The organism is Mesorhizobium sp. Root102 (assembly GCF_001425625.1).
Classification (GTDB): domain Bacteria; phylum Pseudomonadota; class Alphaproteobacteria; order Rhizobiales; family Rhizobiaceae; genus Mesorhizobium.
The window spans coordinates 113003-227234 of the sequence record NZ_LMCP01000002.1 but is presented as its reverse complement, the minus strand read 5'-3'; the positions used below and the strand labels follow the sequence as shown (position 1 = coordinate 227234).

The 114232-nt window shown below is 62.4% G+C and carries 102 protein-coding genes and 1 pseudogene (2 of these 103 cut by a window edge); 42 read left to right on the top strand and 61 right to left on the bottom strand.

Annotated elements, in window-relative coordinates:
* The 3 genes from ASD12_RS04465 to ASD12_RS04455 form a co-directional block, all read left to right on the top strand.
* Positions 1 to 58, top strand: the end of a protein-coding gene (locus ASD12_RS04465) for a GNAT family N-acetyltransferase (RefSeq protein ID WP_056582303.1). It extends 407 nt beyond the left edge of the window; the window shows 58 of its 465 coding nt (coding positions 408-465); its start codon lies off the left edge, out of view; its stop codon occupies positions 56 to 58.
* A 24-nt stretch (positions 59 to 82) separates the two neighbouring features.
* Positions 83 to 889, top strand: a complete 807-nt coding sequence (locus tag ASD12_RS04460) for a DUF72 domain-containing protein (RefSeq protein ID WP_056582301.1) — start codon at positions 83 to 85, stop codon at positions 887 to 889.
* A gap of 156 nt (positions 890 to 1045) precedes the next feature.
* Positions 1046 to 2197, top strand: a complete 1152-nt coding sequence (locus ASD12_RS04455; protein ID WP_056582300.1) for a GGDEF domain-containing protein — start codon at positions 1046 to 1048, stop codon at positions 2195 to 2197.
* 49 nt (positions 2198 to 2246) lie between these two features.
* Here ASD12_RS04455 and ASD12_RS34765 read toward each other — a convergent pair whose 3' ends face one another.
* The 6 genes from ASD12_RS34765 to urtA all read right to left on the bottom strand — a co-directional run bounded on the left by ASD12_RS34765 (position 2247) and on the right by urtA (position 8480).
* Positions 2247 to 2423, bottom strand: a complete 177-nt coding sequence (locus ASD12_RS34765) for a hypothetical protein (RefSeq protein WP_081294751.1) — start codon at positions 2421 to 2423, stop codon at positions 2247 to 2249.
* Between the two features lie 277 nt (positions 2424 to 2700).
* Complete coding sequence (gene urtE / locus ASD12_RS04450; protein WP_056582298.1) at positions 2701 to 3396, bottom strand: urea ABC transporter ATP-binding subunit UrtE; 696 nt, start codon at positions 3394 to 3396, stop codon at positions 2701 to 2703.
* A 69-nt stretch (positions 3397 to 3465) separates the two neighbouring features.
* Positions 3466 to 4212, bottom strand: a complete 747-nt coding sequence (urtD, locus tag ASD12_RS04445; RefSeq protein WP_056582296.1) for an urea ABC transporter ATP-binding protein UrtD — start codon at positions 4210 to 4212, stop codon at positions 3466 to 3468.
* A 6-nt stretch (positions 4213 to 4218) separates the two neighbouring features.
* A complete protein-coding gene (gene urtC / locus ASD12_RS04440; protein ID WP_056582293.1) occupies positions 4219 to 5451 on the bottom strand; it encodes an urea ABC transporter permease subunit UrtC in 1233 nt (410 codons plus the stop codon).
* Positions 5448 to 7061, bottom strand: a complete 1614-nt coding sequence (gene urtB, locus ASD12_RS04435) for an urea ABC transporter permease subunit UrtB (protein WP_056582291.1) — start codon at positions 7059 to 7061, stop codon at positions 5448 to 5450. Before urtB ends, urtC begins: the two co-directional genes overlap by 4 nt.
* 108 nt (positions 7062 to 7169) lie before the next feature.
* Entirely contained in the window at positions 7170 to 8480 is a 1311-nt protein-coding gene (gene urtA, locus ASD12_RS04430; protein WP_056582289.1) for an urea ABC transporter substrate-binding protein, read from the bottom strand.
* 313 nt (positions 8481 to 8793) lie between these two features.
* On the opposite strand from urtA, the gene ASD12_RS04425 reads away from it, so the two are divergent.
* Both ASD12_RS04425 and ASD12_RS04420 read left to right on the top strand, forming a co-directional pair.
* Positions 8794 to 9216 carry a hypothetical protein gene (locus tag ASD12_RS04425; protein ID WP_056582287.1) on the top strand — a complete coding sequence of 141 codons (423 nt, stop codon included), beginning with the start codon at positions 8794 to 8796 and terminating at the stop codon, positions 9214 to 9216.
* A 120-nt stretch (positions 9217 to 9336) separates the two neighbouring features.
* A complete protein-coding gene (locus ASD12_RS04420; RefSeq protein WP_056582285.1) occupies positions 9337 to 11250 on the top strand; it encodes a PhoX family phosphatase in 1914 nt (637 codons plus the stop codon).
* A gap of 104 nt (positions 11251 to 11354) precedes the next feature.
* On the opposite strand, the gene ASD12_RS04415 is transcribed toward ASD12_RS04420, so the two are convergent.
* The 3 genes from ASD12_RS04415 to ASD12_RS04405 all read right to left on the bottom strand — a co-directional run bounded on the left by ASD12_RS04415 (position 11355) and on the right by ASD12_RS04405 (position 13979).
* The gene (locus ASD12_RS04415) at positions 11355 to 12926 is read right to left on the bottom strand and encodes a GMC family oxidoreductase (RefSeq protein WP_056582284.1); all 1572 of its coding nucleotides are present in this window, start codon (positions 12924 to 12926) and stop codon (positions 11355 to 11357) included.
* 45 nt (positions 12927 to 12971) lie between these two features.
* On the bottom strand, positions 12972 to 13502 hold the full coding sequence (locus ASD12_RS04410) for a twin-arginine translocation pathway signal (protein WP_056582282.1): 531 nt from the start codon (positions 13500 to 13502) through the stop codon (positions 12972 to 12974).
* Between the two features lie 81 nt (positions 13503 to 13583).
* On the bottom strand, positions 13584 to 13979 hold the full coding sequence (locus ASD12_RS04405; protein ID WP_056582280.1) for a VOC family protein: 396 nt from the start codon (positions 13977 to 13979) through the stop codon (positions 13584 to 13586).
* Positions 13980 to 14187: 208 nt separating this feature from the next.
* Here ASD12_RS04405 and ASD12_RS04400 point away from each other — a divergent pair, with 208 nt between their 5' ends.
* On the top strand, positions 14188 to 14493 hold the full coding sequence (locus ASD12_RS04400; RefSeq protein ID WP_056582279.1) for a ribbon-helix-helix domain-containing protein: 306 nt from the start codon (positions 14188 to 14190) through the stop codon (positions 14491 to 14493).
* On the opposite strand, the gene ASD12_RS04395 is transcribed toward ASD12_RS04400, so the two are convergent.
* Positions 14490 to 15200 (bottom strand): purine-nucleoside phosphorylase, encoded by a 711-nt coding sequence (locus tag ASD12_RS04395; protein ID WP_056582277.1) that lies wholly within the window; start codon positions 15198 to 15200, stop codon positions 14490 to 14492. The two genes, ASD12_RS04400 and ASD12_RS04395, sit on opposite strands and share 4 nt — an antisense overlap.
* Before the next feature lie 87 nt (positions 15201 to 15287).
* Positions 15288 to 17861: a PAS domain-containing sensor histidine kinase gene (locus ASD12_RS04390; protein WP_056582275.1), complete on the bottom strand. Its 2574-nt coding sequence runs from the start codon at positions 17859 to 17861 to the stop codon at positions 15288 to 15290.
* Between the two features lie 223 nt (positions 17862 to 18084).
* On the opposite strand from ASD12_RS04390, the gene ASD12_RS04385 reads away from it, so the two are divergent.
* Positions 18085 to 18834 (top strand): flagellar biosynthetic protein FliO, encoded by a 750-nt coding sequence (locus tag ASD12_RS04385; RefSeq protein WP_056582273.1) that lies wholly within the window; start codon positions 18085 to 18087, stop codon positions 18832 to 18834.
* A 204-nt stretch (positions 18835 to 19038) separates the two neighbouring features.
* Here the strand turns inward: ASD12_RS04385 and dksA are convergent, their stop codons facing one another.
* Complete coding sequence (dksA, locus tag ASD12_RS04380; RefSeq protein WP_013531862.1) at positions 19039 to 19455, bottom strand: RNA polymerase-binding protein DksA; 417 nt, start codon at positions 19453 to 19455, stop codon at positions 19039 to 19041.
* A 334-nt stretch (positions 19456 to 19789) separates the two neighbouring features.
* On the opposite strand from dksA, the gene ASD12_RS04375 reads away from it, so the two are divergent.
* From ASD12_RS04375 to ASD12_RS04360, 4 genes are all read left to right on the top strand, one after another.
* Complete coding sequence (locus ASD12_RS04375) at positions 19790 to 20293, top strand: histidine phosphatase family protein (RefSeq protein WP_056582271.1); 504 nt, start codon at positions 19790 to 19792, stop codon at positions 20291 to 20293.
* 63 nt (positions 20294 to 20356) lie between these two features.
* Positions 20357 to 21835 (top strand): YcjX family protein, encoded by a 1479-nt coding sequence (locus ASD12_RS04370; RefSeq protein WP_056582270.1) that lies wholly within the window; start codon positions 20357 to 20359, stop codon positions 21833 to 21835.
* Positions 21832 to 22941, top strand: a complete 1110-nt coding sequence (locus ASD12_RS04365; protein WP_056582268.1) for a YcjF family protein — start codon at positions 21832 to 21834, stop codon at positions 22939 to 22941. The genes ASD12_RS04370 and ASD12_RS04365 overlap by 4 nt, the downstream gene beginning before the upstream one ends.
* A gap of 135 nt (positions 22942 to 23076) precedes the next feature.
* A complete protein-coding gene (locus ASD12_RS04360) occupies positions 23077 to 23631 on the top strand; it encodes a hypothetical protein (RefSeq protein ID WP_056582266.1) in 555 nt (184 codons plus the stop codon).
* A gap of 66 nt (positions 23632 to 23697) precedes the next feature.
* On the opposite strand, the gene ASD12_RS04355 is transcribed toward ASD12_RS04360, so the two are convergent.
* Positions 23698 to 23964: a hypothetical protein gene (locus tag ASD12_RS04355; protein ID WP_056582264.1), complete on the bottom strand. Its 267-nt coding sequence runs from the start codon at positions 23962 to 23964 to the stop codon at positions 23698 to 23700.
* Between the two features lie 247 nt (positions 23965 to 24211).
* Here ASD12_RS04355 and ASD12_RS04350 point away from each other — a divergent pair, with 247 nt between their 5' ends.
* Positions 24212 to 26047 carry a monovalent cation:proton antiporter-2 (CPA2) family protein gene (locus ASD12_RS04350; protein WP_056582263.1) on the top strand — a complete coding sequence of 612 codons (1836 nt, stop codon included), beginning with the start codon at positions 24212 to 24214 and terminating at the stop codon, positions 26045 to 26047.
* Between the two features lie 14 nt (positions 26048 to 26061).
* Positions 26062 to 26607, top strand: coding sequence for a DUF924 family protein (locus tag ASD12_RS04345; RefSeq protein ID WP_056582262.1), 546 nt, complete (start codon positions 26062 to 26064; stop codon positions 26605 to 26607).
* A gap of 26 nt (positions 26608 to 26633) precedes the next feature.
* Here ASD12_RS04345 and folK read toward each other — a convergent pair whose 3' ends face one another.
* Genes folK through folP form a run of 3 tightly spaced genes read right to left on the bottom strand, consistent with a single transcriptional unit; the run spans position 26634 to position 28344 of the window.
* Positions 26634 to 27146: a 2-amino-4-hydroxy-6-hydroxymethyldihydropteridine diphosphokinase gene (gene folK / locus ASD12_RS04340; RefSeq protein WP_056582261.1), complete on the bottom strand. Its 513-nt coding sequence runs from the start codon at positions 27144 to 27146 to the stop codon at positions 26634 to 26636.
* Positions 27130 to 27489 carry a dihydroneopterin aldolase gene (gene folB, locus ASD12_RS04335; RefSeq protein WP_056582260.1) on the bottom strand — a complete coding sequence of 120 codons (360 nt, stop codon included), beginning with the start codon at positions 27487 to 27489 and terminating at the stop codon, positions 27130 to 27132. The genes folK and folB overlap by 17 nt, the downstream gene beginning before the upstream one ends.
* A gap of 3 nt (positions 27490 to 27492) precedes the next feature.
* Positions 27493 to 28344, bottom strand: coding sequence for a dihydropteroate synthase (gene folP, locus ASD12_RS04330; RefSeq protein WP_056582259.1), 852 nt, complete (start codon positions 28342 to 28344; stop codon positions 27493 to 27495).
* A gap of 107 nt (positions 28345 to 28451) precedes the next feature.
* On the opposite strand from folP, the gene ASD12_RS04325 reads away from it, so the two are divergent.
* Together ASD12_RS04325 and ASD12_RS04320 are read left to right on the top strand one after the other, a co-directional pair.
* Positions 28452 to 29069: a DUF922 domain-containing protein gene (locus ASD12_RS04325; RefSeq protein WP_056582404.1), complete on the top strand. Its 618-nt coding sequence runs from the start codon at positions 28452 to 28454 to the stop codon at positions 29067 to 29069.
* A 206-nt stretch (positions 29070 to 29275) separates the two neighbouring features.
* Positions 29276 to 30751 (top strand): MDR family MFS transporter, encoded by a 1476-nt coding sequence (locus ASD12_RS04320; RefSeq protein ID WP_056582256.1) that lies wholly within the window; start codon positions 29276 to 29278, stop codon positions 30749 to 30751.
* A 48-nt stretch (positions 30752 to 30799) separates the two neighbouring features.
* Here ASD12_RS04320 and ASD12_RS04315 read toward each other — a convergent pair whose 3' ends face one another.
* From ASD12_RS04315 to ASD12_RS04305, 3 genes are all read right to left on the bottom strand, one after another.
* Positions 30800 to 31834 (bottom strand): NAD(P)/FAD-dependent oxidoreductase, encoded by a 1035-nt coding sequence (locus ASD12_RS04315; RefSeq protein WP_056582253.1) that lies wholly within the window; start codon positions 31832 to 31834, stop codon positions 30800 to 30802.
* Positions 31835 to 32017: 183 nt separating this feature from the next.
* Complete coding sequence (locus ASD12_RS04310; RefSeq protein ID WP_056582251.1) at positions 32018 to 32338, bottom strand: 2Fe-2S iron-sulfur cluster-binding protein; 321 nt, start codon at positions 32336 to 32338, stop codon at positions 32018 to 32020.
* 112 nt (positions 32339 to 32450) lie between these two features.
* Positions 32451 to 32819, bottom strand: a complete 369-nt coding sequence (locus tag ASD12_RS04305; protein ID WP_056582249.1) for an Hpt domain-containing protein — start codon at positions 32817 to 32819, stop codon at positions 32451 to 32453.
* Positions 32820 to 33091: 272 nt separating this feature from the next.
* Here ASD12_RS04305 and ASD12_RS04300 point away from each other — a divergent pair, with 272 nt between their 5' ends.
* Positions 33092 to 39469, top strand: coding sequence for a kinesin (locus ASD12_RS04300; RefSeq protein ID WP_056582247.1), 6378 nt, complete (start codon positions 33092 to 33094; stop codon positions 39467 to 39469).
* Between the two features lie 156 nt (positions 39470 to 39625).
* On the opposite strand, the gene ASD12_RS04295 is transcribed toward ASD12_RS04300, so the two are convergent.
* From ASD12_RS04295 to ASD12_RS04280, 4 genes are read right to left on the bottom strand one after another with little or no spacing between them, the layout of a single operon-like run.
* Positions 39626 to 40333, bottom strand: coding sequence for an ABC-type transport auxiliary lipoprotein family protein (locus tag ASD12_RS04295; protein ID WP_056582245.1), 708 nt, complete (start codon positions 40331 to 40333; stop codon positions 39626 to 39628).
* Positions 40314 to 41687, bottom strand: coding sequence for an MlaD family protein (locus ASD12_RS04290; protein WP_056582243.1), 1374 nt, complete (start codon positions 41685 to 41687; stop codon positions 40314 to 40316). The genes ASD12_RS04295 and ASD12_RS04290 overlap by 20 nt, the downstream gene beginning before the upstream one ends.
* Before the next feature lie 14 nt (positions 41688 to 41701).
* A complete protein-coding gene (locus ASD12_RS04285) occupies positions 41702 to 42523 on the bottom strand; it encodes an ABC transporter ATP-binding protein (RefSeq protein WP_056582241.1) in 822 nt (273 codons plus the stop codon).
* A gap of 1 nt (position 42524) precedes the next feature.
* Positions 42525 to 43712, bottom strand: coding sequence for an ABC transporter permease (locus tag ASD12_RS04280; protein WP_056582240.1), 1188 nt, complete (start codon positions 43710 to 43712; stop codon positions 42525 to 42527).
* Between the two features lie 76 nt (positions 43713 to 43788).
* On the opposite strand from ASD12_RS04280, the gene dgcA reads away from it, so the two are divergent.
* Positions 43789 to 44772, top strand: coding sequence for an N-acetyl-D-Glu racemase DgcA (gene dgcA / locus ASD12_RS04275; RefSeq protein ID WP_056582238.1), 984 nt, complete (start codon positions 43789 to 43791; stop codon positions 44770 to 44772).
* Here dgcA and ASD12_RS04270 read toward each other — a convergent pair.
* Together ASD12_RS04270 and ASD12_RS04265 are read right to left on the bottom strand one after the other, a co-directional pair.
* Entirely contained in the window at positions 44743 to 45957 is a 1215-nt protein-coding gene (locus ASD12_RS04270; protein ID WP_056582236.1) for an MFS transporter, read from the bottom strand. The two genes, dgcA and ASD12_RS04270, sit on opposite strands and share 30 nt — an antisense overlap.
* 124 nt (positions 45958 to 46081) lie before the next feature.
* Positions 46082 to 46864 carry a UDP-2,3-diacylglucosamine diphosphatase gene (locus ASD12_RS04265; protein WP_056582402.1) on the bottom strand — a complete coding sequence of 261 codons (783 nt, stop codon included), beginning with the start codon at positions 46862 to 46864 and terminating at the stop codon, positions 46082 to 46084.
* Between the two features lie 154 nt (positions 46865 to 47018).
* Between ASD12_RS04265 and ASD12_RS04260 the strand changes: the two genes are divergently transcribed.
* From ASD12_RS04260 to ASD12_RS04250, 3 genes are all read left to right on the top strand, one after another.
* Positions 47019 to 47798, top strand: coding sequence for an SDR family oxidoreductase (locus tag ASD12_RS04260; RefSeq protein WP_056582235.1), 780 nt, complete (start codon positions 47019 to 47021; stop codon positions 47796 to 47798).
* A 177-nt stretch (positions 47799 to 47975) separates the two neighbouring features.
* Positions 47976 to 50300 carry an NADP-dependent malic enzyme gene (locus ASD12_RS04255; protein WP_056582233.1) on the top strand — a complete coding sequence of 775 codons (2325 nt, stop codon included), beginning with the start codon at positions 47976 to 47978 and terminating at the stop codon, positions 50298 to 50300.
* Between the two features lie 90 nt (positions 50301 to 50390).
* Complete coding sequence (locus ASD12_RS04250; protein WP_056582231.1) at positions 50391 to 51605, top strand: DUF2865 domain-containing protein; 1215 nt, start codon at positions 50391 to 50393, stop codon at positions 51603 to 51605.
* On the opposite strand, the gene gltX is transcribed toward ASD12_RS04250, so the two are convergent.
* From gltX to ASD12_RS04220, 6 genes are all read right to left on the bottom strand, one after another.
* The gene (gltX, locus tag ASD12_RS04245; protein WP_056582228.1) at positions 51523 to 52896 is read right to left on the bottom strand and encodes a glutamate--tRNA ligase; all 1374 of its coding nucleotides are present in this window, start codon (positions 52894 to 52896) and stop codon (positions 51523 to 51525) included. The genes ASD12_RS04250 and gltX overlap by 83 nt on opposite strands.
* 107 nt (positions 52897 to 53003) lie before the next feature.
* Positions 53004 to 54185: a hypothetical protein gene (locus ASD12_RS04240; RefSeq protein ID WP_056582226.1), complete on the bottom strand. Its 1182-nt coding sequence runs from the start codon at positions 54183 to 54185 to the stop codon at positions 53004 to 53006.
* A gap of 298 nt (positions 54186 to 54483) precedes the next feature.
* On the bottom strand, positions 54484 to 56289 hold the full coding sequence (locus tag ASD12_RS04235) for an ABC transporter ATP-binding protein (RefSeq protein WP_082525245.1): 1806 nt from the start codon (positions 56287 to 56289) through the stop codon (positions 54484 to 54486).
* Between the two features lie 203 nt (positions 56290 to 56492).
* On the bottom strand, positions 56493 to 56747 hold the full coding sequence (locus tag ASD12_RS04230) for a hypothetical protein (protein ID WP_056582223.1): 255 nt from the start codon (positions 56745 to 56747) through the stop codon (positions 56493 to 56495).
* Between the two features lie 38 nt (positions 56748 to 56785).
* On the bottom strand, positions 56786 to 58462 hold the full coding sequence (locus ASD12_RS04225) for an NAD+ synthase (protein WP_056582221.1): 1677 nt from the start codon (positions 58460 to 58462) through the stop codon (positions 56786 to 56788).
* Between the two features lie 124 nt (positions 58463 to 58586).
* The gene (locus tag ASD12_RS04220; RefSeq protein WP_056582219.1) at positions 58587 to 59303 is read right to left on the bottom strand and encodes a DNA-3-methyladenine glycosylase I; all 717 of its coding nucleotides are present in this window, start codon (positions 59301 to 59303) and stop codon (positions 58587 to 58589) included.
* Between the two features lie 93 nt (positions 59304 to 59396).
* Here ASD12_RS04220 and ASD12_RS04215 point away from each other — a divergent pair, with 93 nt between their 5' ends.
* Both ASD12_RS04215 and ASD12_RS04210 read left to right on the top strand, forming a co-directional pair.
* Positions 59397 to 59960 (top strand): DUF1003 domain-containing protein, encoded by a 564-nt coding sequence (locus ASD12_RS04215; protein ID WP_056582399.1) that lies wholly within the window; start codon positions 59397 to 59399, stop codon positions 59958 to 59960.
* Complete coding sequence (locus tag ASD12_RS04210; RefSeq protein ID WP_056582217.1) at positions 59957 to 60544, top strand: DedA family protein; 588 nt, start codon at positions 59957 to 59959, stop codon at positions 60542 to 60544. The genes ASD12_RS04215 and ASD12_RS04210 overlap by 4 nt, the downstream gene beginning before the upstream one ends.
* A 39-nt stretch (positions 60545 to 60583) precedes the next feature.
* Here the strand turns inward: ASD12_RS04210 and ASD12_RS04205 are convergent, their stop codons facing one another.
* The 3 genes from ASD12_RS04205 to ASD12_RS04195 form a co-directional block, all read right to left on the bottom strand.
* Complete coding sequence (locus ASD12_RS04205) at positions 60584 to 61171, bottom strand: hemerythrin domain-containing protein (protein WP_056582215.1); 588 nt, start codon at positions 61169 to 61171, stop codon at positions 60584 to 60586.
* Positions 61172 to 61211: 40 nt separating this feature from the next.
* Positions 61212 to 61571 carry a diacylglycerol kinase gene (locus ASD12_RS04200; RefSeq protein WP_024503562.1) on the bottom strand — a complete coding sequence of 120 codons (360 nt, stop codon included), beginning with the start codon at positions 61569 to 61571 and terminating at the stop codon, positions 61212 to 61214.
* 81 nt (positions 61572 to 61652) lie between these two features.
* Positions 61653 to 62069, bottom strand: coding sequence for a GFA family protein (locus ASD12_RS04195; RefSeq protein ID WP_056582214.1), 417 nt, complete (start codon positions 62067 to 62069; stop codon positions 61653 to 61655).
* A gap of 401 nt (positions 62070 to 62470) precedes the next feature.
* Here ASD12_RS04195 and ASD12_RS04190 point away from each other — a divergent pair, with 401 nt between their 5' ends.
* From ASD12_RS04190 to ASD12_RS04180, 3 genes are all read left to right on the top strand, one after another.
* Positions 62471 to 63541, top strand: coding sequence for a diguanylate cyclase (locus ASD12_RS04190; protein ID WP_056582212.1), 1071 nt, complete (start codon positions 62471 to 62473; stop codon positions 63539 to 63541).
* 99 nt (positions 63542 to 63640) lie between these two features.
* A complete protein-coding gene (locus ASD12_RS04185; protein WP_056582210.1) occupies positions 63641 to 64015 on the top strand; it encodes an MbcA/ParS/Xre antitoxin family protein in 375 nt (124 codons plus the stop codon).
* Positions 63975 to 64742 (top strand): RES family NAD+ phosphorylase, encoded by a 768-nt coding sequence (locus ASD12_RS04180; RefSeq protein ID WP_056582208.1) that lies wholly within the window; start codon positions 63975 to 63977, stop codon positions 64740 to 64742. Before ASD12_RS04185 ends, ASD12_RS04180 begins: the two co-directional genes overlap by 41 nt.
* Positions 64743 to 64812: 70 nt before the next feature.
* On the opposite strand, the gene ASD12_RS04175 is transcribed toward ASD12_RS04180, so the two are convergent.
* From ASD12_RS04175 to ASD12_RS04165, 3 genes are all read right to left on the bottom strand, one after another.
* Positions 64813 to 66186, bottom strand: a complete 1374-nt coding sequence (locus tag ASD12_RS04175) for a 3-deoxy-7-phosphoheptulonate synthase class II (RefSeq protein WP_056582206.1) — start codon at positions 66184 to 66186, stop codon at positions 64813 to 64815.
* 134 nt (positions 66187 to 66320) lie between these two features.
* Positions 66321 to 69818: a transcription-repair coupling factor gene (mfd, locus tag ASD12_RS04170; protein WP_056582205.1), complete on the bottom strand. Its 3498-nt coding sequence runs from the start codon at positions 69816 to 69818 to the stop codon at positions 66321 to 66323.
* Positions 69819 to 69831: 13 nt separating this feature from the next.
* Positions 69832 to 70119 carry a succinate dehydrogenase assembly factor 2 gene (locus tag ASD12_RS04165; protein ID WP_056582203.1) on the bottom strand — a complete coding sequence of 96 codons (288 nt, stop codon included), beginning with the start codon at positions 70117 to 70119 and terminating at the stop codon, positions 69832 to 69834.
* A gap of 92 nt (positions 70120 to 70211) precedes the next feature.
* Between ASD12_RS04165 and recG the strand changes: the two genes are divergently transcribed.
* Positions 70212 to 72320: an ATP-dependent DNA helicase RecG gene (gene recG, locus ASD12_RS04160; protein ID WP_056582197.1), complete on the top strand. Its 2109-nt coding sequence runs from the start codon at positions 70212 to 70214 to the stop codon at positions 72318 to 72320.
* Here recG and ASD12_RS04155 read toward each other — a convergent pair.
* The 4 genes from ASD12_RS04155 to ASD12_RS04135 form a co-directional block, all read right to left on the bottom strand.
* Complete coding sequence (locus tag ASD12_RS04155; RefSeq protein WP_056582195.1) at positions 72272 to 73027, bottom strand: DUF502 domain-containing protein; 756 nt, start codon at positions 73025 to 73027, stop codon at positions 72272 to 72274. The two genes, recG and ASD12_RS04155, sit on opposite strands and share 49 nt — an antisense overlap.
* Positions 73028 to 73119: 92 nt before the next feature.
* Positions 73120 to 74943 carry a glutamine--fructose-6-phosphate transaminase (isomerizing) gene (gene glmS / locus ASD12_RS04150; protein ID WP_056582193.1) on the bottom strand — a complete coding sequence of 608 codons (1824 nt, stop codon included), beginning with the start codon at positions 74941 to 74943 and terminating at the stop codon, positions 73120 to 73122.
* Positions 74944 to 75119: 176 nt separating this feature from the next.
* A complete protein-coding gene (gene glmU, locus ASD12_RS04145) occupies positions 75120 to 76478 on the bottom strand; it encodes a bifunctional UDP-N-acetylglucosamine diphosphorylase/glucosamine-1-phosphate N-acetyltransferase GlmU (RefSeq protein WP_056582190.1) in 1359 nt (452 codons plus the stop codon).
* Positions 76479 to 76923: 445 nt separating this feature from the next.
* The gene (locus ASD12_RS04135) at positions 76924 to 77670 is read right to left on the bottom strand and encodes a cytochrome c biogenesis CcdA family protein (protein WP_056582397.1); all 747 of its coding nucleotides are present in this window, start codon (positions 77668 to 77670) and stop codon (positions 76924 to 76926) included.
* Positions 77671 to 77856: 186 nt separating this feature from the next.
* Between ASD12_RS04135 and ASD12_RS04130 the strand changes: the two genes are divergently transcribed.
* From ASD12_RS04130 to ASD12_RS04090, 10 genes are all read left to right on the top strand, one after another.
* Positions 77857 to 78234: a hypothetical protein gene (locus tag ASD12_RS04130; protein WP_056582187.1), complete on the top strand. Its 378-nt coding sequence runs from the start codon at positions 77857 to 77859 to the stop codon at positions 78232 to 78234.
* A gap of 366 nt (positions 78235 to 78600) precedes the next feature.
* Positions 78601 to 81237 (top strand): type I DNA topoisomerase, encoded by a 2637-nt coding sequence (gene topA / locus ASD12_RS04125; protein ID WP_056582185.1) that lies wholly within the window; start codon positions 78601 to 78603, stop codon positions 81235 to 81237.
* 6 nt (positions 81238 to 81243) lie between these two features.
* Positions 81244 to 83550, top strand: coding sequence for a ribonuclease R (gene rnr / locus ASD12_RS04120; RefSeq protein ID WP_056582182.1), 2307 nt, complete (start codon positions 81244 to 81246; stop codon positions 83548 to 83550).
* Entirely contained in the window at positions 83550 to 83996 is a 447-nt protein-coding gene (locus ASD12_RS04115) for a DUF983 domain-containing protein (protein ID WP_056582180.1), read from the top strand. Before rnr ends, ASD12_RS04115 begins: the two co-directional genes overlap by 1 nt.
* Before the next feature lie 86 nt (positions 83997 to 84082).
* Positions 84083 to 84823 carry an NUDIX hydrolase gene (locus ASD12_RS04110; protein ID WP_056582178.1) on the top strand — a complete coding sequence of 247 codons (741 nt, stop codon included), beginning with the start codon at positions 84083 to 84085 and terminating at the stop codon, positions 84821 to 84823.
* Between the two features lie 77 nt (positions 84824 to 84900).
* A complete protein-coding gene (locus ASD12_RS04105; RefSeq protein ID WP_056582396.1) occupies positions 84901 to 86079 on the top strand; it encodes an MFS transporter in 1179 nt (392 codons plus the stop codon).
* Between the two features lie 104 nt (positions 86080 to 86183).
* The gene (locus tag ASD12_RS04100) at positions 86184 to 86642 is read left to right on the top strand and encodes a hypothetical protein (RefSeq protein WP_056582175.1); all 459 of its coding nucleotides are present in this window, start codon (positions 86184 to 86186) and stop codon (positions 86640 to 86642) included.
* 154 nt (positions 86643 to 86796) lie between these two features.
* The gene (gene rpmG, locus ASD12_RS04095) at positions 86797 to 86964 is read left to right on the top strand and encodes a 50S ribosomal protein L33 (RefSeq protein ID WP_006201775.1); all 168 of its coding nucleotides are present in this window, start codon (positions 86797 to 86799) and stop codon (positions 86962 to 86964) included.
* A 178-nt stretch (positions 86965 to 87142) separates the two neighbouring features.
* Complete coding sequence (locus ASD12_RS35705) at positions 87143 to 87277, top strand: hypothetical protein (protein ID WP_280139534.1); 135 nt, start codon at positions 87143 to 87145, stop codon at positions 87275 to 87277.
* Positions 87278 to 87665: 388 nt separating this feature from the next.
* Positions 87666 to 87875 (top strand): hypothetical protein, encoded by a 210-nt coding sequence (locus ASD12_RS04090; RefSeq protein WP_056582173.1) that lies wholly within the window; start codon positions 87666 to 87668, stop codon positions 87873 to 87875.
* A gap of 392 nt (positions 87876 to 88267) precedes the next feature.
* Here ASD12_RS04090 and ugpC read toward each other — a convergent pair whose 3' ends face one another.
* The 9 genes from ugpC to ASD12_RS04045 form a co-directional block, all read right to left on the bottom strand.
* Positions 88268 to 89335 (bottom strand): sn-glycerol-3-phosphate ABC transporter ATP-binding protein UgpC, encoded by a 1068-nt coding sequence (gene ugpC / locus ASD12_RS04085; protein WP_056582170.1) that lies wholly within the window; start codon positions 89333 to 89335, stop codon positions 88268 to 88270.
* Between the two features lie 4 nt (positions 89336 to 89339).
* Complete coding sequence (locus tag ASD12_RS04080) at positions 89340 to 90188, bottom strand: carbohydrate ABC transporter permease (protein WP_056582168.1); 849 nt, start codon at positions 90186 to 90188, stop codon at positions 89340 to 89342.
* On the bottom strand, positions 90188 to 91111 hold the full coding sequence (locus tag ASD12_RS04075) for a sugar ABC transporter permease (RefSeq protein ID WP_056582166.1): 924 nt from the start codon (positions 91109 to 91111) through the stop codon (positions 90188 to 90190). The genes ASD12_RS04080 and ASD12_RS04075 overlap by 1 nt, the downstream gene beginning before the upstream one ends.
* Positions 91112 to 91292: 181 nt before the next feature.
* A complete protein-coding gene (locus tag ASD12_RS04070) occupies positions 91293 to 92570 on the bottom strand; it encodes a sugar ABC transporter substrate-binding protein (RefSeq protein WP_056582394.1) in 1278 nt (425 codons plus the stop codon).
* 29 nt (positions 92571 to 92599) lie between these two features.
* Positions 92600 to 93787 (bottom strand): PLP-dependent transferase, encoded by a 1188-nt coding sequence (locus ASD12_RS04065; RefSeq protein WP_056582164.1) that lies wholly within the window; start codon positions 93785 to 93787, stop codon positions 92600 to 92602.
* Positions 93784 to 94518, bottom strand: coding sequence for a FadR/GntR family transcriptional regulator (locus ASD12_RS04060; RefSeq protein WP_056582162.1), 735 nt, complete (start codon positions 94516 to 94518; stop codon positions 93784 to 93786). Before ASD12_RS04060 ends, ASD12_RS04065 begins: the two co-directional genes overlap by 4 nt.
* A 153-nt stretch (positions 94519 to 94671) precedes the next feature.
* Positions 94672 to 96162, bottom strand: coding sequence for an FAD-dependent monooxygenase (locus tag ASD12_RS04055; protein WP_082525244.1), 1491 nt, complete (start codon positions 96160 to 96162; stop codon positions 94672 to 94674).
* Positions 96163 to 96709: 547 nt separating this feature from the next.
* Entirely contained in the window at positions 96710 to 98083 is a 1374-nt protein-coding gene (locus ASD12_RS04050; protein ID WP_056582160.1) for a PleD family two-component system response regulator, read from the bottom strand.
* Positions 98084 to 98116: 33 nt separating this feature from the next.
* Complete coding sequence (locus ASD12_RS04045; protein WP_274533729.1) at positions 98117 to 98473, bottom strand: response regulator; 357 nt, start codon at positions 98471 to 98473, stop codon at positions 98117 to 98119.
* Positions 98474 to 98733: 260 nt separating this feature from the next.
* Between ASD12_RS04045 and ASD12_RS04040 the strand changes: the two genes are divergently transcribed.
* Positions 98734 to 99033, top strand: a complete 300-nt coding sequence (locus ASD12_RS04040) for a DUF3572 domain-containing protein (RefSeq protein WP_056582159.1) — start codon at positions 98734 to 98736, stop codon at positions 99031 to 99033.
* On the top strand, positions 99030 to 99683 hold the full coding sequence (locus ASD12_RS04035) for a hypothetical protein (RefSeq protein WP_056582157.1): 654 nt from the start codon (positions 99030 to 99032) through the stop codon (positions 99681 to 99683). Before ASD12_RS04040 ends, ASD12_RS04035 begins: the two co-directional genes overlap by 4 nt.
* 9 nt (positions 99684 to 99692) lie before the next feature.
* Here ASD12_RS04035 and ASD12_RS04030 read toward each other — a convergent pair whose 3' ends face one another.
* Both ASD12_RS04030 and ASD12_RS04025 read right to left on the bottom strand, forming a co-directional pair.
* A complete protein-coding gene (locus ASD12_RS04030) occupies positions 99693 to 101225 on the bottom strand; it encodes a hypothetical protein (protein WP_056582155.1) in 1533 nt (510 codons plus the stop codon).
* A 106-nt stretch (positions 101226 to 101331) separates the two neighbouring features.
* Positions 101332 to 101907 carry a GNAT family N-acetyltransferase gene (locus ASD12_RS04025; RefSeq protein ID WP_056582153.1) on the bottom strand — a complete coding sequence of 192 codons (576 nt, stop codon included), beginning with the start codon at positions 101905 to 101907 and terminating at the stop codon, positions 101332 to 101334.
* Between the two features lie 65 nt (positions 101908 to 101972).
* Here ASD12_RS04025 and ASD12_RS04020 point away from each other — a divergent pair, with 65 nt between their 5' ends.
* Entirely contained in the window at positions 101973 to 103301 is a 1329-nt protein-coding gene (locus ASD12_RS04020) for a DNA polymerase IV (RefSeq protein WP_056582151.1), read from the top strand.
* 18 nt (positions 103302 to 103319) lie between these two features.
* Here ASD12_RS04020 and ASD12_RS04015 read toward each other — a convergent pair whose 3' ends face one another.
* Positions 103320 to 103826: a hypothetical protein gene (locus ASD12_RS04015; protein WP_056582149.1), complete on the bottom strand. Its 507-nt coding sequence runs from the start codon at positions 103824 to 103826 to the stop codon at positions 103320 to 103322.
* A gap of 200 nt (positions 103827 to 104026) precedes the next feature.
* Here ASD12_RS04015 and ASD12_RS04010 point away from each other — a divergent pair, with 200 nt between their 5' ends.
* A complete protein-coding gene (locus ASD12_RS04010; protein WP_056582147.1) occupies positions 104027 to 104908 on the top strand; it encodes a DMT family transporter in 882 nt (293 codons plus the stop codon).
* A 118-nt stretch (positions 104909 to 105026) separates the two neighbouring features.
* On the opposite strand, the gene ASD12_RS04005 is transcribed toward ASD12_RS04010, so the two are convergent.
* The gene (locus ASD12_RS04005) at positions 105027 to 106727 is read right to left on the bottom strand and encodes a hypothetical protein (protein ID WP_156398531.1); all 1701 of its coding nucleotides are present in this window, start codon (positions 106725 to 106727) and stop codon (positions 105027 to 105029) included.
* 330 nt (positions 106728 to 107057) lie between these two features.
* On the opposite strand from ASD12_RS04005, the gene ASD12_RS04000 reads away from it, so the two are divergent.
* Positions 107058 to 107906 (top strand): methyltransferase domain-containing protein, encoded by an 849-nt coding sequence (locus tag ASD12_RS04000; protein ID WP_162252213.1) that lies wholly within the window; start codon positions 107058 to 107060, stop codon positions 107904 to 107906.
* A gap of 103 nt (positions 107907 to 108009) precedes the next feature.
* On the opposite strand, the gene ASD12_RS03995 is transcribed toward ASD12_RS04000, so the two are convergent.
* From ASD12_RS03995 to ASD12_RS03980, 4 genes are read right to left on the bottom strand one after another with little or no spacing between them, the layout of a single operon-like run.
* Complete coding sequence (locus ASD12_RS03995) at positions 108010 to 108633, bottom strand: class I SAM-dependent methyltransferase (protein ID WP_056582142.1); 624 nt, start codon at positions 108631 to 108633, stop codon at positions 108010 to 108012.
* Positions 108634 to 108635: 2 nt separating this feature from the next.
* Positions 108636 to 109118, bottom strand: coding sequence for a GtrA family protein (locus ASD12_RS03990; RefSeq protein WP_162252212.1), 483 nt, complete (start codon positions 109116 to 109118; stop codon positions 108636 to 108638).
* Between the two features lie 38 nt (positions 109119 to 109156).
* Positions 109157 to 110161 (bottom strand): glycosyltransferase, encoded by a 1005-nt coding sequence (locus ASD12_RS03985; RefSeq protein ID WP_244482731.1) that lies wholly within the window; start codon positions 110159 to 110161, stop codon positions 109157 to 109159.
* 5 nt (positions 110162 to 110166) lie between these two features.
* Positions 110167 to 111372, bottom strand: coding sequence for a glycosyltransferase family 2 protein (locus tag ASD12_RS03980; protein ID WP_056582136.1), 1206 nt, complete (start codon positions 111370 to 111372; stop codon positions 110167 to 110169).
* A gap of 203 nt (positions 111373 to 111575) precedes the next feature.
* On the opposite strand from ASD12_RS03980, the pseudogene ASD12_RS35700 reads away from it, so the two are divergent.
* Positions 111576 to 111704 (top strand): annotated as a pseudogene (locus tag ASD12_RS35700) (EamA/RhaT family transporter); the annotation flags it as partial.
* A gap of 12 nt (positions 111705 to 111716) precedes the next feature.
* On the opposite strand, the gene ASD12_RS03975 reads toward ASD12_RS35700, so the two are convergent.
* The 3 genes from ASD12_RS03975 to dnaE form a co-directional block, all read right to left on the bottom strand.
* Positions 111717 to 112520: an ion channel gene (locus ASD12_RS03975; RefSeq protein ID WP_056582134.1), complete on the bottom strand. Its 804-nt coding sequence runs from the start codon at positions 112518 to 112520 to the stop codon at positions 111717 to 111719.
* A 57-nt stretch (positions 112521 to 112577) separates the two neighbouring features.
* A complete protein-coding gene (locus tag ASD12_RS03970; protein WP_056582133.1) occupies positions 112578 to 112976 on the bottom strand; it encodes a nuclear transport factor 2 family protein in 399 nt (132 codons plus the stop codon).
* Between the two features lie 97 nt (positions 112977 to 113073).
* On the bottom strand, positions 113074 to 114232 hold the 3' end of the coding sequence (gene dnaE, locus ASD12_RS03965) for a DNA polymerase III subunit alpha (protein ID WP_056582131.1). Its footprint extends 2369 nt past the window's final position; only the last 1159 of its 3528 coding nucleotides appear in the window; the start codon falls outside the window, past its right edge; its stop codon occupies positions 113074 to 113076.

The following is a 114232-nucleotide window of genomic DNA, read 5'->3' as shown; positions in this document are numbered from 1 at the left end:
CTACCGGCCAGGATGGGTACTCGTCGACATGGCAAAACCGGGCGATGAAACGGCCTGATTTTCGGAACTCGGGAGGATGACAATGAGCACATCGGGAACAATCCGCGCCGGCATGGGCGGCTGGACGTTCGAGCCGTGGGATACGTCCTTCTATCCCGACAAGCTTTCCAAGGCCAAGCAGTTGAACTACGCCACTCGGCAGGTACCGAGCATCGAGGTGAATGGCACCTATTACTCCAGCTTCAAGGAGCCGACCTTCGTCAAATGGGCCAGCGAGGCGCCGGACGGTTTTGTCTATGCGCTAAAGGGCAACCGCTTCGTCACCAACCGCCGCGTGCTCGGCGAGGCCGGCGAGTCGATGATGCGTTTCCTCGGCTCCGGCGTTGCCGCGCTCGGCGAAAAGCTCGGACCGATCCTGTGGCAGTTCGCGCCGACCAAGAAATTCGATCCCGACGATTTCGAGGCTTTTCTGAAACTGCTGCCGGAAAAGCAGGACGGCGTTGCGCTGCGCCATGCGGTCGAGGCGCGCAACGACAGTTTTGTCGTGCCGGAATTCGCCGCACTCGCGCGCAAGTACAAGGTCGCGATCGTCTATGCCGATCATGCCAAATATCCTGACATCGCCGACGTCACCGGCGATTTCATCTATGCCCGGCTGCAGACCGGCAGTGACGACAATCCCGATTGCTACACGCCGAAAGGCCTCGATGAATGGGCGGCACGCGCCAAGACCTGGGCGGAAGGCAAGGTGCCCGCCGATCTCCGACGTGCCGATCCGTCGACCGAGGCGCCGGTCAAGCCGCGCGACGTGTTCGTCTACTTCATCACCGAGGGCAAGGTACGCGCGCCGTTCGGCGCCATGGCGCTGATGAAGCGCGTGACAGACTAACGAGCAAAGCGCGTCTCCTATGCGTTTTGCACGTAGCAAGGCGCTTGATCGTGGCGTATTCAGCGTCATCGTAACCTTATCGACACTTCCTTGCTGCATGAATCCGGCACGTCAAGTTGCAGAGCTGGAACCGTCGCCGGCAAGGAAACGAGGGGCATGTCGCTCGACTACACTTCACTTCTGCTGGCTGTCGGCTTTTCCGCCGCCTGCCTGAGCCTGACATTGTTTGGCATGTGGCTGACCGCTCGCTCGGAAAAGTTCCTGCTGACATGGGCGATCAGCCTGGCGTTCGTGGTCGGCGATATTTTCGTCTATGACGCCTATATCGACATGCCCGGGCGCCTGCTGGGCATCGCCACGCTGGCTTTCCTCCTGCTCGGTTTTTCGACAATGCTGGGCGCCGCCTACCAGTTCAGAACCGGCGGCTCGCCGATGCAGCGGACGGTGCTTGGCAGCACCATTTCGCTGGTTGTGACGTTGCCCCCCATGGCTCTTGGCTACGACGGGCTGGGCTTCATGTTCGAAAACGCCTTCGCCGCATTGCTTCTGTTCGCAACGGCGCTCGAATACTGGAAAGGCCGCGACGAAGCCCCTGCCCTGACGATCGGCATCACCGGGCTCTACTCGGCCACGGCCACGTCCTTCGCTCTGTGCGCCATGGTTCTTGTCTGGGATGGAAAGCTGATCCTTGGTCATGCGCCCAGCAACTGGGCCGAGGAGCTGAGCCTCATCATCGTCATCGCCAGCATGACCGGTATCGGAGCGCTTTCCCTGGCGCTCAATCAGGGGCGCCTAGCCAGGCATCACCGCCACAATGCGCTGACCGACCCGCTGACAGGCCTGCTCAACCGCCGAGCCCTGTTCGACCTGCACGGCGATGCCCCGGTCGGCGCCTTCACGGCCGTGGTTGTCTTCGACCTCGACAGCTTCAAGGCCATCAACGACGAATTCGGCCATGCCGCCGGCGATGAAGTGCTGAAGGTGTTCGCCAGGGAACTCGCCGGCAATCTTCGCCCGGCCGACGTCGCCGCACGCATGGGCGGCGAGGAATTCGCGCTGGTGCTGAAGCGGACCTTGCCCGAAACGGTGGAAGCCACCGCCGAGGCCATACGGGCAGCTTTTGCCGCGCGTTGCATCGAAACCGAGATGGGTTCACTGACGTGCACGGTCAGTGCCGGATTTGCCTTCGGCACCAAGGAGGGTCTCAGCTTCGACAAGGTGCTCAGCGCCGCCGACAAGGCGCTCTATGCCGCCAAGCGCGGCGGCCGCAACCGCGTCACCGCCTCTCCATTCCGGCGCGCAAGCTGACCGCGCGCATCGATGCCGTTGCTATGATCGGGATGCGCGAAGGCGGCTCCTATGCCGCCATGACGATTTCATTGAAGGCATCCAGGTCGACATAGAAGACCTTGGTGATCTCCTCGATCAGGTCGTCGTATTCGCAGCCCTGTGATCTCAAGATGTTGATGGCGGCGATGATGTCGACACGTTCGGTAAGCCGCCGCTTCTGGTAGTCCTCGACGTAACGTTCCATGGCTGTCCCTTAGCCTGTGTGCCCAAACGCGTTTGAACGACAAACAGATCGCAGGAGGGAAGCTAGGAAGCCTTGCTTGCGTGGAACTTGCCGGCTGGAGCCTGCACCTTCCCTCTATCTGCAACCAACCAGACTGAAACGGAAGCGGCCGACTCACAAAAGCCAAGGGAAAGACTAGCACGCAGCCGATGCTGCGCCAGTGACGCGGAAGGCTGGATCTGATAAATATTGGACTTGCCAATGACTTGGGACCGTCAACTGAAGTCCGACGCCGATTCTACACCGTCAGGAACTTGCGGACATCCGCCCTGTCGAGATCTTCCGCCGGACCGGTATGGACGATCACGCCACGGTCCATGATGTTGACCTCGTCGGCCAACTCGCGGCAGAAGTCGAGATACTGTTCGACCAAGAGCACGGCAATGCCGGCCTGGTCGCGCAGATAGCGGATGGCGCGGCCGATATCCTTGATGATCGACGGCTGGATGCCTTCGGTCGGCTCGTCGAGCACCAGCAGTTTCGGTCGCATCACCAGCGCCCTGCCGATGGCGAGCTGCTGCTGCTGGCCGCCGGAGAGGTCGCCGCCACGGCGGCCGAGCATCTGCTTGAGCACCGGGAACAATTCGAAGACATGCGCCGGAATGTTGCGGTCGGCGCGCTTCAGCGGCGCAAAGCCTGATTCCAGGTTCTCCCGCACCGTGAGCAGCGGAAAGATCTCCCTGCCCTGCGGCACGAATGCGATGCCCGACCGGGCGCGGTCATACGCCGCGCTCCGGTCGAGCGCCTTCCCCTCGAAGGCAACGCTTCCGCTCGTCAGCCGGTGGTGGCCGACGATCGATCTCATCAAACTGGTCTTGCCGACGCCGTTGCGGCCGAGCACGCAGGTGATCTTGCCGGCGCCGGCCTTCAGCGACACGCCGCGCAGCGCCTGGGCGGCGCCGTAGTGCAGCGTGGCATCAGAAACTTCGAGCATGTCAGCGCCTTCTCCAGAACCGGAGAAACGACAGATCGAAGCGATGGAATTGAACCCGCCAGACCATGCTCATCTCCCCAGATAGACTTCGACGACGCGCTCGTCGGCCGAGACGAAATCGAGTGTGCCTTCGCTAAGCACCGAGCCCTCATGCAGGCAGGTGACCTTGACGCCGAGCTCGCGCACGAAATGCATGTCATGCTCGACGACGATGACCGAATGGTCGCGCGCGATGTCCTTGAGTAGCCGTGCGGTTTCCTCGGTCTCGGCGTCGGTCATGCCGGCGACCGGCTCGTCGACCAGCAGCAGCTTCGGATCCTGCGCCAGCAGCATGCCGATCTCGAGCCACTGCTTTTGTCCATGGCTGAGATTGGCCGCCAATTGGTCGCGTTTGTCGCCAAGCCGGATGATGCCAAGGATATCGTCGATCTGCCGCGCTTCGGCAGCCGAGCGGCGATGGAACAGCGCCGGGAAGATCGAGCGCGGCCCCCTCAGTGCCAGCATCAGGTTTTCCTCGATCGTGTGGCTTTCGAAGACGGTCGGCTTCTGGAACTTGCGGCCGATGCCCATCATGGCGATCTCGGCTTCATCGTGCTTGGTGAGATCGACTTGGCCGTCGAAGAACACCTCGCCCTCGTCGGGCCGCGTCTTGCCGGTGACGATGTCCATCATGGTCGTCTTGCCGGCGCCGTTGGGGCCGATGATGGCGCGCATCTCGCCCTTGTCGAGCACCAGCGACAGATTGTTGATGGCGCGAAAACCGTCGAAGGAAACCGAGACGCCGTCGAGATAGAGGATGGTGTTCGACTTTGACATGGCCGCTCACTCCGCCGGCTGCGGTTCGGGGCGGGATGCGGACCAGTCGCCGGGCTTTCTCGCCGCGCCGCGGGCGATTTTCGCCGGCGGCGGAACGTCGGCATCGGTGCCTGCTTCCTCGGCAATCGAGGCTGCTCGCAACGCCCTGGCGTTGCCGCGCCAGGAATCCCACATGCCGATGATGCCCTTGGGCAGCAAAAGCGTGACGGCGACGAACAGCCCGCCCAATGCAAACAGCCAGAATTCCGGCAGCACGCCGGTGAACCAGGATTTGCCGGCATTGACCAGCAGCGCACCGATGATCGGTCCGACAATGGTGCCGCGCCCGCCGACGGCGGCCCACACGACGACTTCAATCGAATTGGCCGGCTCGAACTCGCCGGGGTTGATGATGCCGACTTGCGGCACGTAAAGCGCGCCGGCAATACCGGCCATGACGGCCGAGACGGTGAAGGCGAACAGCTTTACATTCTCCGCCCGCCAGCCAAGAAAGCGCGTGCGGCTCTCGGCGTCGCGTACCGCCATCAGCAGCTTGCCGTATTTGGAGCCGACGATGGCCCAGGTGACAAAGACGGCGAGCGCCAGCGTGACGGCACTGGCGGCAAACAGTGCCGAGCGGGTCGCGTCGGCCTGCACGTTGAAGCCCAGAATGTCCTTGAAATCGGTCAGGCCGTTGTTGCCGCCGAAACCCATGTCGTTGCGGAAAAAGGCAAGCAGCAGCGCATAAGTCATCGCCTGGGTGATGATGGAGAGATAGACTCCGGTGACGCGGCTGCGGAAGGCGAACCAGCCGAAGACGAAAGCCAGCAGGCCAGGCACCGCGAGCACCATGAGGCCGGCAAACCAGAAATGGTCGAAGCCATACCAGAACCACGGCAATTCCTTGTAGTTCAGGAACACCATGAAGTCGGGCAAGATGGGATTGCCATAGACCCCGCGTGAACCGATCTGGCGCATCAGATACATGCCCATCGCATAGCCGCCGAGCGCGAAGAAGGCGCCGTGGCCAAGCGAGAGAATGCCGCAATAGCCCCAGACAAGATCGAGCGCCAGAGCGAGCAGCGCATAGCAGAGATATTTGCCGGTCAGCGCGACGATGTAGGATGGCACATAGAAGGCGTTGGCCGGCGAAACAGCCAGGTTCAGCAGCGGCACAATGATGGCCACCGCCAGCAGGATGAAGATCGTGATGGCGATGCGACGGTCAGCGCCCGCGGCGAAGAAGCGTCCTGACATCATGCTTCCACCGCCCTGCCCTTGAGCGCGAACAGGCCGCGCGGGCGCTTCTGGATGAACAGGATGATCAGCACCAGCACGACGATCTTGCCGAGTACCGCGCCGGCGTAAGGCTCAAGGAACTTGTTGACGATGCCGAGCGAGAACGCGCCGACCAGCGTGCCCCACAGATTGCCGACACCACCGAAGACGACGACCATGAAGCTGTCGATGATGTAGCCGCGGCCGAGATTGGGCGAGACATTGTCGATCTGGCTGAGCGCGACACCGGCAATGCCGGCAATGCCGGAGCCGAGCGCGAAGGTCAGCGCGTCGACCCACGGCGTCCTGATGCCCATCGAGGCGGCCATGCGCCGGTTGGCGGTGACGGCGCGCATCTGCAGGCCCCACGGCGTGCGCTTCATCACATAGAGCAGCACCGCGAACACGGTGAGCGCGAAAACCAGGATCCACAGACGGTTCCAGGTGATCGCAAGCTGGCCGATATTGAACGAGCCCGACATCCACGAGGGGTTGCCGACCTCCTGGTTGGTCGGCCCGAAGATCGAGCGCACAGCCTGTTGCAGGATCAGCGAAACGCCCCATGTCGCCAGCAGTGTTTCCAGCGGCCGCCCATAAAGGAAGCGGATGACGCCGCGCTCGATGATCAGGCCGACCAGAGCGGAGACCAGGAAGGCGAGCGGCAGCGCGATGACCAGCGACCAGTCGAACAGGTCCGGAAAAGACGTACGGATCACCTGCTGGACCACGAAGGTCGTGTAGGCGCCCAGCATGACCATCTCGCCATGCGCCATGTTGATGACGCCCATGACGCCGAAGGTGATGGCAAGCCCGATCGCCGCCAGCAGCAGCACCGAGCCCAATGAAATGCCGTACCAGATGTTCTGCCCGGCATCCCAGAAGGCCAGCGTCGAATTGATGTTGCCGATCGCGGCTGTCGCGGCTTGCTTGACCGCGTCCGCGGAATTCGCCTCGACAGACGTGAGCAGGGAGACAGCATCACGGTCGCCACGCGCGCCGATCAGCGCGATGACAGCCAGCTTGTCGGCTTCAGGCCGATCCGAGACAAGAACTGAAGCGGCACGGGCCTGTTCGAGCAGAGCCTTGACGCTGGCCACGCTCTCGCTGGCGATTGCCGTATCGAGCGGCCCGATGTTTGCCGCATCAGGCGTCTTGAACATGGTGTCGGCGGCGGCAATACGCCCTGCCGGGTCCTTGGCGCCAAGCGTCAGCGTGCCCAACGCATCGCGGATGACGCGGCGCAGCGTGTTGTTGACCTTGATCTTGGTGATGTCGTTCTTGGCCGCCTCGCCCGATGCCTCGCCGTTCAGCGGGTCGAGAAGCTGGACGCCTTCGCCCGCTTCCTTGCCGACAAACACCAGGGAATCGACTTTGCGGACATAGAGGTTGCCGTCGGCCAATGCCGCAAGCGGCCGCTCCACCGCCGGATCGCCGGCAGCCGCCAGTTCGTGGACGACGGCTCCGATCTCCGAAAAACCCTTGGCCGTCGCGAATTTGGCGATGATGCCGCGCAGATCGGCCTCGCCAGCGCCCGATGACGACAGCGTCGCCAGCAGGAACAACAGCGTCAAGCCCGCGCGGATTATGGTCATCGGCTTCTGTTACCCCTTGAAGGTTGAATTGGGCGTCCGGACGGCGGAGGAAGCCGTCCGGACGCGCGCGGTCATGGGCATGGATCTGACGGTCCAGCCCGGGGAGGATCAGTTCGTGCCCTTGCCGCCGCACTTGCCGGTGGCGACATTGAAGTTGCCGCAGGACAGAGGCGCGCGCCAATCGGAGATCAGGTCCTTGGAGTCGGGCAGATAGTCGGACCACTCGTCGCCCATCACCAGGCCTTGTGTGCGCGACACGGTTTCGAACTGGCCGTCGGCCTGGATTTCACCGATCAGCACCGGTTTGGTGATGTGGTGGTTCGGCATCATCGTCGAATAGCCGCCGGTCAGGTTCGGCACCGACACACCGATCATGGCGTCGATGACCTTGTCCGGATCGGTGGTGCCGGCCTTCTCGACCGCCTTCACCCACATGTTGAAGCCGATATAGTGGGCTTCCATCGGGTCGTTGGTAGTGCGCTTGTCGTTCTTGATGAACTTGTGCCAGTCGGCGATGAACTTCTTGTTTTCGGGCGTGTCGACGCTCTCGAAGTAGTTCCAGGCGGCGAGATGGCCGACCAGCGGCGCGGTGTCGAGACCGGCAAGCTCTTCCTCGCCGACCGAGAAGGCCATGACCGGGATGTCCTCGGCCTTGATGCCCTGGTTGCCGAGTTCCTTGTAGAACGGCACGTTGGCGTCGCCATTGACGGTCGAGACGACGGCGGTTTTCTTGCCGGCCGAACCGAACTTCTTGATCGCCGAAACCTCGGTCTGCCAGTCGGAGAAGCCGAACGGCGTGTAATTGACCATGATGTCTTCCGCCGCGACGCCTTTGGCCTTCAGATAGGCCTCGAGGATCTTGTTGGTGGTGCGCGGATAGACGTAGTCGGTGCCTTCCAGCACCCAGCGCTTCACCGAACCGCCATCCTCGCTCATCAGATAGTCGACAGCCGGGATTGCCTGCTGGTTCGGCGCCGCACCCGTGTAGAACACGTTGCGCTCGCTCTCCTCGCCCTCATACTGGACCGGATAGAACAGGATGTTGTCGAGCTCCGAGAACACCGGCAGCACCGACTTGCGCGACACGGAGGTCCAGCAGCCGAACACCGCCGCGACCTTGTCCTTGGAGATCAGCTCGCGCGCCTTTTCGGCAAACAGCGGCCAGTTGGAAGCCGGATCGACGACGACCGCCTCGAGCTTCTTGCCGAGCAGGCCGCCCTTGGCGTTCTGCTCGTCGATGAGCATCAGCATGGCGTCCTTCAGAGTCGTCTCCGAAATCGCCATGGTCCCCGACAGCGAATGGAGAATGCCGACCTTGATCGTGTCGTCGGCAGCCTTGGCGGGCGCAGCGAACAACAGGCCGGCGGCAACCACGCTCGCCGAAAAGATTTTTGTTATGGTCGAGAAATTACCCCTCATATTACAGACTCCCAAGCTGGTTGATTGCACCGCAACACTACAATGCAACCCCCATGCCAATCGCCTTGGTGATGCCGAAGGGAAACGAATAATCCAGCATTATCAGCAGCTTGAAATATTAGCCTTATAAAAATAAAGAAGGCCGGTCAAAATTTGATTGAGAGAAATTTGCGCAGCATGCCCGATGATTGCCTAATTTTCGCCCATTTTGGCAAAATGCCTAGATTTTGATCTTTATAGGCGTGTCGCAGACGACCGGTGTTGCGGCGCAGTGCAAAAATGGGGCAAGCTCGTTCCCCAACCGAGCGACGTCATGGCTTTAGGCATTTCACGCATTTCCATCGGCATACTGGTTCTGGCGGCAGCAACCGGGACCGCACGAGCCAACTTTAGCGACGGCAAGATGCCCGACGGCATCTATCACTGCGAGGTCTACCTGCTCGGCATGTTCCTCAACCTCGGCGACATCACCATCAAGGGGAACGTCTATAGCGGCCCAATTTACACCGGCCTTGGCACCTTCGGCACCGCGCAGCAGGGGTACAATTATCAAATGGACGCAAACGGCGTGATCTCCTGGCTGGGACCGCTCGGCGGCTATACCGCCGGCGGCAACTCGCTGTCGCTGACCCAGGCAACGCTGGACGGCCAGAGCGCGCCCTCCTTCGACATCATCATGAAGCAACCCGACGGCGCCTTCACCGCCTCGACCTGCACCAGGGGAAACAGCCAGTAGCCGATTCCCTGGGCAACAGCCGCCGCCTCAGTGGCCTGCCCGTCTCTCATGTCATCTGGATGTTGCCGAAGCTGGATAGGCAGCGGTGCGCCGTCCCATCCACCTTGAGAGGCAGACACCATGGCCAACTCCCCGTCTTCTTCCTCCCCTGTCATTCGCGACGTCATCGCCGAGCGCGTGTCGCGCCGGGCCCTCCTGAAAGGCAGCCTTGCATCCGGTGCGCTGATTGCCGGCGGCAGCTTTGTCGGTTCGTTGTTTGCCGGTGAAACACATGCCGCGGCAGCGCTTTCGACGCTCGGCTTTCCCGAACTGAAGCGCGTCTACGACAAGACCCATGCGGCCGCCGAAGGCTATGAGACCACGATCGTCGCACGCTGGGGTGACCCGCTTGTCGCCGGCCTGCCGGAATTCGACGGCAACAAGGTCGTTGCCGACGAGCAGGAAAAGCGCTTCGGCTACAAATGCGACTACATCGCCTTCCTGCCATTGCCGAAAGGTACGGTGAATTCCGATCACGGCCTGCTTTGCGTCAACAACGAGTACATTTCGCCCAATGTCATGTTTCCCGGCATGACCGAGGATGACGCCGGCAAGACGATGAGCAAGGAGCAGGTTGACCTCGGCATGGCCGCCATGGGTCATTCGATCGTCGAAGTGCTGCTGAAGGACGGCAAGTGGAGCATCGTCGAGGACAGCCCGCTCAACCGCCGCATCACGGCAAACACCGAAATGACCGTTTCCGGCCCCGTTGCCGGCCACGCACTGATGAAGACATCTGCCGACGCGACCGGCACGAAGGTGCTCGGCACCAGCTACAATTGCAGCGGCGGCTTCACTCCTTGGGGCACCGTGCTGACCTGCGAGGAAGGCGTTTCCGACCTGTTCGGCGGCGACCCAAAGAAGGCGCCGACCGCCGACATTCTTGATCGCTATGACTTCGATGGCTCCGACATCTATGGTCGTGGCCGTTTCCATGATCGCTTCAATCTCGACAAGGAGCCGAATGAGGCCAACCGCTTCGACTGGGTGGTCGAGATCGACCCCTACGATCCGGCTTCGAAGCCGGTGAAGCGCACGGCCCTTGGCCGCATGTCGCACGAAGCGTCCACGGTCGTCCTCAACAAGGATGGCCGCATCGTCGTCTACATGGGCGACGACGACTATTTCGAATACATGTACCGGTTCGTCTCCAACAAGGCCTACGATCCTGCCAAGCCGGCCTCCGGCAACAGCCTGCTGGATGACGGCGTGCTTTCGGTTGCCCGTTACGACGCCGACGGCTCCATGACCTGGCTGCCGCTGGTCCACGGCCAAGGCAAGCTCACGGCTGAAAATGGCTTTGCCGACCAGGCCGAAGTGCTGCTGAAAACACGGCTCGCAGCGGATGCACTGGGGGCGACGCCGATGGACCGCCCCGAGGACATCGAGACCAATCCGGTGACCGGCCGCGTCTATGCGGTGATGACCAAGAACAAGAAACGCGACCAGTCGAAAGTCAATCCGGCCAACACGCGTCCGGAAAACCTCTGGGGCCACATTGTCGAGCTGATCGCGCCGGGTGGACGCGGCGCAGACGCCGACCACACGGCCGACAAATATGCCTGGGATCTGTTCGTGCTTTGCGGCAACCCGAAGGACGCGGCAGTCGGAGCCACCTTCCACCCGGACACGTCAGACAATAGCTGGTTCGTCTGCCCCGACAACATCACCTTCGATCCGGCTGGCCGCCTCTGGGTGGCGACCGACGGGGCCAATGATTTCGACCTGCCGGACGGCGTCTATGGCGTCGACACCGAAGGCCCGGCGCGCGGCCTGCCGAAACTGCTGTTCACCTGCCCGCATGGCGCGGAGGCGACCGGCCCCTGCTTCACGCCGGACGGCACGACCTTGTTCCTGTCGGTCCAGCACCCGGCCGAAGACGCCGAGACACTCGACAAGGCACAGACGCTATGGCCCGACTTCAGGGATGGTCAACTGCCGCGACCTTCCGTGGTCGCCATCCGCCGCAAGGACGGGCAGCCGGTCGGCGCCTAGCCCCAGACAAAAAGGCGGAACGCGCGTTACGCGTTCCGCCTGGCGGTCAGGGAGGACACTGGAATTCCACGTCACCCCGACCGTCGGGGCGGTGATTTGTCGGCTCAAATCGTCTTTGCCGACATCTGCGCGGCGATGTAGTCGGCCTGGCGGATCGCCAGCGACACGATCGTCAGGGTTGGGTTTTCGGCAGCTCCAGTGGTGAACTGGCTGCCGTCCGACACGAACAGGTTCTTGATGTCGTGCGCCTGGCCGTGCTTGTTGACGACGCCGTCGGCCGCTTTCTCGCTCATCCGGTTGGTGCCGAGATTGTGGGTCGACGGATAGGGCGGCGTCGGGAAGGTGCGCGTGGCACCAACTGCCGCATAGAGCGCCGTCGCCTGCTTGTAGGCGTGGTTGCGCATCGCGGTGTCGTTCGGATGGTCGTCGAAATGCACGTCGGCGATCGGCATGCCGTGCGCGTCCTTCTCGTCGGCATGCAGCGTGATGCGGTTCTCCGCGCGCGGCATGTCCTCGCCGACAATCCACAGGCCGGCCATGTGGTCGTAGTGATCGAGTGCGGTGGTGAACGAGCGGCCCCAGGCGCCGGGATCGAGGAAGGCGGCCATGAACGGCAGGCCGAGCGACAGCGTCTCGAATTCGTAGCCGCCCACGAACCCACGGGACGGATCATGACGCGCCTCGTCGCGGATGATGCCGGCCATGGTGGTGCCGCGATACATGTGCACCGGTCTGTCGAAGATGGCGTAGACAGAGCCGGTGGTGTGCCGCATATAGTTCTTGCCCACCTGCCCCGACGAGTTGGCAAGCCCATCGGGGAATTTGCCCGACGCCGAATTGAGCAGCAGGCGCGGGCTTTCGATCGAGTTGCCGGCAACGGCCACGATGCGGGCCTTCTGCTCCTGCAGCTTGCCGTCCTTGTCGGCATAGACGACGCCGGTCACCTTTCCGCTAGCGTCGTGGTTGATCTTGATCGCCATGGCGTTCGGCCTGACTTCGAGATGGCCTGTCGCCTCGCCCTTGGGGATCTCTGTGTAAAGCGTCGACCATTTGGCGCCCCATTTGCAGCCCTGGAAGCAGAAGCCGGTCTGCTGGCAGGACATGCGGTCATCACGATCGACCGAGTTGATCGCCATGTTGCCGGTGTGGCATTCCTTGTAGCCGAGCTTGTCGGCGCCGGCCTTCAGCACCTTGAAGTTGTTGTTGCCCGGCAACCGCGGCCAGTCATTGGTGCCGGTGACGCCCATCTTGGCTTCGGCCTTGGCGTAGTAGGGCTCCATTTCGGCCAGTGTAATCGGCCAATCGAGCAGATTGGCGCCTTCCAGTTTGCCGTAGGTCGACAGTGTCTTGAACTCATGCTCCTGAAAGCGCAGCGAGGCTCCGGCCCAATGCGTGGTCGAACCGCCAACCGACTTGACGATCCAGGCCGGCAGGTTCGGAAAATCCTTGGCCACACGCCAGTCGCCGGACGTGGTGCGCTTGTCCGTCCAGGCGAGTTGGGCGAACGAACCCCACTCGTCATTGATGAAATCCTCATATTCGTGGCGCGCGCCGGCTTCCAGGATGACGACGTCGACACCCTTCTGGGCGAGTTCGTTGCCGAGTGTGCCGCCGCCGGCGCCCGAGCCGATGATGACGACCACGCCGTCGTTGTTCAGATCAAATGAAGCTGCCATGGTTTCCTCCCATGATTTCTGTTTGCGGTTCAGGAACGACGGGGCTCAGAGCCACTCGATGTCGTCGAAACCGCGCGCGATGTAGCCGCCCTTGGAATAGGACTCGCCCTCGTAACCGAAGATCGGCCACACCTCTTTCTGGTTGTAGAGGCCGACGACGAGGCCGCCACGGATGGCCTGGAAGAATGGCGTCGCCTCGATCTGCTTCAGCACGCCGACGCGCTGGTCCTCCCAGCCGAGACCCCGATAGCCGCCATCGCCGGACTTCTTGTCGAGGTCGGCGATGCCCTCTTCGATCATCCCCTTATAGGGGGCGTCCTTGCCGGCCTGCTCGTCATGACCCTTCACCGCAATGGCGTAATATTTGTCGGGAACCTGATCGTGCGGATAGATGTCGCGCGCCATCTGGATCAGCGTCGCCATGGTTTCAGGCTTGAGCGCCGATGTCTCGAGCCCCCAGGCATGTTCGGGGCTGATGACGGCGCTGCCGGAGATGACGAGCAGCGCGCCGATGCCACCGCGTTTGAGGAGCTCGCGACGTGAAAGCCCAGGCTTTGCGTCATAGATCGTGACCATTTTATTCCTCCCTGCTTGCTATGTGCACTCTTGAAAGTGCCGTTGCTGGCGCCGCGCCTGCCGGTGCGGTTTCTATGTCTCCTATTTGAATCGACCTCCGCGTTGCAGAACCTCGATCTTGTAGCCGTCCGGATCCTCGATGAAGAAAAAACGGGCGATCAGCGATCCGTCGCGGTTGAACTCGACGATCTTCTTCGGGTTGAGACCGAGCGCGCCGAGACGGTCATGTTCGCTGTCGAGATCGACGACCGAGACCGCGAGGTGACCGTAGCCGTCGCCGAGCGCGTAAGGCTCTTGCCGATCCTTGTTCACGGTCAGTTCGAGTTCGAACCCTGTCTCGGCGTTGCTGAGGTAAATGAGCGTGAATGTCTCGAAGTCCAGCCTGTCGGCGACATCGAGCCCGAAGGCATTTCTGTAGAAATCGACGGATCGGGCCTCGTCGAGAACTCGGATCATGCTGTGGATCGCCTTGGCCAAATCAGTCTCCGCGGTGGGGTGGAGGCGATTATGCGCGGCGCGGGAAAAAGGTGGTGGCAGCCGGTTACCACGCCCGGAACCGTGAACGGGACGAAAGTCCGATTGCCGGACCGGCAATTTTACCCGAGAATGCATGTGGGGACAGGTCAAGCAGTATCAGACTTCAGGCCCGTCCACCCAAGACCAACAAGCATGGGAGGTTTGTCGGATGTGCAGAGTATTTGCGGGCCAGGATCCCGAAGGCTATCGCCAGATCAACCGGTCGATTCGCATCGACGGCCACTCGACCAGCATCCAGCTTGAAGCGACATTCTGGGCATTGCTGGACGAAATCGCCGAAAACCAGGGTTTGACGACGCCAAAATTCATCTCGAAGCTTTATGACGAAGCCATCGAGATCAACGGCGCCATTCCGAACTTTGCATCGATGCTGCGCACCACCTGCGCACTCTACCTGCGCGGCCACCGACCTGATATGGACGAGCAGATGGCGCTGAAGCGCGAAGCCGCCTAGGCCGCTTCTGCCGCAACAGCGAGCGCCAGACGGCTCATGTCGGTGAAAAGCGCCTGGCGTTCGGAATAATCGGTCACTTCACCGGTCTCGATGTTGTCGACCACGACACACATCGACAGCGCACGAGCTCCGAAATGCGCTGATATGCGATAGAGTGCGCTGGTTTCCATATCCACGGCCAGAGCTCCTTCTGCCTGCGCATCGGCAAAGCGGACCCGCCCTTCAGGATGATAGAAGATGTCGCTGCACACCGTCAGGCCGACATGATGGTCGATGCCAAGTTCTGCCGCCTTGGCCAGCGCACAGGCGAGAAGCGCCGGATCCGGCCCAGCGGGTCCATAAAGGCCGAAAACCTGACCGCTCTGGGCGCTCTCCGCCTGTGCCGATCGCGAGATGACAAGGCTGCGCAGTTTTGCCTTGGCGGTCAGGCTGCCGCAGGTGCCGGTGCGGATCAACGTTCGCGCACCAAAATGGTCCAGCAATTCATGCGCATAGATCAGAAACGATGAAACGCCGATGCCCGTCGCCTGAATGCTGACGGGTTTGCCGCCAAACAGTCCGGTGAAGCCAAGCGCGCCGCGGCGGCGATTGATGCAGCGCGGCGCTTCCAGAAACGTTTGCGCCATCCACTCAGCGCGCTGCGGATCACCCGGCAACAACACTGTGTCGGCGTAGTCGCCCTTGTCTGCTTCGTTGTGTGGCGTCAATCGCTGCTCCCCCAAGCCCGCCTGCCGTTTCACCCCCCAATCATGGCGTTGTCACGGCATTGTGCAAGGAAAGAACATAGGGAAATTCTAGGACTCCAGCACGTCCTTGACGATCGTCGCCAGTTGCTTGAGTGAGAACGGCTTTGGCAGGAAGCCGAAATGCGCGTCGGCCGGCAGGTTTCTGGCGAATGCGTCCTCGGCATAGCCCGACACGAAAACGAACTTGATATCTGGCTGACGCTTGCGCAACTCACCAAGCAGCGTCGGTCCGTCCATTTCCGGCATCACCACGTCGGAAACGACGATGTCGACCTTGCCGCCCAGCGCCTCGAACACTTCCAGCGCTTCCACACCCGACGATGCCTCGTGCACGGTGTAACCGCGCGAAGTCAGCGCCCGCATGCCGCCCATGCGCACGGCATCCTCGTCTTCGACGAGCAGCACCGTGGCGGAGCCCGACAGATCCTTGGCCGCATCGGCGACCTTCGCCGGCGCTGCCGGCACATCGTCGGGCTCGCCTGCTTTTCTTGCTTCCGCAATATGACGTGGCAGGAAAATGCGGAAAGTCGAGCCTTTGCCGATTTCGGAATCGCAGAAGATGAAGCCGCCGGTCTGCTTGATGATCCCATAGACCATCGACAGGCCGAGGCCGGTGCCCTTGCCGACTTCCTTGGTGGTGAAGAAGGGCTCGAAAATCTTCTTCAGCACGTCGGGCGCGATGCCGCTGCCGGTGTCCTCGACTTCGACCACGACATAGTCCGCCGGGGCGAGTTCGCGATAGGAAAAGGCCTTGCACTCCTCGGCGGTCACATTGCGGGTGCGCACGGTGAGATCGCCACCCGCCGGCATTGCGTCGCGCGCGTTGACCGCAAGGTTGACCACCACCTGCTCGAACTGCCCGATATCGACCTTGACCGGCCACAGGTCGCGGCCATGGTCGACCTTCAGCTTGATGTCGTTGCCGACCAGCCGGGCCAGCAGCATCCTGAGATCGGCGAGCACGTCGGTCAGGTTGAGCACTTCCGGCCGCAATGTCTGCTTGCGCGAGAAGGCCAGCAGTTGCCGCACCAGCGAAGCCGCCCGGTTGGCGTTCTGCTTGATGTTCATGATGTCGGGGAAGGACGGGTCCGACGGACGGTGGTTGGTCAACAAAAGGTCCGACGCCATGATGATGGCGGTCAGCACATTGTTGAAATCGTGCGCGATGCCGCCGGCAAGCTGGCCGACCGCCTGCATCTTCTGGCTTTGCGCCATCTGCCCTTCGAGCGCCTTCTGCTCCGTCGTCTCGACGGCGTAGACGATGGCCGACTCCTCGGCGCCCTCGCCGCCGGTGCCGTCGGCGACCGCGTTGACGTAGAAACGGATGTGTCGCTCTTCGTTGCCGGGCAGAAGCGTGTCGATCGGCTCGATGTCGGCCTGCCGCTGCTGCGCTTTTTCGAAGGCAGCCGCAAAGGCCGGCCGGTCGCGTTCATGGATCACCGTGTCGAGCCGCACGCGGCGATCGACAGCGTCACGATCGACGACGGCTGAAAACAGCGACAGGAACGGCGCATTGGTGCGCAGGATGCGCCCGTTGTGGTCAACGCCGGCTATCGCCATCGGCGTCGAGTTGAAGAAGCGAGTGAAGCGCACTTCCGAGGCCCGCAAATCGGCCGAGGAGTCCTCGCCTTGCGTGCGGTTGAGGACGATCGTGCGCGTCGGCCCGTTGAGGCCTTCGCGGCTGGCCGAAACGCGATGCATGAACCGCACCGGCAGCGCCTCGCCCGTCATGGTCGTCAAATCGAGATCGATCACCGCGTTGCGTGTCGTGCCGGGGTCGGCCTTGACCGAGCGGACCAGCGCCATGCCGTCGCCGGCCACGATTTCGGCCAGGGAGACGGCACCAGGCGTGAAGCTGGTGAGGTCGATGCCCAGCCATTCGGCGAGCGTGGCGTTGATGTAGGTGACGCGGCCCTCCTGGTCGGCCGAAAAGAAGCCGGCCGGCGCGTGGTCGAGGTGATCGATCGCCTTTTGCAGATCGAGGAAGAAACGCTCCTGCTCGGCCCGCTCCTGCGAGATGTCGGCCAACTGCCAGGCCAGCATCGGCAGCCGCTGGCCCGGAACGTTGAAGGTGCGCGCCCGCGCCCTGTACCAGCGGGCGCCGGGCTCCGCGCCGGGCCGAATGGACTGTGCCAGCCGAAACTCGCCATCGCCCGGCTGGGCGTCGCGCAGGCCGGATGCCAGGCGATAGATCGTCACCGAAGCCTCGGGGACATCCGAGAGCAACCCCTCGACCGTCTTCAGGTCGGCGGCCGACGACGCTCCGGTCATGTCGGCATAGGCGCGATTGGCGTAGACGACACGGCCTTTGGTGTCCGTGACGAGAAGACCCTGCGACATCGAATCGACAAAGGACTTCGACAGTTCGTCACCTGTCGAGCGCGGCGTGACCTGCACGAAGCCAATGGCCGTGGCAAACAGGAAGCCGACGCCGATCATCGCCAGCACGCCGAGCATGCCGAGCAGGAAGGGATCGCCGAGGCGCTCGCGGAACAGGCCGAAGACGATCGCCGCCCCCGTCAGAACGACGATGAAAATGATAAGCCGGGTGACCGCGCCCGGTCGTGTATTCTGGTCGACGATCGGTACCGGATAGAAATCGCCGCGCGCTTCCTTGGCCATATGCCCCCTGCTCGTGAATTCCGGTGTTCCGACACCCGCCCCTAGCGGGTTGAATCACATTCTCCTAGTCCGGAAAAGGCCTGGGCGGCAAATGTCGGATAAAAATCATGTCTTGCGGCCTTCGGAGTTTTTCTAGCTGTTCACCAGCGTGAAACGCAACTTGCGGTGGCCCGCCGCAACGGTCTAGTGTCGCGTCACTTCCAAGGGCAATCAGGGGTAACCGATGCAATGGCTGGATAGCGTGGCGGGTCCTGGTTATGCCGCAGCACTGTTATGGACGTTTGCGGCGCTTGTCCTGCTGGTCATCGTTCTCGTCATCGTCAAGCTGGTGCGCAATCTGACGTTCGGAACATTCGTTGCCGGCGGCCGGAACCGCAAAACGCGGCTGGCCGTCATGGATGCAACCGCCGTCGACAGCCATCGCCGGCTGGTGCTGGTGCGCCGCGACGACATCGAGCACCTGCTTTTGATCGGCGGCCCGACCGACGTCGTCGTCGAGCGCGATATCCGTCTTTCGGCGCTACGCCGTCCGGCATTGACCGGAGACGGCGGCTTGCAGCCGGTGCCGGCCGCCGCGGCCCCAGCGGCAAGGCCGCGTCCGCAGCAACCCGCTCCACCGCTGGCAAGACAGGCACCCGCCCCGCAGCCGGTGAGCACCGCGCCGCCCGCCCGCCCGCGCCAAATAGCGCCGGCACCGGCACCTGCGCCAAAGCCGGCGACGCAAAGCTACCAGCCGACCAATGTCACGCCGCTGCCCGCCTATGGGTCCGCCAATGCCAATGTCGTCCGGCCCGCGCCACCGCCTCCACCTGTGCAGGACAGCATCGACGACACGTTGATGAGGGAACTCGAAGTGTCGCTCGACCAGCCCCGCTCGGGCGGCCCGGTGGGCAAACCGGTGGCGAAGGCGCCGCAGTCGCTCGATGATGAAATGACCAAGCTTCTCGGCGAGCTCTCCAGCCAGAAGCGATAAGCGGCCGCCGAGTCGCTATCCCACGCGAAAATCTCAATGGTTTGGCTGCCGAACCACCTTTCGGAAGGCCCGTACGTGAAGGGCTTGTGGATTTCGTGCGCCTTGAACGGATGAATGCCGCGCCAACAGAAATGGCCGGAAAACCGGCCATTTCAAAATCAACGTCGCTCGTGACGGTTGGCCGCGCACTGCCGGCCTTGCCCCTCAGTCGTCGCGGTAGACTTTTTCGCGGCGCTCATGCCGCTCCTGCGCTTCGATCGACAACGTCGCGATCGGACGCGCATCAAGCCTCTTCAGCGCGATCGGCTCGCCGGTCTCCTCGCAATAGCCGTAGGTGCCTTCGTCGATGCGCTGCAGGGCGGAATCGATCTTTGCAATGAGCTTTCGCTGACGGTCGCGGGCCCTGAGTTCGATGGCGCGGTCGGTTTCCGAAGAGGCGCGATCGGCCAGATCGGGGTGGTTGGCGTTCTCTTGCTGCAGGATTTCCAGTGTTTCGCGCGCTTCGCGCAATATGTCATTCTTCCAGGTGACGAGCTTTGAGCGGAAGTAGGATTTCTGCCGCTCGTTCATGAACGGCTCGTCTTCGGAGGGTACGTAATCGGCGGTAACGATGTCGTTCATTCGACTCACCCAAACTGCCCCAAATTTCGGGCCTATATATTCGTCGCCCGACGCCTGCACAAGCGCAATCGGCCGCTGTCTCACGCAATTGTTAATGTGCACCGGCGCGCGCCTTTGCAGCAGCGTACGGTCGCTTTGTTACCAAACTACGCTGCGACACTTTGGATCCGGCGAAACATGCTTTCCGAAGATCGACCGTGATCCTCGGGCCGATGCACAAGCGCCTTTTGCGGCGCCGCAGCATGGTGATTCGCTGTGTTCGAAGAACACGGGCCATTGTGCGCAACGCCGTTCTCGTGGCTAATCCTGGAAGGCTTCGGCATTCGGAGGTTGGGTGAGCAGGCTTTATCTGTTGCGACATGCCAAGGCTGGCTGGGCGCTGCCCGGCATGCGCGATTTCGATCGCCCGCTCGATGCATCCGGCCGCGCCGATGCCGAAATGATGGGCGCCGCCATGCGCTCCCGGTTCTATGTTCCGGACCTGACGCTGTGCTCCAACGCCAAACGCGCCAAGGAGACGCTGGAAGGCCTGGCCGGCCAGACCGACACCGGCCAGGTCCTGTTCTTCGACACGCTCTACAGCTCGGACGCGGCCGGCTACCTCCACCTTATCAGGGACAATGGCGGGGTGGGTTCATTACTGGTCATCGGCCACAACCCGATGACGGAGGATCTTGCCATGGCAGTTTCGGGCGACGGCGACGAGACGGCGCGGGCCACGCTCAACCATGGGTTCCCGACCTCGGGCCTGGCGGTCATCCGCTTCGACGGTGACCTCGCAAAAGCCGCCCAGCGCGCCGGCTATCTCGAAGCGTTCCTGACGCCGGCCGACCTCTGAAGCCATTTCAAAGCCAGGTTGCAGAGCCTATATCGGACGGACCGAAGTCCGAGAGAGCATGTTTTGGCATCATCGCTGACCACCTTCACCGACGAGGCGAGGATTGCCCTCGACACGCTATCGGGCCGCGCCACCGGGCTTTTTTCCCCATCGCTGCGCCTCGGCGTGACCGGATTGTCCCGCGCCGGCAAGACGGTGTTCATATCGGCCCTTGTCCACAATTTGATCCATGGCGGGCGCCTGCCGCTGTTCGAGGCGCAGAAATCGGGGCGCATCGCCCGCGCCTTCCTCGAGCAGCAGCCGGACGACGCCGTGCCGCGCTTCCAGTACGAGGATCACATCGCCGCCCTGGTCAACGACCGCGCCTGGCCCGATTCGACGCGCGCCATTTCGGAACTGCGGCTGACCATCGAATATGAATCGGCCTCCGGCTGGAGCCGCATGTTTTCCTCAGGCAGACTGTCGGTCGATATCGTCGATTATCCCGGCGAATGGCTGCTCGATCTGCCGCTGCTCGGCAAATCCTTCGCCGATTTTTCGCACGAAGCCTTCGAAATGGCTGTTCTGCCGGTGCGCGAGGACCTGTCGCTGGCCTGGCGGGCGATGTCGGCGGAGATCGACCCGAACGCCGATCCCGACGAGATGACGGCGCGCCGGCTGGCCGAGAGCTTCGCCGCCTATCTGAAGGCGTGCAAGCTCGACGAGCGGGCGCTTTCGACCTTGCCGCCCGGCCGCTTCCTGATGCCCGGCGATCTCGAAGGCTCGCCGGCATTGACCTTCGCGCCCCTGGCCGGGATTGGCGACAGGCGTCCGCGCCCAGGGTCGCTGCACGCCATGATGGACAGGCGCTACGAGGCCTACAAGACGCATGTCGTCAAACCCTTCTTCCGCGAACACATCACCCGCCTCGATCGCCAGATCGTCCTGATCGACGCCATGCAGGCGCTGAACGCCGGCCCCGGCGCCATGGCCGACCTGGAGCGCGCGGTGACCGAGATCCTCGGCTGTTTCCGCCCCGGCCGGGGCAGCTTCCTTACCGACCTGTTCTCGCGGCGCATCGACCGCATACTGGTTGCAGCGACCAAAGCCGACCACCTGCACCACGAAAGCCATGACCGCTTGCAGGCGATCGTGCGGCGGCTTGCCGACCGCGCCGTGGCGCGAGCGAACTTCACCGGCGCCGATGTCGATGTGGTCGCCTTGGCAGCGGTGCGCGCAACACGCGAAGGCACCGTCAAGCAAGGCCGGGAGACGCTTCCCGTCATCATCGGCACGCCGATCGCCAGCGAGAAGATCAACGGCGAAACCTTTGATGGAAAGACGGAAACAGCCATATTTCCCGGTGACTTACCGGAGAATATTGACGCGGTTTTCGATATTTCGGGAGCCGATCGCAGGCAGGACTCCGCGGACCCGGCAATCCGCTTCGTCCGTTTCCGTCCACCAAAGCTCGAACGCACGGTCGAAGGCGTTACGCTGTCGCTGCCGCACATCAGGCTCGACCGTGCCTTGCAGTTCCTGATCGGAGATCATCTGGCATGACCGCGCCCCGCAAGCCGGCGGCATTCCGCATCGAGCCGGAAGCCACACCGAGACAGGAGCCCCCTGAGCAGCGCCATGCCCAGGCCGGTACCCGTGTCCAGCCAGACACCCAGCGCAAACCCCGCACGATGAAGACCGATGTCGCGACGGTCATACCGGCGGAAGTCGACGTCTTCGACGAGCCCGACATCATCGCCGCCGAGCCGCCACCGACCATCGCCCCCAAAAAACGCTCGCTGCTCGGCAGCATCTTCTTCGGCGCCTTCGGCGTGCTGGTTTCGCTGGCTGTCGGCCTGTGGACCGACCAGCTCATACGCGACCTCTTTGCGCGCGCCGAATGGCTGGGCTGGCTGGCCGCGGGCATGGCCGCCATCGCCGTGCTGGCGCTTGTGGTGATCCTGATTCGCGAATTTCTGGCCATCGCCCGCCTAGCCGAGGTCGAAAAACTGCAGAAGCGGGCACTCGATGCGATCGCGCGTGACGATCCCAAGGCGGCACAATCGGTCGTCGACGAACTGTCGGCCTTTGTCGCGGCCAAACCCGAGACCGCGGCCGGCCGGCGCGCGCTGGCCGAACTGCGCGGTGAAATCATCGACGGCGGCAATCTCGTGCGCCTGGCCGAGGCTGAAATTCTAGGCCCCCTCGATGCGAGGGCAAAGATAATGATTCTCGAGGCCGCTAAACGCGTCTCGCTGGTGACGGCGGTTAGCCCGCGCGCGCTTGTCGATGTTGCCTATGTCGTGTTCGAGGCCGGGCGGCTCATTCGCCGCCTCTCGGAGCTCTATGGCGGACGGCCGGGAACGTTGGGCTTCTTCCGCTTGGCGCGCAGCGTGCTGGCGCATCTGGCGGTTACCGGCTCGATCGCGGTCGGCGACAGTTTCGTCCAGCAGATCGTCGGCCACGGCCTGGCGGCGCGCCTTTCGGCCAAGCTTGGCGAGGGCGTCGTCAACGGTATGATGACGGCGCGCATCGGCATCGCGGCGATGGAGACGGCGCGCCCCCTGCCCTTCAGCGCCGCGAGGCGTCCCGGACTAGGCGATTTCCTCTCGGCACTGACATCGTTTGCAACCAGGAAAGATGGTGAAACAACCCCGTCCGGCAAGTGAGCCGGGCTGGAGCGGTTGGACCTTCGGAATTGTCACCGGACTGCCTTGCGGCGGCCGCGCAGTGACGAAGCATTAACCAATCTTGTTCATGGTCAGACGGGTTCCAAACAGCCTCTTTGTTGCCGGGTGTCGTCGATGAAAAGTGTAATACTATCCAGCGTTCTGCCCTTGGCAACCGTGATCACAGCATTTGTCGGCATTGCCGGAGCGGCCTCCGCTGCGGAGCCGGACAAGCAATTCTTCCAGTCGGCCGAAGGGAAATGGATCGGTCCCGGCGAAATCGTCGCCGGCAAGTACAAGGGCACCAAGTTCAACTGCAGCTTCACCGGCTCGACACCGGGCGGCAAGGTCGGCATGTCGCTCGACGGCGGCTGCCGGGTCGGCATGTTCACCCAGCAGATGTCGGCCAAGATCGAGCGCAAGGGCCGCGAGGGCTACAAGGGCAGCTTCATGGGTGGCGCGACCGGTTCCGGCCTCGACATCATCGGTGGCAACGTGGTCGATGCCCGCAAGGTGGTCTTCACCATCAACCGCAACCAGTTGCGCGGCGTCATGCAGGCTCGCATCCCCGACGACAATTCGATGACGGTGACCATTGCCGTGCGCGTCGACGACCAGTTGGTGCCGGTGATCGGCATGAGCCTGAAGCGCGTCGACGCCGTCGAAGTCGGCTCCATCGCGCCGAACTGAACAACTCAAATAAAAGGGCGGCGACCCAACGGTCGCCGCCTCGTTTGAACCGGTAGAATCAGGCGCTTAGCCCTTGATCGCGGCCGTCACTTCGTCATAGGCCTTGCAGGCGTCGGCCAACGTCGTGGCGCCCTGATACTTGGTTGTCACCGCCTGGACCTTGGCGGTCAGATCAGCCGCCTTGGACGGGTCCTTGGTGATCGCTTCCTGCAGCGCGGCTGCCATGTCCTGCGCCTTCTTGGTCGCGATCTCCGCCGTGCACTCAGGTGCCTTCGAGCAAGCCGAACCGGCAAGCACCGCCAGGCCGACGGCAACAAACAAAAACTTCTTCATGTCAGTCAACTCCTCAAAAGGGCGCAACTTGATCGTCGCTCACCCTCCAATGGCCGAAGCCGAGCGTCCTTAGCCTTCGATTGTGGCAAGATGCAACGTGTTCGCGGTGTCAACTTGTGTATCGCGCCTGCAACATCGCCGGCGATCCGGATTCGGGCTGTTCGATGCCCGCCGAAGCCCCTATCCTCGCCCCTTGTCACACAAACCCGAAAATCGGAATCGGTCCTCGAACGAGCGGAATGGCGGCATGGCGGTAGAGGCATCGAGCAGCGATCTGGTTCAAGTGGTGGCGCTGCTTGCGGCCGGCGTCGTCGCCGTTCCGATCTTCAAGCGGATGGGCCTCGGCTCGATCCTCGGCTATCTGGCCGCAGGCGTGGTCATCGGCCCTTTCGGCCTCCGCGTCTTTTCCGAATCGGAAGCCATTCTTCATGTCGCCGAGCTCGGCGTGGTGATGTTCCTCTTCATCATCGGGCTGGAAATGCAGCCGTCGCGGCTGTGGAGCCTGCGCAGCGAGATCTTTGGCCTCGGCGCGCTGCAGGTCGGCGTCTGCGCGCTGCTGCTGACCGGTGTCGGCGTGGCGGGAGGGTTTCCAATCGCGCAATCCTTCGTCGCCGGCGCCGGCTTCGTGCTGACCTCGACCGCGATCGTCATGCAGCTTCTCGAGGAACGCGGCGAAATCGCTGCGCCAAAAGGCCAGCGCATCGTGTCGGTGCTGCTGCTTGAGGACCTGGCAATCGTGCCGCTGCTGGCCCTGATCGCGTTCCTGGCGCCCGGTGGCGCTGACACCAGCCTTTCGGAGCGGCTGACCGAGGTTGGCATCGGCCTCGCCGCGATCGTCGGCCTGGTGGTGGCCGGCCGGTATCTGCTTAATCCGTTCTTCCGCATCCTGGCGGATGCCCGTGCCCGCGAGGTGATGACGGCGGCAGCACTTCTGGTCGTTCTCGGATCTGCGCTCGCCATGCAGCTCAGCGGCTTGTCGATGGCGATGGGCGCATTCCTGGCCGGCGTGCTGCTGTCCGAATCGACCTTCCGCCATCAGCTCGAAGCCGACATCGAACCTTTCCGCGGCATCCTGCTCGGCCTGTTCTTCCTTGCCGTCGGCATGTCGCTCGACCTGCATGTGGTGGTCGAGAACTGGCGGCTGATCGCCATCTATGTCGTCGCCTACATGGTGATGAAGGCGTTCGGCATCTACATCGTCGCCCGCATCCTGAAAACCGGCCACCGCGAAGCACTGGAGCGCGCGGTCTTCATGGCGCAGGGCGGCGAATTCGCCTTTGTCCTTTATTCGGCGGCCGCGGCGGTCGGCATCATCGACGGCAACGCCAACGCGACGCTCACGGCGATCGTGATCATCTCCATGGTACTGACGCCACTGGCGATCATCGCGTTGCGCTATCTGACGCCGCGCGACGAGCAGTCGCTCGACGGCGTCGATGTCGCCGATGGCCTGACCGGTAGCGTGCTGGTCATCGGTTTCGGCCGCTTCGGCCAGATCGCCAGCCAGCCGCTGCTGTTGCGCGGCATCGACGTCTCGATCATCGACAATGATGTCGAAATGATCCAGGCGGCGGCCGATTTCGGCTTCAAGGTCTACTATGGCGATGGCACGCGGCTCGATATCCTGCATGCCGCCGGCGCCGGCCGGGCGCGCGCCGTGCTGATCTGCGTCGACAAGGCCGATGCCGCCGTCCGCATCGCGGAACTCGTCAAGGCTGAGTTTCCTTTGCTCACCGTGCTGGCACGCGCTTTCGATCGTGGTACCGCGCTGCAGCTCATTCGCGCCGGCGTTGATTACCAACTGCGTGAAACCTTCGAATCTGCCCTTGTTTTCGGCGGCTCGGCCCTGGAATCGCTGGGTGTCGATCCCGAAGACGTGGCTGAAACGATCGAAGACGTCAGACGCCGCGACACCGACCGCTTCGAAACCCAGCTCGCCGAAGGCATTCGCGCCGGACAGCGCTTCCTGAGGGGCAATATCGGCACGCCGATTCCGACACCGCTCTCCACGCCGCGCCGCCCTGGTCAGGCGCTCAACGAAGAGACCGCGGGCGTGCTGCACAAATCCGAACCCGCCGACTGAGCAAGGAATCAGGCATGGAATTGGACAGCAGAGCCCTGTCGGTCACCAAATTCTGGCGCGATGCCGGCGAGGATGCCTGGTTCGAGAAGAACGAGGCATTCGATGCCGACTTCCGCGAGCGCTTTCTCGATCTGCACTACGCCGCTGCGCGGCGTGAATGCGACGGCTGGCTGGAGCATGCCGAAGGTGCGCTGGCGCTGATGATCCTGCTCGACCAGTTCCCGCGCAACTGCTTTCGCGGCACCGGCCACATGTACGCGACCGACCCGCTCGCTAGATATTTTGCCGCCAAGGCGATCGCGGCCGGCCATGATCTGGCGCTCGAGGAAGAAATCCGCGTCTTCCTCTACCTGCCATACGAGCATTCCGAACTGCTCGCCGACCAGGACATTTCGGTCGAGCTGACGCGGGCCAGGGCCGAACCCTATCTCAAGTATGCTGTCGAACATCGTGATATCATTCAGAATTTCGGTCGTTTTCCGCACCGAAACAAAATGCTTGGCCGCGAAACCACGCCGCAGGAGCAAACGTTCCTGGAAGGCGGCGGATTCTCGGGCTGAAGTTCGGCTGCCGCCTCATCCAGAAATCAGGCCAGCCACCAGTCCCGGCCGGACGACAAGCGCTCGATGCCGGACGTGTCGACGGAGACCAGCCGGTCCGTGATGCTGCGGCCACCGACAACCAGGTCGGGCGCGATCTCGGCCAGCGGCGCCAGCACGAAGGCGCGCTCCAGCATGCGCGGATGCGGCACCTCCAGCCCGGTCTCGTGAATGACGCGGTCGCCGAACACCAGAATGTCGATGTCGATCAGTCGCGGCCCCCAGCGCTCCTCGCGCACCCGCTTCAGCTTGCGTTCGGCATCGAGGCAGAGGTCGAGCAAGGCGCGCGGTGCAAGTCCGGTGGAGATTGCCGCAGCCGCGTTGAGAAAGTCAGGCTGATCGAGCTTGCCCCAGGGCGGCGTACGATAGAGCGAAGAGACGCCGGTGATACGCGTATGAGCGTCGGCATCCAGCATGCGCAGCGCCGCACCCATCGATTTCGCCGGGTCGCCAAGATTGCCGCCAAGGCTGAGATAGACCGTGCTATTCGGGCCAGACAACGGTCACCTCGACGTAATCGAGCACGCCGGGCACCGGGGCATTCGGCTTGCGCACCGTGATCTCGGCTTTCTTGATCTGCGGAAAACGCGCGGTTAGCGCCCGGGCCACTTCGAGCGCCAGGGACTCGATCAGAAAACGGCGCTGCCCGGTGATGATCTTTTCGATCACCGTGAACGCAATGCCGTAGTTGACGGTATCCTCGATGGAATCCTCGACAAGCGCCCGGCCGGGATCAACGGTGAGAGCGGCATCGACGTAGAAGCGCTGGCCGAGCCTCTCCTCCTCGTCCAGCACGCCATGCCGGGCAAAGAAAGCGCAGTTCTTCATACGGATGACATACATCGCTCAGTTTCTCGCCCGGTCGGTTTGACGTGCCAGCATAGCATCCGCGAGTGCCAATGCGTCCACGTTGAATGCGACATCGTGGACGCGAAACAGATCGGCGCCCTTGAGCCGCAAGATGACGCTGGTCGCCGCTGTTCCAACACCTCTGTCGGCCGCATCGCGACCCGTGACCGTGCCGATGAAGCGTTTTCGAGACGTTCCAGCCATCAGCGGCAAGCCGAGCGTATGCAGCTCCGAAAAGCGCGCCATCAGGTCGAGATTTTCCTCCGCCGTCTCCTTGGCGAAGCCGAATCCGGGATCGAGCACGATATGATCGTCGGCAACGCCGTTCTGGTGGGCGATTTCGAGCGATTTCCGCAGGAACGCCAGCTGATCGGCAATCACGTCCGGCAGCTTCTGGCGATCTCGCCCCGTATGCATGATGACAAGCCCGGCGCCGGTATCGGCCGCGACACGCGCAATGTCGGGTTCGCGCTGCAAGCCCCAGACATCGTTGACGATATGCGCGCCGGCGGCAACCGCAAGCCGGGCGGTGTCGGCGCGATAGGTGTCGACCGAAATCAGCACCTCCTTGGTGCTCGCCAGCGCTTCGATCACCGGCAGGATGCGGGCCTGTTCCTGGCTGGCCGACACCGCGGCAGCACCTGGGCGGGTCGATTCTCCGCCGACATCGACGGCCAGCGCCCCTTCCCCGATCATGCGCCGTGCCTGGACCAGCGCTTTTTCGGCGGCGTCGAACAGGCCGCCGTCGGAAAAGCTGTCGGGCGTGACATTGAGGATGCCGACAACCACGGCCTTGCCGCCAAGGTCGAGATGGCGTCCATGCGCCAACTGCCATCGCCTAGCCGTCATTGCTCGTCACCATGTGTGATCCCTGGCGGATCAATTCCGTTGCGCCGGCAACGGCCGTAACGCAAGGTGGTCGAAGAGGCAACATGATGAAACGATCCATGCCTGGCATGAAACAATCCTTGGCTTGCGCGCTGCTGCTCGCCGTGACCCCGCTCCCGGCGGGTGCGGCCAATCTCGTCAAGACGTACAGCTACTTCGCTATTGGCGGCAGTACGCTGGAAGACATCGAGGCACAGCTTTCCAAACGCGGACCGGAGGTGAAAAGCACGGGCGCGCGACACCCGGGCGCCACCCAGATGGCCTTCACCACCCGTATCAGCTATGCGCAGACATCGAACTCCTGCCGGATCGCCGACGCTGTGGTGACCGTCAAGGTGAAGGTGATCCTTCCCGAGTGGCGCCGCCCGCGCAAGGCCGATGCCGATGTCAAGTTGTTCTGGGATACGCTGTCCGCCGACATCAAGCGCCATGAGGAGCGCCATGTCGAGATCGCCAAGAACCATGGCGGCGAACTCGAGAAGGCCCTGAAGGCCACCTACCCGCAAAAAAACTGCGACGCCGCCAAAGCCAAAGCCGCCGCAATCACCGCGGCCGTTCTTGCCAAGCACGACCGGGCCCAGATCCAGTTCGACCGTGTCGAAAGCGCCAATTTCGAAAGCCGCATCCTGAGGCTGCTGCGCTACCGGATGGAGCGCATCGGCAGCGGCCAACGGCCACCGGCCTGAACGCACTCGAACTGACGAAGCCAAATTCGCCGAAGCGTAGTGCCAGCTTTGAAAAACTTTCGAGCCCCTGTCGAAATCGGCCTATATGGGACGACATATATCAGGCTCGCCAGCGCGAGTTCAAAACGCCAATGCGATCAAGACGGTCAAAGGACCGGAACGGCTGAACAGCGCCGGTCAAATCGCAAGCTTACGGATGAACGATCATGGACCAGGCTGTCGATAGTCAGACCGTGGTGAAGACCGACGCGCCTCTCAGCGAAAGCGAAAAGAACGCCATCATCGGTGGCGTACTCTTGTCAATGCTCCTGGCCGCGCTTGACCAGACCATCGTCGCGCCAGCGATGCCGACCATGGCTCGCCTGCTCGGCCATGCTGAATATCTGCCCTGGATCGTGACCGGCTACCTGTTGACCGCCACCGCGATGGCGCCGCTCTATGGCAAGATATCGGACGTTTATGGTCGCCGGCCAACGATTTACGCCGCAATTCTCATCTTCCTTGCCGGTTCCCTGGTTAGCGCCATGGCGCCTAACATGCTGATCCTGATCGTCGGCCGCGCGATTCAGGGCGCCGGTGGCGGCGGCCTGTTTGCGCTGGCACAGACCGTGATCGGTGACCTCGTGCCGCCGCGCGAGCGCGCGCGCTACTCGGCCTGGATCGCGGGAACCTGGGCGGTCGCCAGCATCGCAGGCCCGCTTTTGGGCGGCACCTTCGCCGAGCATCTCCACTGGTCGCTGATCTTCTGGATCAACATTCCGCTTGGTCTCTTCGCCATGGCCATCATCAACAAGCCGCTGAGAAAGCTGCCGATCGCTGCAAAACACCATCGCATCGACGGCCTCGGTGCGTTGCTGCTCGTCGCGGCCACCGCCTTGCTGTTGCTGGCGTTGAACTGGGGTGGCAGCGAATATCCATGGCTGTCACGCGAAATCTTCGGGCTGCTCGCCTGTTCAGCGGTCATCTGGAGCGCCTTTGCGTTGCGGCTGCTGCGCGCGGCCGAACCGCTGATCTCGCTCGAAGTGCTTGGCAACCCGATCGTCCTTGCCGGCACGTTGTCATTGTTCCTGCTGCAGGCCGCCAATATCGGGCTCGCGGTCTACCTGCCGGTCTACTTGCAGTCCATCCTCGGGCTTTCGGCCAGTGAATCGGGAACCGCCATGCTTGGGCTCATGCTCGGTACCGTTGCGGGCGCGACATTCAGCGGCCGCACGATTTCCCGGTTCGTTCACTACAAGCGGATCGCGATGATAGGGGTGACCTTCGCCATCCTGTGCCTCGGCATACTCAGCCTTGTGGCGGGACATGCTTCGCTGCTGATCGTCGAGATTCTGACGACCTGCATCGGCCTGGGCAGCGGCACGACATTTCCGGTTGCCACCGTGTCGGTTCAGAATGCCGTCGATCAGGCCCATCTGGGCGTCGCCACCGGCGTATTGACCTTCCTTCGCTCTTTGGGCAGCGCGCTTGGCGTCGCCATCCTTGGTGCGGTCGCGCTCGGCTACGGCCTGCCGCTTGCCGGAGAAGGCACCCAGGCGACCAGCACCACCGTCGAGGCACTGGCATTCGCGATGATCTTCTTTGCCGCGGCCGCGATGCTGGTCATGGCGCTCGTCGCGCTCGTGATGATGCCGGAAAAGCCGCTGCGCGGCCGTCCAGAAGCTCCAGTGTTGGCCGACTGACAAAAGACGTAAAACGCGTCGACTGAATTCGATGCAAAGCGACGCGCCTCAGGAAGCTTCCACCACGCCGAGCTTCTTCTGCAGGCTGGTCGACGAGGTCGTGTACTGGAAGACGATACGTTCGCCGGGGCTGATGATGCGCTTGGCGGCCTGGGCCATCAGCGCCACCTCGTGGAAGCCCGACAGGATCAGCTTCAGCTTGCCCGGATACCAGTTGATGTCGCCGACGGCGAAGATGCCGGGCACCGATGTCTGGAACTTCTCGGTATCCACCGGAATGAGGTTTTCGTGAAGATTGAGGCCCCATTCCGCGATCGGGCCGAGCTTCATGGTCAGTCCGAAGAACGGAAGCATGCGCGTGCAGGGCACCTCGACATCACCATCCGGCCCCTTGATGCTGGCCGATGACAGCTGGCCGTCGGCGCCGGTCAATCCGGTCACCTGCCCGACCTGGAACTTCAGCTGCTTCATCTCCTGCATCGCATACATCTTGTTGACGCTGTCGGGGGCGGCACGGAACTCGGGCCGCCGGTGCACCAGCGTCACGCTCTTTGCCACCGGCTGCAGGTTGAGTGTCCAGTCGAGCGACGAGTCGCCGCCTCCGACAATGACGAGGTCGTGGTCGCGAAAATCCTCCATCCGGCGCACCGAATAGAAGACGCTCTTGCCTTCATAGGGCTCGATGCCCGGAATCGGCGGACGCTTGGGCTGGAACGAGCCGCCGCCGGCGGCAATTACCACCACCTTGGCCTCGAACACCTCGTTCTCGTCGGTGGTGACGCGAAAACTGCCGTCCTCCAGCTTTTCCAGACTGGAAACCATTCGGTTGTAGGTGAAATCAGGCTTGAATGGCGCGATCTGCTCAAGCAGTTTGTCGACCAGCCCCTGCGCCGAGATCGAAGGCCAGCCGGGAATGTCGTAGATCGGCTTTTCCGGATAGAGTTCCGCGCATTGGCCGCCCGGCCGGTCGAGGATGTCGATCAGGTGGCACTTCATGTCGAACAGGCCGAGTTCGAACACCGCGAAAAGGCCGACTGGCCCTGCCCCTACAATGAGGACGTCTGTGGTGATGGTGCCGGTCATGCCATGCCTCGCTGTGCATGACCCCGAAAATCGCAATCGATTTTCGGAAAGGATCATGCGCCAAATAGAACCACTACAGCGTCCTTGTGCGCCCAGCGGACGCGCGGGCGCTGTAGTGTGTTGTCGAGACACTGCATGAGCGATCCGCCGCTGCCAAGCAGCAGCCGGCAAAAAACCGGTGTCTCAGCCCTGGCGGGCGGGCACCCGCACAATGAGACCGTCCAGCGCGTCGCGCACCTTGATCTGGCACGACAGCCGTGAGTTCGGCTGGACGTCGTAGGCGAAGTCCAGCATGTCTTCTTCCATCGCTTCCGGCTCGCCGACTTCAGCCGTCCATGCTTCGTCGACATAGACGTGACAGGTAGCACAGGCGCAGGCACCGCCGCATTCCGCCTCAATCCCGGGCACGGCGTTGCGAATCGCGTTCTCCATCACCGTCGAGCCGTTCTCGGCGTCCATGTCGAAATGTGTGCCGTCATGGGCGATGAAAGTCAGCTTGGTCATTTGTCACCTGAAGGGAGTCTCAGCCGAGATAATCACTCCGGCGAGCAAGTCAACTGCCGCGCGAAAGCGTCGCTCCGTGACGTATTTCCGCAAACCGGGTTTGGCGTGGGATTCAGCGACTGATGGCGGCGATGAAATCGCGCACTTCGTCGATCAGCGTGCCGAGCCGCCTGAGCGTCTGGTTGTCTTCCGGCCGGTGCTCGATCTCGATGGCGCAATCGGCGATGGCAAAGGCACCGACACCCCGTGCCGAACCCTTCAGCCCATGCGCCAGCAGAAGCCGGTCCTTGATGTCGGCATCCAGTATTTTGTCGCGCACCGACAGCGCCTGTTGTACAAACAGCGCCAGCACCTCTTGCTCGAGGCTGCGGTCGCCCATGGTCTGGCGGGCAAGGTGTGCCAAATCGACCGGCCGTGACCGCCTAGGTCCGGATACGTCGCCTCCGGGCATTGAGAAGGCAATGCCGCTTTCGCCACGCATGAACTCGAACTCCGTTTCTTCGATCGCCCAAAAAGCCTAGGCGAATCCAATGGACAACGGGTTAATGAATGGCCCGGAAAAATGTTGCCAAAACGGCGCCCAAATCACGGTTGCGTTAACCCTATATTTAAAGTTTTACGTATCTCGCGGAATGCATGTTTTCTTTACCCCCCTGTGTCATTACGATACGAGGGGTCCATTTTCAGCCTCCTGCGCGTGGTACGACAAACAAAATTATAAGCCCGCGGCAGCTAGTACAGGGTAGCGAAGGCATGGCAAAGAAACCAACGACGACGAGAACTCTCGACAGCGATGTAGCCAGGGAACTGGAAAAGGCGCTCGATCTCGACCTCAGCAATGATGTCGGCAGCGGCGACCTCGACATCGCGGCTTCGATGGAGGATCTGGAAGCGCAGATATCCCAGGCCGCCGATGAGCTGGCGCGCGAGGGACGCAATCAGAAGCCAGAGCCCGTGGTCAATCAGAACCAGGCCGCAAAACCCGCGCCAAAGGCCAAGCCTGCCGAGTTGCGCCCCGTGGAATCACGCAATGGCGCCCAGCCCGCGGGTTTCGCGCCGGCCAATGACGATCGCCAGAAGGACTACAAGACGCTTCTGCACACCCTCAACAGGCGTGCCTCGAACACCATTTACTGGGTGGTTGCCTTCGTTTCGCTCGCCTGGTTCGCCGGCGCCGGCGGCTTGGCCAACCTCCTTTTCGGACCGAGCATCTGGAGAATCCGTACGCTCGACCAGTTCCTTGCCCGTCCGGAGCTGATCGGCCTCGCCGTCGCGGCGATCGTGCCCGTCATCCTGTTTTGGGCCTTCGCGGCAATGATTCGCCGCGCCCAGGAAATGCGCATCGCCGCCCAGTCGATGACCGAAGTGGCCTTTCGCCTGACCGAGCCGGAAAACCTTGCCCAGGATCGCGTCATGATGATCGGCCAGGCTGTTCGTCGCGAGGTCGCGGCCATGGGCGAAGGCATTGAACGCACGCTTGCCCGCGCCGTCGAGCTGGAAACGCTGGTCCACAGCGAAGTCAACCAGATCGAACGCTCCTATTCCGAGAATGAATCCCGTATCCGTTCGCTCGTCGACGGACTCGGCAGCGAGCGCGAAGCCGTCGTCACCCATGCCGAGCGCGTCCGCGCCTCGATCACCGGTGCGCACGAGACACTGAAGGACGAGATCGGCGCCGCCTCCGACATCATCCGTGACTCGATCCTCAATGCATCGACCAAATTGTCGATGACGATCACCAATTCCGGCGACACGCTGATCGACCGCATCAACGAAAGCTCGATGTCGATCTTCGATTCGGTCGAAGGCCGGCTCGATTCGATCACCGACCGTCTGTCGACCTCGGGCGAGGCCTTCGCCAGCCTTCTCGACACCCGCATTGCCAAGCTGACGGACACCACGGATGGCCTGACGCGGTCGTTGACCGATCTGCTCGACGATCGCACCACAGGCATGGTGTCGCTGCTTGGCGGTGCCGCGCGCACCCTCAATTCCGAATTCGAGGCCAGCCTCAACGGCATCGAGCGGACACTCGCCGAACGCGGCCAGGCGCTGATCAGCGAATTCCAGACCCGCGCCGAGGCGCTGGACACCGGAACGCAGAAGCTCAATGCGGCACTCGAGGCCCGCGCCCGCCAGATCAACGAGACGCTGGTCGAGCGCGCCCGCGAAATCGCCCATACCTTTGCCGAGAGCAAGGATACCCTGTCGGCGATGATCGATCAGGGCAAGACCCAGATCGGCGCCGACATGGCCGACATCGTCACCTCGACCTCCTCCATGCTCGAAGCCCGCGCCAGCGACTTCGCCGGGCGCATGGAAGCTGCCCGTCACGTCGTGTCGCGTTCGTTCGACAGCGACATCCAGCGGCTCGCCGACGCCCGCGTCGGCATCGAGGAAGCCGTCGAGAACCACAGCAGGAAGCTGTCCGAAAGCCGCGAGCGCATGGCCGAGGCGATGCAGGCCGACCTGGCGAAGTTCGCCGAGGGCAGCGCCGGCATCGATGCGGCGGTGACCAACCAGGTGCAGAAGCTGGCCGAAGGCCGTAGCCTGATCTCGCGCGCTCTCGAAGAGGACCTGCGCAAGGTCAATGAATCGCGGGCAGCCATAGATGCGTCGCTCGGCAGCCATCTCGAAAGGCTGGAAGAGGGCCGCAACAGGCTCTCCACTGCCTTGAACGAAGACTCCGGAAAACTGGTGCAAGCTCGTACGATCATTGACGAAATGGTTGCCGGGCACGTCGGGAAGCTCGCCGAGGGCCGCAACATCCTGTCGCGCGCTTTGGAAGCAGATCTCGGCAAACTGTCCGACAGCCGGGCCAGCATCGACGGTCTCGTCGCCGGTCAGGTGGAAAAGATCGCCGAGGGCCGCGCCGTGCTCGCCAAGGCGTTGGAAAACGACATAATCGGCATCAAGAGCCTCATTGAAACCCATTCCGCCAAACTGGCGGAGGACCGCACGCAGCTTTCCCATTCGCTCGACAACGATCTGTCCGGCATACGCGGCCTGATCGAAAGCCATTCGGGACGGCTGGCCGAGGACCGCAGCCTGCTGTCGCAGACCCTTGAAGCCGACCTTGCCAAGCTGGCCGAAAGCCGTTCGAGCATCGACGGTCTGGTCGCCGGTCAGGTCGAGAAGCTGGCGGAAGGCCGCGATATTCTCAAGCGCGCGCTGGAATCCGATCTGAACACGATCAAGGGTGTCATCGCCAGCCAGTCGGAAAAGCTGGCCGAGGATCGCGGGCAGCTTTCGCGGGTGCTGGAAACCGACCTGCAGAATGTGAACAGTGTCATCGCCGACCACATGAACAAGCTGGTTCAGGATCGCTCCGCCCTTTCCAAGGCCCTTGAGGACGACCTCGCCAAGCTTGCCGACAGCCGCTCCAGCATCGATGGGCTGGTTGCCGGCCAGGTCGAGAAGCTGGCGGAAGGCCGCGACATCCTGCGGCGCGCTCTGGAAGCCGACCTCAATGCGATCAAGGGGACCATTGCCGACCAGTCGCAGAAACTGGTCGATGACCGGGCACAGTTCGCCCGGGCGCTCGAGGCTGATCTCGAAAGCGTCAACGGCCTGGTCAACAGCCATTCCGAAAGGCTCGTCCAGGATCGTTCGACGCTGTCGAAAGCGCTTGAGGCCGACCTCGAAAACGTCAGCGGTCTGATCAACAGCCATTCCGAACGGCTCGCCCAGGATCGTTCGACACTGTCGAGGTCACTCGAGGCCGACCTCGAGAACGTCGGCGGCCTTGTCAACAGCCACGCGGAAAGGCTTGTCCAGGAGCGTTCGACCCTGTCGAAGGCACTCGAGGACGATCTCGCCAAGCTGGCCGAGAGCCGCTCCAGCATCGACGGTCTGGTCGCCGGCCAGGTCGAGAAGCTCGCCGAAGGCCGCGACGTTCTCAAGCGCGCGCTGGAAGCCGATCTGGCCAAGCTGGCCGAAAGCCGCTCCAGCATCGACGGTTTGGTCGCCGGTCAGGTGGAGAAACTGGCCGAGGGCCGCGACATCCTCAAACGCGCCCTGGAAGCTGATCTGCAGAAGCTCACCGAAAGCCGCAGCGAGATCGACGACGTCATTGCCGGACATGTCGGCAAGCTGTCCGAAGGTCGCAATATGCTGACCCGCGCGCTGGAAGAGGATCTCGGCAAGCTCGCTGAGACCCGCAGGGACGTCGACCGCTCGCTGTCGGGCCATATCGATCAGATCGCCGCCAGGAGCACCGATATCTCCGCGGCAATCGCCGGGGATGTCGAAAAGATCGAGCAGGCGTTCAGCCGTCAGACCGGCATCATCGAGGAGCGCGCCGGCACCATGGAGCGTGCGCTTTCAACAGGTGTCGACAACATCCGCGGCGTGCTCGAGAAGAGCGCTGTGTTTGTCGCCGGCGCCCTGCGCGAAAAGGTGCTGGAAGTCACCAGCACGCTGCATGAGCAGGCCGGCGCTGCGTTCAGCGACGCCGACCGCAAGATCGCCGAGCGCGCCGAGCAGACCTCTGCGGCCCTGCTGGCGCGGGCCGAAGACATCGCCCGCACGTTCGAGGACGCCGACCGTCGCCTGCACGCCCGTGCGGAAGATACGTCGAACGCCTTGCTTGCCCGCGCTGACGATACATCCAGCTCGCTGCTGGCCCGCGCTCATGAAACAGCGGATCAGCTGGCCGCCCGTGCCAGCCAGATCGCCGGCGCCTTCGACATGGCCGACCAGAAGCTCGCCGCCCGCGCCCAGGAGACCGCCGATCAGCTGACCGCCCGGGCCCAGGACACCGCCGACCATCTGGCAGCTCGTGCAAGCGAGATTGCCGGCACGTTCGATGCCGCCGACCAGAAGCTGGTCGCCCGCGCCATCGAAACGGCCCAGTCGCTGGCCGCGCGTGCCGGCGACATCCTGCGCAACTTCGAAGGCGCCGACCAGCGGCTCGGCATGCGCATCGGCGAATCGGCCGAAGCGCTTGCCGCGCGCGCGTCGGACCTTGGCCGCATCTTCGATGCCGCCGACCAGCAACTGGTCTCGCGCATCGCCGAAGGCTCGGAAGCACTGTCGAGCCGTGCCTCGGAAATCGGCCGCATCTTCGATGATGCCGATCAGCGTCTGGTATCGCGCATCGCCAACAGCACCACGACGATCGGCGAGCATGCCGAGACCATTGTCGGCGCCTTTGCCGATACCGAGCAAAGGGTCGCCGAACGCGCAAGGCGGACCGGCCAGGAGATGGCCGTGCATGCCCGCGAAATCGAGCAGGCGCTTACCGGCGCTGACGAGCGGCTCGCATCGAGCGCGGCGGCTGCGGCCGCCCGCGTCGAAGAGCAGGTCTCAGGCGTTGAGAACCGCCTCGCCCATACGGCCGAGACGATGGGCCAGAAGCTCAACGAGCAGGTGTCGAATGCCGAGGCGCAACTCGTCTCGCGCGCCAATGTGATCGCGGAGACGTTCACCGCGGTTGGCCAGCATATCGGCCAGAGCACCAACGATGCCGCCAAGACGATCGGCGCCAACACCCGCGAACTCAACACCATGCTCGCGGCGCGTTCGGCCGAAATGTCGAAGATCCTCGACGAAACCGCACGGCCTTTGGTCGAACGCTTCGCCCAGGGCGGCTCGGAACTGCAAAGGAGCATGGAAGAGGTCACCGAACGCGCCACCGAGAAGCTGCGCAGCCAAAATGCCGCACTTGTCGACGCGCTTGCCAGCCGCACCGCCGAGACCTTGTCGGCGGTCGAAGGCGCCCGCTCGTCGCTGTCCGATAGCGTCGCCGACCTCATCGGCCGCATGACCAAGTCCAGCTCGCAGCTCGGTCAGCTGATCGAGCAGGCCGCGGTCAATCTCGGCCAGGTCGATGAACGCCTGAGCGGCAGCACGCAAAGCTTCGCCGCCACCACGGAGAAGGCCGCGCAGACCTTCGCCAGCTCGGCGCGACTGGTCGATTCGAACACGACAAGGCTGACGGAACTATCGTCGTCCACCTTGCGTGAGGTCGCCTCGATCGCCACCAAGTTCGACGAACACAGCCGGCTGCTGTCCAGCGCTTCGGACTTGTTGAGCTCGGCCCAGAGCAACCTCGAACACACGCTCGAACGGCAGTCGACGCTCGAGGATCTCGCCGTCGGCCTGGTCAAGAAGTCGGAAGATCTCGAAAGGGTCATGCGCTCGTTCGAAAATCTCGTTGGCCAGACGCTGCAGAACGCCGAAGGCAAGACGATGGAGTCGGCCGACAAGATCCGCAACGCCATCACCGACGTCGTCGATTCGGCAACCAAGCGCTTCGCCGATGCGACCGAGGAGATGCGGCGCACCGCGGGCTCGATCAAGAGCGAACTTGATCTCACCCGCGCCGAGCTCAAGAAGGGCGTCATCGAGATGCCGGAAGAGGCCAAGGAATCGACCTCGGCCATCCGCCGCGCCGTTTCCGAGCAGATCAACGCCTTGAAAGAGCTTTCGGACATCGTTGCCAAGTCCGGCCGCGGCGGCGATGGGTCCGAGCCACGCAATCTGCGTCCGGCGCCGCAAGCGCCGGCCGCACGCGCTGCCGAGCCGGCGCGCCGCGCACCGGCTCCGCAGCCGGAGCTGCGCACGCCTCAGGCGCCATTGGGCGGCCCTGCACTGCGCGGCACGCTCGACCTTGAGCGTCCGGCCGAGGCGGCACCGCGCCAGCGTGGTGATACACGCACGCCGCAAGGCGGCTGGGTGCGTGATCTCCTGACCGCGGCGTCGAACGACGAGGACCTGAGGTCGGCAGCTCCCGCAGCGCCCGCTGAAGCGCCGCGCGCGGCACCTGCGCAGCGTTCGCCACTGCATGTCGTGGAATCGCTGAACTCGCTCTCTGTCGATATCGCGCGGGCCATCGACCACGATGCTTCGATCGAGTTGTGGAACCGCTACCGGCGCGGTGAGCGTGACGTGTTCACAAGACGGCTCTACACGCTGAAGGGCCAGCAGACGTTCGACGAGATCCGCCGCAAGTATCAGGCGGAAGCCGAGTTCCGCGCCGCCGTCGACCGCTACTGCGACGATTTCGAGAAGCTGCTCAAGGATGTCTCGCGCAACGACCGCGACAACATCATGGCGCAGACCTACCTGACCTCGGACACCGGCAAAGTCTACACCATGCTGGCCCATGCAAGTGGCCGCCTGCATTGATCAGCCGATAGGGCAACAAACAAAAAGGCGGGAAATTTCCCGCCTTTTTCATTTCGACCGATTTGTGCTGTTGGCACGTCTGCGGCGCGGCGCCCGTCGCAGTGCCTCGGGCATCAGCGCTGTCACAAGTGCTGTGCGATCAAGCCTTTACGGAAATCAGATGACCGAATCCGTCCAGCCCACGATCTGCTTGGCGGCATCGCCGAACGCGTTGTCGAGTGCGCTGACATAGGCGGGATTGCCGCTGCCCGAAACGAGCGCGGATGCGGTGAAGCTCTTGGAAGCACGCACCTCGCCATTGCGGTCGTTGAGGATGCGCACGAACAGATCGACCTCGGCATGCTCGCCGCCGTCGACGCGCACCTCGAAGGATCGGATCTCGACGATCACCTGATAGTCGATCGCCAGGCCCTCACCCGGCTTGCCGACACCGGCAAAGCTGCCCGAACGCTGGAACGTCTCGGCCAGCCGCGCCTGCACGATCAGCGGCAGCCGGTCGGCCCATTGCGCACCCTTGAGATACTGGATCGAGCGATCCGATGGCTTGATGACGATGTTCTGGCTGTCCAGCGCCTTGAGCGCCGACGGCTGCGCGATCAGGATCTGGCGGCGGCTGTGGCCATGCGCGTCGACCGAAGGCGCCGACAGCTCGAACGTATCGAGCGGCGCGGGCTTGCCGCCCAACGCCGCGCAGCCGGCCAGCGTCAGGGCAAGCAGTGCCGCAGCCGATGTCAACCCGCCCGTTTTCACCCACACAGACTTCACGCGCGGTCCCCGTTGTCCCCGGATCGTAAGATCGACCCGCTTTCGCGGCTCATGTTCTTGGGGCGCGCCGACGCCGAAGTCAACGCCGCGCCCTGCCATCGAACTGCCGAACCTCGCCATCGCCACCCGAAAGGATGCGCTGCGGATTGCGGCTGAGATCGGTCACCGCCTCCTCGATGCGGCTGATCGAACGGCGGCTGTCCTGCACCAGCGCCTCGACATTCGAAAGCCCCTGGCCCGAGAAGCGCGCCAGATTGTCGGTGATGACGCCAAGGCGCGAATTCAGCGTGTCGGCGACCTGCTTGAACGATTTCAGCGTCGCCCTGGCATCGGCCATCACGCCGTCGGCCTGCCCCGACCCGAGCAAGGTGTCGACCCTGGCGAGGATGCCGTCGACACGCACCGAAGCGTCGTTGAGCCGTTGCGCCAGTTGCTTGGCATCCTTGATCGTCTGGTCGATGTCGTCGGCCCTGTTGGCAAACTTGCCGGTCACCTCTGCGATATCGGCGGCGGCCTTGTCGGCGTTTTTGCTGGCCTTCTGGATATTGGCGAGCGCCGTGCGCACCTGCGCCGGATCGATGCCGTCGAGCACGCCGTCGACCTTGGCCAGCGTGCCTTGCGTCTGCTTGGCGAAATCGTTGACGGACCCAACCGCGGTATCCACATTCTTGATCACGCCGTCGAGCTGTTTCGAAGTCTCCTTGAGGTTCCCAGTCACCGTATCGACATTGGCGACAATGCTCTTGATCTTGTCCTTGTCGACGGCATTGAGAAGGCCTTCGGCTGCCTTCAGCGTGCCATCGAGCTTGCCGGAAACGCCTTTCAGCTCATCCGCCAGCGTGCTGGCCGCGGACAGGAACTTGTCGATGCCGTCCGAATTCTTGGCCAGCGCATCCGAGAAGGTCTGCACATTCTGCACGGTCTGCGTCAGCGGACCGCGAACGTCCTTGGTGAAGCCTTCGAGCTCGGTCAGCACCTTGTCGGCGCGCGTAAAGATGTTCTGCGCTGTCTGCAAAAGGTTGGTCACCGCCGACGGGTTGGCGACGATCTCGGCAACCTTGCCTTCCTTTTCCGCCTGGTCAAGGAGCTTTACTTCCTTGGGGTCGGCGCCCTTGAGCTCGATGTTGGCCTGTCCGGTGAGGCCGGCGAGACCGATATCGGCCTGCGTCGACTTGGTGATCGGCGTCAGGCGGTCGATCTCGGTGTCAGCGATGGCAACCGTCGGATTGTCGACGTCGATATAGACGCGCTTGACGTCGCCGACCTTAACGCCGTTGAACAGCACGAAACTGCCGCGGCCAAGCCCGGAGGCCGAGCCCGGAATACGCACGCGCAGCAACGTCGTCTCGCCCTTGTCGCCGATCGCCGCCGTCCAGTAGACGAAGGCAAACGCCGCCAGGATCGCAGCCAGCGTGAAAATGCCGACAATGACGTAGTTGGCTCTGGTTTCCATTATCCCACTTATGGCTATGCGCGCGCCGCAAGATCAAGTTGCCGGGCGCGTTTTCCGCGGAAATAGGACTTTACCCACGGTTCCTCGCTCTTCAGCATGTCGTCTATCGTGCCTTCGACCAGCACCTTCTTGTTGCCAAGCACTGCCACCCGGTCGCAAGCCGTGAACAACGTGTCGAGATCATGCGTGACCATGTAGACGGTCAGATCCATCGTGTCGCGCAGCTTGACCACCAGTTCGTCGAATTCCGCCGCACTGATCGGATCCAGGCCCGACGTCGGCTCGTCGAGGAAGACGATGTCGGGGTCGAGCGCGAGCGCCCGCGCCAGTGCGGCGCGCTTGATCATGCCGCCGGACAGTTCGGACGGGAATTTCTGCGCCGCATCGGGCGGCAGCCCGACCAGTTCGATCTTGAGCAATGCCAGTTCGTCCATCAGCTTTCGCGGCAGGTCGAGATATTCGCGCATCGGCACTTGGACATTCTCCAGCACCGTCAGCGCCGAAAACAGGGCGCCATGCTGGAACAGCACACCAAGGCGCATGTCGATGCGCAGCCGCTCCATATCGCTCGCTTTCTCGATATCGACACCGAACAGCTTGATCGTGCCCGACTGCTTGCGCGTCAGACCGAGAATGGTGCGCAGCAGAACCGACTTGCCGGCACCCGAGGCGCCGACAAAGCCAAGGATCTCGCCGCGCCTTATGTCGAGCGACAGCTTGTCCAGGATAAGCTTGTCGGCGAAGGACACGCTGATGTCGTGCGCGGAAAGCACGATGTCGCCCTCACCCGTGTCGTCCGCCAGTGCACTTACCTTTTTCCGGCTTCGCAGGTTCATCTCAGAACTCGATCGCTGCGTAGAAGATGGCGAAAAGCCCGTCGAGGATGATGACGACGAAGATCGACTTCACCACCGAGGCGGTGACGTGCTGGCCGAGCGATTCGGCACTGCCGCCGACCTTCATGCCTTCGACCGAGGCAATCGTGCCGATGATCATCGCCATGAATGGCGCCTTGATCAGGCCGGAAAAGATCGTGCTGAGGTCGATGGCAACGCGTAACCGGTCGATGAAAGCAGCCGGCGGGATGTCGGAATAGAGCCACGCGGCCAGGATGCCACCGCCGAGTGCGGCGAAATTGGCGATGATGGTCAAGCACGGCAAGGCGATGACCAGCGCCACGAGCCGCGGAAAGACCAGGACGCCGATCGGGTTGAGCCCGATGACCTTCAGTGCGTCGACCTCCTCGCGCATCTTCATCGAGCCGATCTCGGCGGTGATCGCGCTGCCGGAGCGGCCGGCGATCATGATCGCCGTCATCAGCACGCCAAGCTCGCGCAGGATCAGCACGCCGACGAGGTCGACGACGAAGATGTCGGCCCCGAAATAGCTGAGCTGGTAGGCGCCTTGCTGGGCAACGATGGCGCCGACGATCGCCGACATCAGCACCACCACCGGAATGGCGCCGACGCCCATGCGATCGATCTGGTTGAAGATCGCCGCAGGATTGACGGCATGACCGCGCCCGAGCTTCATCTGAGCACCGCGGATGGTGGCGCCGAGGATGTTCATCGAGGCGAGGAAATCGTCGCGCATCTCGTAGACGCGCCGGCCAACCGCCTCCAGCGCGCGAATGACGATGTTGGGCGGCCGCGCTGGACCGGATTCGGGTTCGCGCCGAACAGCCTCGCCCACCGCGTCGAGCAGGATCGAAGCGATCTCGCTCTGGCCCTGCATCTGGATCTTGACGCCCTTCTTCTCGAAGGCGCTGACCAGCCGGTCGATCAGCCAGGCGCCGGCGGTATCCATCTTCTCGATGTTGGAAAGATCGAGCGCCAAGATCTTGAAACCGCTTCGCTTCTCGATCTTGCGCATCTCCGCGTCGATCAGTGCGACGGTCCGTGTCGTCCAGATTCCGGAGAAAGCGCAGCCGAGAACGCCGTCCTCCTCGCCGATCGCCACGCGCGGTTCGTGGTCAGCCTCCCCCGCGGTCGTGCCGCTTGCGTCGCGCTTGCCGATGGTCAACATGGCGTCCTGTTTAGCCTGACGGGTCTGACCTGTCGATTTGCCGACGACGCTTGTCGCATAGCCGGAGCAGAAAAATATGGTGCGTGTCATTTCGGTTGAGGCCGAGCGTTTTCCCATCGCCGGAACCTTCACCATTTCGCGCGGTTCCAAGACCGAAGCCGAGGTGATCGCCTGCACGATCAGCGAGGGCGGCCACACCGGCCGTGGCGAATGCGTTCCCTACAAGCGCTATGGCGAGACCATGGACGGCGTCCGGGAGGCGATCGAGGCCATGCGCGGCCGGATCGCTGGCGGCATCAGCCGAACCGGCCTGCTCGATGCCATGCCGGCCGGAGCGGCCCGTAACGCCATCGACTGCGCCCTGTGGGACCTGGAGGCAAAGATCAGCGGAAGACCGGTGGCGGATGCGATAGATGCAGTTCCCTTAAGGGCCCTTGAGACGGCCTATACGCTGTCGCTCGGCGAACCGGAGGCGATGGCGGCGCAGGCCCGCGCCAATGCGGCGCGGCCGCTGCTCAAAGTCAAGATCGGTGGCGACAACGATATCGCCCGCATCCGCGCGGTCAGGCAAGCGGCGCCCGACAGCCGCATCATCCTAGACGCCAATGAGGGTTGGAGCGACGACAACATCGCTGCGAACCTCGCCTTTGCCGCCGAACAAGGCATCACACTGATCGAGCAGCCGCTGCCGGCCGGTCATGACGAGATCCTGCGCCATATCGCGCATCCCGTGCCGATCTGCGCCGATGAAAGCGTGCACGAGGCAAAGAACCTCGAAGCGCTTGTCGGCCTCTACGATGCCGTCAACATCAAGCTCGACAAGTCGGGCGGCCTGACAGCCGCATTGGTGTTGCGCGATCGCGCCCGCGAGCTCGGATTCGGCGTGATGGTCGGCTGCATGGTCGGCACATCGCTGGCCATGGCGCCGGCGGTGTTACTCGCACAGGATGCCGATTTCGTCGACCTCGACGGTCCGCTGCTGCTGGCCCGCGACCGGGTGCCAGGCCTTGTCTACCAGGGATCGCTGGTGTCACCGCCCGATACGACGCTGTGGGGCTGAGCGCGCTGCAAGCCCGATCAGCACGAGGCCGACGATAGCGATCGGGATCATCACAAGGAACCCATCGACGCCGAGACGGTCATAGAGCGGGCCGGAAGCAAGCGTAACAGCGGCCATGAAGAAGCCATTGAAGAAATAGGCGATGCCTTGCGCAGCGCCGGTGCGCTCTTCGGAGACAGTCTCGGCGATCATCTTCTGCAGGCCGATCAGCACCATTGCGACAGACACCGAATGCAGCGACTGCACGGCGAAGAAGCCGGGGATGCCGAGACCGAGCGGCCATACCAGTGGAAAGATGATCCAGCGCACGATCGAACCAATGCCGGCGATCACCATCACTTTGACGACGGATACGGAGGCGAAAATGCGATTGAAAAACAGAAACATGCAGACTTCGCACACCACGCCCCAGGCCCAAAGCAGGCCGACGACGGAATCGCTGATACCGATCGATTTCCAGTAGATGGAGACGAAGCCGTAGAGGAAGGCGTGGCTGGCGGTGATGATGCCGACACCAAAGGTGAAGTAGAGGAAATAGGCATTGAAAAGGCTAGGCGCGGCATGCTGGATTTCTGCGGCCGACAGCGGCGAGGCCTTGCGCGGCCGCCCCATGCGCGGCGCAAACAGGGCTGCGACAAGCGCTGCGGCAAGCGCCACGAATATGATCATCGGCACGGCTTTGGCTCCGGCCGCCGCCAGGATGAAACCGCCCACAACATTGGCGCAGAGATAGGAGATCGAGCCCCATTTGCGCATAGCGGTGTAATTCGAGCCGAAGCGGCGCACTCCAGACAACGCCAGCGAATCGGCCATTGGCGAATGCGGTGTCCACACGATCGTCAAAAGCAGCGATACGGCCAGCACGATCGCGTAAGTCGCTGGCAGGAAATAGCCGGCCGAAATGGCCATCGTTGCCGCGACCAGCGCGATATAGACGTTGGCGCGGTCCTTCGCCCGGTCGGCAAATGCCGTTAGCATAGGCGTCGTCACGACGCGCAAGAACATCGGCGCGGCAAGGATCACGGCGATCTGTTCGGCGCCGAAGCCCTTCGCCTGCAGCCAGAGCGGAAAATAGGGCAGATGCGTGCCTTGCGATACGAACAGCGTCGCGAAGATCAGGCTCATGCGCAGTTCGAAATGGCGCGGCTTGACGAGTTGTTCGGGCGAAAGCGGCGGCAGGGACATGAATCGATCCAATCACGCTGCACTCGGCCGGACGGCAACGCGTATCGATCCCTTAACATGGGCGAAAACCGGGCGAAACCGGTTGGACTAATCGATTGATCCCAGAACCGAAACGAAACTCGGCCTATGCCGCCTGCCCTACCCGGTCTTCGATGAGCAACGGGATAAACGGCTCGTCCGTCGCCTCGGGCAGCACCTGCGCCCAGGTCAGGATTTCCATCCGGCCGTCAAAATGCTCGACCACGGCCGTGCAGCTTTCCACCCAGTCGCCGGTGTTGATGTACTGGACATCGCCAAAATTCTCGATGACGGCATGATGGATGTGGCCACAGATGACGCCGTCGACATGCGAGCGGCGCGCCTCGTCCGCAAGCATGGTCTGGAACGAGCCTATGAAGTTCACCGCCTTCTTGACGTTGACCTTGGCCCAAGAGGAAAACGACCAGTAAGGCAGGCCGAGCAACTGTCGCAGCCGCGTTACAACCCGGTTGACCAGCATGGCCGCGTCATAGGCGTGATCACCGAGATAGGCGAGCCAGCGCGCATTGTGGACGACGGTGTCGAACTGGTCGCCATGAATGATGAGCAGGCGCTTGCCGTCGGCGGTCTCGTGGACGGCGCGGTCGGCGACGACAATGCCGCCGAAATGCACGCCCTGGAACTGGCGCGCGAATTCGTCATGGTTGCCGGCGATGTAGGTGATGTTGGCGCCCTTGCGTGCCTTGCGCAGTAACTTCTGCACGACGTCATTGTGGCTTTGCGGCCAGTGCCAACTCCGCCGCAACCGCCAGCCGTCGACGATGTCGCCGACCAGATAGATGATATCGGCATCGTGATGTCTAAGGAAATCGATCAGGAATTCGGCCTTGGCCGCCTTCGAGCCGAGGTGGACATCGGAAATAAACATGCTGCGGAAAGTGCGGGGCTCTTGGCCGGACATCGCGATTTCACCGTTGCTTTCGCGAGAGGCTATGCCCCGATTCATGCAACAACCGTATGACGGTTGCGATTGGTCCAGCCGAAGGACTAGCTTGCCGCCGGCTCACAAGGAGAAAATCATCATGGATCTCGGCATTCGCGGGAAGAAGGCCATAGTCTGCGCTTCGAGCAAGGGGCTTGGACGCGGTTGCGCGATGGCGCTGGCCGAAGCCGGCTGCGACATCGTCGTCAACGGGCGCAATGCCGAACTGGTGGCGAAAACGGCCGCGGAACTGCGCCAGCGCTATGGCGTCACGGTGACGGAAGTCGTTGGCGACGTCTCCAGGCCCGAGGTGCAGGAGGCTCTGCTCGCGGCCTGTCCCAACCCGGACATCCTCGTCAACAACAATGGCGGACCACCGCTTCGCGACTTCCGCACGCTTGATCGCGAAAAGATCCTCGAAGGCGTCACCCAGAACATGGTGACGCCGATCGAACTTGTCCAGGCCGTCCTCGACGGCATGGCGTCGCGCGGCTTCGGCCGCATCGTCAACATCACCTCGCTGTCGGTCTATGTCCCGATCCCCGGCCTTGATCTGTCGTCCGGCGCGCGCGCCGGCCTGACCTCGTTCCTTGCCGGCGTGGCCAGAACGGTGATCGACCGCAACGTGACCATCAACAGTCTTTTGCCGGGCAAGCTCGACACCGACCGGCTGCGCGGCCCGCACGAGGCCGGCACCGTCGAGGACCCTGCGGCGGCCGCAGCCCGCAAGATCCGCATCAGCGCCGATGTTCCGGCCAAACGGCTTGGCACGCCGGAGGAATTCGGCCAGATCTGCGCCTTCCTGTGCTCGGTCCACGCCGGCTATCTGACCGGGCAGAACATACCGGTCGATGGCGGTCTCTACGTCAGCGCCTTCTAGTCAACTTGTCCGTGAAACTGCAGCAACCATCTGTCAGAAAATCGGCATAAGCATTTGATCAATCATGACTTTCTACGCGCCGCCGGGTATTGCCGCCGGCGCGTCGATTAGCGTCGCGAAAAACCTGGGCCGCATGCTAAAAGGGAATCTCCAGCCAGATTTCGAGGGAGCAGCCGCATGGAAGGCGAGAGCAAAAAGACGGCACGTTCGGACCTCGACGAAGCCGCCCTCTATTTCCACAAGCACCCAAGACCGGGAAAGCTCGAGATCCAGGCGACCAAGCCGCTGGGCAACCAGCGCGACCTCGCGCTCGCCTATTCGCCTGGTGTCGCCGCCCCTTGCCTGGAAATCCGCGACGATCCAGCGACCGCCGCCGACTACACGGCGCGCGCCAATCTGGTCGGTGTCGTCTCCAACGGGTCGGCCGTGCTCGGCCTCGGCAATATCGGCCCGCTGGCTTCCAAGCCGGTCATGGAAGGCAAGGCCGTCCTGTTCAAGAAGTTCGCCGGCATCGACGTCTTCGACATCGAGATCGACGCGCCGGGGATCGAGCGCATGGTCGAGACGATCTCGGCGCTGGAGCCGACCTTCGGCGGCATCAACCTCGAGGACATCAAGGCACCCGAATGCTTCGAGGTCGAGGAGCAGCTGAAGGCCCGCATGGGCATCCCGGTGTTCCACGACGACCAGCACGGCACCGCCATCATCGTCGCCGCCGCCGTGCTCAATGGGCTGGAGTTCGCCGGCAAGACCATATCGGACATCAAGATCGTCACCTCCGGCGCCGGCGCTGCCGCCCTTGCCTGCCTCAACCTGCTGGTCTCGCTTGGCGCACGGGTCGAAAACATCTGGGTCACCGACCGTTTCGGCGTCGCCTACAAGGGCCGCACCGACGAAATGGACCGCTGGAAAGACCCCTATGTGAAGGACACCGAGGCGCGCACGCTGGCCGATGTCATATCGGGCGCCGACGTCTTCCTCGGCCTCTCGGCCGCAGGCGCGCTGAAGCCCGAACTGCTTGAGCACATGGCGCCGAAGCCGCTGATCATGGCGCTGGCCAACCCAAATCCCGAGATCATGCCGGAAGTAGCGCGCGCGGCGCGCCCCGATGCGATGATCTGCACCGGCCGTTCGGATTTTCCCAATCAGGTCAACAACGTACTGTGTTTTCCTTACATCTTTCGCGGCGCGCTTGACTGTGGTGCCAGCGCCATCAATGAGGAGATGAAGATGGCGGCGGTACGGGCAATCGCAGCGCTGGCCCGCGAGGAACCCTCCGATGTCGCCGCACGCGCCTATTCCGGCGAGACGCCGATCTTCGGGCCTGAATTCCTGATCCCCTCGCCCTTCGATCCGCGCCTGATCCTGCGCATCGCACCTGCGGTCGCCAAGGCTGCCTGCGACACCGGCGTCGCGACAAGGCCGATCACCGACTTCGCCGCCTATATCGACAAGCTGAACCGCTTCGTCTTCCGCTCAGGCCTGGTGATGAAGCCGGTGTTCTCATCCGCCAAGACGTCGACCGCCAAGCGTGTCATTTATGCCGACGGCGAGGACGAGCGCGTGCTACGCGCGGCACAGGTCGTGCTTGAGGAAGGCATTGCCGAGCCGATCCTGATCGGCCGCCCGCATGTCATCGAGGTGCGCCTGAAGCGTCATGGGTTGCGCATCAAGCCGGGCGTCGATTTCGGCCTGATCAACCCGGAGGACGATCCGCGCTATCGCCACTATGTCGACCTCTTGATCGAACTCGCCGGCCGGCGCGGCGTGACGACGGAGGCCGCACGCACCATGGTGCGCACCGACAACACGGTTATTGCGGCCCTGGCGCTGAAGCGTGGCGATGCGGACGCCATGGTCTGCGGCCTCGAAGGCCGCTTCGAGCGGCATCTGCGCAACGTCACCTTGATCATCGGCCCGCGCGCTGGCGTCAAGGACCACGACCTGTCGACGCTTTCCATGCTGATATCGCAGCGTGGCATCATCTTCCTCACCGACACGCACGTCTCCGTCGATCCGACCGCCGAGGAGATCGCCGAGATGACGGTGCTGGCGGCGGAAGAAATCCAGCGCTTCGGCATCGAGCCGAAGGCGGCACTCCTGTCGCATTCGGATTTCGGCTCGCGCGATTCGCCCAGCGCACTCAAGATGCGACAGGCGGCGGCGATCCTGGCGCGTATCGCGCCTGACCTTGAATGCGATGGCGAGATGCATGCGGATACTGCCTTGTCCGAGCATCTGCGCCAGCGCGTCTATCCCCACTCCAGGCTGAAGGGCGAAGCCAATCTGCTGGTGTTCCCCAACCTCGATTCGGCCAACATCACGCTGACCGCGCTCAGAACCATGATGGATGCGCTCCATGTCGGGCCGATCCTGCTCGGCACCGACATGCCGGCGCACATATTGACGCCGTCGGTCACCTCGCGCGGCGTGGTCAACATGACAGCGCTTGCCGTGGTCGAAGCCGCCCACAAGGCGCAAGCGGTCGTCAATCTGGGCTGAACACGGATTTCGCGGTAAACTACGGTTAACCGCGAACACGGTAGCCTTGCGGGCCAACGGGCGGGATTTGGGCAGGCGGAGTTTGGGCGGATGGCAAGCGGAGGGTGGAAGCAGGCGCATGCTGCCGTGCTGCTTGGCCTCCTGTTATCCGCAACCTGGGGGATAGCCGAGCCACAGGCCGCCTCGCGGGTCTGCCGCCAGTTGGAGGCCGATCTTGCCGCGGCATCGCGCGGTGGCGGTGGCGGCCCGGCAATGATCCGGAAATACGACGCCGCCATATCCAGGCAACGCGAGCAGATCTCAAAAGCCCGCGGCCAGGCCAGCAGTGCCGGCTGCGGCTTTTCGCTGTTTGGCCGCAACGTCAATGAGTGCGCCGGGCTCAACGCCACCATCGATCGCATGAATGCCAACCTCGACGCGCTGCAAAGCAAACGCGAGCGGCTTGCCGGCGGCGGATCGCGCCGCGACCGCGGACGCATCCTGGCGGCGCTTGACGCCAATGGCTGCCGCGACGACACCGTTGCGCCACAGCGCGCGCCCTTGCAGGAAGCGAACCGCGAAGGCGGCAGCACAAACCTGTTCGACCAGCTTTTCGGCGGCAACAGCCGGCAGCTTGATACGCTCGACAATACACTTGACCAGCCTGACGATCCCGGCGAGGAGCGCAGCGTCCGCCGGGTGCTCAACCGGCCCGGCGTACCGGACTTTCCGAGCGTCGGCGGTGAATTCCACACTTCCTGTGTACGCACTTGCGACGGCTATTTCTTCCCGATGTCGAATTCGGCGTCGACCAGCGATTTCGAACGCGACCAGAAGAATTGCGAATCGAGCTGCCCCGGCACCGAGATGCAGGTTTTCTACTCGCGCGGCATGGATGACGATTCGGCCTCGATGACATCATCGGTCACCGGCCGGCCCTACAGTGAATTGCCGACCGCCTATCTCTACAAGCAGCCCGACATGGCGCGGCCGCCGGCCTGCGGCTGCAACGCCGCGCAGGGCTTCAAGATCATCGCCGGCAACCCGCCGTATCAGGAACAGTCGTTGCCCGAAACGGACGCCGCACCGTTCATTCCGGTTCCGGTTCCCAAGCCGGATCCAGGTGCCGATCCCGAAACCCTGGCCAATCTGGAAGGCGGGCTCGATCGCGAGGCGATCAAGCGGCTTTCCGCCAAGCCCGTGACGTCGCCGGTGTCCGCGCTGCCGCCGGAACAGCGCAAAGTCAGGGTCGTCGGGCCAACGTTCCTTCCCGACCCATCAGCGGCAATAGATCTGCAAGCTCCGGCCCCGAAGGCAGTCCGGTAAGGGCTGTTCTGAGCGGCATGAACAACGCCTTGCCCTTGCGGCCGGTCGCTTCCCTGATCTTGCCCGTCCAGTCCTTCCAGATCGTCGCGGTCCAGGGTTCCTCCGGCAGCAGGTCGAACGCCTGGCCAAGGAAATCGCGATCATCATCGGAAAATTCCGGCTTCTCCTGCGGCCCTTCGCGCAGGATACGCCACCAGTTGACCGCGTCGGCCAGCCTGTCGAGATTGCCGCGCACCGCCAACCAGAACGGCTCGGCTTGCTCGCCCGAGACGCCGAGCACGATCAACCGGTCCTGTGCCTCGGCAAACGGCATATGATGCAGCAATGTCCGGTTGAGCACGAACAGCTCGTCCGGATCGAACTTGGCCGCGGATTTCGATGTCGCCGCAGGATCGAAGCGCTCGGCGAGTTCACCCATCGTAGGCACCGCCGCGACATTCTCCGAGGTGCCGACCAGCACGGCCAATGAGGCGACGGCCATCGGCTCGATACCGTCCTCACGCAGGCTTTCGATCGAGAGCGCGCCGGTGCGTTTCGACAGTCCTTCGCCCGAGGACGTGGTCAGGAGATTGTGGTGACCGAACACCGGCGGCTCCGCAGCCAGCGCCTGGAACAGGGCGATCTGCACGCCGGTGTTGGTGACATGGTCGTCGCCGCGGATGACATGGCTGACGCCCATCTCGATGTCGTCGACCACCGAGGGCAGCGTGTAGAGGTAAGTGCCGTCCTCGCGCACAAGAACCGGATCGGAAAGCGAAGCGAGGTCGACGGTTTCCTCGCCGCGCACCAGATCGTTCCAATGGATTTCAGTGCGTTCCGGCTGCAGCGGATCGCCTGAGAAGTTGGGGAGGAGAAAACGCCAGTGCGGCCGGCGGCCATCGGCCTGGTATTCGGCGATCTGCTCGTGCGTCAGCGCCAGCGCCTCGCGGCCATAGACGGGGGGCAGACCACGCGTGCGGCGCACCTTGCGCCTCAGATCGAGTTCCTCCGGCGTTTCATAGCAGGCATAGAGAACGCCAGCCGCCTTCAGCCTCTCGACCGCCGCGTCATAGACCTCGAAACGCCGCGACTGGTACTCGGTGGCGTCGGGAAAAATGCCCAGCCAATGCAGGTCGTAGAGGATGGCGTCGGAAAACTCCTGCTTCGAGCGGGCAATGTCGGTGTCGTCGAAACGCTGGATGAAGCGACCCTTGTTGTTCATGGCAAACAGCCAGTTGAACAGAGCCGTGCGCGCATTGCCGATATGGATGCGGCCGGTTGGCGACGGGGCGAAACGAACGGTAACTGTCATGAGCGGGGCGTACCGGATGCTTTTGTGATTGACAAGACGCGCCCCGCGCTGCCCGGCAGACATAGAACATGGCGACTGGAATGAAAAGGCCAGGTCGTTGAAGGCGATCAGCGGCCGAAGTCATCGGAACTGAGGCGGGTCCAGCGGTCACCCACCACCCCACCGATAAAGATGTCACCGGAGCGGACCGCTTCCGTCACCTCGGCGTTTCGCGAGCGGACCATCGTCCCCCCGGCATAGCGGAAGAAGAGATTCCTGTAGCCGAAGAGTTGAGGCATGAATCTGCTCTGCGTCTGCCCTGTGATGCCCACGCAGCCCATATCCCATGCAGCCGCGATCAGGCCATCCAGCGTCGTGCGCCAGTGAGGTCCGGATGACTGGATTTGCAACAGGCTCGCGATGTCGCCGGCTTGGCCATAGAAGGCATAACAACCGAGCATTTTGCCAGTTTCGTCGTAAGTTCCGCCGAAACGAAGTGGGCCGTCGGCCCGCTTCTCGGCTGCCAGCGCGAGCAGCCGTGGCAGTTCGCCATCCTTCCAGCTCGGCCGAAGAGAGTAATCGGACAGCAGGGTCGGCAGCCGCTCGGCAAATTGCGCGGCAGTGATCGGCTCACTGTGGACCCGTTGCGACGATGAAGCCTGGACGGGGAGCTCGAACCTCCTTTTCGCAAGAACATCGAATGCTCTCGCGCAGGGATCGAGCGCCAAGCGAGGCAGGCCGGGCCACTTACGGTGCAGTGTGGCGGCGGCCATCGCGGCTGGTCGGAAAATACAGGTCCATCCCAGACAATGCACCGGCAGGAGCTGATACTTCATCGGGCGCGCGAAGGCCAAAGATGTCCGGTTGGCCGAATCGGTCAGCTGCAGATCGAATTCGCCTTGGTGCAAGGCACGCAGCAATTGCGGTCCGGCCGAGCCGTCATCGGTGCCGGGGTCGGCCATGAGCGGACCGATGATCGCCGCGTTCAATTCCGCTCCGTTGAGCTCGTAGTGGGCTTTCAGGACGCCGAGAAATCCACCCAGACGACCCTGCCGGTTGATCTGGACAAGAGCGTTGCTCACGCCGGACTGGCTGGCGGGGTCAAGATAAATCTCTCTCATATACTCGGCCGTCTCCGCGATCGCGCGATCGAGGAGATGACGCCGCCGCCGGCGAAACTTCGTCAGGAAGAGTGCGGCGACGCTCTCGAGATCTTCGGCCGCGAGCGGCCGAACCGAGCCGTGCTGAGAATCCAGCACCGACGGCGCGGCCACCTTTCCCGGACCGGCATTTGCGGAAACAAGATGCATCGTGAGATCGCCCCTGGGTTGCTTATATCAAATATATATCAACCAAAGGTAGAAACAACGTATCTCGATTGGTATGATGAACAGGCATCTCAAAAACTCAGGATCTGGAAAAGGACCTCACAGGCGGATTGGCTCGGCCGGCATACGTTGAGCGACAGGGACTTCGGACGTCCCAGGTCCGCCGATGTGCTCGCAACAGGTTCGGCTCCGCCCTGCGATCGCGTGGCCTGCGCCACCCCGCCCGGCTGATGGCGCCTGATAGAGGTGGCCTCCGGCCGAAGCCGGAGGCCACCTCAGCTCAGCTCACCAGACCCTTGGTCAGTTCCAGCGCCTGACGCTCGAACAGGTGACGGTAGATGCCGCCCTTCAGCCGGATGAGTTCGTCATGCGAGCCTTCCTCGACGATCTTGCCGCGATCGAAGACCAGCAGCCTGTCGAGCGCCCGCACCGTTGAAAGCCGGTGCGCGATGACCAGCGTCGTGCGGCCGACCATCAGCCGCTCCATCGCCTGCTGGATCAACACCTCCGACTCCGAATCAAGGCTCGATGTCGCCTCGTCGAGGATCAGGATGCGCGCATCGGCAAGGAACGCGCGCGCGATCGCCACCCGCTGCCGTTCGCCGCCCGACAGTTTCACGCCGCGTTCGCCGACCAGCGTGCCGTAGCCTTTCGGCAGGTTGGTGATGAAGTCGTGCGCGCTCGCCAGCTTCGCGGCATGCTCGATCTCCTCCTGCGTCGCACCCGGCCTGCTATAGGCGATATTCTCAGCCAGCGACCGGTGGAACAGGATCGGTTCCTGCTGGACGATGGCGATCTGCCCGCGCAGCGACGCTTGCGCCACCTGCGAGATGTCCTGGCCGTCGACCAGGATCTTTCCCGCGTTCACGTCATAGAGCCGCTGGATGAGCTTGACGAAGGTTGTCTTGCCCGAACCCGAATGGCCGACGAGCCCGACACGTTCACCCGGCGCGATATCGACCGAAAAGTCGCGATAGAGCGCCGACCGGTGATTGCCGTAGTGAAAGGTGACGTTGTCGAAGCTGATCCGCCCTTCAGTGATCCGGGTCGGCTTGGCGCTGGGCCGGTCCTCGATGCCGAGCGGTTCGGACTGGTAATCGACCAGTTCCTCCATGTCGTTGATCGAGCGCTGCAGATTGCGGATATGCGTGCCGATATCCCTGAGATAGCCCTGCAGCACGAAGAACGAGGTCAACACGAAGGCGACGTCGCCGGCGCTCGCCTGCCCCCAGGACCACAGCATCAGCGCCAGGCCGATCACCGCCGCGCGCATGACCAGCAGCAGCGCCCCTTGCGTGGTGCCGTTGATGGTGCCGCGCACCCAGGTGCGCCGCGTACGCGCACGCCATTTGGCAACGACCCTGGCGAGGCGGGACTCTTCGCGCTCCTCGGCGCCGAAGCCCTTGACCACGGCGTTGCAGCTGACCGCATCGGCCAGCGAGCCGCCGAGGCGTGTGTCCCAGGTATTGGCGAGCCTTGCCGCCGGGGCGACATAGCCAAGCGACAACATCGCCGTCACAATGATGAACAGCACCGAACCGGCGGCAACGACGGCGCCCATTAGCGGCCAGAACCAGCCGAGCAACATCGTCGAGCCGACCAGCATGACGACGGACGGCAGCAGCGCGATGAGGATCGTGTCGTTGAGCAGATCGAGCGCCCACATGCCGCGCGTCACCTTGCGCACGGTCGAGCCGGCAAAGCTGTTGGCGTGCCAGTCGGTGGAAAAGCGCTGCACACGGTGGAAGGCATCGGCGGCGATGTCGGCCATCATCTTCAGCGTCAGTTCGACGATCCCCATGAAGGCCAGGTTGCGCAGTACGACGCCTGTAAGAGCCAGGGCGATCAACATCGAAAACGCCGTCATCGCGGCATTCCAGGCAATCGCGTCCGCCCCGGCGCTGCTGGCGACGGCGTCGACCAACCGGCCGGAATAGAGCGGCGTCAAAACGTCGGCCAGCGTCGACAGCAGGAAGCCGCCCATGATCAGCGAAAGCCGCCACGGCTGACGCCGCCAGTGGGTGAGCGTGAAGCCAAGAACGCTACGAAAGGCGCTCGCGCGCAAATCGATCTTGAAACGAGCCATGATGTCATTCGGGCGCAAACGAGCCCGATCCCAGTAAGGTCGAAAATTGAAGAAGCCGCGCAAGGGACTAATGAGCGCCCAGAAAGCGGAATGGCATATTTGGCGTCTCGCCGGTAATCGGGCGGCGACCGGCATCGGCGTAAGCCTGCGCTCGATCCGGCATCAGAGCGAAGGGTAGACCCTCGCGGAACGCCGGATAAGACCTAGGCTTCGCGGCCTCGCATTACCATTTGAAATACTGCCATTCGGACCTCCCGCAAATGAATCGCGGAGAAGTCCTTATAGAACGCGCCAATGCATCGCCAAGATCGGCTCACGCCAAAAGCGTCTCTGGTCCAACCACTGCGATTATTTTGCAACAATGGCGGTAAGCCATCGCCGCGTGCCGCTTCATCCGGGATCGCGATCGAACCGCATGTAGCGGCCATCAGGTCGAAGCTGATTTCACAGTCGGACATGGCTATCTCCGCCCGAGGCCGCCGCGCGCTTTCCGTGTCTAGCTGCGATCCCTGAAACGGTTGGTGATGGGATAGCGGCGGTCGCGGCCGAAGTTCTTTTTGGTGATCTTCACACCGGGCGCCGCCTGGCGGCGCTTGTATTCGGCGATGTAAAGCAGGTGCTCGATGCGTGTCACCGTCACCCGGTCATGGCCGCGCGCGACGATGTCGTCGACGCCCATCTCGTTCTCGACCAGGCATTCGAGGATGTCGTCGAGCACCGGATAGGGTGGCAGCGAATCCTGGTCGGTCTGGTTCTCGCGCAATTCCGCCGACGGCGCCTTGTCGATGATGTTCTTCGGGATCACCTCGCCGGAGGGGCCAAGTGCCCCCGGCGGCACGCGGCTGTTGCGCCAGCGCGACAGCGCGTAGACCTGCATCTTGTAGAGGTCCTTGATCGGATTGAAGCCGCCATTCATGTCGCCATAGAGCGTGGCATAGCCGACCGACATCTCGCTCTTGTTGCCTGTCGTGACGACCATCGAGCCGAATTTGTTGGAGATCGCCATCAGGATGGTGCCGCGCGCGCGGCTCTGCAAATTCTCCTCGGTAATGCCTTCCTTGGTGCCTTCGAACATCTGCGTCAGCGTGTGCAGAAAGCCTTCGACTGGTTCGAAGATCGGCACGATGTCGTAGCGGCAGCCGAGCGCACGGGCGCAGTCCTCGGCATCTTTCAGCGAGTCCTTCGAGGTGTAGCGGTAGGGCATCATCACCGCGCGCAGGCGTTCCTCGCCGAGCGCATCGACGGCAAGGGCCGCACAGATCGCCGAATCGATACCGCCCGAGAGACCAAGCACGACGTTCTTGAAGCCATTCTTGTTGACGTAGTCGCGCAGGCCCAGCATGCAGGCGCGATAGTCGGCCTCCTCCCGGTCCGGGATTTTCGACATCGGCCCTTCCGAGCAGACCCAGCCTTCGCCTTGTCTTTTCCAGGTGGTGACGTCGACTGCTTCCTCGAACTGGCTCATCTGGAAGGCCAGAGTCTTGTCAGAACCAATGGCAAACGAGGCGCCGTCAAAGATCAGTTCGTCCTGACCGCCAAGCTGGTTGGCATAGATCATCGGCAGCCCGCATTCGATGACCTGGCGAATGACGACCTGGTGGCGGACATCGATCTTGGCGCGATAATAGGGCGAGCCGTTCGGCACGAGCAGGATTTCCGCCCCGCTTTCGGCCAGCGTCTCGCAGATGTCGACATCGCCCCAGATGTCCTCACAGATCGGAATCCCGATGCGTACGCCGCGAAAATTGACCGGTCCCTGGATCTCCGGTCCGGCCTGGAAGACGCGCTTCTCGTCGAATTCGCCGTAGTTCGGCAGATCGAGCTTGTAGCGCTCGGCAATGATCTTGCCGCCATCGGCGAAGACGATCGAATTGTGCGTGCCGCTCTTTCGCTTCAGCGGCGTGCCTATGATGACGCCTGGCCCGCCATCGGCGGTATCCCTGGCGAAGTCTTCGGCCGCCTTTTCGCAGGCTTTCAGGAAGGCCGGCTTCAGCACCAGATCTTCCGGCGGATAGCCGGCGAGGAAAAGCTCGGTGTAGAGCACGAGATCGGCGCCCTGACGGGCGGCATCCGCCCTCGCCTCGCGGGCCTTGGCGAGATTGCCTGATATGTCGCCGACAGTCGGATTGAGCTGGGCAACGGCGATGCGCAGGATGTCGAGTTTCTTGGTCATGCCTGCTGACTTAGCGCGGCAAAATTCGCCGGGCAATGGCGTTCGTTTGGACCACTTCCGACCGATCGATTTCGATCGTGTCCGACCGATTGACGTACGTCATTCGTGCCTGGACTGCGGGCGATCAGTCGTCGCCCATATATTCGCGCAAGGCTTGCGGAGAATGGTTGTCACCGATCGACATTGCCAGGATGCGCGAGATATGGCGGCGCGGCAGGCCTGTCTGTGCCACCCACAAGTTGATCTGTGCCTGGATCTTGTCGAGATCCCTCTTGGATGTCGGGCTTTCGGCGATGTCGAGCCCGGCGTTGCGCAATGCTGCCGCCATATCACCCGAGATGACGAAGGCATCCCAGCCCAGCCAGCGCAGAAAATACTGGCCGGTGTTGCCGCCGAGCCGGCTGCCATGCTTGCCGAGATAGGCCATCAGCCCGACCTGATCATCAGCCGGCCAGTTGGCGAGGAATTCGCCGAAGCCGCCATGCTCCTTCGACACGCGCTCGACGAAGGCAGCATTGTCGCGAACGGATTTGATCTTCTGCGGATTGCGCACGATGCGCTGATCGGAAGCCAGATCGTGCCAGAAATCATCGGGCTGGAACAACAGCCGCTTCGGCTCGAAGCGCAGAAACGCCTCTTCAAAGCCCGGCCATTTCTGTTCGATGACGCGCCAGACGAAACCGGCGGCAAAGACGCGCTCGGCCATGACAGACAGGATGCGATTGTCCTCGATCTCAGCCACGGCGGCATTGTCAGGCGCTGGACCCAACAGTGACGTCAGTTCCTCCTCGCCACCCTTGCGTTTTGCGGCACGTGCACGGATTTTTGCGAAATCGGGCATTCTGCTTGCATCCCCACGTCGTGCTTTTGACGAACCGGCATCTTCCTATATGGAAACCAGGCTGCCAAGCCGATGCTTTGTATGGAGCCATCCATGAACAAGACCTTACCCGAACTGGCCAATCGCTGGCTGAGGCGAAACCCGGAGAATTTGAGCGAGCTTGAGAGGCGGGTGCTGCAGAGTACAGTCGACCGCAAGCCCATATCGCAGGACATCAACGACAATCTTGCCGGGCTTCAGGGCGCAGGCGACCGTATCGCCGATGCCATTGCGCGCGTCGGCGGTTCGTGGACGTTCATCCTGTCCTTCATCGCCTTCCTGATCCTCTGGATCGGCGCCAACTGGTGGCTGCTGGGGCGAGATTCGTTCGACCCCTACCCTTTCATCTTCCTCAACCTCGTCCTCTCGATGATCGCCGCCTTGCAGGCGCCGGTGATCATGATGTCGCAGAACCGCCAGGCGGCGCGCGACCGCATCGACGCCGCCCACGACTACGAAGTCAATTTGAAGGCCGAGATCGAGATCATGGCGCTGCACGAAAAGCTGGACGAGTTGCGCCACAGCCAGATCATCGGCATGCGCGACGAGATCGCGCAGATAGCCGAACAGCTGAGGCGGATCGACGAACGGCTCACCCCCCAGACCCAACCGTCATGACGCAGGCCATCCATCATTTCATCGAACAGTATGGACTGCTTGCCGTCTTCATCGGCTGCCTCGCGGAGGGTGAAAGTGCCGCCATCCTCGGTGGCTTCTTCGCGCACCAGCAGGTCTTCGTCTTGTGGCACGCCTTCCTCGCGGCTGGCCTCGGCGCCTTCGTCGGCGACACATTCTTCTTCATCCTTGGACGAAGCTTTGCCGACCATCGCTATGTCGTCAGATTGCGCAAGCGCCCCGGCTTTCGCCGCGCCTTTCGCCTGCTCAACACCCACCCCAACATTTTTGTCCTGTCGAACCGCTATGTCTATGGCATGCGCCTCGTCGGCGGCATCGCGGCCGGACTTTCCAATATCCCTGCGTCGCGCTTCGTCGTCCTCAACGCCATCTCATCAGCGATCTGGGCGGTACTGTTCGGCACGATCGGTTATGTCTTTGGACTGGGGGCCGAGCACTTCATCGGCCAGGCGTTGATGCGCCACGAGCGGCTGCTGGTCGGGCTTGGCATCGGCCTGACGGTGGCGATCCTTGCCTGGTTCGTCGCACGTCACATCGCCAAGAAGGAGCGCGCCAAAGAGAGCTGATCTGGGCTTTGAGATTCAGGGCAGGCCGTCAGGCACGTCCTAGTCGATGCCGAGCGCCACATCACCCCGATCGAGGATCAGCGGTATGATCAGGTCCTCCTCGTCGGCAAGATGCCGGGTCAGCATGGCGATCAGCCGGCTGTTTTCGTCGGCATAGGCGTCGGCGGCGAAGCGCTGTTTGTCCTCGCTCTCCTGAAGCGACTTGATGAAGGCATTGGCCGCTTCGGCATTGCGCTCCAGCCCTTCGTGGATGATGTGGTGGTCCGCATCGAGGATCTCGAAGCCCCGCTTCAGCCGCGTCTCGGCCTTGGCGAAGACCGGAAAATAGTGACGGTCCTCGACGCTGTGGTGACCGTCGAGATTACCGAGAAAATGATTGAGGCGTGGGGTAAACCAGCGTGCGAAGTCGGGCGCCGTCAGCCTGCCCTCGCGATAGTCGCCAATGCCCTTGGTCAGCATGCCGCCAAGTTCGCGGAACATGTCGTGCCGCTGCAGCCACATATTGGCGATGCCATGGATGTTGGCATGGTCCTGCCAGTTTTCACGCGGGTATTTGTCGATGAGCCAGCGCAGATCGTCTGGCAGGCCGCCTCGCTCAAGAAGCAGAAAGTTCGAGGCTTCAGACATAACGGTTTCCTTTAGATACCGCCATATAGGAGCCGGGATGCTAGATCGGTAGTCCCGTGATCCGCTCGATGATGGCTATGCCCCAGACGCCGGCGACGATGAGCACCGAAATCAGCACCGCCAGCGAACCGCAGTCCTTGGCCAGCTGGATGTCGACATTGAACTCGCGGCTGAAAGCGTCGCACGCCGCCTCGATGCCAGTGTTCAGCACTTCGACCATGATCAAGAGCAGCACCGCGCCGATCAGCAAGGCATAGCCGCGCCACGAGATCGAAACGAACCAGCCGAGCGGCAAGGCAAGCGCCAGCAGCATCAGCTCCTGCTGGAAAGCCTTCTCGCTCGCGGCCAGCTTGCGAAACGCCCGCACCGAATTGAAATAAGCGTCGATCAGCCGCTGCATGCCAAACCTCTTTCCGAATCACCGGCACGGGATAATGCAATGGCTGGCCAGATCAATGGAATAAGGCGACTTGTCCAAGATTCATTCCGCGACCGGTATGGAGGGCGTCGACTTTTCAAACTGCGGCAGCCCGTCGTCGATCGAATAATAGTCGCCCTTGTCACCGACAAAGATATGGCATTCTCCTTCGAGACTTGTTGGCCTGTCGAACGATCCCGCCATGACTGAAATGTAGTCCTGGGCTCGCGGCTTCCAGAACAGCACCGACCCGCATGTCTTGCAAAACCCGCGCCTGGCGAAGGCTGACGCTTCGAACCAGGTGATGCTCTCTGTCCCTTCGATCACGATATCGGCGTCGGCAACATTGGTCGCGGCATAGAAATGTCCACTCTGCTTGCGGCATTGCGAGCAATGACAATAAATGACACCGCGCAGCGCTCCGCGCGTCCTGAAGCGAACCGCTCCGCACAGACACGCTCCCGTGTGATTGTCGCTCATCTCGACCCCTCTTGAAGAAAAATTGCCCGGCGTTCAGGATTCCAACTTTGCGGCACCCACACGCAAGCAAATGCGACATGTATTGGCGCGGCAAATCCGAAATTCAGTTTCATTTTCAAGAGCGCAATGCGCGGATTTCGGATTCAAGGCGCCCAAACTGGCGTCGGCATGGATTGTTGTGCGCGGATTGAAGCTTCTACACCCGCAGGTAGAGAAAACGTGTCCGTTTCTTACAAATTAAGGAAACTTTAGCGCAGGCGCATGTATGGTCACGACAAGCGAAGGTCGTGGGTGGGGACGCATCCTTCGCAAATTGCTCTGAAGTGCCTGTCGCATTCCCCAGGTCGGCGACACAGGGAACCCGCGAATTCCGCGGCGGAATCCGAGGGGAAGAATCAAAAATGCAGCCGGCACCTGTCCCGACCGAACGAAGCACCGACATCGCAGCCACTGCTGTTGCCACGATGCGCCAGCTGGGCGTGCTTGGCCTGCCGCGCAACTACGAGATTTTCTACGAAGCCCTGAGCGGAACCAATCGCGAACTCAGCCTCGCCGTCGTTTCGCTGAGCAGCCGGCCGACACAAGATGAACTGGATCGGATCGGACGCACTTTCTTTGCCCACAACCATGGTCCCGGCATCGTCGAGCATGCCAGAGACGTCATTGCCAGGGAGCTCGAGGAAGTCGCTTCGCTGTTGAGGAGCGAGCGCAGCCACATCGAGAAATACGGCAGGATCCTCGATGAGACATCGAGCGGCCTCGGCGGCCGCAGCCTTCTCTCCCAGGATCTTTTGCAGAAGATCGCCAACGCCATGGCGATTGCCACCAATTCGACGATCGACCACGGCCGGCAGGTGGCCTCCACGCTCAGCGACAAGACGGCCGAACTCGAGACCGTCAAGTCGAAGCTCGAGGAGTACAAGCGGCTGGCCGACACCGATCCCTTGACCCACATCTGGAATCGCCGCGCCTTCGACAAGGAAATCACCAGGATCTACAACAGCAATAGGGGTATCCTGTTCAACGCCTTGATCCTTGCCGACATCGATCGCTTCAAGGACATCAACGACCGCTACGGCCACCCGGTCGGCGACAAGATCATCCAGATCATCGCCGACATCTTCCAGACCAGCATTCGTGGCGAAATGTTCGTCGCCCGCACCGGCGGCGAGGAATTCGCGCTGATCATCGAGGGTGCCAGCGAGGACGCCACCTATGAGATCGCCGAGCGCATTCGCGCCCTGATCGAGCAGACGCCGTTCACCAGCAGCCAGACCGGCACGAATTACGGCACCGTCACCGTCTCGATGGGTATCTGCATGGCATCCGAGGCGGAGGGGCCCGAAGATCTCTATACCAAGGCCGACCGGGCGCTCTATCGCTCGAAGGTCAGCGGCCGCAACCGCGTCACCAAGCACTCGACGATGGCTGGCCGGGCCGGCAAGAGCTGGCTGCTCTACAAGAAGGACTGAGCTTTCCCGCCGGTCGCTTCTCCGGATTGTTTTGCATCCGCCCCTTTCCATATGAATTTTTGTGGCCTATATTTTCCACAGAAATAGGAAGGCATCGCGATGCAACTTCAAACCGCCGCCAAGCCAGCCGAGAATGCAGTCCTGACCAAGGCAACGCTGCGCGCGGCCGATCTGCTGGACATCACCGCCAGGATGCTGGCTTCGGTGATCGGTGTTTCGGAGGCCACGGTTTCGCGCATGCGCAAGCAGGAATTCCTGCTTGAGCGTGGCACCAAGCCGTTCGAGCTCGCCGTGTTGTTCGTCAGGCTGTTCCGCTCGCTCGACGCCATTGTCGGCGGCGACGCGGCTGTCGCCCGGGCATGGCTGAAGAACGCCAACACCGCTTTCGATGCCGCTCCGCTTGAAAAAATCCTCACCATCACCGGGCTTGTCGATGTCATCGCCTATCTGGACTCCCGACGCGCTCTCGTCTGAAGCCTTCGGCATCGACGGCAAATACTGGCGCATGGTGGAGGCGCAGCACCATGTCTCGACGCTGAAAATCGTCGACACGCTCGACGAGCAGGCGGTGCTGGAAGACCTGATCGAGGAAACCAAGCCGCAGATTCCCCTCGAATGCCGCCATCTCCACTATCTCCTGGCGACGCCCTTCCGCTACGGCTCGGTCTATCCGCACGGTTCGCGTTTCCGCCGCGCCGGCAGGACCAAGGGCGTCTACTATGCGGCCGAAACCATGATGACGGCGGTGGCCGAAATGGCCTTTTACCGGCTGCTGTTCTTTGCCGAATCGTCGAAAACACCCTGGCCGAGCGAAGCCGCCGAATACACCGTCTTTGCCGCCGCGATCAAATGCGCCAAGGCGATCGATCTCACCCGACCGCCGCTCGATCGCGACGCCGCGGCATGGACGCATCCGACCGACTATGCTGCTTGCCAGGCCATTGCCGATACCGCCCGCGAGGCCGGGCTGGAGGCGATCCGCTACCGCTCGGCGCGTGACCCCAAAGGCGCCAACATGGCGCTGCTGACCTGCCGTGGCTTTGCCAAGGCCAAGCCGATCGAGCCGCGGACCTGGCGCATCCGGCTCGGCGCGTTCGGCGTGCAGGCGATTTGCGAATTTCCGGAAAAACGGATCGAATTTTCCAGAACCGCCTTTGCCGATCCCCGTCTCGCTGGCCTGCGCTGGGAACGCGGGCACTGAACCAGCCAAAAGAAAGGCGCCGGATTTCTCCAGCGCCATTTTCAGTCAGCCGTTCAGGCCGAAATTAGGTTTAACCGTTGACGGCTTGCTTGTGTTGCACCGGGTGGCTCTTCTTCAAGAGATCCGACACCAGGAACGCCAGTTCGATCGCCTGGTCGGCATTGAGGCGGGGATCGCAATGGGTGTGGTAGCGATCCTGCAACTCCTCGGCGGTGATGGCGCGCGCGCCACCGGTGCATTCGGTGACGTTCTTGCCGGTCATCTCGACATGGATGCCGCCCGGATGCGTGCCTTCGGCGCGGTGCACCTCGAAGAAGGTCTGCACCTCCTTCAGGATGCGATCAAACGGCCGCGTCTTGTAGCCGGCGGCCTCGATCGTGTTGCCGTGCATCGGGTCCGACGACCACACGACACTGCGGCCTTCCTTTTGCACAGCGCGCACCAGCTTCGGCAGGTGATCGGCGACCTTGTCGGAGCCGAAGCGCGCGATCAGCGTCAGCCGGCCGGGCTCGTTTTCGGGGTTGAGCAGGTCGATCAATTCCAGCAAGCCGTCCGGCGTCAGCGACGGGCCGCATTTCAAGCCGAGCGGGTTCTTGATGCCGCGACAATATTCGACATGCGCATGGTCGGGCTGGCGGGTTCGATCACCGATCCAGATCATGTGGCCTGAGGTGGCGTACCAGTCGCCGGAGGTCGAATCGACGCGGGTCAGCGCCTCCTCGTAACCGAGCAGCAGCGCCTCGTGGCTGGTGTAGAAATCGGTCTCGCGCAACGCGTAGTTGGTCTCCGAGGTGATGCCGACGGCCTTCATGAAGCCCATCGTCTCGGTGATGCGGTTGGCGAGCGACTCATATTTTTCGCCCTGCGGGCTGTCGGACACGAAGCCGAGCATCCAGCGGTGCACATTTTCAAGGCTGGCATAGCCGCCTTGCGCGAAGGCGCGCAGAAGGTTGAGCGTCGCCGCGGACTGGCGGTACGCCATCTCCTGGCGGGCAGGATCTGGAATGCGCGACTTGGCGTCGAACTCGATGCCGTTGATGATGTCGCCGCGATAGCTGGGCAGCGTCACCCCGCCCTTGGTCTCGTTGTCGGACGAGCGCGGCTTGGCGAACTGGCCGGCAACGCGGCCGACCTTCACCACCGGCTGCGCGCCGGCGAAGGTGAGCACCACCGACATCTGCAGGAAGACGCGGAAGAAGTCGCGGATGTTGTCCGCGCCATGCTCGGCAAAGCTTTCGGCGCAATCGCCGCCCTGGAGAAGGAATGCGTCACCGGCAGCGACAGCCGCGAGCTGCTTCTTCAGCTTGCGCGCCTCACCTGCAAAAACAAGCGGCGGAAAGGTTGCGAGCTGAGCTTCCGTGTTCTTCAGCGCGGCAAGGTCCGGATAGGCAGGAACCTGCTTGATCGGCATTGCTCTCCACGAATTCGGCGACCATTTCGTCATCGCTGCACCCAACGCTCTTTCCAGCGGCCTATACTCCGCCATTCCCGCCCCGTATGGGGATCGCGGCTCCATACACGAAGCCGATTTCCTATTCTAGACGGGAATTCAAGCGCTGGCGAATTCGCCGACTGCGCTTATGCCGCCTTCTCCACCAGCCGCGCCAGCTGGGTCATGACGATCGCGGAGCCCGCCAGCCGCTTCTCGGCCGTCGGCCAGTCGCGCACGAACACGACGCTGTGGTCCGGCCGGATTTTGGCCAGCGAGCCCTGGTCGCCGATGAACCGGACCAGCCCGACCGGATTGGAGAATTCGCGCTTGCGGAAGTGGATGACGACGCCCTTCGGCCCGGCGTCGAGCTTCTCGACATTGGCCTTGCGGCAGAGCGCCTTGATGAAGACAATCTTCAACAGATGCTTGACCTCCTCCGGCAGCGGGCCGAAGCGGTCGATCAGCTCGGCGCCGAAAGCATCGATTTCCTCGGTGTTTTCGAGATCGCCTAGACGGCGATAAAGCGCCAGCCTGAGCTGCAGGTCCGGCACATAGCCCTCCGGGATCATCACCGCCGTGCCGACGGCGATCTGCGGCGACCAGCCGCCATCCTGCACTTCGCCGGAATCCTTCACCTCGGCGACAGCCTCTTCCAGCATCTGCTGGTAGAGTTCGAAACCGACCTCCTTGATGTGGCCGGACTGCTCTTCGCCGAGAAGATTGCCGGCGCCTCTGATATCGAGGTCGTGGCTGGCCAGCTGGAAGCCGGCGCCCAGCGTGTCGAGCGACTGCAGCACCTTCAGCCGGCGCTCGGCGGTGTCGGTGAGCTTGCGGTTCGCCGGCAGCGTGAACAGCGCATAGGCGCGCACCTTCGAGCGGCCAACGCGGCCGCGCAACTGGTAGAGCTGTGACAGGCCGAACATGTCGGCGCGATGGATGATCAGCGTGTTGGCGGTCGGGATATCGAGGCCGGATTCGACGATGGTCGTTGACAGCAGCACATCGTACTGGCCGTCGTAGAAGGCATTCATGATGTCGTCGAGTTCGCCCGGCGGCATCTGGCCATGGGCCACCGCCACCTTCAGCTCAGGTACGGATTCTCTCAGGAAATCATGGATTTCCGCCAGATCGCTGATGCGAGGAACGACGTAGAAGGAATGCCCGCCACGATAGCGTTCTCGCAGCAGAGTCTCGCGGATGACCAAGGGATCGAAGGGCGATATGAAGGTACGCACCGCCATGCGGTCTACCGGCGGCGTGGCGATCAGCGACAGTTCGCGCACGCCGGTCAACGCCAGTTGCAGTGTACGCGGGATCGGCGTCGCCGACAGCGTCAGTACGTGCACATCGGTTTTCAGGTCCTTCAGCCGCTCCTTGTGCTTGACGCCAAAATGCTGCTCCTCGTCGATGATCAGCAGGCCGAGGTTCTTGAACGAGATCGCGGAACCGAGCAGCGCATGGGTGCCAATGACGATGTCGACTTGGCCCTCGGCGATGCCCTTCTTGGTTTCCGCCAACTCCTTGGCGCCGACCAGCCTCGAGGCCTGGGCAACGCGGATGGGAAGGCCCGAGAAACGCTGCGAAAAGGTCTTGAAATGCTGGCGCGACAACAGCGTCGTCGGCACCACAACCGCTACCTGAAAGCCTTCCATCGCCGCGATGAAGGCCGCACGAAGCGCCACTTCGGTCTTGCCGAAGCCGACATCGCCGCAGATCAGCCGGTCCATCGGCTTGCCGGCGGCAAGATCGTCCCGGACCGAGTCGATCGCGGTCTGCTGGTCGTCGGTCTCTTCATACGGGAAGCGGGCGGCGAACTCGCCATAGAGACCTTCGGCCGGCACCAGTGGCGGTGCGGAGCGCATCTGCCGCTCGGCGGCGATGCGGATCAGCTGCCCGGCCATGTCGAGCAGGCGTTTCTTCAGCCGCGCCTTGCGCGATTGCCAGGCGCCGCCGCCAAGCTTGTCCAGCGTCGCCTCGGCTGTGTCGGAACCATAGCGCGACAGCAGCTCGATGTTCTCGACCGGCAGGAACAGCCGGTCGTCACCGGCATAGTGGATTTCCAGGCAATCATGCGGCGCGCCGACCGCTTCGATGGTCCGCAGGCCGATGAAACGGCCAATGCCGTGGTCGGCGTGGACGACAATGTCGCCGGCCGATAGTGCCGAGGCCTCGGCAATGAAATCCGAGGGACGCTTCTTGCGCTTCGAGCGTCGGATCAGACGGTCGCCGAGAATGTCCTGTTCGGCAACGACGACCAGTTTTTCGGTCTCGAAGCCGGATTCCAGCGGCAGCACGGCCAAGGCCGCCTGCCCCGGTTCGAGCTTTTCGGCCTCCGCCAGCGTTGCAACCTGCTTGAGGTTGCCGAGATGGTGTTCGGCAAGGATCTGGCCAAGCCGGTCGAGCGAGCCTTCCGTCCAGCCGGCAATGACAATGCGGCGGCGCGCCGCGCGCTCGTCGGCGATGTGCCTGACGACGATATCGAAGACATTGACGTTCGGATCGGCGCGCTCCTCGACGAAGCTGCGGCCATGGCGCGAACCGGCGTGGTAGACCTTTTTCGAGCCGGCGTCGGGCGCGTCGAAAGGCGTGAAATCGATCGCTTCGCGCGGTCCAAGCGAAGCGATCAGGTTTTCCGGCGAGAGATAGAGCAGGTCCGGCGGCACCGGCTTGTAGGGCACCGCATCCTTCAGGGCGCCGTCGGCCTGCTTCCTGCGCGCCTCGTAGTGGTCGAGAATCAGCGTGTGGCGTTCGGCCAGCGCCTCATGCGCCAGATGATCGAAGACAACAGGCGTGTCGGGCAGATAGTCGAACACGGTCTCCAGCCGCTCGTAGAAAAACGGCAGCCAGTGTTCCATGCCGGCGAAGCGCCTGCCCTCACTGACCGCTGCATAGAGCCCGTCATCGCGCTGCGGTGCGCCGAAGGCTTCGATATAGGAGCGGCGGAAACGGCTGATGGTTTCCGGCGTCAGCGCCACTTCACTCATCGCCTGCAGCGCCATCGACTTGCGTTGGCCGGTGGTGCGCTGGGTGGCGGCATCGAAGACACGAATCGATTCCAGCGTGTCGCCGAAGAAGTCGAGCCTGAGCGCCTCGGTCCAGCCGGGCGCGAACAGGTCGAGAATGCCGCCACGGACGGCAAACTCGCCGATACCGCGCACGGTTGGTACGCGCTCGAAACCGGACGTTTCCAGCCGCGACACCAGCGCATTCATGTCGATCTGGTTGCCTGGTTTGGCGCGGAACGTCTGTGCCTCGACCAGCTCTGCCGGCGGAATGCGCTGCAGCAGCGCATTGGCGGTGGTGAGGATGACGGCACGGTGCGGTTTCTTCGCCAGCGCGATCATGGCCGTCAGCGCATCGAGGCGCTTGGCGGCGGCATCCGAACCGGGCGAGACGCGGTCGTAGGGCAAGCAATCCCAGGCCGGCAATTCCAGCACCGGCAGGCCGGGCGCTGCGAAGGCCAGCGCCTCGATGATCGCCGGCAGCCGCTGGCCGTCGCGTGCGACGAACAGAACCGGCTTGTCGGGCGCGATTTCGAGTGCCGCCTGCACCAGCGCAAAGGCCTCGTAGCCGTCGGCGACGCCGTCGACGATGAACTGGCCGGCACGGCCTTTCGGCAGGCCGATGATGGGAATGAGGCTCATGAAATCAGGTCGCTCAAAATGTCATGGAATGGCGGAAAGCCAGGATCTTTTGCAGGACGGCACAATCTATATCCGCCGGGACCGGGCGTTCGCCGGTAACCATGGGCAGGAATTCGGTGTCGGGAATGTCGAGGAGCCTCTCATATTGGTCGATTTCCTCGCCGGTCAAGGCGCCGATCTCAGCGTCGGCGAAAGTGCCGAGGATAAGGTCCATCTCGCGCATGCCGCGATGCCAGGAGCGAAACAGAAGCTTGCGGCGGCGAGCGTCCAGCCCCTCGCTTGATCTCGTCGTTCCGGTCATTGTGCCGCATCCTCACTTGCTGCGGCGCATATAGCGTGGATAGAAGGTGCTGTCAGCCTTGCGCTGTAGCCGTCGCGACATAAGCTGACATCATGCGTCCTTCCATCCTCGATCCGCTGTTTGTTCCGATCACCTCGCTTGCCGGCGTCGGACCGAAGGTCGGCGCCCTGATCGAAAAGGTTGTCCCGGCCGATCTGGGTGATCGCGTCGCCCGCGCGGGCGACCTTCTGTTCGTCCTGCCGCACACCGTCATCGACCGCCGCAGCCGGCCGGGTATCGCAGGGTCCGCGGAAGGCCAGATCGTCACGCTCGACGTGCGCATCGACCGCCACCAGCCGCCGCCGCGCGGCAACAGGTCGGTGCCCTACAGGGTCTTCGCCCATGACGACACAGGCGAGATCGCGCTGACCTTCTTCCATGCTCACGCTTCCTATCTCGAAAAGGCGATGCCCGAGGGCGAGCATGTAGTGGTCTCCGGCCGCATGGAATGGTTCAACGGCCGCCCGAGCATGGTCCACCCCGACCATATCGCGCTCGCCAGCGAGGCGGAGAACCTGCCGTTGGTCGAACCGGTCTATCCGCTCACCGCAGGGCTCTCGGGCAAGGTGCTGCGCCGGGCGATCGGCCAGGCGCTCGCACGCGTGCCTGAATTTCCCGAATGGCAGGACAGCGCCTTCATGCGCCGGCACACTTTTGCGGCCTTTGGCGATGCGCTCGCCCGCATCCACAATCCGGCCGACCCGATCGACGTCTCCGTCGACGGCGCCGCGTGGCGACGGCTCGCCTATGACGAGTTACTGGCGGGCCAGGTCTCGCTGGCGCTGGTGCGGGCAAAAGTCCGCCGCCTGTCCGGGCGTCCCCTGGTCGGCGACGGCAGCATCGTTGAAAAATTGCGCGCCGCACTGCCCTATTCGCTGACATCAAGCCAGGAGTTCGCGCTGGCCGAAATCAACGCCGACCTCGCCGATCCCGAACGCATGCTGCGGCTTCTTCAGGGCGATGTCGGTTCCGGCAAGACGGTGGTGGCGCTGCTGGCCATGGCGCGCGCCGTCGAGGCCGGCGGCCAGGCCGCCTTGATGGCACCGACCGAGATTCTCGCACGCCAGCATCTGGCGACCATCGCGCCGCTTGCCGCCAAGGTCGGGCTGCGCATCGCTATCCTCACCGGCCGCGAAAAGGGCCGCGAGCGCACTGACACGCTGGCCGGTCTGGCGAGCGGCGAGATCGACATCGTCGTCGGCACCCACGCGCTGTTCCAGGACACGGTCACCTTCCACGACCTGGTCTTCGCCGTCATCGACGAGCAGCACCGCTTCGGCGTCCACCAGCGGCTTGCCATCACCGCCAAGGGCGACGCGCCCGACATGCTGGTGATGACCGCCACTCCCATCCCGCGCACGCTGGTGCTGACCGCCTTCGGCGACATGGATGTGTCGAAGCTGACGGAAAAGCCGGCCGGCCGCCAGCCGATCCGCACCGTCACGCTGCCCCTCGAGCGGCTGGACGAACTGGTCGGCCGCATGGTCGATGCCGTCGCCGGCGGCCAGAAGATCTACTGGATCTGTCCGCTGGTCGAGGAATCCGAAGAAATCAAGCTGATGTCGGCCGAGGACCGTTTTGCCTCGCTGAAACCACTGTTCGGCGACCGCATCGGCCTCGTCCATGGCCGCATGAAGGGCGCCGAGAAGGACGAAGCGATGCGCGCCTTCAAGCAGGGCGAGACACGCATCCTGATCGCCACCACGGTCATCGAGGTCGGTGTCGACGTGCCGGACGCGACCGTCATGGTCATCGAGCATGCCGAGCGCTTCGGCCTCGCCCAATTGCACCAGTTGCGCGGGCGGGTCGGGCGCGGTGACAGCAAGTCCTCCTGCGTGCTGCTCTACAAGGACCCGCTCGGCGAGACCGCGAAACGCCGGCTGTCGGTGATGCGCGAGACCGAGGACGGCTTCCTGATCGCCGAAGAGGATCTGAAGCTGCGTGGTGAAGGCGAATTGCTGGGCACCCGCCAGTCCGGCACGCCAGGTTTCCAGGTGGCGCGCATCGAGGCACATGCCGACCTTCTGGAGGCCGCCCGCGACGATGCCAGGCTGGTCCTGTCACGCGATCCGGAGCTGCAATCCGAGCGTGGCGAGGCGTTGCGTCTGCTGCTTTACTTGTTCGGGCGCGACGAAGCAGTGCGGCTCTTGCGCGCCGGCTGAGCCAGGGCGGCAACCGACGGATTGGCCAACATTCCCTCGATCGGCTCGCCGTTCACGACAACCATCTGCTTGACCTCGGGCGCCACCAGTCCGGCCGAGACGATCAGCTTGGCGCCGTCCTCGATCGTCATGTCGAGCGGCACGATGTCCGACTTCGGCACATACATCAGAAAGCCGGTCGTTGGATTCGGCGTGCACGGCATAAAGACGGCAATCAGCGGATCGCCTTCCTGATCGAGCTTCTGGTTGATCTCGGTTTCCTTCTCACTGGCGACAAACACCAGCGACCACACGCCCTTGCGCGGATATTCGACCAGCCCGACCTGGCGGAACATGTCGCCCTTGTTCGACAACACGGTCTCGAAAATCTGCTTCAGCGAGCCATAGATGCCGCGCACCAGCGGCATGCGGCCAAGCAGTCGCTCGCCGAAATTGACGATGGCGCGGCCGACGATGTTGGCCGTCAGGAAACCGATCAGCGTGATCAGGATGAGCGCCACGATCAGTCCGAACCCTGGGACCGGAAACGGCAGGTAGGTGTCCGGGCTGTAACGGGCTGGAATATAGGGTTTCACCCAGGAATCGACCCAGCCGATGAACGACCAGGCAATATAGGCGGTGATCGCCAGAGGCGCGCAGACGACGAAGCCTGTGAGGAAATAGTTCCTCAGCCGGGTCATGCCGGAGGTCTTGGGAGCATCGGACATGGTTCACCGAGGGCGCGGATTGCACCGCAACATAATGAACCAGAGGGCGCATTGGAACTGCGAAGTTTTTAAAGACGTCTGTTAAAAAGCGCCTACTCCACGGTCACCGATTTCGCCAGATTGCGCGGCTGGTCAACGTCGGTGCCCATGAACACAGCGGTGAAATAGGCGAGCATCTGGATCGGCAATGCGTAGATGATCGGCGAGATGATCTCCGGCACGTCGGGCAGCACGATCGTTTCCATCGTCTTCACGCTGGTCAGCGCCGCACCCTTACTGTCGGTGATCAGGATGATCTTGCCGCCGCGCGCCGCCACTTCCTGCATGTTCGACACGGTCTTTTCGAAAATGCGGTCGTGCGGCGCGATGACAATGACCGGCATGTTCTCGTCGATCAGTGCGATCGGGCCATGCTTCAGCTCGCCCGCGGCATAGCCCTCGGCGTGGATATAGGAGATTTCCTTGAGCTTCAACGCGCCTTCCATGGCCAGCGGGAAATTGGTGTCGCGGCCGAGATAGAGCACGTCCTTGTAGCGCGAGAGTTCGCGCGCGATCCGTTCGATCTGCTCTTCGAGCTTAAGGACCTGGTTGGCATAGCGCGGCGCTTCCGAAAGCGCGCGCACCAAGGCCTTCTCTTGTTCTTTCGAGATCGTACCCCGCGCCACGCCAGCCCGCACGGCTAGCGAAGCCAGGACGGACAGCTGGCAGGTGAACGCCTTGGTGGAGGCGACGCCGATTTCCGGCCCGGCCAGTGTCGGCAGCACCACGTCGGATTCGCGCGCCATGGTCGATTCGCGCACGTTGACGATCGCGCCGATCTTCATTCCCGCCTTGCGGCAGTAGCGCAGCGACGCCAGCGTGTCGGCCGTCTCGCCCGATTGCGAGATGAAGAAAGCAGCATCCTTCGCCGACAGCGGCATCTCGCGGTAGCGGAATTCGGAGGCGACATCGATGTCGACCGGCAGCCGCGCATAGCGCTCGAACCAGTATTTGCCGATCAGGCCGGCCAGATAGGCGGTGCCACAGGCCGAAATCGCCAGCCGGTCGATCTTGGCGAAATCGAAAGGCAGGTCGAGCGGCTTGGACACGCCGCCGACAAAATCCAGATAATTCGCCAGCGTGTGCGAGATCACCTCGGGCTGCTCATGGATTTCCTTTTCCATGAAATGGCGCCGGTTGCCCTTGTCGACCATGAAGCTGGTCGACAGCGACTGCTGGCGTTTGCGGTCGACCTTTTTGCCATCGATATCGAATATCTCAACACCGTTGCGGCGCACCACCGCCCAGTCGCCATCTTCCAGATAGGTGATCGAATTGGTGAACGGGGCGAGCGCGATGGCGTCGGAGCCCAGGAACATCTCGCCATCGCCATGGCCGACGGCCAAAGGCGGGCCATTGCGGGCGCCGACGATCAGGTCCTCGTCGCCCTTGAACATGATCGCCAGCGCGAAAGCGCCTTCCAGCCGCTTTAGCGCCTGGTGCGCGGCCTCCACCGGCTTCAACCCCCTGGCCAGTTCGCGCGCCACCAGATGCGCGACGACCTCGGTGTCGGTCTGCGACGAGAATGAATAGCCGTCGCGGATCAGCTCGTCGCGCAGTTCGGCGAAATTCTCGATGATGCCGTTGTGGACGATGGCGACGCCGTCGGAAAAATGCGGATGCGCATTGGTCTCGTTGGGCACGCCATGCGTCGCCCAGCGTGTGTGACCGATGCCGATCATGCCGTCGAGCGGCGCGCTTTTCAGCAAGCGTTCGAGGTTGACCAGCTTGCCTTCGGCGCGGCGGCGGCCAAGCTCACCATGATCGATGGTGGCAACACCGGCCGAGTCATAGCCGCGATATTCCAACCGCTTCAGCGCATCGACGATGAGCGGCGCAACCTGCGAGTGCCCGACGATTCCAACGATACCGCACATGCGGACAGCCCCCGATTCCTCGTGGAAAACCAGCGCTATTTAAGGATGGCCGGCCTGCCGCGAAAGTCACATTGCATTTCGTCCCGTGTAACGGAACCTCATTCCTGTCGATGCACCATGACAGACCGCTCTTGCAATCCGGTTACTGCAATCGTTCGGTTCTTTGCGGGCCGGTTTTACTTTTTCTTCGCAGCCGCGGCCGAAGCGAACCGTTCGCGCAATTCCTTGCCTTTGCCGGGGATGGTCTTCTGGCGAGCACGTCCAAACGCCAGCGCTTCGTCGGGCACGCTTTCGGTGATCACGCTGCCCGAGGCTATGTAGCCGCCCTTACCGATGGTGACTGGCGCCACCAGCGAGGAATTCGAGCCGACAAAGGCGCCCTCACCGATGTCGGTGAAGAATTTCGAATAGCCGTCATAATTGCAGGTGATGGTGCCGGCGCCGATGTTGGCGCCCGCGCCGACGCGGGCGTCGCCGATATAGGTCAAATGGTTGACCTTGGCGCCCTCCTCGATAACGGCCTGTTTGACCTCACAGAAATTGCCGACCTTGGCCTTCTGCTTGAGATCGGCACCCGGCCGCAGCCGTGCGAACGGTCCGACATCGCAATTGGACGCAATGGTGGCGCCTTCGATATGGCTGAAGGCATGGATCTTGGCGCCCGTGGCGATTTTCACACCTGGACCAAACCAGACATTGGGCTCGACGATCGTATCAGCGCCGATCTCGGTGTCGTGCGAGAAATACACGCTCTCCGGCGCGATCAGCGTTACACCCGATAGCATCACTTCGTGACGCCGGCGCGCCTGCCAGATGCCCTCGGCTTGCGCCAGTTCGGCGCGGTTGTTGATGCCGAGTGCATTTTCAAAGCTGGCTTCGGTCGCAACCACATCGAGGCTATGACCGCCGGCGATCTCGACGATGTCGGTGAGGTAATACTCGCCCTTGGCATTCTTGTTGCCGACCGCGTCGAGCAGCTTAAGCGCGTGGGCACCGGTCACAGCCATCATGCCGGCATTGCAGAAGCCGATCTTCCTTTCCTCCTCGGAACAGTCCTTCTCCTCGCGGATGGCGACCAGCTTGCCGTCCTTCTCGATCAGCCTTCCATAACCGGTTGGATTGGGCGGGCGGAAGCCGATGACCACGACAGCCGCACCTTCAGCCAGTTTCAGCCGTGCCACGGTCAGCGCATCCGCGTCGATCAGCGGCGTATCGCCGAACATCACAAGGATATCGTCATAGCCCTTTGATATTGCATCGCGCGCGGCCAAAACGGCATGAGCTGTGCCAAGGCGTTTTTCCTGCACGAAGGTCTCCGCCTTTGGAGCGAATTTTGCCGCTGCCTTGCGCATCTCGTCCGCGCCATGGCCAATCACCAGCGCCTGGCTGCCGGCGCCGGCGGCTTCGGCTGCCTTCACCACATGGGCGACCATCGGCAGGCCGGCGATCTGGTGCAGCACCTTCGGCAGCACGCTCTTCATGCGCGTGCCTTCGCCGGCGGCGAGGATGACGGACAGGCAGGTTCTCTGGTTCATGGGATGGCAACCGTATGAAAGGGATCAGGAATCAAACTTATCTAGCACCAGCGCCATGCTGCACCAATGCGGTTAAATTCCGGTGAGATCGGCGACCCGGGCTGGAGCGAAGTGTGATGGCCATAATACTTCATTCAAAATAAATACTCCGTCGGTATTGTTATTGGAAAACCCCAATTTTGAAAAAATAGCCGAATGAGAATCTTATATAAAATTCTTATCGCCTTGATTGTCTTCTCCATAGGAGCAATCATTGGCGGTGTAGCAGGTATTATTCTGATCAGTATTTTGACAGTAGAATCAGACGTTTCAGGGTTTCTAGAAAAGTCTTTTATTATTGTCCCCATATTTGCCTTGATCGGCGGACTTGGGTCCCTGTTCGTATTCGCTCCTATGGGACGGCGGGAGTAATACCGCGACCATCACTGGTAAGACCAGAATCAAGCTACCCCAACCTTCCCAGCGCCGGGAAGTTCTCCAGCAGCCAGTAGGACACCGTCTGCACGCCACCGGTGAGGAAAAACACGCCGGCCACCACCAGCAGCGCGCCGATCGCTTTTTCGACGCGGCCGAGATGGACGCGGAACTTGCCGAGGAAGCGCATGAAGGCGCCGGAAAACAGCGCCGCGATCAGGAATGGGATGCCCAGCCCAAGCGAATAGGCGGCAAGCAGCAGCGCGCCCTCGCCCACCGTCTCGCGGCCGCCGGCCAGCGTCAGGATCGGCCCCAGCACCGGGCCGATGCAGGGCGTCCAGCCGAAGGCGAAGGCCAGTCCCATGACGTAGGCGGCAAGGGCATTTGCCGGCTTTCCTTGCGATTGGAAGCGCGCCTCGCGCGACAGCAGCGGAATGCGCAGGATGCCGAGGAAATTCAGGCCCATCAGGATGATGAGCACGCCGGCAGCCATCGCCAGCGGCTCCTGCCAGACGCGTAGCCAATGCCCGATGGTCGAGGCGCCGGCGCCGAGCGCCACGAACACGGTCGAGAAGCCGAGCACGAAGGCGACCGATGAATAGAGCAGCGCGCCGCGCGTGCCTTCCCGAGCCGTTACGCCCGCATCGCCGCGAAAATCGTCGACCGAGACGCCAGCCATATAGCAGAGATAGGGCGGCACCAGCGGCAGCACGCAAGGCGACAGGAACGAGATGGCCCCCGCCCCGACCGCGCTGACATAGCCGATGTCCAATGCCATTTCCAAGAACTCCAATGCCGTAACGCCGATATAGCGACGCGCAGCCTTGTCCACCAATCACCATTGTGTTGGCAAGATCATCGCTTGCCAGAAGCACTTGCCGGGAAGAAACGGCGGCCCGCACGCGTTGACGCTGTGAGGCCGCGATTTCCCGCGTGTCTCCAGATATCAGTCAGGGAGATTTCCATGAAAACCATAACCGTAGGGCTTGCAGCGCTTTTGCTCAGCACCGCCGCATCCTTCGCCGCCGACGCGTGGAAGGAAGCCGAGGTCAATGGGACCAAAATCTACACCGATGCCAACGGCATGACGCTTTATACCTATGACAAGGACGAGAAGGGCAAGACCAATTGCTACGACAAATGCGCCACCAACTGGCCGCCGCTGAAAGCCGAGGCCGGCGCCAAGGGAGATGACGAATGGAGCGTTGTCGACCGCACAGACGGCACCAAGATGTGGGCCTATGATGGCAAGCCGGTCTACACCTTCATCAAGGACAAGAAGGCCGGTGACATGAGCGGCGACGGCGTTGCCGACGTCTGGCACGTCGTCAAGGCCAACTAGGCCCTCAATTCGAACCCCGCCCACTGACGGGACAAGGGCTGGTCGCCGCGCATCTCCATGCAGCCGGCGGCCAGTGTCGACCAGCCTGTTATGGTATCGCCCGTTCCTGCTCTGGCAACATTTCAGCGACTCGGCGGAAAAATCAATCGGGCCGTTTCCCGCTGACTCGGGCCCACCATCTCCCTTTCCGAAAATTCTGTGATTTTCTCCATACACTCTAAGAGTGTATTGCTGCCCAGCGCCCCGCAATTTGGGCGCTTCCCCTTGACCGGATGCAAAAGCGCGGCCATGTGAGCGACAAATAGAACGAGATTTCGTCGCGCGCAGCGGAATTCTTCTGGCGCACCACAGCTGATATGAGACCTCATGGACGTCGTCGTCGTCGAATCGCCGGCCAAGGCGAAGACAATCAACAAATACCTCGGCAAGAACTACAAGGTTCTGGCCTCGTTCGGCCATGTCCGCGATTTGCCGGCCAAGGATGGCTCGGTGCGTCCGGATGAGGATTTCGCCATGTCCTGGGCGGTCGACACCGCCTCTGGCAAGCGGCTCGCCGACATCGCCAAGGCGGTCAAGGATGCCGACGGCCTGATCCTTGCCACCGATCCGGATCGGGAGGGCGAAGCCATTTCCTGGCACGTGCTGGAAGTGCTGAAGCAGAAGCGCGCGCTGAAGGATAAGCCGGTCAGCCGCGTCGTCTTCAACGCCATCACCAAATCGTCGGTGCTGGAGGCAATGGCCAATCCGCGCCAGATCGATGCGCCGCTGGTCGATGCCTATCTCGCCCGTCGGGCGCTGGATTATCTCGTCGGCTTCACGCTGTCGCCGGTGCTGTGGCGCAAGCTGCCGGGCGCCCGCTCGGCTGGCCGCGTCCAATCGGTTGCGCTTCGCTTGGTCTGCGACCGCGAATCCGAGATCGAGCGCTTCATCCGCGAGGAATACTGGCAGATCGCCGCTCTGCTGGGCACGCCGCGCAACGAGAATTTCGAAGCGCGGCTGACCGCCTTCGATCGCAAGAAGCTGCAAAAGCTCGACATTTCCAACAAGGCGCAGGCCGACGACATCAAGTCGATGCTCGAAGGCGCTATCTTCAAGGCGGTGTCGGTCGAAGCCAAGCCGACCAAGCGCAATCCCGGCCCGCCCTTCACCACCTCGACGCTGCAGCAGGCCGCATCGTCGGGCCTTGGCTTCTCGGCCAGCCGCACCATGCAGGTGGCGCAGCGGCTCTATGAAGGCATGGAGATCGGCGGCGAGACCACCGGCCTCATTACCTATATGCGAACCGACGGCGTGCAGATGGCGCCCGAGGCGATCTCGGCCGCCCGCGACGCCATCGCCAAGGAATTCGGCGCAAAATACCTGCCGGAAAAACCGCGCCAATATACCGCCAAGGCCAAGAACGCCCAGGAAGCGCACGAAGCGATCCGCCCGACAGATTTCATGCGCACCCCGGCATCAGTCAGGCAATATCTCGATTCCGACCAGATGCGGCTCTATGAGCTGATCTGGAAGCGCGCCATCGCCAGCCAGATGCAGTCCGCCGAGATCGAGCGTACCACCGCCGAGATCGAGGCGGTCAACGGATCGCGCACCGCCGAGCTGCGTGCCATCGGCTCGGTCGTTCGCTTCGACGGCTTCATCGCCGCCTACACCGACCAGAAGGACGACGATGCGGAAGACGAGGAAAACCGCCGTCTGCCCGAGATCCGTGCTGGCGAACAGCTTGCCCGCCAGGCGATCAACGCGACCCAGCACACCACCGAACCGCCGCCGCGCTATTCCGAAGCCTCGCTGATCAAGAAGCTGGAAGAGCTCGGCATCGGCCGGCCTTCTACATACACGGCGATCCTGAAGACGCTCGAAGACCGCGACTATGTCACCATCGACAAGCGCCGGCTGGTGCCGCAGGCCAAGGGCCGGCTGCTGTCCGCCTTCCTCGAAAGCTTCTTCAAGCGCTATGTCGAGTACGACTTCACGGCATCCCTGGAAGAGAAGCTCGACGAGATCTCGGACGGCAAGCTCGCCTGGAAGGACGTGCTGCGCGATTTCTGGAAGGATTTTTCCGGTGCCGTCGCCGACATCAAGGAACTGCGCGTCACCGACGTGCTCGACGCGCTGAACGAAGAACTGGCGCCGCTGGTGTTCCCGACGCGGGAAGACGGCTCCAATCCGCGCATCTGCCCGAAATGCGGCACCGGCAATCTGTCGCTGAAGCTCGGCAAGTTCGGCGCCTTTGTCGGCTGCTCCAACTACCCAGAATGCTCCTTCACCCGCCAGCTCGGTGACGCCGCCAACCCGAATGGCGAGAATGGCGGCGGCGAGGACGGCACCAAGGTGATCGGCAAGGATCCCTACACGTCAGAGGAAATCACGCTGCGCAGCGGCCGCTTCGGCCCCTATCTGCAGCGTGGCGACGGCAAGGAAGCCAAGCGCTCCAGCCTGCCCAAGGGCTGGACGGCAGAGTCGATTGACCACGAGAAGGCGCTGGCGCTGCTGTCATTACCGCGCGATGTCGGCCAGCACCCGGAAACGGCCAAGATGATCTCGGCCGGGCTCGGCCGCTATGGTCCGTTCGTTCTCCATGACGGCACCTATGCCAATCTCGACAGCATCGAGGATGTGTTCTCGATCGGCCTCAACCGTGCCGTGTCGGTGATCGCCGAGAAGCAGTTGAAGGGCAAGGGTGGCCGCAATGGCGGCACTGCCGCTGCCCTCAAGGAACTTGGCGACCATCCCGACGGCGGCGGCAAGATCGTCGTGCGCGACGGCAAATACGGGCCTTACGTGAATTTCGGCAAGGTCAATGCCACCCTGCCCAAGGGCAGGGATCCACAGTCGGTGACGATCGAGGATGCGCTGGCGCTGATTGCCGAGAAGGAGGCCAAGGGCGGCGGCGGCAAGAAGCCGTTCCGCAAGGCAGCAGCGGCCAAGGCCCCATCAACCAAGAAAACGGCAGCCAAGAAACCAGCGGCCAAGAAGCCGGCCGCGAAGAAAAAAGGGTAGGACAGCGTGGCGCGCAGGATCACCGGTAGGAGCCACGGCGATCCGCGCACCGCCGACACCAGGGCCAAGGTCAAGGACGACTACCGGCCCTCGCGTGACGAAATCCTGCGCTACATCGCTGAAAATCCCGATCGTGCGGGAAAACGCGACATTGCCAAGGCGTTCGCGCTGCGCGGCGACGACCGCATCTGGCTGAAGGACATTTTGCGCGACCTGCAGGACGAAGGCGTCCTGGCTAAGGAGCGCAAGCAGCTGGCCCGCGTCGGTGCCCTGCCCCATGTCGCCGTGCTCGACATCTTTGGCCGTGACGGCGATGGCATTTTGCTGGCGCACCCGGCCGAGGCCGTGGGCACGGGCGAGCCGCCCGTCGTCTCGATCCGCGTGTCGCGTGGCGGCAGCGGCCCAGCGCCCGGCATCGGCGACCGCGTGCTGGCCAAGACCTTTCCGACCAACGAAGCGACTGGCCCCGCCTACACCGGGCGGGTGATGAAGATCTTCGAGAAGCGCACCGATGCCGTGCTCGGTATCTTTCGCATCCTGCAGGACGGCACCTTCCGCATCGAACCGGTGGAACGGCGTCAACCGGAACTGATCGTCGACAAGGATTTCCAGAACGGCGCCAAGAACGGCGACCTGGTCGAGGTCGAGCCCGCGCGGGCCTCCCGTTACGGCCTGCCGAGAGCCAAGGTGCTCAACGTGCTGGGCTCGCTGACCAGCGAAAAGGCGGTCTCGATGATCGCCATCCACGCGCATGACATTCCGCATATCTTTCCGGCCGACGTCATTGCCGAATCCGAAGCAGTCAAGCCGGCGACGCTTGATCACCGCGAGGACTGGCGCGACCTGCCGCTCGTCACCATCGATCCGGCCGACGCCAAGGACCATGACGACGCCGTCTTCGCGACGCCGGATCTCGACGAGAAGAACCCGGGCGGCGTGGTCGCCACCGTCGCCATCGCCGATGTCGCCGCCTACGTCCGCTATGGCACAGCACTCGATCGCGAAGCGCTAAAGCGCGGCAATTCGGTCTATTTCCCCGATCGCGTCGTGCCGATGCTGCCAGAGCGCATCTCCAACGATCTCTGCTCGCTGCGCGAGAGCCAGGACCGGCCAGCGCTCGCCGTGCGCATGGTTTTTTCGGCCGAGGGCCGCAAGCTCAGGCACTCCTTCCATCGTGTCATGATGAAGTCGGCGGCAAAGCTCGCCTATAGCCAGGCGCAGGCGGCGATCGACGGGGTGCCGGACGAAAAGACCGGCCCGATCCTCGACACGGTGCTGAAGCCGCTGTGGGACGCCTATGCGATCCTCAAGCGTGGCCGCGATGGCCGCCAGCCGCTCGAGCTCGATCTGCCGGAGCGCAAGATCCTGCTCAAGCCGGACGGCACCGTCGATCGCGTCATCGTGCCGGAACGGCTCGATGCCCACAAGCTGATCGAAGAATTCATGATCCAGGCCAATGTTGCCGCGGCCGAGACGCTGGAAGCGAAGAAACAGGAACTGGTCTACCGCGTCCACGACGCGCCTTCGCTCGCCAAGCAGGAATCGTTGCGCGAGTTTCTGCAGACGCTTGGCCTGTCGCTCGCCCGCGGCGCGCAGATGCAGCCGAGCCAGTTCAACGGCATCCTGGAGCGCGTGCGCGGCGCCGACAATGAGGGTCTGGTCAACGAAGTGGTGCTGCGCTCGCAGAGCCAGGCCGAATACTCGCCCAAGAACATTGGCCATTTCGGTCTCAACCTCAGGCGATACGCCCATTTCACCTCACCGATCCGCCGCTATGCCGACTTGATCGTGCATCGCGGGCTTATTGCCGCACTCGGGCTCGGTCCAGGCGGGCTGACACAGGACGAAGCGGCACGGCTCGAAGATGTCGCGGTGCTGATCTCAGGCACGGAACGCCGCGCAATGGCGGCCGAGCGCGACACAGTCGATCGTCTGGTCGCCGCCTATCTCGCCGAGCGCATCGACGACCGTTTCGACGCCCGCATCTCCGGCGTCACCAAATCAGGACTATTTGTCCAGTTGCCGCAGTATGGCGCGGATGGTTTCATCCCGGTGTCAACATTGAACGGCGATTACTATATATACGACGAAACGGCGCGCTCCCTGTTCGGAGAACGCTCGGGCAAAGGCTACCAGCTCGCGGACCGAGTCGAGGTTCGACTCGTCGAGGTGGCGCCAATGGCTGGCGCGATGCGCTTCGAGATGTTGACCGACCCGAAGCCCTTGCCGGGCTCCAAGCGGTCGTTCCACAAGGCCAAGGGCCGCGCCCGCGCGTCGCAATCGCGGCCGGGTTCGCGCGGCAGGAGACGATGATGACAACAGCCATTGAAGAACAGGTTTTCGGCGGAGAACATCACTCGGGCCGGGCCGCCCGCCCGCTGTGGACGGCGATGAAGCGCGGCCTGCTCGGCCGCTGCCCGCATTGCGGCGAAGGCAAGCTGTTTCGCGCCTTCACCAAGACCGTCGACACATGCAGCGTCTGCGGTGAGGAACTACATCACCACCGAGCCGACGACCTGCCTGCCTATCTCGTCATCGTCATCGTCGGCCACATCGTGCTCGGCGCTTTCATGGGCGTCGAGGCGACATCCACTCTGTCCACATGGCAACACATCGCCATCTGGGTGCCGCTGACCATCCTTCTGTCGGTCGCTCTGCTGCAACCGGTCAAGGGTGCCGTCATCGGACTGCAATGGGCCTTCTATATGCACGGCTTCGGCGACGAACACGACGTGATCGAGCCGCATCCCGGAGCCTGAGTCGCAGCCAAAAATGCGCCCTGGCGCAACATACCGACCGTGAAAGGCCACTTTCGCTTGCCAGAAGTTTCCGCTAGGTCCTGCGCATGGACGGTATGACCAAGGCGGAAGTCGACAAGATCGAGCGGAGCATGATCGCTCATAGCGACCGTCCAATTCGCCCGCGCGACGCGGCAACCCTCATCCTGCTCGACCGCAAGGGTAATGACCTGCTGGTTCTGATCGGCCGCCGCCATGCCCGCCACGCATTCATGCCGGGCAAGTTCGTCTTTCCCGGCGGCCGCACCGACCCGGCCGACAGCCGCATCCCGGTCGCCGCCGCATTGCACCCGGAGCAGGAAGCCAGGCTGATCGCCGGGCCGGGCCGCACAAGCGCCGCACGAGCCCGTGCCATCGCCTTGTCGGCCATTCGCGAGACCTATGAGGAAGCCGGATTGCTGATCGGCCGCAAAGGTGCTTTCGCCACCGTCAGGCCCGATTGGCAAGGTTTTGCCGAACACGGCGTGCAGCCCTCTCTGGACATGCTGCGCTTCGTCGCGCGCGCCATCACGCCGCCCAATCGGGTGCGCCGCTTCGACACGCGTTTCTTTAGCGCCTGGCGCGACGACGTCGCGGTCGAACTGCCCGGTGGTGGCCCGACCAACGAGCTTGAAGAGCTGGTCTGGCTGCCGCTTGCCAAGGCCAGGGAAGCCGACATACCCGACATCACCCGAATGATCCTGGACGAACTGCAGAAGCGCCTCGCCCATGATCCGCTGTTGCGGCCGGGCGGTCCTGTGCCCTTCTACCGGCTTGTCCGCAACCGCTTCACCCGCGAACTTCTCTAGAGCAATTCCAGGAAAAGTGTGACGCGGTTTTCCGTCCGGAATTGCGTAAGATCAAAAAGACAGAGTATTCAGCATCCATGACGGTCGATACCCAACCACAGGGCGACGAACGCGTACACTGGCTGCCAATGGTGGCGGCGATCTCGTCGATCAGTGTCGTCGGCATCGCCATCGGCCTTGGCATGCCATTGCTCAGCGTCATCCTCGAAACACGCGGCCATTCGGCCTCCATGATCGGCCTCAACACGGCCGTCGCCGGCCTCGCCTCGATCGCCGGTGCGCCGCTGGCGACCCCGCTCGCCATGCGCTTCGGCGTCGCCTGGACCATGATCGCCATGATCGCCGCCGGCGCGCTGGCCTTTGTCGGCTTCCATTTCGCACCCGATTTCTGGATGTGGTTCCCGCTGCGCATCGTGCTGCACATCGCGTTGACCGTGCTGTTCATCCTGTCTGAATTCTGGATCAGCACCTCGGCGCCGCCACATCGGCGCGGCCTTGTCCTCGGTATTTACGCCACGGTTCTGTCGCTCGGCTTTGCCGCGGGGCCGTGGCTGTTCGCTCATCTCGGCAGTTCCGGCTTCAGGCCATTCGGCGTCATCATCGGCCTGGTGACGCTGGCAGCCATACCCGTGCTGGCAGCGCGCAACGAAAGCCCGACGATCGCCTCCGACGGCGAAACCAGCAAATTTCTGCGCTACATCTGGCTGGTGCCGTCGGCAACCGCTGCCGTGCTGGTGTTCGGCGCGGTGGAAACCGGCGGCTTTGCGCTGTTCCCGATCTACGGCAGCCGTATCGGCTATTCCGAAGCCGACGCCGCCCTTCTCCTGACCATGATCGGTCTAGGCAACGTGCTGTTGCAGATCCCGATCGGCATGATCAGCGACCGCGTCAGCGACCGCCGTTATCTGCTGATTGCCTGCGCCATGGTCGGTCTTGCCGGCACGGTCTTCATGCCCCTCTTCGCCCAGAATTGGCATTTGATGGCCGCGCTTCTGTTCGTCTGGGGCGGCGTCGTCGCTGCCATGTACACGATCGGCCTTGCCCATCTCGGCTCGCAGCTTTCCGGCCACGAACTGGCGTCGGCCAACGCTGCCTTCGTGCTGTGCTACGGCGTCGGCATGGTGCTCGGCCCGCAAGCGATCGGCATCGGCATGGATGCGTTCGGTCCATCCGGCTTTGGCTGGTCACTCGGCCTGTTCTTCGCCGCCTACATTGCTTTGGTCGCCGTCAGGCTGGTCCGCAAGATCCTCCTCTAGCGCGACTGCCCGTCACTCGCATTGGCCGATGACAAGGCTGCTGACAGAACCGTGTCAGGAGCACAGGGCTAAAAGGGTGTCCCAAAACACTTGAGGACACTTCCATGATCGACAGCGGCTTTGAAACCACATCGCTACAAATGACACTGCTTTTGCTCGTGACCTTCCAGGCCCCGGCCGCCGATGTCGACCGCATCATGGACGCGGTCGTCGCGATCGCACCGCTGGCCATGGGCAAATACGACCGCAATGCCTATCAGTCGGCGCACGGCATCGAACGCTACAGGCCGCTTGACGGTGCGGCCGCCGGCGCCGAAACGGAACTGCGGCGGCGCCCCGGCACGGTCGAGGTCTCCTTCGAACTGCCGGACGACCAGCCGCTGGCCGCCCGCGTCGTCGAGGCGATTTTCCAGGCACATTCCTACCAGGAACCGGTGATCCGCATTCAGCCGATTCTCGCCAGCCGTTCCAAAGGGCTGGACGACCGCGCCAATCCGAATCGCTGGTGGAACACAACCGGAGACTGGAAGAAGGTTGCGGCATCGGCGACAGAAACCGCATGATTTGAAGCCACCGGCCGGCCCCGGTGGGTCGTATGAGGTCAGCCGGGCTTGACTTTCCGGGCGCGTTCTTTATGTGTCGCGCCAAGTTTCCCGCGTCCGGGTGTTTCCCCGTGCTCCAGCGGCCAAAACCCCACGAACATAACGGACTGATATCATGGCCAAAGCCGCAAACATCAAGATCAAGCTTCTGTCGACCGCCGACACCGGTTTCTTCTACGTGACCAGCAAGAACAGCCGTACCAAGACGGATAAGCTCTCGTTCCGCAAGTACGACCCGGTCGCCAAGAAACACGTCGAATTCAAGGAAACCAAGATCAAGTAATCTGGGTTTCCCCTCTGCAATACCGAAACGCCGCCCAGTGGGCGGCGTTTTTCGTTTATAACGGATTGATTTCATTGCATCCGTGCAAAGCCTCCAGCCAAAAGGATTGACCGTCCGCGATGGTTGCGGCACCCTTAATCGTGGGCTGGCCGGGGTGTCATGAACAAGGCCCCGACGAATGTCGAAGAAGTTGAAAGCTGCAATCATTGCAGCCCTTGTTGCTCAGGCTGCTGGCTTTGCCGTCAGTAACGGGGTGATAAGCCAGCAGACGGCCGACGAGATCAAGGCCAGGACTGACCAAGTTTTGACCTAGGAGGCAGCCCAGCCTGCACCTCAGCCCGCACCCGATAATCCCCCTGCACCTTCTACAGAACCTGCGCCGCAGGCTCCAAGGCTGCCGCGGCACCTCAGCAATAATCCCAACCGGGTCAATGAAAAAACGTCCCCCGCGCAAGGCGGGCTTCTCTCGTGCGTGCGATGCAATGAAGTGGTCAGGCCGGCAGGGAGCGCTTTCGCCTGAAATCATGAGGTCGCGCACCTCGCACATTTCCACGCGCCGCACGCCATTCACCTCGCGCCATCACCACACCTGCGGAGTGTATCGTTTTAATACAATCGCCAATTGGTAGACTCGCACGATGGATAGGCAGTTAGTTTCAGCGTCAGGCCAAGGGGGGAATGCCTCGACCAGGGAGAAAACGATGTCCATTCAAAAAGGCGACTACCGAACCAACAGAGCCGACTACGCGATTGCCGCGACGCATGGCGGAGTGACCGCCGAAGACAGCGTTCGAGACGAAATTCTGGCAAGAAGAAAGAAGTCCTTGTGGCTAAAGGAGCGGCGATCAGCCAAGTCGGCCGAGAACCCAATGGACAGCTCGCCGTTGCCTAAAAGAAACCCTCGCGGTTAGACGCCACAGTTCCCTTCCGCGATCGCACCATACCCGCACACCACCGATTCGCCCATATTTGCGGATGCAGCCGCCGGTATTGACCTCTGGCACGGCGGCCCTACTTCGTTACGAATTGACTTCCGTTCTTTTCAGAAGGCGGCGGGACTAAAGTCTTGCGCACTACACGCAAAGGTCTGAGGGGTCCTGTTCGGTTCTGGAAATGTCTGTTGGACGTTCCATTATTTTAGTCAATCGAGATATAACCTTCCCTTCTATTTCCCACCCGATCTCCGCGCCTGATGCGACCATTCGTAATCTGCAGGCCCTGCCTTTCGGCGGGTTCGGCGCCCTGTGTAGATGTGCAACTGGTCGATCGCGTCCCGAGCGCCCTCACCCCGGGCCGAGTTTCCTCAGCCGATGCGATCACCGCTTTTCGGATCGAACAGATGCGGCGACTCCGGGTCGGCGGCCAGCCGCACCACGTCGCCGGGCTTCACGCCGGCGCGGCCCATGGCAAACACGCAAAGCTGCTGGCTGGCCAGCTTGACGTAGAACTGCGTCGAAAGCCCGAGCGGCTCCACCACACCAACCTCGCCCTTCAACGCGCCGTCATCTGCCAGCCGGATATGCTCGGGCCGCAATCCGACGGTGATGGCGTCACCGTGCTTCAGCGGCAGGCCTTCCGGCAGGCGCAGCGCCTGGCCATCGGCCAGGACGGCCTCCGGCGTACCACGCTGACGAACCGTCGCCGGCAGAAAATTCATGCCGGGTGAACCGATGAAACCGGCGACGAACATGTTGGCCGGTCGGTCATAGAGATCGAGCGGCGCGCCGACCTGCTGGATCAGCCCGTCATGCATGACGACGATCCGGTCGGCCATGGTCATCGCCTCGATCTGGTCGTGCGTGACATAAACCGATGTCGTCTTCAGCTGCTGGTGCAGCGCCTTGATCTCTGCGCGCATATGAACGCGCAGCTTGGCGTCGAGGTTCGACAGCGGCTCGTCGAACAGGAAAACCTTGGGGTCGCGCACGATCGCGCGGCCCATGGCGACGCGCTGGCGCTGGCCGCCGGACAATTGCCGCGGCAGGCGTTGCAGGAAGGTGTCGAGCCCGAGCCGCTTGGCGGCGCCGTCCACCCTCGCGTCGATCGTCGACTTCTCCGCCTTCTTCAAAAGCAAGCTGAAGCCCATGTTCTTCGACACGTCCATATGCGGATAGAGCGCGTAGGACTGGAACACCATGGCGATGTCGCGGTCCTTGGGTGCTACGTCATTGACCAGCCGCTCGCCGATGCGGATCTCGCCGCCGGAAGCTTCCTCCAGCCCGGCGATCATGCGCAAGAGCGTGGACTTGCCGCAGCCTGACGGCCCGACGAGGACGACGAACTCGCCATCGGCGATTTCAAGGTCGACCGCGTGCAGGACGCGGACGGCGCCATAATCCTTGCGGACCTTTTCGAGCGTAACAGATGCCATCGATCTATCCTTTGACGGCGCCGGCGGTCAGGCCGGTGACGAGATAGCGTTGCAGGAAGGCGAAGAAGACACAGACCGGGATCAGCGCCAGGATGGATGCCGCCATCATCTGTCCCCAGTCGACGGCGAACTTGCCGATGAAGGTGAGCAGGCCGACCGCGAAGGTCTTCTGGTCGTCACTGGAAATCAGCATCAGCGCGAACAAAAGCTCGCTCCAGGCGGCGGTGAAGACAAAGCCGAGCGTTGCGCCCATGCCGGGCAGCGTCAACGGCACGATCACCTTGCGCATCGCCTGCGCGCGGGTGCAGCCGTCGATCATAGCCGCTTCCTCCAGGTCCTTCGGGATGCCGTCGAAGAACGACTGCATCAGGAAAGTGGCAAAGGCCGTGTTGAAGGCGGTGTAGATGATGATCAGCCCGGTCAGGCTGTTGATCAGGCCGATCTGACCCATCACGCGGTAGATCGGCGGAATGACCATCACCAGCGGAAAGGTCTGGGTCAAAAGCAACATCAGCGCAAGTGCCGCCTTGCCGCGGAAGGTGAAGCGCGACATGGCATAACCGGCGAGGGTGGCGATGATCGTCACCAGTGCGGCCGTCGAGACCGAGACGATGACGCTGTTGAGGAAATAGCGCGGGAAATCGGTGGCCTCGAGCACGGTGACGAAATTCTGCAGCGTCATATGCGACGGCCAGAAGGTGATGCCTTCGGAATAGAGAAGCCGCTCCGGCGTGACCGAGATCTTCAGCGTCCAATAGATCGGAAACAGGGCAAACAGCACATAAGCAGCGATTGCCGCGTAGAGGCCGAGGCCACCGAAGAAGCGCTGCGAGGTTGAACGTCCTGCGATCATCACACGTGCCTCACCAGGGTGCGGCGGATGCCGATCAGCGCAATCGCATAGGCAATGAGCAGGACAAGCAGCAGCACGGCCACCGCCGACGCATAGCCCTTGTCCAGCGACTTGAAGGCGCTGACATAGATGTAGACAGGCACCGTGTTGGTCGAGCCGGCTGGCCCGCCCTCGGTCATGACGAAGATCAGGTCGGCGAAGGTGGCGATCCAGATGGTGCGCAACATGACGGTGATGGCGATGGTCGGGGCCAGGAACGGCAACGTCACCTTGGTGAAGCGTTGCCAGGGCGAAGCGCCGTCGATGGCCGCTGCCTCATGCAGTTCCGATGGAATGGATTTCAGCGCCGCCAAAAGCGTGATGGCGAAGAACGGAATGCCGAACCAGATATTGGCGACGATCGGCCCCCACATAGCGGTTGACGGATCGGACAGCACATTGGTCGGCTCGGCCTTCAGCCCCAATGCAAACAGCCAGTGCGGCAACGGGCCGATGATCGGATTGAACAGCCAGGCCCAGGTCAGGCCCGACAGGAAGGACGGCACCGCCCAGGGCAGGAATACCAGGGCCTGTACCACCTTGCGGCCACGAAACGGCTTGTCGAGCAGCAGCGCCAGGCCAAGCCCGAGGAAAAACTGGAAGAAAAGGCTGGCGACGGTCCACCACAGCGTGTTGACCAGCGCCTGCCCCAGCACCTGATCCGACAGCATCGCCTGGTACTGCCCGAGCCCGACATATTCGGACTTGAAGGCGGAGAACTTGCGAAATGAGTAGCTGATGCCGACGATCAGCGGCACCAAGAGCACCACGACCAGAAGGACGATCGCCGGGCTGAGATAGAGCCATGGCTCGATTGCGGCGCGGGATAGCCGCTTGCGACGCGGCTTGCCGGCGGATCGTATTTCGGACACGGCGTAGGTCATGGGCTGCGGGTCGTTTCCCTGGAGCGGCGTCGGGGACAGCGTCCTTCTCCCCGTCACTATACGGGGAGAAGATGCCGGCAGGCAGATGAGGGGCAGCGCGAACCTATCGAGGCATAGCGTCGCCCTCATCCGGCCCTATTGGGCCACCTCCTCCCCGTGAACGGGGAGAAGGGAAGGAAAACTACTTCTTGTTCTTCGCCAGCCAGTCCTGCTGTTCCTTGGTCAGGAAGGCAGCCCATTGGTCGGCGACATCCTTGGCCGTCTTCTGGCCAAGCAGCACTTCCTGGAAGTTCTTGATCGCCACCTGGTCGACGAAGTTGCCGAGGTTCTCCAGATGCGTCGGCGGGGTCACCATTTCATATTTGGAGGTGTCGCTGAGCTCCGTGAACCAGCCCTTGAACTGCTCGGTCTTGAAATGGGGATCCTGGTCGGCGCCGTTGTGGATCGGGACGACGCCGACTTCCTTGGCCCATTCCAGATTATCCTTCGGCGACAAAAGCGTCGCCATCAGCTTCCACGCGTCGTCCTTGTGCTGCGAATTGGCAAACATCGCCCAGCCGGCATAGCCCAGCGTCGGATAGGACTTACCGCTCGGCCCGACCGGCAATGGCGCCACCGCGAAGTCGTCGGCGCTCATCTTGTCGGCGATACCAAGCAGAGCGTCCGGATCCTGGTTGAGCATGGCGCAGGTGCCGGAATAGAAGCCGGTGACCGTTTCGTTGAAGCCCCAGCTCACCGCGTCCTTCGGCGCCAGGCCGTCCTTGTACATGTCGGCCAGCATCTGCAGGCCCTTGACCGAGCCTTCTTCGTTGATGGTCGAGGTGCCGTCCTCGTTGAAGTAGCCCCCCTTGCCGGCGGCGATGTTCATGAACATGTGCATGCCGTTGAAGGCGCCAGGCCCGCCGCGCAGGCAGTAGCCATACTTCCCCGGGAGCGCGGAAATCTTCTTGGAATCGGCGATGAAATCATCGAGTGTCGCCGGCGGGCCATCAAGGCCGGCCTCCTTGAACAGTTTCTTGTTCCAGAACAGCGCGTTCACATAATAGCCGTAGGGGATCATGAACTGGGTGTTGTTGACAGTCGAGCCGAACTGCTTGGCGCGCTCGCCAAGCGTCTTGGCGTCGTCCCACTTGGCCATGTAGGGGCCGAGATCCTCGAGCTGGGCATTGTTGGCATAGAGGCCCATCCAGCGCTCTGGCATCTCGACGATGTCGGGCGTATCGCCGGCCTGCACCATGGTCAGGAACTTTTCGAAAGCCTGGCCCCAGGGCAACGAGATCAGCTCGACCTTGACGCCCGGATTGGCCGTTTCGAACTCGGCGATCTGCTTCTTCAGGAATTCGGTGCGTGGCGGGCTGGTGATGACTTCGACCATTTTCAGGGTCGAATCGGCCAGCGCACTTCCGGCGGAAATCGCTAGTCCCGCAACGGCGGCTAGCATGACGGTCAGTTTTTTCATGTTCAAGACTCCCATTTTGAACCCGCTTGTTATTTTCTGGCTTTTTCGAAGGCCTGGGCCACATCCGCCCACAGGTCTTCGACACTTTCCAATCCGACATTGAAGCGGATGGTTCGGGGGCTGACGCCGAAGCGCGCCATCGAATTCAGGCCCGGCGTCTGCTCCAGCGACGCCTTGGCCGGCACGACCAGGCTTTCATGCCCGCCCCAGCTGACGCCGATGCGGAAATATTTCAGCGCGTCGACGAAAACGGGGATGTCGATATCGTCCGTCACCTCGAAGGAGAACAGACCGGCATAGCCAGCCAGCGTCGCCTTGCCCGGATGGTTCGAATAGACGGGATGGTTGACCCGCTCGACATTGGCATGCGCCTTCAGCCGTTCGGCGATGGCCAGGCCGCTCTTCATGTGGTGCGGCAGGCGCAGCGGCAGCGTGCGCAGGCCACGCAGCAAAAGCCACGCCTCGAACGGCGACAGCTTGCCGCCGAGATACGAATAGGTCTGCTCGTTGATGTGCTTGATATGAGCGGCCGACCCCGCCACGACGCCGGCGACGGTGTCGCTGTGGCCACCAAGGTATTTCGAGGCCGAATGCAGCACCAGGTCGACGCCATGCGTGATCGGCTTCTGGAACACCGGCGTCGCCCAGGAATTGTCGATGGTGGTGACGATGCCCTGTTCCTTGGCCAACCGCGTCAGATGCGCGATGTCCTGCAACTCGAACATCATCGAGGTCGGGCTTTCCAGATAGAGCAGCTTGGCGCCGGGAAGCGCCGCGGCCACCGCATCCGGGTCGGAGCCGTCGACATAGTCGACCTTGATGTTGAGCCGCGGCAACAGCCGCTCGAAAAGCCGGTAGGCATCACCATAGCAATTGCGCACCGCCACGATGCGCTCACCCGCACCGACAAAGGCAAGCACCGTGGCACTTATCGCCGCCATGCCGCTGGAAAAGCCGCGCGCCGCCTCGGCACCTTCGAGCGCGGCCACACGCGCCTCGAACTCCATCACTGTCGGATTGTCGCCACGCGAGTAGATCGGCTGCTTTCGTTTGCCGGCAAAGGTATCGGCCATCTCGGCATAGTTGGCGAAGGTGAACAGCGAGGTCTGGTAGATCGGCGGCACCACCGCACCGCCGGGGAACGGCTCGTCATGCGCCAGCAGTGTCGCCGCCTCGGCAAGATAGTCGTGATCGAAACCGGATGGATGCTCGTTCATGTCTGGCTCGAAAGTTTGAGTTTGGCGGCACCGCGTTTCAAGTCGTCCTCGACGGTGGCGATCAGCTTGAGCGCCTCGGCGCGGGCGCCCTGCGGGTCGCGCGCGGCAATGCGTTCGTAGATGGTGCGGTGATAGGAAAAGCTGGCATGGCCGAAGTCGCGCACGCCGAGCGGATGCTCCCAGAAGCGGTGGAACAATTCGTACATGGCGGCGATGATCTGCTCGAACAGCGGATTGCCCGAGGCCCGGTAGATCGCCTGGTGGAACTCCCAATCCTCTTCCGACGACATGCCGTCGCGCGTGCGGAACGCCTGCTCCATGACGTCGAGCTTGTGCGCGATTTCGGCGATATCTGTCTGGCTGGCGCGTTCGGCGCAAAGGGCTGCGGCCTCCGCTTCCAGCGCGCGACGGATCTCCATCGTCTGCATCAGGCTGGTGAAATCATTGCCGCCCGCCAGCGTCAGAGGCATGTGCAGCATATCGTGTGAGACGGCAACCTTGAGATAGGTGCCGCTGCCTTGCCGGCGCTCGACGAGGCCGAGACCTTCCCAGCGAGTCAGCGCCTCGCGCACGGTGTTGCGGCTGACCTTCAGCCGCTCGGCCAGAATACGCTCGGTCGGAAGCCGCTCGCCCGGCTGCAAAGCCTCGGCGCGGACAAAGCCCACCAACGCCTTCAACACGGCGTCATCGCGCGCCGTCGTCTGAATGGGTGGCAGGCTGTTCTGGTCCAAATCAACTCCAAGTGGTCCAATGGTCCAACCAATTTCTGCACGGATGGAAACTCCTGTCAATCGATTGTCAGGAGACCCGTCCGCCTTCGGGCTGTTGAGGGCTGCGACGTAAGCGCTTCAAGCGGTCGGGCGAGCCCTCTTCGAGCGTGCCTGCTAACCCGCGGCAGCAGGCGGCCCGAACCAAGTGGTCAGCGCGTCAGCCAGCCCATCTCGGCTTCCCACCCCAACCCAAGCCACATAACCATCGGGCCGGATCAAAACGGCATCGGGCGCGGCGACCGTCCCGAGCACCGGGAGTTCCCAGACACCGGCATACAAGGCGTCGATCTGCCGAACCCGATCCGCCCAGGGCGCAATGTCCAGCCTGCCTGGTTCGCCGAGGTTGAGAAGCAGCGGCCGGGCATCGTGCAGCAAGCTGAAGAGCCGCACCGGACCGCCGACCGTGGTCAGGTCGAGGTCGGGCATTCGCCGCCCACGCAGCGGATGTCCGACGAGATCATAATGGACACCCAGGCCGGACATCTCCGCAGCGATCCGTTTGCGCGGCTCTTCCATGCCAAGCAACTCGGCAAAGATGTCGTTCAATGCCTTGGTGCTGGCATCCATGCGACGAAGCGCAACCTGTGCCCTCGCGTTGCGGAGAACGCGAGCGGCGATCGGATGACGCTCGGCGTGATAGCTGTCGAGAAGGGCTTCCGGTGATATCCGCTTGACCACCTGGGCCAGTTTCCAGCCAAGGTTCACCGCTTCCTGCACGCCAATATTGAGCCCCTGCCCGCCCATCGGCGGATGGATATGCGCGGCGTCGCCGGCCAGCAGTACGCGTCTGTCGCGATAAGCGGCAGCCTGTCGCGTCATGTCCGTGAACCGGGAGAGCCAGGTAGGGTTGCGAACCCCGTAATCAGTGCCGTAGACCGCGACGAGCGCCTCACTGAGATCGCGCAGCGTCGGTTCGCCTCCAATGGTCAGGTGCCTCTCGGTCAGCACGACACCGACCCGTCCGCCTTCCTCGATCTTGCCTATCGCATGGATGCCGTAGGCGTCGCTGCGAAAGCCCCATGCCGGCTCCTGCACCATCTCGACCTCGGCGATCATCCAACTCATCGTCGGATCCTGTCCAGCGAACTCGATGCCCGCCGCCTTTCGGATCACGCTGCGTCCTCCGTCGCAGCCGACGAGATACTGCGTCCGCAATCGCTGGCCATCGGCCAGTTCCACATCGACGCCGCCATCGTCCTGTGCGAAACCCGTAACGTCCTGTCCGCGACAGATCGGCACCTGCAACCCGCCGATCCAGTCGGCCAATATCCGCTCGATATGGTTTTGCCGCAGCGCCAGCAGATAATTGTGCCGCGTGGGAAAATCGCTGATGTCCAGCCGGATCATGTGGAAGCCGACGGACGGCGACGGCTGTCCCTGCGACAGGAAACGATCGGCGATTCCGCGCTGATCGAGCACCTCGATGGTGCGTGCGTGCAGGCCGCCCGCGCGCGAGCCGATCAGTTCCTGGGTATCGCGCCGCTCGACGATAGCGACGTCGACGCCCGCCAACGCCAGTTCGCCTGCCAGCATCAACCCCGTCGGACCGCCCCCGACGATCACCACCGCGTGTCGCAATCCGTACGCCGGCAACATCACATCCATCCTCGCCACTCCCGTTTTCCGCTGGCCTGGGCCGCGGTTTACGGGTAGAGCCGGGTCTTGCCGCAAGCCCCTTGTGCGCCATATCTGTGAAATGGAAGGGTGCTCTTCCCCCTCATCGTTGGCTGCCACGAACAAGCTTCTCGCGCAGTCACAGCGCGTACGGAACGCCCATCGCCGTCGTGGCCTTAAAACGATATCCGGATTTTCACACGCAAAAACGCAGAGTCTTCCGTGCTTTGGCACGGAACTCTGATGCTCATTGGAAGAAGGGGGCCGGTCGGCGTTTGGCAGCGGTACGAGGAGGCCACTATGTGCCAGCGCCGGCCGGCCGACCCCACGGACCCAGGAGATGCGGCGGACCTGAGCATCATGGGGTATTCTGGGGATCGAGCCGGCTGTCTATCCTCGTGCCGGCTTCGTCTTGGCTTGCACAGTCGCGCAAGAGCTTATGAAAATCAACAGTTTCTTAACCAAGGCTCGCGAATCGCTTGGATTAAGGTAAACGGGTAACCCTGTCGGGTTGACTGGATAATCGGGGCTGGACCGGTTACGCCGCCTTGGCGACGACGCGGTTGCGGCCGCCGCTTTTGGCTTCGTAGAGCGCGAGGTCGGCACGCTTCATCAGCGCCGCCACCGTATCCACGCCCTTCAGCACAGACGACACGCCGACGCTGACGGTGACTTCGATCGCCTTGCCGTCCTGGCCGATGGCAAAAGGCGCCTGGGCAATTTCGGCGCGAATGCGTTCTGCCACTTTCTCGGCCACCGCACCCTCGGTGTCCGGCATCACCACGACGAACTCCTCGCCGCCAAAACGGCAGGCAAGGTCGATACCTCTGACATTCTTGCGCAGCCGCCGCGCAAATTCCCGCAACACTTCGTCGCCGCCGTCATGGCCGTGCGCGTCGTTGATCGCCTTGAAACGGTCGAGGTCGGTGATCATCACCGACAGCGGCCGGCGCCGTGCCACGGCGCGATCGAACAGCGTCTGCAGATGGCTGTCGAGATAACGGCGGTTGTGCAGCCCGGTCAGGCTGTCGGTCACCGCCATTTCGATGGTCTGGGTGACGCTGGCGCGCAGCTGGTCGTTGTAGCGCTTGCGGCGCACCTGGGTGCGCAGCCGTGCCGTCAACTCCTGCTGGTCGATCGGCCGCATCAGATAGTCGTTGATGCCAAGTTCGAGGCCGCGAATGATGCGTTCCTCCTCACCCTCCTCCGCCAAAAGAATGATCGGCACGAAACGGGTGCGATCGAGCGAGCGCAATTGCGAGCAGAGCCTCAGCGGATCGAAATCGGCGAACGCAGTCGAGATCATCACGCATTCGTAGGACGTCTCGGCGGCCTGGAAGAAGCCGGCATGCGGATCGCTGGAGACATCGAGGTCGGCGCGGTCGCGCAGCATCTTCTGGATGCGCTCGACGGATGATTTGCGCTCGTCGATCAAAAGCACTTTCGGAATCGTATCCTCGGACGCGAAATTGCGGCTCAAAAGCTCTTCGATGCCGATGTTGCGCGTCGTCGAGGCGCGCAACCGCAACTCGTCGGTCAGCGACTTCAGGCGGACCAGGCTCTTGACGCGCGTCATCAGCTGCAGATCGTTGACCGGCTTGGTCAGGAAGTCGTCGGCGCCGGCCTCGAGCCCACGTACGCGGTCGGAAACCTGGTCGAGCGCGGTGATCATCACCACAGGAATGTGCGATGTCGCCGGATCGCTTTTCAGCCGCCGGCAGACCTCGAAGCCGTCCATGTCAGGCATCATCACATCGAGCAGCACGACATCGACCTTGCCATTCTCGCAGGTCTCGATCGCATCCGGCCCGTTGGTGGCGGTCAGCACTTCGAAATATTCGGCCAGCAGCCGCACTTCCAGCAGCCGCACATTGGCAGGGATGTCGTCGACGACGAGGATCCGTGCGGTCATGTCACAAGGCTCCGGCTCGGCTGAAAGGACACATTACGCATCGCCCAGATAGGATTTGATGGTTTCGATGAAACGCGGCACCGAGATCGGCTTCGAAATATAGGCCTCGCAGCCGCCCTGGCGGATGCGTTCCTCGTCGCCCTTCATCGCGAAGGCGGTCACCGCTATGACCGGGATGACGTGTAGCTCGTCGTCCTCCTTCAGCCATTTGGTTACTTCCAGGCCCGACACTTCAGGCAGCTGGATATCCATCAGGATGAGATCCGGCCGGTGCTGGCGCGCCAGATCGAGCGCTTCCAGACCGTTGCGGGTGCGCACGGTCTCGTAACCGCTTGCCTCGATGAGGTCCCGAAAGAGCTTCATGTTGAGCTCATTGTCCTCGACGATCATGACCTTCTTCGGCATCGATTTCCCGTCCCGGCCGTCCTTCCGCTCGAAGGCGACCGTCATGCGCCCATGTCTAGACGCACCAAACCCTGCTTCACTTTACGGCAATATGATTGACGAAACGGAAATCCGCGGCTGGAAAACAGCGCAAATTCCACCTCGTCCCCTGCGCGTCCAAAGGGCGCGCCACGCTCTAATGGCTTGCCGCAAGCAACTCTTGCCATTACTGCGGGAGAGACTCATTCCACACACCGAAGGTAGTGATGGCAAACGCAGCGTCAATGCGCGAAGAAGCGGAATCGATTGCCGTGAAGGCCCTGGGGTTCGTCGCTTCCGATCCGGAGCTGTTGCCGCGCTTTCTCGCAATCACCGGCATAGAGGCGCATTCGATCCGCAAAGCCGCCAGCGAGCCGGGTTTTCTGGCCGGTGTCCTGCAGTTCATTCTCGCCCACGAGCCGACGCTGATGCGCTTTGCCGAGGAAACCGGCACGCCGCCGGCCGCTGTCGGCAAGGCCTTGCGGGCGCTGCCGCTGGGCGACGACAACCATGAGCATTCGATATGAGCGATGACCCCGAAACCGTGCGCCAGATCGCGGAACTTGCGAGCGACGACCGGCCGCTGCTGGTGCTCGACGTCGACGACGTCGTGCTCGAATTCATTCGTCCGTTTCCGCATTTCCTGAAGGCGCGCGGCTATGGCCTGACGCTGGCTTCCTTCCGTCTGACCGGCAACATTGCCGAGACGGCCAGTGGGCGCCTGATCGAACAGCCCGAAGTCACGGCGCTCCTGGGCGATTTCTTTGATGCGCAAGCCGATTGGCAGAGCATTACCGACGGCGCGGCAGAGGCCCTGGCAGAGCTTGGTGACCGCGCGGAAATCATCTTGCTGACGGCCATGCCGCACAGACACCGTGCTGTGCGTCGCGCCCATCTCGATGCCCTCGGGCTGAGCTACCCGCTTCTGACCACAGAAATGGCCAAGGGACCGGCAGTGGCCAAGCTGCGCGGCAAAGCCGGCCGGCCGGTGGTCTTCGTCGACGATCAGCCGCACAATCTGGCGTCGGTGCGCAACTCGGTCAATGACGCGCATCTCATCCATTTGATGGCCGACAATTCGCTGCGCGCATTCCTGCCGCCGGTGACGGACGACATCGTCGTCGTCCAGGACTGGCCCGAAGCCGCGCCGAAAATTGCAGCGGCGCTGGGGCTCTAAGCCCCGCCCTCAGGGGTTGAGTTTCGCGCCTGCCCCGCCGCTATCGTCACCGCTGTCGTCCCCGCCGTCACCGTCATCCACGCTGTCGTCCACGGCCGGATCGGCGGGCTTCAGCATGACGCCATTGACGGTGACCGAACCGTCGGCCATGGCATTGACGATCCATTCCAGCCGGCCATCGGGCAGCGTCTTGCCAAAACCTTTCGCCATGAGGGCGACTGGCACATATTGCGCCACCTCCGGTTCCGACTTTGCCGCCTCCTGCAGGCCCTCGACAAGCTTGTCGAAGCCAGTGACATCGACCGTCACCTTTCCTTCGGGCTTTTCGCCGGGGAACGTCATCTCGCCTTCCAGCGAGATCTCCGTGTCCTTGTTCTTCACGGTGCTGTGGCCGAGCACGACCTTTGGCGTCTTGGCCATGAAGTCGGCCTTCAGCTGCTCGCCGAACTCGGCCGTCAGCGGCGGATCCTGATTGAGATCAAAGGCTTCGATCGCCTTCTTCGCCATGCTGTCGAGGTCGATGTTGGCGCCGCCGAAGTTCAGGTCGATATCGGTGGGCAGCAGCGCGACGCTCCAGCTCGGCACAAGCTGCTGCGGCACGGTCAGCCCTGACGCCTTGATACCATAGGTGATCGTGCCGTTCTGGGCGACCCCGTCGGTGCCGAACGCGGTGCTGAGCTGGGTGGCGCCGAAATTGCCAACCGGGCTTTCCACCGCGAAATCCTTGAAGCCGTAGGTTCCCTCGACTCGCTGCCAAAGCGGCAAGGCGGCGAGCAGGAGTGATTTGAGCTGCGCCTGGTTGGCCTTCAGCGTCGCCTCGTCCTCATTGGCCACGGCAAATGCCAGGAGATCGAGCAACGGCTTTGTCCGCACGCCCTTGCCGCTGGCTTCGACCGACAGTTCCGGTGACCTTACGGTGACCGGGAATTTCAACCCGCTCTCCGGATCGTCGAAATTGATCGCTTCGACAAAACTCGATACCTTTTGCGAGGTTGTGAAATCGACGCCGCCGGTCGCGGACTTGGTCGCGGCGATGGTCGCGGTGCCGGACCCAGTGCTGGCCTCCATGTGCTGCTTGGCATCCTTCGATGCCATGGTCATGCTGGCCATCGAACTGGTGCCGCTGGTGAAGGCCGCCAGATTGGGATCGTAGACGCCCGAGCCCTTGCCGTCCTTGATCGAAAACTGCGTGCTTTGCAGCCCCTCCGGCCCGTTGAACTCGAAGGAGGCGCTTTGCGAAAAATCCATCGAGACATCCCAGGCCCCATCGCTGCGCGGCTTCACCATCAAGGCATAGGGCGCAAAATCGAGCCTCAGCACCTTCTGGTCCGGGAATGATGCGGCAAGTGCCTTGAAATCAAACAGGATCTTGTAGGCGCCGCCTTCGAGCGAAACTTTTAGGATGCCTTTGTCGATCGCCTGCTTGCCGACATAGCGGGACAGGTCATCGGACAATTGCTTCGCACCCTGGCTGTCGACGGTCTGACCGAAAGCGGGTGCACTCAACGCAAGAAGGAACACGAATGGCAGGGCACGGTTCACGCGAATTCTCCGTTTTGGCCTTCAAGGAATGCTTGGTTCGTCTGGTATGAAATTACCGCTGCAACCGCAAGGTGAGATCAACAGGCATCCAGGCGGACAATCTCGATCAAAGCACGAGCCGCATCAGTGGCCGGCCCGCCTTGCGTTCCACAAGCCTCTCGAAACCAGCCTTCTCGAAGACCCGCGACGAGCCGACGAACAGGCCGATCGAACGCGAATCGCGAGACAGGTCTATCGGGCACGCCTCGAGCAGCCGTGCGCCATTTTGGCGGGCGAAGTCGATGCCGCCTTCGACGAGGCGATGCGTGATGCCCCTGCCGCGCGCCTTGCTGCGGATGAAGAAGCAGGAGATTGCCCAGACGGCCGGATCCGCGGCGTCGGCAGGATCGACCGGTGCCGACCCCCTGCCCTGATTGTTCCATTCGGGCACATCGGCGCGCGGTCCGATCTGCATCCAGCCGACCGCCTGACCATCCTCGAATGCCAGCAGACCCGGCGGTGGGCCGGCTTCGATTCGCGCCTTGATGTGGTCCTTGTTGCGTTCCCGGCTGCTCTCGCGGCGCACCGCCGGAGCCAACCGGAAATGCGTGCACCAGCAGCCATAGCAGGCGCCCTGCTTGCCGAAGAGGTCCTCGAATTCCGCCCAAAGCTCAGGCGCAAGCGGCGCTATGGTCGTGCTCATGCGTTCTCCCCAGGCCAGCCTTGTCGATGGCCTTGCACTGTCGTACCATTGCTTCTGTTCTCTTTATGTTCGCAGCGATGGCGGCCCCTGTCAACAATCCCGATCACGGTTTTTGCCGCGACTGCCTGACGTTTCAGCGCAGCCAGACGCGCCGTTGCGAGCGTTGCGGCAGCCCCCGGCTTGCGCGTCATCCCGAACTTTATCGGCTGCATCTGGCCCATATCGATTGTGACGCTTTTTACGCGGCGATCGAAAAGCGCGACAATCCGGCGCTCAAGGACAAGCCGCTGATCATCGGCGGCGGCAAGCGCGGCGTTGTCTCCACCGCATGCTACATTGCCCGCATCCAGGGCGTGCGCTCGGCGATGCCGATGTTCAAGGCGCTCGAAGCCTGCCCCGAGGCAGTCGTCATCAGCCCCAACATGGAGAAATACGTGCGCGTCGGCCGCGAGGTACGCGCCATGATGCAGGCGCTGACGCCGCTGGTCGAGCCGCTCTCGATCGACGAGGCGTTTCTGGACCTCGCCGGCACCGAGCGGCTGCACGGCCTGCCGCCGGCGGTGGTTCTGGCGCGCTTTGCGCTGGCGGTCGAGAAGGAGCTCGGCATCACCGTTTCGGCCGGCCTGTCCTATTGCAAGTTCCTCGCCAAGATAGCCTCGGACTTCCGCAAGCCGCGCGGCTTCTCGGTCATCGGCGAAGCCGAGGCGGTCGGCTTCCTCGCTGGGCAGCCGGTGACCATGATCTGGGGCGTCGGCAAGGCGTTCAACGCCACGCTGGAGCGCGACGGCATCCGCACCATCGGCCAGTTGCAGCAGATGGATCGTGGCGGTCTGATGCGCCGCTACGGCACGATGGGCGACCGGCTCTACCACCTTTCGCGCGGCGAGGACGTCCGCCGCGTCGATCCCGACCAGGACGCCAAGAGCGTATCGGCCGAAACCACCTTCGACACCGACATCGCGTCGCTGGACGAGCTGGTCGCGGTGCTGAGGGGGCTTTCGGAAAAGGTCTCGGCACGGCTGAAGAAATCGGGCATTGCCGGGCGCACCGTGGTGCTGAAGCTGAAGACCCAGGATTTCAAGCTGCGCACGCGCAATCGCCAGCTTGGCGACCCCACCCGGCTCGCCGACCGCATCTTTCAGACCGGGGTGGAGCTTCTGCGCAAGGAAACCGATGGCACGAAGTTTCGGCTGCTCGGCATCGGCGTCAGCGACCTCTCGGACGACGACAAGGCCGACCCGCCCGATCTGGTTGACGTCCAGTCGCGCAAGCGCGCCATGGCCGAAGGCGCCATCGATGCCCTGCGCGACAAGTTCGGCCGCAAGGCGGTTGAAACCGGCTACACCTTCGGCAAGGGCCGAGACGCCCACCCGCCTGAGCCGCTGGAGGACTGATATGGCGTGTGTCGAGATTTAGGTGCGGCTGAGATCAATCCTGCTCGTCACAACGCTCTTGCCGGTTTTCGGGTCGGTGTCGGTGACGGTCAGCCTGATGCCGTTCTCGCCTCGCTTCTCGACCGTCATCTGCGCCTTGCGGTCACCATTGACCTCCTTGGCCCAGCGGATGCCGAGATTGATCGCGCTACCCGAACGGCTGCCGTTCAGCTGTGCCGGCCCTGTACGAGACCCGACATAGGTGCCGCTGTATTTCGCTCCCGTGACCTTCAGATTGGCACTGATGGCCCGCGACACCACCACGAGACCACGACAATTGCCATCCAGCGAGAGCGAGGTTGAGGTCGCATTCGACTCGAAGCTGCAAGATACACCAACGTTCGGCACATCCGTGGTCACCTGGACAGTGCCCTTGCCGGCGAAATTGCCCTTGAACGACTGGAGAAATTTGGTCTCGTCGGCATGCGCGGCGCCTGCCGCAACCAACAGAGCGCCAGCAAGCGCAAATTGCGCGAATGATCTCATCAAAGCTCTCCTTGTCGATTTTGAAAAGGCAGTATGGTCCGCAAAGCAGGCACGGCTGACTATAGGCACTCAACGTCCCTTGCCGTTTCAGGTTCCGCTCGCAACATCACTGTTCTGCAACTTCCATTCGGCGTGACTGGCCCAGAAGAATGCAGCGACTAGCGATTGCGGCGGAAGCCCCGGCCTGCGACATAGCGCGAATGGCACCTTCCCCCTCGATCTCCAAGGCCGCTTTCTGGATGGCGCTGTCGATCGCCTCGTTCCTGGCGATGTCTGTCGCCGGCCGCGCCACGACAGCCGAGCTCAACGTCTTCCAGGTGCTGGAACTGCGCTCGGTGATCGGCTTTGTCATCCTTCTGCCGCTGGTGATGACGAGCGGCGGCTTTCCAGCCATGCGCACGCAGCGCCCCGTCGCCCATATCGCCCGCAACGTCATCCACTATTCCGGCCAGGCGGCCTGGCTCTACGCCTTGACGCTGATCCCGCTGGCCGTACTGATCTCGATCGAATTCACCACACCGATCTGGACGGCTATCCTGGCGGTGATTTTTCTCGGCGAAAGACTCTCACGGCCAAGGATCGCAGCGATCGTGCTGGGACTGATCGGCGTGGTGATCATCGTGCGCCCCGGTGTCGGCTCGGTCGATCCGGGACATCTCGTCGTGCTCGGCGCCGCAGTCTGCTTCGGCATTTCGGTGGTCACGGTCAAGTCGCTGACGCGCACGGAGAGCGTCGTGCGCATCATCTTCTGGATGCTGATCATCCAGTCTGTGGTCGGCCTCATCCCGGCGCTCTACACTTGGCGCAACCCGCCGCCGGAGCTGTGGCCGTGGATCGTGCTGATCGCCTTCACCGGCATGTCGTCGCATTTCTGCATGGCCCGCGCGCTTGGCTATGCCGAAGCGACCGTGATTTCGCCGATGGATTTCCTGCGCGTACCACTGTCGGCGCTGATCGGCTGGTTGCTCTATAGCGAGCAGCTCGACGCCTTCACCGCCGGCGGCGCGCTGCTGATCCTGGCCGGCAACCTGCTCAATCTTCAGCGCAAGGCGCCGCAGCCGGCGGAGATCGCCGCCTCCTAGCTGTCCTAGCTATAGGCTATTCGCCCAGTCAGTTGCCTGGTTCGGTCGCTTACGATCCGACAGCTTGGCTGGCGTCGACACGACTGCCGTCACTCACCTCGATCGAGCGGTACTCGGCTCAGTCATAGACGCCATTGAATAGAAACTCGTTGTCACTGCCGTCCTTGAAGTGTCCGGCGTACGAACCCGTCGGCAGCAGCAATGCTTCGCCTGCACCGTCGCGCAATGTTACGGTCTTTGGCCCGCTCGCAAGGTCGAATGGCGGATTAAGCACGGCACCGTCGATTTCAACCTGCCCCCCTAGGGGCGCTCCATCGGCACTGTAGAGCGCATAGCTTCCAGCAATCGGAACATCAAAAATCTTCCGCTGACCGGGATAAATTCTGCTGCCAGCGATCCTGAGGTTTGGTGCAATACGGACGTAACTGTTCAAGATCAGAGGCGCGACCACCGGATAGACGTCGTCCATTCGGTAGGACCACAGGATCAACTTTGGCGGAGACTTGCTAAGGACATTGTAGGCCTCGGAGTTCTTGCCTTCCCGCAAAGTCGCGAGCACGTAGTGTTTGTCGAGCCATAGAGTTGTCGGCTCCATCCGATTGGGCAGCATTCCTATGCCGTCGAAATACCGCTCACCTGGTGCAAGCAATGACTCTGCACGCGCCACCAATTCAAGTTGGGCCGCGTTGTCGAAGCGAAGGTAAAGTACATTGGCAACGAAGCTTATAGCCATGGCCGTGACGAGCGCTATCCACGCAAGGTACAAGTAACGCACGCGGATTGCGACGCCATCGAGCAGCGTCAACGACCATAGCGACATGAACGGCAACGCCATGATGAACACGTAAGGCCACGGCTGGTCATGCGCGAAGACCAGCACAGTGACGACGACCGAGAAGATCAGCGCAATTCGTCTCCGTTCGTCGAGCTTCATGATCTGCAGCAGCGACAGAGCCATCCCGGCGAAACAGAAGACGTATAGAACATAGTTTCGCGCGAGCGTCTGAAACACGAATTGCCTCAGCCCCCCGTAGTCACCGCCCCCGCGCGCAGCAATCTCAAGAGGGCCGAATACGAGGTTCCTGGCAATGGGAACAGGGTCGGCGCCGCCGAAGACAAAGCAATAGGCCATTATGGGAACGGTCCATCCCAGCACGAGCCATGCGCCGCGCGCCATGCCTGATGCGTAGCGTCTCATCAAAGCCGCGTCGGCGACCAGACCAAGGCCAAGCGCAAAATTGAAATAGATCGATTTCTGCGTCGCGAGAAAGGACAAGCCGCTCAAGGCGCCGGCAGCGACAAGCGGCCACGCCCTTAATTTGCGCGCTCGCAGGACGACGAGCAGCGCCGCCACGGCAAAGAACACCGCCAGCGGTTCGGCGATGGTGCGAAAGATGCGCTCCATGAAATTCGAGAAGCACAGGAGGATGAGGACGATGATCAAGGCCCGATTCCGGCCCTCGCCGAGCGCGCGAGCGCAGGCATAGACCATGGCCACGGTCGCGCAGGCCAGCAGGGCGGTCTGGATGCGGCCGACAAGCAGGATCGACGTGGCATCCCAGCCGACCAGGTGGGCAATCTCGTAGAAGATCGCATAGCCGACCGCCTTGGGATGCCAGATCGTATCGAAGAGGCCGTTGGAGAAATATTTTGCCCATCCTAGCTGGACGAATTCGTCCATGACGAAGCGGGCGTTCAAGGCGAAGGCGAATAGCAAAACGATCTTGAGGGCGATCAGGACACTCACAAAAATCGTTGCCAGGCGCTGCCCGAGACCGAATGGCTGGCTTGATCTGTATCCAAATTCTTGCGTGTCCAAGATACCCCCAACCCTGGCTCAGGCCAGAGCCCGCCAGCAAGTGCACCACCTCGCCACTTCGACTGCAACCGCTCCACAAACGCAAACAACCAGTTTGGCGAGGCGGCTTCGCCTTGGTCCCGGCGCGGTCGGTTGTCGAAAACCGTGCCGAAACCGCGTTGCGTAATTTTGTTTGGTCGCGCATGTGTAGTGGGTGCTTGCAGAGTCCGCCCATTTAGCTTGCACTCAGCGTATTTTAATAACTGTTAGCCTTCGCTCGTTAAGAAAGGCCTATAGTCATCCATGGTAACCTGCTCTCCCCAATAGTGTGGAGACTTGAAAGGACCGCGCGTGCTGCAATCCAAATTCACGTCGGGTCTTGTCTGCCCAACCTGCTATGCTGCGCTTGTGACAGGTCCCGATGCCCTAACATGCAAGTCCTGCTCAGCCATTTATCCCATACGAAAAGGCATTCCGTTCTTTGCCGAGCCACCGATAAGGCAAGGCTTCGACGCCAGCTTCCACGAAGAGGCGTATGCCGGCACCAGCACCCGCGCCCGCTTCTACAATTCGCTGAAGCGGCTCATAACAAGCGAATATTCACCGCATGACACACTGAATTCGTTTCTGGCGTCGGTGCCTCAACATTCCATAGTCATCGAGTTCGGTTCCGGCGCTCGGCGCATCCGCTCCGATGTGCTCAACATAGACTTGTTCCCCGGGCCGAATGTCGATCTCGTGGCGGATATTGAGCGCACCCCACTCCCGAGCGATTCAGTCGATTACATCATTCTGGACAGCGTGATCGAGCATGTTCCCAATCCGGCTGCGGTCGTTGATGAAGTGCTCCGCGTCCTAAAACCGGGCGGCAAGCTGCTGTGCATCAACCCGTTCTTGTTTCCCTACCATGGCTACCCCGCCCATTACTGCAACTTCACGAAAGACGGGATCGAGCAGCTTCTTCGGCGGTTCGGAAGGGTTGAGGTTCAAACGCATCAGGGACCGACGAGCGCAATCGTCAACATCCTTTCCGAGTACGTCGGCGTGATAGTGGGCCGGGAGAACCGGACCCGCTACATGTTGGCGAAAGGAGCGGTCCTGACGCTGACATTCCCGCTCAAGTTCATAGACAAATTGCTTGTCGATCGCCCCGAGAGTCACCGGATCGCCAGTATGCTCGGCACCATTGCGACCAAATAATTCAACGGGCTGTACGTCCGCGCCATCGCGCCGAACACCCGCTTCGTAACCCGGGGCGGTGCTCGCGCGACATCGCTGTCTTGCGGGTCAGTTGGTTTCGAGACTACCAACTCAACACTTCGCAATAGTTCGGCGAGTCAGGCACAGCCGATACCCTCTGCGCCTTTGGGAAATACCGTCGCGCCATGACTGCAAAGTCCGAGCGTGAAAACAGCACGACATGCTTGTCCCCGGTGATGTGCCGGTCCGCAAGAAGCGACAGCGTGGCGCGCACGCCGCCCGGCTCAATGTCCTTCAGGATGATCTTCCGGCAAGCCCAGCGTTCGCAGCTGCTGGCCAGCGATTTGAAAAATGAGTCGCGTTGATCGACCGGCACGTGATGGATGACGTCGGAAATCGTGACAGCATCGTAAAGCCCTGTCACCTCGGTGAGATCAGTCGCAGGCAGGAGTTCAACCCTCGCCCGATGTACGTCGCTCAAGAATGTACCGATTGAAGGAGCTAGATCGCACATCGTAACAGCCAGGTCAGGGCGTCGATTTAGGAGCCGCTCGATAAGCGCGCCGTCACCGCCGCCGATATCCACTATCTTCGCGCCGTTCGGCAATTCACCGTCAAGAAAATCAGCGATCAGGTTGAGGTTGACGAACACACGACGATATACATTGCCGACCGGCTCAAAATGGCGGCCGAGAACCCTGCGCGCGACCTGACCTGGTGCCAGCATTCTTATTCCTCGTTTCTTGCTGATTGGCGTTTCGCCGGGTGAGTGGGTGGTGCCGTCGGTACGGCTGCGGGGTACAGATGGAGACGCGGCAGGATGGCCCAGTGCGCGGCGGCAAAGTTCCAAGCGAATAGGGCGATGGTGGCGATTGGGGTCGCAATCGGGACACTAAGATCGAAGCCGGAACAGAGGACGACCATCATAGCTACCGAGATCGGATAAGCCGCAACCACGCCTCCTGCGAAACGCGTGAATGCCTTCAAGCGAAGTGGCTCGGCAAAGGTGAACCGGCTGTGCAGTCCGTATCCGATCGGTGTGACAGCCAAGAATGAGATCAGGATGCCCAGCAGGTAATGTCCCCCCAATTGATCGACCACAATCATGATGGCGTTGTGGGCAATGGCGCACATCAACCCCACCAGCGTATACCGCCACCCTCGTTCCAAAAGCGGTCTTTTGCGGCTGCCCGCGTAACGCTCCTGCCCCATCTGCTTATCCGTGGCTATAACTCGATTGTACATCGGCCTCAGAAAGCTCCTGTCAACTTCGCGCGAAGCCGGCAAATGACACGCTCCCGCAACCGCGAGTCGCGCAAATAGCGCCTCATTCCGATCGGTCCGAGCGAAAGTACAATACAAGCCGCGCGAACCAGGGCCTTCAAATTGCCGCCCGATGCGGCGGCCAGCAATACATTGACGCTGATCGACGCCAGAGCGGCAGGTTCAACCCAGCGTCGGCTGCTCGCCGGAAGCCGGGAAAGATGGCGCTCCACGACAATCTGCATTTGCGACCGGAATTCCCTGACGTCACGGGATCCGGTTACAGTTAACGAACTGCCGTGAACCCGAAAGGCCGTAGTGATCTCGTCGTGATAAACGACCGGACCGGTACAGGCGAGCTTCGCCCAGATGTCCCAATCTGCCGTATACCAGAGTTTCTCATCCATGCCTCCACATGCTAGCCATGCGGTTCTGCGGAATATCGGAGCGGGCACAGAAATAAAGTTTTGAACAAGCAGCCGCTCCAGCAGGAATTGACCTCCAAGTACCTCGTCAGCCGGCAAAGGGCAGTTCCAGCGCCCAATTCGGCGGCCGTAGCGGTCAATGATGGCGGTCGGGGCCAAATGAAGCCCGGCCTCGGTAGAGGTCGCGAGCCAGCGGTGCGCGGCCTCAACGCGCCCGGGCAGCCACAGGTCATCTTGGTGGAGGATGCAGACGTGATCAGCGGCCGCCAACTCGACGCCTAAATTTGTCTTCGTTTGCCAAGGCGCGAGATCCCTTCGCTGAATCAGCCGAAGGGGTAATCGGTGAGCAAATCGCTCCACGATGGCAGCAGTGGTGCCCGTCGGGCTGCTATCGACAACGATTATTTCCAGGTTGCCGGTCGGCTCAGCAGCTAGCGAGTCAAGTGTCGCATCAATCCACGCCGCCCCTTCGTGGACCGGCATGACGACGGACAGAAATGGCTTTTCGTCGACACAGCCACCTGCCCGAGTTTCGGCTCGGAAGCCAGTCGAGCGATCAGAACCCATGCCTGTCACTCCAGATTATCAAGCAGCAACTTAAGCACAAAGCCGGACAGCACCATGGACATGCCGGCCACGCAGGCGGTGGTGATCACAAAGGTCAGGTGCACCGACTGCTCCATTGGCCCGCCGACAAAAATCCAACGCAGCGCCAGCAGCACCTCCGCGACAAACCCCGCCGCCGCGAGCACGCCACCGGAAAAGACCAGCCATTCCAACGGGCGGCCGCGCATCAGCCAGGGCACGATTCGACCTCCGTGGACTGGGTGATAAATGGCGATCGCCACCTTAGCGAGCATGCCGAAAAGGATCGCCGAAAGGCCAATCAATGTCGCCATGGCGGAGAGCGCGACGAAGTGAATTCCGAAATACCACCCGCCGATCCGAACAGGCCCCGCGGCGAGGATCGCCAGGCCGGCAATGCCGGTCACCAGCAAGGTCGCCCCTGGTATGAGATACATGGTGTTGGGTGCATGGGCCACGATCAGCCGCAGGTGGCGCCAGCCGTCGCGGAATGAGCGCAGATGCGGTGGGCGGCCACGCTTGTCCGGATAGAGCTTGATCGGCACCTCGCGGATCACCAAGCCTGCGCGATGCGCGTTGATGACCATCTCCGAGGCGAATTCCATGCCGGGTGAGCGCGCGCCTATCCTGAGAAACGCATCGCGGGTGAACCCGCGCATGCCGCAATGAAAATCGTGTATCGGCGAATGATGAAGCCAACGGGCAATTATTGAAAGCACAGGGTTGCCGAGATATCGATGCAGCGGAGGCATGGCGCCGGGCTCGATACCGCCCGCAAAGCGATCACCCATGACCAGTTCGGCACCATCCTCCAATGCGTCGATGAAATCTCCGAGGCTGCTCCAGTCGTAGGAATCGTCTGCATCCGCCATGACGAGATACTTGCCTCGTGCGGATTCAGCCGCCGCGCTGATCGCCGCGCCGTATCCCTTGACACGCTGGTGCACGACACGCGCACCGAGGGACTCTGCAATCTCAACCGAGCGATCGCTCGACCCATTGTCTCCGACGACGACCTCGCCCGCGATGCCCCGCTTTGCAAAAACATCGAGAGCCTTTTGGATGCAAATGCCGAGCGTGCGCTCCTCGTTCAGGCAAGGAATAATGGCCGACACGAGAGGCGCCCCCGCATCATCGGCGTGCAGGACATTCAGATCGGTCTGGACCGCCGCAAAATCTGCCTTCGCGATCATCGTGCCTCGCTCCGCCCAATCGTAAGCCTTACTGACGACCAGGCTACATCAAACATTTCCGCTGCCTGGCAGCAACGTTAGCAAGAACAAGTTAGTCAATGATATACGAGAGCCGTGCCCCATCGGCGAGCAATTTGGTTCATCAAGTAATTGGCGGAATTTTATGCTCTCGTCGTAAGAGCGGCACATCCGGATAGGCCAACGGCTGGTTGCTGTGTCAGGAGCAGATCAACAACGCCTTCACCGCCGGCGGCGCGCTGCTGATCCTGGCCAGCAACCTGCTCAACCTACAGCGCAGGCCGATGAAGCCGGCTGAAGTGGCGGCGTCGTAGCACTGCCGCCGGTCAGTTCCCGTCATCGGGTATGTTCAGGACATGGCCGCAGGCCTTGCAATGCACCGCATCCGGCTCATGCCGCTGCAAGCCGCACTGCGGACAGGGAAAGAACACCTTGGCCGGCCGGAAGATCGCCTGAGCAAGCCTGACGAACAGCGATATGCCGATGATCATGGTGACGATTGCCGTCAGCTTGCCGGCCATGCCTGGCAGCACGATGTCGCCGAAGCCGGTCGTCGTCACCGTGGCAACGGTGAAATAAAGCGCGTCGATATAGTTTTCGAGGCCGGCGCCGGTGCGGAAGAAGAAGGTGTAGACGAAGCCGGTGACGACGAACAGGAACGTCAAAAGATTGATGACTGCGTGGCTCGCCTCGCGCCAGGGTCGCAGGCCGCGCATCTCGAGATGCCGCCAGAGCGAACCGCTGCGCGACAGCGGCCACAGCCGCAGGATGCGCAGAAAGGCGAGATTGGCGAACGCCGTTGGCATCAGCAGTGTCAAGAGGATGAAGGCGTCGACCCACGATGTTGGCTGCCTCATCAGCCGCAACATGTCGTTGGAGGCGAGCAGCCGGGCAATCATGTCGGCGGCGACCAATGCCGCCACCGAATAATCGAGCCAGAGAAACGAAGGTTTGTCCTGAAGGACCGGCGTGGCGATGAAGAACGCGATGATGGCGAGGTCGATGACGACAGCCACCAGTTGGAACCGGAAAGCAGCCGGCGTGCGCCCGTGATAGAGCTTGCGCAGCCGGTCGCGCAGCCGCGCCATCGCCGAATTCTCCTGCAATCCGTACTTGTCCGCCGCTTTCATGACGATTGCGTAGCGTCCACAGCCAAGGCCGTCCAGTGGCTTAAGTTACGGAATCGCTCAGCTTTGCACCACTGTGCCGTCGGGTCCGACAAGGCCCCAGGCGGTGGCCGTGTCATAGAAGAATTGCTCCTTGGCAATGCGGTCACCGCGCCACTGCTGAAGCGCCACCTCTTCCAGGCGCCGGACGGTGCCGTCCTTGTCGATCCTGTCGAATGTCCAGCGGATGGCGACGGTGTCGCCGTCGACCAGAAAAATCTGGACGGGATGCGTATGCATCTTCTGGATCCGGTCCAGAACCGATTGCTCGCGTGCCATCAGCGCTTCCCTGCCCCTACGCGGGACGCCGAGATTCTCCTGCATGGTCGCATCGTCATGGTAGAAGTCGGCGATCGCCCGGACATGGCTGCCTTCGACCACCTCCTTGAGGAAGGCTTCAACGCGTTCGCGGCTGGGCATGGCGAGAAACTCCTTTGTCGACGACAGGGGCGCGGCCGCGACGCTTGTTTTCGAAAACCCAATTCATGATCTTTCGGACGTGCTCAACGAATGTGGTTCACACCAGCTCCACTTCGACCACGCCCGGCACCGCGCGCATCGCCGAGGCGATCTGTGGCGAAATCCGGTAGCGGTTGGGCAGCTCGATCTCGATTTCGCCTTCGCCTTCTTCCTTGATCAGCACGAAGCTGACCTGGCCTTCGCCCCTGACGGCCAGTTGGCCGGCCAATGTGTTGATCGGTGTCGCGTTGCGCACGAAAATGCGCAATGCCTTCTGGATGCGGCTTGCCTCATCCTCCAGCGACTGTACCGAGTTGATGCGCAAATTGACGCCTTCCGGCCTGTCCTCGGCCGCAACGGTAATAACGACGGAGCGGCCGGCCTCGAGCAGGTCGCGGTACTGCGCCAGCCCTTCCGAAAACAGCACGGCTTCATACTGGCCGGATGTATCGGAAAAGGCGATGACGCCCATCTTGTTGCCAGTGCGCGTCTTGCGCTCCTGCTTGGATGTTACCGTGCCGGCCAGACGGCCGGCGGCGGCACCGCGTTTGACGGCCGCCGAAAACTCGGCCCATGTCTGCACCCGCATCTTCTGCAGGGCCGCCTTGTACTCGTCGAGCGGGTGGGCGGAGAGATAGAAGCCGACCACCTGGAATTCGCGATGCAGCCGGTCGGCGGCGAGCCACGGATCCGTCGCCGGCAGATTGAGTGCCTGCGACTGGGCGCCGAGCGAGGCGCCGAAGATGTCGTGCTGGCCGGAAACCGCGTTCTGCTGCGCCAGCGACGCCAGCCCCATCATGCGTTCCACGCCCGCCATCATCGACGCGCGGTCGTGGCCGAAGCAGTCGAGCGCGCCGGCCATGATCAGGCTTTCGAAGACGCGCTTGCCAACGATCTTGGGATCGACCCGTTCGCAGAAATCGGCGAGGTTCTTGAACGGCTTTTCGCCACGCTGGGCAACGATGTGCTCCACCGCCGCGTCGCCGACGCCCTTGAGCGCGGCCAGCGAATAGTAGATGCGGTTCTCACCGACCTCGAAGGGACGAAAGCTCGATATCGCCGACGGTGCCAGAACCTCTATGCCGAGGCGCAGCGCGTCCTGGCGGAAATCGGCGAGCTTGTCGGTGTTGCCCATGTCGAGCGTCATCGACGCCGCCAGGAACTCGACCGGATAATGCGCCTTGAGATAGGCGGTCTGGTACGAAACCACCGCGTAG

What these genes read in the sequence shown, in the direction of transcription:
- ASD12_RS04460 (WP_056582301.1), top strand. Translation starts at nt 83, where the DNA reads ATGAGCACATCGGGAACAATCCGCGCCGGCATGGGCGGCTGGACGTTC.
- ASD12_RS04455 (WP_056582300.1), top strand. Translation starts at nt 1,046, where the DNA reads ATGTCGCTCGACTACACTTCACTTCTGCTGGCTGTCGGCTTTTCCGCC.
- ASD12_RS34765 (WP_081294751.1), bottom strand. Translation starts at nt 2,423, where the DNA reads ATGGAACGTTACGTCGAGGACTACCAGAAGCGGCGGCTTACCGAACGT.
- urtE (WP_056582298.1), bottom strand. Translation starts at nt 3,396, where the DNA reads ATGCTCGAAGTTTCTGATGCCACGCTGCACTACGGCGCCGCCCAGGCG.
- urtD (WP_056582296.1), bottom strand. Translation starts at nt 4,212, where the DNA reads ATGTCAAAGTCGAACACCATCCTCTATCTCGACGGCGTCTCGGTTTCC.
- urtC (WP_056582293.1), bottom strand. Translation starts at nt 5,451, where the DNA reads ATGATGTCAGGACGCTTCTTCGCCGCGGGCGCTGACCGTCGCATCGCC.
- urtB (WP_056582291.1), bottom strand. Translation starts at nt 7,061, where the DNA reads ATGACCATAATCCGCGCGGGCTTGACGCTGTTGTTCCTGCTGGCGACG.
- urtA (WP_056582289.1), bottom strand. Translation starts at nt 8,480, where the DNA reads ATGAGGGGTAATTTCTCGACCATAACAAAAATCTTTTCGGCGAGCGTG.
- ASD12_RS04425 (WP_056582287.1), top strand. Translation starts at nt 8,794, where the DNA reads ATGGCTTTAGGCATTTCACGCATTTCCATCGGCATACTGGTTCTGGCG.
- ASD12_RS04420 (WP_056582285.1), top strand. Translation starts at nt 9,337, where the DNA reads ATGGCCAACTCCCCGTCTTCTTCCTCCCCTGTCATTCGCGACGTCATC.
- ASD12_RS04415 (WP_056582284.1), bottom strand. Translation starts at nt 12,926, where the DNA reads ATGGCAGCTTCATTTGATCTGAACAACGACGGCGTGGTCGTCATCATC.
- ASD12_RS04410 (WP_056582282.1), bottom strand. Translation starts at nt 13,502, where the DNA reads ATGGTCACGATCTATGACGCAAAGCCTGGGCTTTCACGTCGCGAGCTC.
- ASD12_RS04400 (WP_056582279.1), top strand. Translation starts at nt 14,188, where the DNA reads ATGTGCAGAGTATTTGCGGGCCAGGATCCCGAAGGCTATCGCCAGATC.
- ASD12_RS04390 (WP_056582275.1), bottom strand. Translation starts at nt 17,861, where the DNA reads ATGGCCAAGGAAGCGCGCGGCGATTTCTATCCGGTACCGATCGTCGAC.
- ASD12_RS04385 (WP_056582273.1), top strand. Translation starts at nt 18,085, where the DNA reads ATGCAATGGCTGGATAGCGTGGCGGGTCCTGGTTATGCCGCAGCACTG.
- dksA (WP_013531862.1), bottom strand. Translation starts at nt 19,455, where the DNA reads ATGAACGACATCGTTACCGCCGATTACGTACCCTCCGAAGACGAGCCG.
- ASD12_RS04365 (WP_056582268.1), top strand. Translation starts at nt 21,832, where the DNA reads ATGACCGCGCCCCGCAAGCCGGCGGCATTCCGCATCGAGCCGGAAGCC.
- ASD12_RS04360 (WP_056582266.1), top strand. Translation starts at nt 23,077, where the DNA reads ATGAAAAGTGTAATACTATCCAGCGTTCTGCCCTTGGCAACCGTGATC.
- ASD12_RS04355 (WP_056582264.1), bottom strand. Translation starts at nt 23,964, where the DNA reads ATGAAGAAGTTTTTGTTTGTTGCCGTCGGCCTGGCGGTGCTTGCCGGT.
- ASD12_RS04350 (WP_056582263.1), top strand. Translation starts at nt 24,212, where the DNA reads ATGGCGGTAGAGGCATCGAGCAGCGATCTGGTTCAAGTGGTGGCGCTG.
- ASD12_RS04345 (WP_056582262.1), top strand. Translation starts at nt 26,062, where the DNA reads ATGGAATTGGACAGCAGAGCCCTGTCGGTCACCAAATTCTGGCGCGAT.
- folB (WP_056582260.1), bottom strand. Translation starts at nt 27,489, where the DNA reads ATGTATGTCATCCGTATGAAGAACTGCGCTTTCTTTGCCCGGCATGGC.
- folP (WP_056582259.1), bottom strand. Translation starts at nt 28,344, where the DNA reads ATGACGGCTAGGCGATGGCAGTTGGCGCATGGACGCCATCTCGACCTT.
- ASD12_RS04325 (WP_056582404.1), top strand. Translation starts at nt 28,452, where the DNA reads ATGAAACAATCCTTGGCTTGCGCGCTGCTGCTCGCCGTGACCCCGCTC.
- ASD12_RS04320 (WP_056582256.1), top strand. Translation starts at nt 29,276, where the DNA reads ATGGACCAGGCTGTCGATAGTCAGACCGTGGTGAAGACCGACGCGCCT.
- ASD12_RS04315 (WP_056582253.1), bottom strand. Translation starts at nt 31,834, where the DNA reads ATGACCGGCACCATCACCACAGACGTCCTCATTGTAGGGGCAGGGCCA.
- ASD12_RS04310 (WP_056582251.1), bottom strand. Translation starts at nt 32,338, where the DNA reads ATGACCAAGCTGACTTTCATCGCCCATGACGGCACACATTTCGACATG.
- ASD12_RS04305 (WP_056582249.1), bottom strand. Translation starts at nt 32,819, where the DNA reads ATGCGTGGCGAAAGCGGCATTGCCTTCTCAATGCCCGGAGGCGACGTA.
- ASD12_RS04300 (WP_056582247.1), top strand. Translation starts at nt 33,092, where the DNA reads ATGGCAAAGAAACCAACGACGACGAGAACTCTCGACAGCGATGTAGCC.
- ASD12_RS04295 (WP_056582245.1), bottom strand. Translation starts at nt 40,333, where the DNA reads ATGGCAGGGCGCGGCGTTGACTTCGGCGTCGGCGCGCCCCAAGAACAT.
- ASD12_RS04290 (WP_056582243.1), bottom strand. Translation starts at nt 41,687, where the DNA reads ATGGAAACCAGAGCCAACTACGTCATTGTCGGCATTTTCACGCTGGCT.
- ASD12_RS04285 (WP_056582241.1), bottom strand. Translation starts at nt 42,523, where the DNA reads ATGAACCTGCGAAGCCGGAAAAAGGTAAGTGCACTGGCGGACGACACG.
- ASD12_RS04280 (WP_056582240.1), bottom strand. Translation starts at nt 43,712, where the DNA reads ATGTTGACCATCGGCAAGCGCGACGCAAGCGGCACGACCGCGGGGGAG.
- dgcA (WP_056582238.1), top strand. Translation starts at nt 43,789, where the DNA reads ATGGTGCGTGTCATTTCGGTTGAGGCCGAGCGTTTTCCCATCGCCGGA.
- ASD12_RS04270 (WP_056582236.1), bottom strand. Translation starts at nt 45,957, where the DNA reads ATGTCCCTGCCGCCGCTTTCGCCCGAACAACTCGTCAAGCCGCGCCAT.
- ASD12_RS04265 (WP_056582402.1), bottom strand. Translation starts at nt 46,864, where the DNA reads ATGTTTATTTCCGATGTCCACCTCGGCTCGAAGGCGGCCAAGGCCGAA.
- ASD12_RS04260 (WP_056582235.1), top strand. Translation starts at nt 47,019, where the DNA reads ATGGATCTCGGCATTCGCGGGAAGAAGGCCATAGTCTGCGCTTCGAGC.
- ASD12_RS04255 (WP_056582233.1), top strand. Translation starts at nt 47,976, where the DNA reads ATGGAAGGCGAGAGCAAAAAGACGGCACGTTCGGACCTCGACGAAGCC.
- ASD12_RS04250 (WP_056582231.1), top strand. Translation starts at nt 50,391, where the DNA reads ATGGCAAGCGGAGGGTGGAAGCAGGCGCATGCTGCCGTGCTGCTTGGC.
- gltX (WP_056582228.1), bottom strand. Translation starts at nt 52,896, where the DNA reads ATGACAGTTACCGTTCGTTTCGCCCCGTCGCCAACCGGCCGCATCCAT.
- ASD12_RS04240 (WP_056582226.1), bottom strand. Translation starts at nt 54,185, where the DNA reads ATGCATCTTGTTTCCGCAAATGCCGGTCCGGGAAAGGTGGCCGCGCCG.
- ASD12_RS04235 (WP_082525245.1), bottom strand. Translation starts at nt 56,289, where the DNA reads ATGGCTCGTTTCAAGATCGATTTGCGCGCGAGCGCCTTTCGTAGCGTT.
- ASD12_RS04230 (WP_056582223.1), bottom strand. Translation starts at nt 56,747, where the DNA reads ATGTCCGACTGTGAAATCAGCTTCGACCTGATGGCCGCTACATGCGGT.
- ASD12_RS04225 (WP_056582221.1), bottom strand. Translation starts at nt 58,462, where the DNA reads ATGACCAAGAAACTCGACATCCTGCGCATCGCCGTTGCCCAGCTCAAT.
- ASD12_RS04220 (WP_056582219.1), bottom strand. Translation starts at nt 59,303, where the DNA reads ATGCCCGATTTCGCAAAAATCCGTGCACGTGCCGCAAAACGCAAGGGT.
- ASD12_RS04215 (WP_056582399.1), top strand. Translation starts at nt 59,397, where the DNA reads ATGAACAAGACCTTACCCGAACTGGCCAATCGCTGGCTGAGGCGAAAC.
- ASD12_RS04210 (WP_056582217.1), top strand. Translation starts at nt 59,957, where the DNA reads ATGACGCAGGCCATCCATCATTTCATCGAACAGTATGGACTGCTTGCC.
- ASD12_RS04205 (WP_056582215.1), bottom strand. Translation starts at nt 61,171, where the DNA reads ATGTCTGAAGCCTCGAACTTTCTGCTTCTTGAGCGAGGCGGCCTGCCA.
- ASD12_RS04200 (WP_024503562.1), bottom strand. Translation starts at nt 61,571, where the DNA reads ATGCAGCGGCTGATCGACGCTTATTTCAATTCGGTGCGGGCGTTTCGC.
- ASD12_RS04195 (WP_056582214.1), bottom strand. Translation starts at nt 62,069, where the DNA reads ATGAGCGACAATCACACGGGAGCGTGTCTGTGCGGAGCGGTTCGCTTC.
- ASD12_RS04190 (WP_056582212.1), top strand. Translation starts at nt 62,471, where the DNA reads ATGCAGCCGGCACCTGTCCCGACCGAACGAAGCACCGACATCGCAGCC.
- ASD12_RS04185 (WP_056582210.1), top strand. Translation starts at nt 63,641, where the DNA reads ATGCAACTTCAAACCGCCGCCAAGCCAGCCGAGAATGCAGTCCTGACC.
- ASD12_RS04180 (WP_056582208.1), top strand. Translation starts at nt 63,975, where the DNA reads ATGTCATCGCCTATCTGGACTCCCGACGCGCTCTCGTCTGAAGCCTTC.
- ASD12_RS04175 (WP_056582206.1), bottom strand. Translation starts at nt 66,186, where the DNA reads ATGACGAAATGGTCGCCGAATTCGTGGAGAGCAATGCCGATCAAGCAG.
- mfd (WP_056582205.1), bottom strand. Translation starts at nt 69,818, where the DNA reads ATGAGCCTCATTCCCATCATCGGCCTGCCGAAAGGCCGTGCCGGCCAG.
- ASD12_RS04165 (WP_056582203.1), bottom strand. Translation starts at nt 70,119, where the DNA reads ATGACCGGAACGACGAGATCAAGCGAGGGGCTGGACGCTCGCCGCCGC.
- recG (WP_056582197.1), top strand. Translation starts at nt 70,212, where the DNA reads ATGCGTCCTTCCATCCTCGATCCGCTGTTTGTTCCGATCACCTCGCTT.
- ASD12_RS04155 (WP_056582195.1), bottom strand. Translation starts at nt 73,027, where the DNA reads ATGTCCGATGCTCCCAAGACCTCCGGCATGACCCGGCTGAGGAACTAT.
- glmS (WP_056582193.1), bottom strand. Translation starts at nt 74,943, where the DNA reads ATGTGCGGTATCGTTGGAATCGTCGGGCACTCGCAGGTTGCGCCGCTC.
- glmU (WP_056582190.1), bottom strand. Translation starts at nt 76,478, where the DNA reads ATGAACCAGAGAACCTGCCTGTCCGTCATCCTCGCCGCCGGCGAAGGC.
- ASD12_RS04135 (WP_056582397.1), bottom strand. Translation starts at nt 77,670, where the DNA reads ATGGCATTGGACATCGGCTATGTCAGCGCGGTCGGGGCGGGGGCCATC.
- ASD12_RS04130 (WP_056582187.1), top strand. Translation starts at nt 77,857, where the DNA reads ATGAAAACCATAACCGTAGGGCTTGCAGCGCTTTTGCTCAGCACCGCC.
- topA (WP_056582185.1), top strand. Translation starts at nt 78,601, where the DNA reads ATGGACGTCGTCGTCGTCGAATCGCCGGCCAAGGCGAAGACAATCAAC.
- ASD12_RS04115 (WP_056582180.1), top strand. Translation starts at nt 83,550, where the DNA reads ATGACAACAGCCATTGAAGAACAGGTTTTCGGCGGAGAACATCACTCG.
- ASD12_RS04110 (WP_056582178.1), top strand. Translation starts at nt 84,083, where the DNA reads ATGGACGGTATGACCAAGGCGGAAGTCGACAAGATCGAGCGGAGCATG.
- ASD12_RS04105 (WP_056582396.1), top strand. Translation starts at nt 84,901, where the DNA reads ATGACGGTCGATACCCAACCACAGGGCGACGAACGCGTACACTGGCTG.
- ASD12_RS04100 (WP_056582175.1), top strand. Translation starts at nt 86,184, where the DNA reads ATGATCGACAGCGGCTTTGAAACCACATCGCTACAAATGACACTGCTT.
- rpmG (WP_006201775.1), top strand. Translation starts at nt 86,797, where the DNA reads ATGGCCAAAGCCGCAAACATCAAGATCAAGCTTCTGTCGACCGCCGAC.
- ASD12_RS35705 (WP_280139534.1), top strand. Translation starts at nt 87,143, where the DNA reads ATGTCGAAGAAGTTGAAAGCTGCAATCATTGCAGCCCTTGTTGCTCAG.
- ASD12_RS04090 (WP_056582173.1), top strand. Translation starts at nt 87,666, where the DNA reads ATGTCCATTCAAAAAGGCGACTACCGAACCAACAGAGCCGACTACGCG.
- ugpC (WP_056582170.1), bottom strand. Translation starts at nt 89,335, where the DNA reads ATGGCATCTGTTACGCTCGAAAAGGTCCGCAAGGATTATGGCGCCGTC.
- ASD12_RS04080 (WP_056582168.1), bottom strand. Translation starts at nt 90,188, where the DNA reads ATGATCGCAGGACGTTCAACCTCGCAGCGCTTCTTCGGTGGCCTCGGC.
- ASD12_RS04075 (WP_056582166.1), bottom strand. Translation starts at nt 91,111, where the DNA reads ATGACCTACGCCGTGTCCGAAATACGATCCGCCGGCAAGCCGCGTCGC.
- ASD12_RS04070 (WP_056582394.1), bottom strand. Translation starts at nt 92,570, where the DNA reads ATGAAAAAACTGACCGTCATGCTAGCCGCCGTTGCGGGACTAGCGATT.
- ASD12_RS04065 (WP_056582164.1), bottom strand. Translation starts at nt 93,787, where the DNA reads ATGAACGAGCATCCATCCGGTTTCGATCACGACTATCTTGCCGAGGCG.
- ASD12_RS04055 (WP_082525244.1), bottom strand. Translation starts at nt 96,162, where the DNA reads ATGGATGTGATGTTGCCGGCGTACGGATTGCGACACGCGGTGGTGATC.
- ASD12_RS04050 (WP_056582160.1), bottom strand. Translation starts at nt 98,083, where the DNA reads ATGACCGCACGGATCCTCGTCGTCGACGACATCCCTGCCAATGTGCGG.
- ASD12_RS04045 (WP_274533729.1), bottom strand. Translation starts at nt 98,473, where the DNA reads ATGATCGTCGAGGACAATGAGCTCAACATGAAGCTCTTTCGGGACCTC.
- ASD12_RS04040 (WP_056582159.1), top strand. Translation starts at nt 98,734, where the DNA reads ATGGCAAACGCAGCGTCAATGCGCGAAGAAGCGGAATCGATTGCCGTG.
- ASD12_RS04035 (WP_056582157.1), top strand. Translation starts at nt 99,030, where the DNA reads ATGAGCGATGACCCCGAAACCGTGCGCCAGATCGCGGAACTTGCGAGC.
- ASD12_RS04025 (WP_056582153.1), bottom strand. Translation starts at nt 101,907, where the DNA reads ATGAGCACGACCATAGCGCCGCTTGCGCCTGAGCTTTGGGCGGAATTC.
- ASD12_RS04020 (WP_056582151.1), top strand. Translation starts at nt 101,973, where the DNA reads ATGTTCGCAGCGATGGCGGCCCCTGTCAACAATCCCGATCACGGTTTT.
- ASD12_RS04015 (WP_056582149.1), bottom strand. Translation starts at nt 103,826, where the DNA reads ATGAGATCATTCGCGCAATTTGCGCTTGCTGGCGCTCTGTTGGTTGCG.
- ASD12_RS04010 (WP_056582147.1), top strand. Translation starts at nt 104,027, where the DNA reads ATGGCACCTTCCCCCTCGATCTCCAAGGCCGCTTTCTGGATGGCGCTG.
- ASD12_RS03995 (WP_056582142.1), bottom strand. Translation starts at nt 108,633, where the DNA reads ATGCTGGCACCAGGTCAGGTCGCGCGCAGGGTTCTCGGCCGCCATTTT.
- ASD12_RS03990 (WP_162252212.1), bottom strand. Translation starts at nt 109,118, where the DNA reads ATGGGGCAGGAGCGTTACGCGGGCAGCCGCAAAAGACCGCTTTTGGAA.
- ASD12_RS03985 (WP_244482731.1), bottom strand. Translation starts at nt 110,161, where the DNA reads ATGGGTTCTGATCGCTCGACTGGCTTCCGAGCCGAAACTCGGGCAGGT.
- ASD12_RS03980 (WP_056582136.1), bottom strand. Translation starts at nt 111,372, where the DNA reads ATGATCGCGAAGGCAGATTTTGCGGCGGTCCAGACCGATCTGAATGTC.
- ASD12_RS03975 (WP_056582134.1), bottom strand. Translation starts at nt 112,520, where the DNA reads ATGAAAGCGGCGGACAAGTACGGATTGCAGGAGAATTCGGCGATGGCG.
- ASD12_RS03970 (WP_056582133.1), bottom strand. Translation starts at nt 112,976, where the DNA reads ATGCCCAGCCGCGAACGCGTTGAAGCCTTCCTCAAGGAGGTGGTCGAA.